At 72.1% G+C, this 113,352-nt stretch carries 97 protein-coding genes and 2 pseudogenes (1 of these 99 only partly in view); 45 read left to right on the top strand and 54 right to left on the bottom strand.

Annotated elements, in window-relative coordinates; genetic code table 11:
* Together treY and glgX are read right to left on the bottom strand one after the other, a co-directional pair.
* Window positions 1-606, bottom strand: partial view of a malto-oligosyltrehalose synthase gene (treY, locus tag ACZ4Z2_RS30035; protein WP_468080240.1) — the start only. The gene continues 1,728 nt to the left of window position 1, outside the view; only the first 606 of its 2,334 coding nucleotides appear in the window; its start codon is at window positions 604-606; its stop codon lies off the left edge, out of view.
* A gap of 93 nt (window positions 607-699) precedes the next feature.
* Window positions 700-2,892, bottom strand: coding sequence for a glycogen debranching protein GlgX (glgX, locus tag ACZ4Z2_RS30030; RefSeq protein WP_468080239.1), 2,193 nt, complete (start codon window positions 2,890-2,892; stop codon window positions 700-702).
* 298 nt (window positions 2,893-3,190) lie between these two features.
* Between glgX and ACZ4Z2_RS30025 the strand changes: the two genes are divergently transcribed.
* From ACZ4Z2_RS30025 to ACZ4Z2_RS30015, 3 genes are all read left to right on the top strand, one after another.
* Entirely contained in the window at window positions 3,191-4,438 is a 1,248-nt protein-coding gene (locus ACZ4Z2_RS30025; RefSeq protein ID WP_468080237.1) for an SAV2148 family HEPN domain-containing protein, read from the top strand.
* 194 nt (window positions 4,439-4,632) lie between these two features.
* Window positions 4,633-5,358 carry an exonuclease domain-containing protein gene (locus ACZ4Z2_RS30020; protein ID WP_468080235.1) on the top strand — a complete coding sequence of 242 codons (726 nt, stop codon included), beginning with the start codon at window positions 4,633-4,635 and terminating at the stop codon, window positions 5,356-5,358.
* Between the two features lie 181 nt (window positions 5,359-5,539).
* Window positions 5,540-6,007: a GNAT family N-acetyltransferase gene (locus ACZ4Z2_RS30015; RefSeq protein WP_468080233.1), complete on the top strand. Its 468-nt coding sequence runs from the start codon at window positions 5,540-5,542 to the stop codon at window positions 6,005-6,007.
* 12 nt (window positions 6,008-6,019) lie between these two features.
* Here ACZ4Z2_RS30015 and ACZ4Z2_RS30010 read toward each other — a convergent pair whose 3' ends face one another.
* Window positions 6,020-6,883 (bottom strand): phosphotransferase enzyme family protein, encoded by an 864-nt coding sequence (locus tag ACZ4Z2_RS30010; RefSeq protein ID WP_468080231.1) that lies wholly within the window; start codon window positions 6,881-6,883, stop codon window positions 6,020-6,022.
* Between the two features lie 155 nt (window positions 6,884-7,038).
* Between ACZ4Z2_RS30010 and ACZ4Z2_RS30005 the strand changes: the two genes are divergently transcribed.
* The 5 genes from ACZ4Z2_RS30005 (at window position 7,039) to ACZ4Z2_RS29985 (ending at window position 12,551) form a co-directional block, all read left to right on the top strand.
* A complete protein-coding gene (locus ACZ4Z2_RS30005; protein WP_468080261.1) occupies window positions 7,039-7,986 on the top strand; it encodes a carbohydrate ABC transporter permease in 948 nt (315 codons plus the stop codon).
* Window positions 7,983-8,816 (top strand): carbohydrate ABC transporter permease, encoded by an 834-nt coding sequence (locus ACZ4Z2_RS30000; protein ID WP_468080229.1) that lies wholly within the window; start codon window positions 7,983-7,985, stop codon window positions 8,814-8,816. Before ACZ4Z2_RS30005 ends, ACZ4Z2_RS30000 begins: the two co-directional genes overlap by 4 nt.
* The gene (locus ACZ4Z2_RS29995; protein WP_468080227.1) at window positions 8,816-10,105 is read left to right on the top strand and encodes an ABC transporter substrate-binding protein; all 1,290 of its coding nucleotides are present in this window, start codon (window positions 8,816-8,818) and stop codon (window positions 10,103-10,105) included. Before ACZ4Z2_RS30000 ends, ACZ4Z2_RS29995 begins: the two co-directional genes overlap by 1 nt.
* Window positions 10,106-10,155: 50 nt before the next feature.
* The gene (gene mgt / locus ACZ4Z2_RS29990) at window positions 10,156-11,349 is read left to right on the top strand and encodes a macrolide-inactivating glycosyltransferase (protein ID WP_468080226.1); all 1,194 of its coding nucleotides are present in this window, start codon (window positions 10,156-10,158) and stop codon (window positions 11,347-11,349) included.
* Window positions 11,350-11,594: 245 nt separating this feature from the next.
* Window positions 11,595-12,551: a CDP-alcohol phosphatidyltransferase family protein gene (locus ACZ4Z2_RS29985; RefSeq protein WP_468080225.1), complete on the top strand. Its 957-nt coding sequence runs from the start codon at window positions 11,595-11,597 to the stop codon at window positions 12,549-12,551.
* A gap of 71 nt (window positions 12,552-12,622) precedes the next feature.
* On the opposite strand, the gene ACZ4Z2_RS29980 is transcribed toward ACZ4Z2_RS29985, so the two are convergent.
* Window positions 12,623-14,878, bottom strand: a complete 2,256-nt coding sequence (locus tag ACZ4Z2_RS29980) for an MMPL family transporter (protein WP_468080223.1) — start codon at window positions 14,876-14,878, stop codon at window positions 12,623-12,625.
* Between the two features lie 772 nt (window positions 14,879-15,650).
* On the opposite strand from ACZ4Z2_RS29980, the gene ACZ4Z2_RS29975 reads away from it, so the two are divergent.
* Window positions 15,651-15,848 carry a hypothetical protein gene (locus ACZ4Z2_RS29975; RefSeq protein WP_468080221.1) on the top strand — a complete coding sequence of 66 codons (198 nt, stop codon included), beginning with the start codon at window positions 15,651-15,653 and terminating at the stop codon, window positions 15,846-15,848.
* Between the two features lie 22 nt (window positions 15,849-15,870).
* Here ACZ4Z2_RS29975 and ACZ4Z2_RS29970 read toward each other — a convergent pair whose 3' ends face one another.
* Both ACZ4Z2_RS29970 and ACZ4Z2_RS29965 read right to left on the bottom strand, forming a co-directional pair.
* Window positions 15,871-16,722 (bottom strand): helix-turn-helix domain-containing protein, encoded by an 852-nt coding sequence (locus ACZ4Z2_RS29970; RefSeq protein WP_468080219.1) that lies wholly within the window; start codon window positions 16,720-16,722, stop codon window positions 15,871-15,873.
* Between the two features lie 10 nt (window positions 16,723-16,732).
* Window positions 16,733-17,467 (bottom strand): DUF6879 family protein, encoded by a 735-nt coding sequence (locus ACZ4Z2_RS29965; RefSeq protein WP_468080218.1) that lies wholly within the window; start codon window positions 17,465-17,467, stop codon window positions 16,733-16,735.
* Window positions 17,468-17,638: 171 nt separating this feature from the next.
* On the opposite strand from ACZ4Z2_RS29965, the gene ACZ4Z2_RS29960 reads away from it, so the two are divergent.
* The 6 genes from ACZ4Z2_RS29960 to ACZ4Z2_RS29935 all read left to right on the top strand — a co-directional run bounded on the left by ACZ4Z2_RS29960 (window position 17,639) and on the right by ACZ4Z2_RS29935 (window position 22,400).
* The gene (locus tag ACZ4Z2_RS29960; protein WP_468080216.1) at window positions 17,639-17,842 is read left to right on the top strand and encodes a hypothetical protein; all 204 of its coding nucleotides are present in this window, start codon (window positions 17,639-17,641) and stop codon (window positions 17,840-17,842) included.
* Window positions 17,843-18,628: 786 nt separating this feature from the next.
* Window positions 18,629-18,826 (top strand): hypothetical protein, encoded by a 198-nt coding sequence (locus tag ACZ4Z2_RS29955; RefSeq protein ID WP_468080215.1) that lies wholly within the window; start codon window positions 18,629-18,631, stop codon window positions 18,824-18,826.
* A gap of 130 nt (window positions 18,827-18,956) precedes the next feature.
* Window positions 18,957-19,508, top strand: a complete 552-nt coding sequence (locus ACZ4Z2_RS29950; protein WP_468080213.1) for a DUF1697 domain-containing protein — start codon at window positions 18,957-18,959, stop codon at window positions 19,506-19,508.
* A gap of 2 nt (window positions 19,509-19,510) precedes the next feature.
* Window positions 19,511-20,593, top strand: coding sequence for a ketopantoate reductase family protein (locus ACZ4Z2_RS29945; protein ID WP_468080212.1), 1,083 nt, complete (start codon window positions 19,511-19,513; stop codon window positions 20,591-20,593).
* A gap of 82 nt (window positions 20,594-20,675) precedes the next feature.
* Window positions 20,676-21,341 (top strand): TIGR03086 family metal-binding protein, encoded by a 666-nt coding sequence (locus ACZ4Z2_RS29940; RefSeq protein ID WP_468080210.1) that lies wholly within the window; start codon window positions 20,676-20,678, stop codon window positions 21,339-21,341.
* Between the two features lie 129 nt (window positions 21,342-21,470).
* Window positions 21,471-22,400 carry a GNAT family N-acetyltransferase gene (locus ACZ4Z2_RS29935; protein WP_468080208.1) on the top strand — a complete coding sequence of 310 codons (930 nt, stop codon included), beginning with the start codon at window positions 21,471-21,473 and terminating at the stop codon, window positions 22,398-22,400.
* Window positions 22,401-22,421: 21 nt separating this feature from the next.
* Here the strand turns inward: ACZ4Z2_RS29935 and ACZ4Z2_RS29930 are convergent, their stop codons facing one another.
* The 16 genes from ACZ4Z2_RS29930 to ACZ4Z2_RS29855 form a co-directional block, all read right to left on the bottom strand.
* Complete coding sequence (locus ACZ4Z2_RS29930) at window positions 22,422-22,643, bottom strand: helix-turn-helix domain-containing protein (RefSeq protein ID WP_468080206.1); 222 nt, start codon at window positions 22,641-22,643, stop codon at window positions 22,422-22,424.
* Window positions 22,643-23,134: a DUF2975 domain-containing protein gene (locus ACZ4Z2_RS29925; RefSeq protein WP_468080204.1), complete on the bottom strand. Its 492-nt coding sequence runs from the start codon at window positions 23,132-23,134 to the stop codon at window positions 22,643-22,645. Before ACZ4Z2_RS29925 ends, ACZ4Z2_RS29930 begins: the two co-directional genes overlap by 1 nt.
* Window positions 23,135-23,207: 73 nt before the next feature.
* Complete coding sequence (locus ACZ4Z2_RS29920) at window positions 23,208-23,651, bottom strand: hypothetical protein (protein WP_468080203.1); 444 nt, start codon at window positions 23,649-23,651, stop codon at window positions 23,208-23,210.
* 133 nt (window positions 23,652-23,784) lie between these two features.
* A complete protein-coding gene (locus ACZ4Z2_RS29915) occupies window positions 23,785-24,525 on the bottom strand; it encodes a sirohydrochlorin chelatase (protein WP_468080201.1) in 741 nt (246 codons plus the stop codon).
* Between the two features lie 80 nt (window positions 24,526-24,605).
* Entirely contained in the window at window positions 24,606-25,520 is a 915-nt protein-coding gene (locus ACZ4Z2_RS29910) for an ABC transporter permease (RefSeq protein ID WP_468080199.1), read from the bottom strand.
* The gene (locus ACZ4Z2_RS29905; protein ID WP_468080198.1) at window positions 25,507-26,295 is read right to left on the bottom strand and encodes an ABC transporter ATP-binding protein; all 789 of its coding nucleotides are present in this window, start codon (window positions 26,293-26,295) and stop codon (window positions 25,507-25,509) included. The genes ACZ4Z2_RS29910 and ACZ4Z2_RS29905 overlap by 14 nt, the downstream gene beginning before the upstream one ends.
* A 34-nt stretch (window positions 26,296-26,329) precedes the next feature.
* On the bottom strand, window positions 26,330-27,439 hold the full coding sequence (locus ACZ4Z2_RS29900; protein WP_468080196.1) for an aliphatic sulfonate ABC transporter substrate-binding protein: 1,110 nt from the start codon (window positions 27,437-27,439) through the stop codon (window positions 26,330-26,332).
* A 235-nt stretch (window positions 27,440-27,674) separates the two neighbouring features.
* Window positions 27,675-29,003, bottom strand: coding sequence for a sulfate adenylyltransferase subunit 1 (locus ACZ4Z2_RS29895; protein WP_468080195.1), 1,329 nt, complete (start codon window positions 29,001-29,003; stop codon window positions 27,675-27,677).
* 2 nt (window positions 29,004-29,005) lie between these two features.
* Window positions 29,006-29,944 (bottom strand): sulfate adenylyltransferase subunit CysD, encoded by a 939-nt coding sequence (cysD, locus tag ACZ4Z2_RS29890; protein ID WP_468080193.1) that lies wholly within the window; start codon window positions 29,942-29,944, stop codon window positions 29,006-29,008.
* The gene (cysC, locus tag ACZ4Z2_RS29885) at window positions 29,941-30,477 is read right to left on the bottom strand and encodes an adenylyl-sulfate kinase (protein WP_468080191.1); all 537 of its coding nucleotides are present in this window, start codon (window positions 30,475-30,477) and stop codon (window positions 29,941-29,943) included. Before cysC ends, cysD begins: the two co-directional genes overlap by 4 nt.
* 35 nt (window positions 30,478-30,512) lie before the next feature.
* Window positions 30,513-31,277 carry a phosphoadenylyl-sulfate reductase gene (locus ACZ4Z2_RS29880; RefSeq protein WP_468080189.1) on the bottom strand — a complete coding sequence of 255 codons (765 nt, stop codon included), beginning with the start codon at window positions 31,275-31,277 and terminating at the stop codon, window positions 30,513-30,515.
* Window positions 31,274-31,453, bottom strand: a complete 180-nt coding sequence (locus ACZ4Z2_RS29875; RefSeq protein ID WP_468080187.1) for a hypothetical protein — start codon at window positions 31,451-31,453, stop codon at window positions 31,274-31,276. The genes ACZ4Z2_RS29880 and ACZ4Z2_RS29875 overlap by 4 nt, the downstream gene beginning before the upstream one ends.
* On the bottom strand, window positions 31,450-33,141 hold the full coding sequence (locus ACZ4Z2_RS29870) for a nitrite/sulfite reductase (protein ID WP_468080186.1): 1,692 nt from the start codon (window positions 33,139-33,141) through the stop codon (window positions 31,450-31,452). The genes ACZ4Z2_RS29875 and ACZ4Z2_RS29870 overlap by 4 nt, the downstream gene beginning before the upstream one ends.
* A 171-nt stretch (window positions 33,142-33,312) precedes the next feature.
* Entirely contained in the window at window positions 33,313-33,396 is an 84-nt protein-coding gene (locus ACZ4Z2_RS29865; protein ID WP_309474722.1) for a putative leader peptide, read from the bottom strand.
* A 92-nt stretch (window positions 33,397-33,488) separates the two neighbouring features.
* On the bottom strand, window positions 33,489-34,073 hold the full coding sequence (locus ACZ4Z2_RS29860) for a GNAT family N-acetyltransferase (RefSeq protein WP_468080184.1): 585 nt from the start codon (window positions 34,071-34,073) through the stop codon (window positions 33,489-33,491).
* Window positions 34,074-34,154: 81 nt separating this feature from the next.
* Window positions 34,155-34,799 (bottom strand): XRE family transcriptional regulator, encoded by a 645-nt coding sequence (locus ACZ4Z2_RS29855; RefSeq protein WP_468080183.1) that lies wholly within the window; start codon window positions 34,797-34,799, stop codon window positions 34,155-34,157.
* 178 nt (window positions 34,800-34,977) lie between these two features.
* Between ACZ4Z2_RS29855 and ACZ4Z2_RS29850 the strand changes: the two genes are divergently transcribed.
* Window positions 34,978-36,318, top strand: a complete 1,341-nt coding sequence (locus ACZ4Z2_RS29850) for an MFS transporter (protein WP_468080258.1) — start codon at window positions 34,978-34,980, stop codon at window positions 36,316-36,318.
* Here ACZ4Z2_RS29850 and ACZ4Z2_RS29845 read toward each other — a convergent pair.
* The 5 genes and pseudogenes from ACZ4Z2_RS29845 to ACZ4Z2_RS29825 form a co-directional block, all read right to left on the bottom strand.
* Window positions 36,315-37,655 carry a hypothetical protein gene (locus ACZ4Z2_RS29845; RefSeq protein ID WP_468080182.1) on the bottom strand — a complete coding sequence of 447 codons (1,341 nt, stop codon included), beginning with the start codon at window positions 37,653-37,655 and terminating at the stop codon, window positions 36,315-36,317. The genes ACZ4Z2_RS29850 and ACZ4Z2_RS29845 overlap by 4 nt on opposite strands.
* 205 nt (window positions 37,656-37,860) lie before the next feature.
* Window positions 37,861-41,817, bottom strand: coding sequence for a wHTH domain-containing protein (locus ACZ4Z2_RS29840; RefSeq protein WP_468080256.1), 3,957 nt, complete (start codon window positions 41,815-41,817; stop codon window positions 37,861-37,863).
* A 52-nt stretch (window positions 41,818-41,869) separates the two neighbouring features.
* A complete protein-coding gene (locus tag ACZ4Z2_RS29835; RefSeq protein WP_468080180.1) occupies window positions 41,870-43,180 on the bottom strand; it encodes a helix-turn-helix domain-containing protein in 1,311 nt (436 codons plus the stop codon).
* Window positions 43,181-43,520: 340 nt separating this feature from the next.
* Window positions 43,521-45,167: an acyl-CoA dehydrogenase family protein gene (locus ACZ4Z2_RS29830; RefSeq protein WP_468080178.1), complete on the bottom strand. Its 1,647-nt coding sequence runs from the start codon at window positions 45,165-45,167 to the stop codon at window positions 43,521-43,523.
* Between the two features lie 61 nt (window positions 45,168-45,228).
* Window positions 45,229-45,794: pseudogene (locus ACZ4Z2_RS29825) on the bottom strand (pyridoxal-phosphate dependent enzyme); the annotation flags it as partial.
* Between the two features lie 481 nt (window positions 45,795-46,275).
* Between ACZ4Z2_RS29825 and ACZ4Z2_RS29820 the strand changes: the two are divergent.
* Window positions 46,276-47,400, top strand: coding sequence for a YihY/virulence factor BrkB family protein (locus ACZ4Z2_RS29820; protein WP_468080177.1), 1,125 nt, complete (start codon window positions 46,276-46,278; stop codon window positions 47,398-47,400).
* 496 nt (window positions 47,401-47,896) lie between these two features.
* On the top strand, window positions 47,897-48,589 hold the full coding sequence (locus tag ACZ4Z2_RS29815; protein ID WP_468080176.1) for a DUF6597 domain-containing transcriptional factor: 693 nt from the start codon (window positions 47,897-47,899) through the stop codon (window positions 48,587-48,589).
* Window positions 48,590-48,647: 58 nt separating this feature from the next.
* Here the strand turns inward: ACZ4Z2_RS29815 and ACZ4Z2_RS29810 are convergent, their stop codons facing one another.
* Window positions 48,648-49,046, bottom strand: a complete 399-nt coding sequence (locus ACZ4Z2_RS29810) for a VOC family protein (RefSeq protein WP_468080174.1) — start codon at window positions 49,044-49,046, stop codon at window positions 48,648-48,650.
* Between the two features lie 125 nt (window positions 49,047-49,171).
* Between ACZ4Z2_RS29810 and ACZ4Z2_RS29805 the strand changes: the two genes are divergently transcribed.
* Both ACZ4Z2_RS29805 and ACZ4Z2_RS29800 read left to right on the top strand, forming a co-directional pair.
* Window positions 49,172-49,846, top strand: coding sequence for a hypothetical protein (locus ACZ4Z2_RS29805; RefSeq protein ID WP_468080173.1), 675 nt, complete (start codon window positions 49,172-49,174; stop codon window positions 49,844-49,846).
* Between the two features lie 56 nt (window positions 49,847-49,902).
* Complete coding sequence (locus ACZ4Z2_RS29800; protein WP_468080172.1) at window positions 49,903-50,553, top strand: ThuA domain-containing protein; 651 nt, start codon at window positions 49,903-49,905, stop codon at window positions 50,551-50,553.
* Between the two features lie 9 nt (window positions 50,554-50,562).
* On the opposite strand, the gene ACZ4Z2_RS29795 is transcribed toward ACZ4Z2_RS29800, so the two are convergent.
* The 4 genes from ACZ4Z2_RS29795 to ACZ4Z2_RS29780 all read right to left on the bottom strand — a co-directional run bounded on the left by ACZ4Z2_RS29795 (window position 50,563) and on the right by ACZ4Z2_RS29780 (window position 56,378).
* Window positions 50,563-52,650, bottom strand: coding sequence for a sulfatase (locus ACZ4Z2_RS29795; protein ID WP_468080171.1), 2,088 nt, complete (start codon window positions 52,648-52,650; stop codon window positions 50,563-50,565).
* Between the two features lie 189 nt (window positions 52,651-52,839).
* Window positions 52,840-53,880 (bottom strand): LacI family DNA-binding transcriptional regulator, encoded by a 1,041-nt coding sequence (locus tag ACZ4Z2_RS29790; protein ID WP_468080170.1) that lies wholly within the window; start codon window positions 53,878-53,880, stop codon window positions 52,840-52,842.
* Between the two features lie 189 nt (window positions 53,881-54,069).
* Window positions 54,070-56,139 (bottom strand): NAD(+) synthase, encoded by a 2,070-nt coding sequence (locus ACZ4Z2_RS29785; RefSeq protein WP_468080168.1) that lies wholly within the window; start codon window positions 56,137-56,139, stop codon window positions 54,070-54,072.
* Window positions 56,136-56,378, bottom strand: coding sequence for an Arc family DNA-binding protein (locus ACZ4Z2_RS29780; protein ID WP_468080166.1), 243 nt, complete (start codon window positions 56,376-56,378; stop codon window positions 56,136-56,138). The genes ACZ4Z2_RS29785 and ACZ4Z2_RS29780 overlap by 4 nt, the downstream gene beginning before the upstream one ends.
* 246 nt (window positions 56,379-56,624) lie before the next feature.
* Here ACZ4Z2_RS29780 and ACZ4Z2_RS29775 point away from each other — a divergent pair, with 246 nt between their 5' ends.
* Both ACZ4Z2_RS29775 and ACZ4Z2_RS29770 read left to right on the top strand, forming a co-directional pair.
* A complete protein-coding gene (locus tag ACZ4Z2_RS29775; RefSeq protein ID WP_468080164.1) occupies window positions 56,625-58,208 on the top strand; it encodes a carboxylesterase/lipase family protein in 1,584 nt (527 codons plus the stop codon).
* Window positions 58,209-58,315: 107 nt separating this feature from the next.
* A complete protein-coding gene (locus ACZ4Z2_RS29770; protein ID WP_468080162.1) occupies window positions 58,316-59,158 on the top strand; it encodes a class I SAM-dependent methyltransferase in 843 nt (280 codons plus the stop codon).
* 32 nt (window positions 59,159-59,190) lie between these two features.
* On the opposite strand, the gene ACZ4Z2_RS29765 is transcribed toward ACZ4Z2_RS29770, so the two are convergent.
* From ACZ4Z2_RS29765 to ACZ4Z2_RS29755, 3 genes are all read right to left on the bottom strand, one after another.
* Window positions 59,191-59,973, bottom strand: a complete 783-nt coding sequence (locus ACZ4Z2_RS29765) for an anti-sigma factor (protein WP_468080161.1) — start codon at window positions 59,971-59,973, stop codon at window positions 59,191-59,193.
* Between the two features lie 108 nt (window positions 59,974-60,081).
* Entirely contained in the window at window positions 60,082-60,795 is a 714-nt protein-coding gene (locus tag ACZ4Z2_RS29760) for a class F sortase (protein WP_468080160.1), read from the bottom strand.
* The gene (locus ACZ4Z2_RS29755) at window positions 60,788-61,600 is read right to left on the bottom strand and encodes a DUF4397 domain-containing protein (protein ID WP_468080158.1); all 813 of its coding nucleotides are present in this window, start codon (window positions 61,598-61,600) and stop codon (window positions 60,788-60,790) included. Before ACZ4Z2_RS29755 ends, ACZ4Z2_RS29760 begins: the two co-directional genes overlap by 8 nt.
* A gap of 196 nt (window positions 61,601-61,796) precedes the next feature.
* Between ACZ4Z2_RS29755 and ACZ4Z2_RS29750 the strand changes: the two genes are divergently transcribed.
* The 4 genes from ACZ4Z2_RS29750 (at window position 61,797) to ACZ4Z2_RS29735 (ending at window position 64,625) form a co-directional block, all read left to right on the top strand.
* A complete protein-coding gene (locus ACZ4Z2_RS29750) occupies window positions 61,797-62,453 on the top strand; it encodes an RNA polymerase sigma factor (RefSeq protein WP_468080156.1) in 657 nt (218 codons plus the stop codon).
* A gap of 82 nt (window positions 62,454-62,535) precedes the next feature.
* Window positions 62,536-63,741, top strand: coding sequence for a MerR family transcriptional regulator (locus ACZ4Z2_RS29745; RefSeq protein ID WP_468080154.1), 1,206 nt, complete (start codon window positions 62,536-62,538; stop codon window positions 63,739-63,741).
* A gap of 186 nt (window positions 63,742-63,927) precedes the next feature.
* A complete protein-coding gene (locus ACZ4Z2_RS29740; RefSeq protein ID WP_468080152.1) occupies window positions 63,928-64,137 on the top strand; it encodes a DUF6480 family protein in 210 nt (69 codons plus the stop codon).
* A 53-nt stretch (window positions 64,138-64,190) separates the two neighbouring features.
* Entirely contained in the window at window positions 64,191-64,625 is a 435-nt protein-coding gene (locus tag ACZ4Z2_RS29735) for a hypothetical protein (protein WP_468080151.1), read from the top strand.
* Between the two features lie 93 nt (window positions 64,626-64,718).
* On the opposite strand, the gene ACZ4Z2_RS29730 is transcribed toward ACZ4Z2_RS29735, so the two are convergent.
* On the bottom strand, window positions 64,719-65,285 hold the full coding sequence (locus tag ACZ4Z2_RS29730; protein ID WP_468080150.1) for a DUF4383 domain-containing protein: 567 nt from the start codon (window positions 65,283-65,285) through the stop codon (window positions 64,719-64,721).
* A 108-nt stretch (window positions 65,286-65,393) separates the two neighbouring features.
* Between ACZ4Z2_RS29730 and ACZ4Z2_RS29725 the strand changes: the two are divergent.
* A pseudogene (locus ACZ4Z2_RS29725) lies at window positions 65,394-66,910 on the top strand (cryptochrome/photolyase family protein).
* 32 nt (window positions 66,911-66,942) lie between these two features.
* Here the strand turns inward: ACZ4Z2_RS29725 and ACZ4Z2_RS29720 are convergent.
* Together ACZ4Z2_RS29720 and mmuM are read right to left on the bottom strand one after the other, a co-directional pair.
* Window positions 66,943-67,926: a helix-turn-helix domain-containing protein gene (locus ACZ4Z2_RS29720; protein ID WP_468080149.1), complete on the bottom strand. Its 984-nt coding sequence runs from the start codon at window positions 67,924-67,926 to the stop codon at window positions 66,943-66,945.
* A 237-nt stretch (window positions 67,927-68,163) separates the two neighbouring features.
* The gene (mmuM, locus tag ACZ4Z2_RS29715; RefSeq protein ID WP_468080148.1) at window positions 68,164-69,114 is read right to left on the bottom strand and encodes a homocysteine S-methyltransferase; all 951 of its coding nucleotides are present in this window, start codon (window positions 69,112-69,114) and stop codon (window positions 68,164-68,166) included.
* Between the two features lie 178 nt (window positions 69,115-69,292).
* On the opposite strand from mmuM, the gene ACZ4Z2_RS29710 reads away from it, so the two are divergent.
* Entirely contained in the window at window positions 69,293-70,705 is a 1,413-nt protein-coding gene (locus tag ACZ4Z2_RS29710; RefSeq protein WP_468080147.1) for an amino acid permease, read from the top strand.
* Between the two features lie 70 nt (window positions 70,706-70,775).
* Here ACZ4Z2_RS29710 and ACZ4Z2_RS29705 read toward each other — a convergent pair whose 3' ends face one another.
* Window positions 70,776-71,321: a GNAT family N-acetyltransferase gene (locus tag ACZ4Z2_RS29705; RefSeq protein WP_468080146.1), complete on the bottom strand. Its 546-nt coding sequence runs from the start codon at window positions 71,319-71,321 to the stop codon at window positions 70,776-70,778.
* Between the two features lie 143 nt (window positions 71,322-71,464).
* Between ACZ4Z2_RS29705 and ACZ4Z2_RS29700 the strand changes: the two genes are divergently transcribed.
* Window positions 71,465-71,869, top strand: coding sequence for a Rid family hydrolase (locus ACZ4Z2_RS29700; RefSeq protein WP_468080145.1), 405 nt, complete (start codon window positions 71,465-71,467; stop codon window positions 71,867-71,869).
* A gap of 4 nt (window positions 71,870-71,873) precedes the next feature.
* Here ACZ4Z2_RS29700 and ACZ4Z2_RS29695 read toward each other — a convergent pair whose 3' ends face one another.
* Window positions 71,874-73,928: an autotransporter gene (locus ACZ4Z2_RS29695; RefSeq protein ID WP_468080254.1), complete on the bottom strand. Its 2,055-nt coding sequence runs from the start codon at window positions 73,926-73,928 to the stop codon at window positions 71,874-71,876.
* Window positions 73,929-74,265: 337 nt separating this feature from the next.
* Between ACZ4Z2_RS29695 and ACZ4Z2_RS29690 the strand changes: the two genes are divergently transcribed.
* Together ACZ4Z2_RS29690 and ACZ4Z2_RS29685 are read left to right on the top strand one after the other, a co-directional pair.
* Window positions 74,266-75,378 carry a glycoside hydrolase family 43 protein gene (locus ACZ4Z2_RS29690; RefSeq protein WP_468080143.1) on the top strand — a complete coding sequence of 371 codons (1,113 nt, stop codon included), beginning with the start codon at window positions 74,266-74,268 and terminating at the stop codon, window positions 75,376-75,378.
* Between the two features lies 1 nt (window position 75,379).
* The gene (locus tag ACZ4Z2_RS29685; RefSeq protein ID WP_468080141.1) at window positions 75,380-76,792 is read left to right on the top strand and encodes an RICIN domain-containing protein; all 1,413 of its coding nucleotides are present in this window, start codon (window positions 75,380-75,382) and stop codon (window positions 76,790-76,792) included.
* Between the two features lie 202 nt (window positions 76,793-76,994).
* On the opposite strand, the gene ACZ4Z2_RS29680 is transcribed toward ACZ4Z2_RS29685, so the two are convergent.
* Window positions 76,995-78,677, bottom strand: coding sequence for a rhamnogalacturonan lyase B N-terminal domain-containing protein (locus ACZ4Z2_RS29680; RefSeq protein WP_468080140.1), 1,683 nt, complete (start codon window positions 78,675-78,677; stop codon window positions 76,995-76,997).
* A 191-nt stretch (window positions 78,678-78,868) separates the two neighbouring features.
* Between ACZ4Z2_RS29680 and ACZ4Z2_RS29675 the strand changes: the two genes are divergently transcribed.
* Together ACZ4Z2_RS29675 and ACZ4Z2_RS29670 are read left to right on the top strand one after the other, a co-directional pair.
* On the top strand, window positions 78,869-79,912 hold the full coding sequence (locus ACZ4Z2_RS29675) for a rhamnogalacturonan acetylesterase (protein WP_468080138.1): 1,044 nt from the start codon (window positions 78,869-78,871) through the stop codon (window positions 79,910-79,912).
* 77 nt (window positions 79,913-79,989) lie between these two features.
* Window positions 79,990-81,723 carry a DUF2264 domain-containing protein gene (locus ACZ4Z2_RS29670; protein ID WP_468080137.1) on the top strand — a complete coding sequence of 578 codons (1,734 nt, stop codon included), beginning with the start codon at window positions 79,990-79,992 and terminating at the stop codon, window positions 81,721-81,723.
* 48 nt (window positions 81,724-81,771) lie between these two features.
* Here ACZ4Z2_RS29670 and ACZ4Z2_RS29665 read toward each other — a convergent pair whose 3' ends face one another.
* From ACZ4Z2_RS29665 to ACZ4Z2_RS29655, 3 genes are all read right to left on the bottom strand, one after another.
* A complete protein-coding gene (locus ACZ4Z2_RS29665; RefSeq protein WP_468080135.1) occupies window positions 81,772-82,386 on the bottom strand; it encodes a dihydrofolate reductase family protein in 615 nt (204 codons plus the stop codon).
* A gap of 230 nt (window positions 82,387-82,616) precedes the next feature.
* On the bottom strand, window positions 82,617-83,237 hold the full coding sequence (locus ACZ4Z2_RS29660) for a TetR-like C-terminal domain-containing protein (protein WP_468080133.1): 621 nt from the start codon (window positions 83,235-83,237) through the stop codon (window positions 82,617-82,619).
* Window positions 83,238-83,516: 279 nt separating this feature from the next.
* Window positions 83,517-84,836 (bottom strand): jacalin-like lectin, encoded by a 1,320-nt coding sequence (locus ACZ4Z2_RS29655; protein WP_468080132.1) that lies wholly within the window; start codon window positions 84,834-84,836, stop codon window positions 83,517-83,519.
* Between the two features lie 240 nt (window positions 84,837-85,076).
* Between ACZ4Z2_RS29655 and ACZ4Z2_RS29650 the strand changes: the two genes are divergently transcribed.
* Entirely contained in the window at window positions 85,077-86,798 is a 1,722-nt protein-coding gene (locus tag ACZ4Z2_RS29650) for a PHP domain-containing protein (protein WP_468080131.1), read from the top strand.
* Window positions 86,780-87,307, top strand: coding sequence for a hypothetical protein (locus ACZ4Z2_RS29645; RefSeq protein ID WP_468080129.1), 528 nt, complete (start codon window positions 86,780-86,782; stop codon window positions 87,305-87,307). Before ACZ4Z2_RS29650 ends, ACZ4Z2_RS29645 begins: the two co-directional genes overlap by 19 nt.
* A gap of 77 nt (window positions 87,308-87,384) precedes the next feature.
* Here the strand turns inward: ACZ4Z2_RS29645 and ACZ4Z2_RS29640 are convergent, their stop codons facing one another.
* The 6 genes from ACZ4Z2_RS29640 to ACZ4Z2_RS29615 all read right to left on the bottom strand — a co-directional run bounded on the left by ACZ4Z2_RS29640 (window position 87,385) and on the right by ACZ4Z2_RS29615 (window position 96,433).
* Window positions 87,385-90,267, bottom strand: coding sequence for a glycoside hydrolase family 2 TIM barrel-domain containing protein (locus tag ACZ4Z2_RS29640; protein WP_468080127.1), 2,883 nt, complete (start codon window positions 90,265-90,267; stop codon window positions 87,385-87,387).
* 19 nt (window positions 90,268-90,286) lie between these two features.
* Window positions 90,287-91,180: a carbohydrate ABC transporter permease gene (locus ACZ4Z2_RS29635; RefSeq protein WP_468080126.1), complete on the bottom strand. Its 894-nt coding sequence runs from the start codon at window positions 91,178-91,180 to the stop codon at window positions 90,287-90,289.
* The gene (locus tag ACZ4Z2_RS29630) at window positions 91,177-92,142 is read right to left on the bottom strand and encodes a carbohydrate ABC transporter permease (RefSeq protein WP_468080125.1); all 966 of its coding nucleotides are present in this window, start codon (window positions 92,140-92,142) and stop codon (window positions 91,177-91,179) included. The genes ACZ4Z2_RS29635 and ACZ4Z2_RS29630 overlap by 4 nt, the downstream gene beginning before the upstream one ends.
* Window positions 92,143-92,165: 23 nt before the next feature.
* Window positions 92,166-93,431: an ABC transporter substrate-binding protein gene (locus ACZ4Z2_RS29625; protein WP_468080124.1), complete on the bottom strand. Its 1,266-nt coding sequence runs from the start codon at window positions 93,429-93,431 to the stop codon at window positions 92,166-92,168.
* A 309-nt stretch (window positions 93,432-93,740) separates the two neighbouring features.
* Window positions 93,741-94,994 carry an ROK family transcriptional regulator gene (locus ACZ4Z2_RS29620; RefSeq protein WP_468080122.1) on the bottom strand — a complete coding sequence of 418 codons (1,254 nt, stop codon included), beginning with the start codon at window positions 94,992-94,994 and terminating at the stop codon, window positions 93,741-93,743.
* Window positions 94,995-95,185: 191 nt separating this feature from the next.
* Complete coding sequence (locus ACZ4Z2_RS29615; protein ID WP_468080121.1) at window positions 95,186-96,433, bottom strand: FAD-binding protein; 1,248 nt, start codon at window positions 96,431-96,433, stop codon at window positions 95,186-95,188.
* Between the two features lie 165 nt (window positions 96,434-96,598).
* On the opposite strand from ACZ4Z2_RS29615, the gene ACZ4Z2_RS29610 reads away from it, so the two are divergent.
* The 6 genes from ACZ4Z2_RS29610 to ACZ4Z2_RS29585 all read left to right on the top strand — a co-directional run bounded on the left by ACZ4Z2_RS29610 (window position 96,599) and on the right by ACZ4Z2_RS29585 (window position 104,609).
* On the top strand, window positions 96,599-97,615 hold the full coding sequence (locus ACZ4Z2_RS29610) for a hydroxyacid dehydrogenase (protein WP_468080120.1): 1,017 nt from the start codon (window positions 96,599-96,601) through the stop codon (window positions 97,613-97,615).
* A 150-nt stretch (window positions 97,616-97,765) separates the two neighbouring features.
* On the top strand, window positions 97,766-99,124 hold the full coding sequence (locus tag ACZ4Z2_RS29605) for a radical SAM protein (protein WP_468080119.1): 1,359 nt from the start codon (window positions 97,766-97,768) through the stop codon (window positions 99,122-99,124).
* Window positions 99,125-99,339: 215 nt separating this feature from the next.
* A complete protein-coding gene (locus tag ACZ4Z2_RS29600) occupies window positions 99,340-100,854 on the top strand; it encodes a cellulose binding domain-containing protein (protein ID WP_468080117.1) in 1,515 nt (504 codons plus the stop codon).
* Between the two features lie 350 nt (window positions 100,855-101,204).
* Window positions 101,205-102,317: a ribosome small subunit-dependent GTPase A gene (gene rsgA, locus ACZ4Z2_RS29595; protein ID WP_468080116.1), complete on the top strand. Its 1,113-nt coding sequence runs from the start codon at window positions 101,205-101,207 to the stop codon at window positions 102,315-102,317.
* Window positions 102,318-102,534: 217 nt separating this feature from the next.
* Window positions 102,535-104,061 (top strand): bifunctional transcriptional activator/DNA repair enzyme AdaA, encoded by a 1,527-nt coding sequence (locus tag ACZ4Z2_RS29590; protein WP_468080114.1) that lies wholly within the window; start codon window positions 102,535-102,537, stop codon window positions 104,059-104,061.
* Entirely contained in the window at window positions 104,058-104,609 is a 552-nt protein-coding gene (locus ACZ4Z2_RS29585; RefSeq protein ID WP_468080112.1) for a methylated-DNA--[protein]-cysteine S-methyltransferase, read from the top strand. Before ACZ4Z2_RS29590 ends, ACZ4Z2_RS29585 begins: the two co-directional genes overlap by 4 nt.
* Window positions 104,610-104,699: 90 nt before the next feature.
* On the opposite strand, the gene ACZ4Z2_RS29580 is transcribed toward ACZ4Z2_RS29585, so the two are convergent.
* Entirely contained in the window at window positions 104,700-105,182 is a 483-nt protein-coding gene (locus ACZ4Z2_RS29580) for a DUF456 domain-containing protein (RefSeq protein ID WP_468080110.1), read from the bottom strand.
* A 306-nt stretch (window positions 105,183-105,488) separates the two neighbouring features.
* Window positions 105,489-105,818, bottom strand: a complete 330-nt coding sequence (locus ACZ4Z2_RS29575; RefSeq protein WP_468080109.1) for a hypothetical protein — start codon at window positions 105,816-105,818, stop codon at window positions 105,489-105,491.
* 1,375 nt (window positions 105,819-107,193) lie between these two features.
* On the opposite strand from ACZ4Z2_RS29575, the gene ACZ4Z2_RS29570 reads away from it, so the two are divergent.
* The 3 genes from ACZ4Z2_RS29570 to ACZ4Z2_RS29560 all read left to right on the top strand — a co-directional run bounded on the left by ACZ4Z2_RS29570 (window position 107,194) and on the right by ACZ4Z2_RS29560 (window position 109,736).
* Complete coding sequence (locus tag ACZ4Z2_RS29570) at window positions 107,194-108,201, top strand: protein phosphatase 2C domain-containing protein (protein ID WP_468080108.1); 1,008 nt, start codon at window positions 107,194-107,196, stop codon at window positions 108,199-108,201.
* A gap of 532 nt (window positions 108,202-108,733) precedes the next feature.
* The gene (locus ACZ4Z2_RS29565) at window positions 108,734-109,216 is read left to right on the top strand and encodes an ATP-binding protein (RefSeq protein WP_468080107.1); all 483 of its coding nucleotides are present in this window, start codon (window positions 108,734-108,736) and stop codon (window positions 109,214-109,216) included.
* 142 nt (window positions 109,217-109,358) lie between these two features.
* Window positions 109,359-109,736 (top strand): nuclear transport factor 2 family protein, encoded by a 378-nt coding sequence (locus ACZ4Z2_RS29560; RefSeq protein WP_468080106.1) that lies wholly within the window; start codon window positions 109,359-109,361, stop codon window positions 109,734-109,736.
* Between the two features lie 85 nt (window positions 109,737-109,821).
* Here ACZ4Z2_RS29560 and ACZ4Z2_RS29555 read toward each other — a convergent pair whose 3' ends face one another.
* Both ACZ4Z2_RS29555 and ACZ4Z2_RS29550 read right to left on the bottom strand, forming a co-directional pair.
* The gene (locus ACZ4Z2_RS29555) at window positions 109,822-110,877 is read right to left on the bottom strand and encodes a DUF2637 domain-containing protein (protein ID WP_468080104.1); all 1,056 of its coding nucleotides are present in this window, start codon (window positions 110,875-110,877) and stop codon (window positions 109,822-109,824) included.
* Between the two features lie 326 nt (window positions 110,878-111,203).
* Window positions 111,204-112,070, bottom strand: coding sequence for a (2Fe-2S)-binding protein (locus ACZ4Z2_RS29550; RefSeq protein WP_468080102.1), 867 nt, complete (start codon window positions 112,068-112,070; stop codon window positions 111,204-111,206).
* Between the two features lie 231 nt (window positions 112,071-112,301).
* On the opposite strand from ACZ4Z2_RS29550, the gene ACZ4Z2_RS29545 reads away from it, so the two are divergent.
* The gene (locus ACZ4Z2_RS29545) at window positions 112,302-113,261 is read left to right on the top strand and encodes a GntR family transcriptional regulator (RefSeq protein WP_468080100.1); all 960 of its coding nucleotides are present in this window, start codon (window positions 112,302-112,304) and stop codon (window positions 113,259-113,261) included.
* Window positions 113,262-113,352: the final 91 nt, after the last annotated feature.

Raw genomic sequence — 113,352 nt, 5'->3', positions numbered from 1 at the left:
GATGCTGAAGAACCGCCGGTAGTTCAGCTCCGTACGGGCCAGCCGCCACCACACCGGCCGGTACCACTGGGCGTCCAGCAACTGGGGGAGCGGCAGCTTCTCCGTGCCCTCGCGCAGCGGGAGGACATGGTCGTAGTACCGCAGCTCCCGCCCGTCGACGACGAACTGCTCGATCTCGTCACCCAGCGGCCCTCCGAGCACCGGCAGCAGCACCTGCCCGCCCCGTGCCTCCCAGTCGATGTCGAACCACCGCGCGTACGGCGACCCCGGCCCCTCGCGCAGCACCTCCCACAGCGGCCGGTTGTGCCGGGGGGACATCGCCATGTGGTTCGGCACGATGTCCACCACCAGCCCCAGCCCGTGCTCCCGGGCGGTCCGGGCCAGCTCCCGCAGCCCCGCCTCACCTCCCAGCTCCGCCCGTACCCGTCCGTGGTCGACCACGTCGTACCCGTGCCCCGACCCCGGCACCGCCTCCAGGACCGGGGACAGATGCAGATGCGTCACCCCCAGCGAGGCGACGTACGGCACGGCGTCCGCCGCGGCGGCGAACGGGAACGCGGGCTGGAGCTGGAGCCGGTAGGTGGCGGCAGGCACGACAGACGTCATAGGGACCTACGTACCCGCCCCGGACGGATCGGAGCGCCCTGACACGCGAACAGACGAGGTTTCTTCCACCGGGTCCGGCGCTAGGCCCTGTCGTCAACATCCCGCCGTCGCCCGGAGCGGGGTAGGTGGGAATTTGACGACAGGGCCTAGCGCCGGCCGCCGCAGCACCGCCATGCTCCGGTCCACCAGCGTCAGCCGCTCCCCGGCGCCCACCTTCGGCCCGTCCTCGGGGACGGGGTCGTCCCGCCCGGTGTCCACGACCACCTGCCACTGCCGCCCGTGGTTGACGGGCACCACGAACTCCAGCGGCTCGGCCGACGCGTTGACCATCAGCAGGAACGAGTCGTCGGTGATCCGCTCCCCGCGCGCGCCGGGCTCGGAGATCGCGTTCCCGTTGAGGAACACGGTCATGGCCCCGGCCTGGGCCGAGTCCCAGTCCCGCTGGGTCATCTCGCGGCCCTCGGGCGTGAACCAGGCGATGTCCGACAGCTCGTCGTGCGTGCCCTCCACGGGCCGCCCGTGGAAGAACCGCCGCCGCCGGAACACCGGATGGTCCTTCCGCAGCCAGACCATCGCCCGGGTGAAGGCCGGCAGACCGGCGAAGGCGTCGGCGTCCGCGTCGTCACCCTCTCTGCCCTCGGACGGCCAGGGCACCCAGGACAGCTCGTTGTCCTGGCAGTACGCGTTGTTGTTGCCGTGCTGCGTGCGGGCGAACTCGTCGCCGTGGCTGAGCATCGGCACGCCCTGTGACAGCATCAGCGTGGCGATGAGGTTGCGCATCTGCCGGACCCGCAGGGCGATCACCTCGGGATCGTCGGTCTCGCCCTCGGCCCCGCAGTTCCACGACCGGTTGTGGCTCTCGCCGTCCCGGTTGTCCTCGCCGTTCGCGTCGTTGTGCTTCTCGTTGTAGGACACCAGGTCCCGCATCGTGAAGCCGTCGTGGCAGGTCACGAAGTTGATGGAGGCCAGCGGGCGCCGCCCGTCGTCCTGGTACAGGTCGGAGGAGCCGGTCAGCCGCGACGCGAACTCGGCGAGGGTGCGCGGCTCACCGCGCCACAGGTCCCGCACGGTGTCCCGGTACTTGCCGTTCCACTCGGTCCACAGCGGCGGGAAGTTCCCCACCTGGTAGCCGCCCTCACCGACGTCCCAGGGCTCGGCGATCAGCTTGACCTGGGAGACCACCGGGTCCTGCTGGACCAGGTCGAAGAAGGACGACAGCCGGTCCACCTCGTGGAACTGCCGCGCCAGCGTGGCGGCCAGGTCGAAGCGGAACCCGTCCACATGCATCTCGGTGACCCAGTACCGCAGCGAGTCCATGATCAGCTGGAGGACGTGCGGGGACCGCATCAGCAGCGAGTTCCCCGTGCCCGTCGTGTCCATGTAGTAGCGGGGGTCGTCCGTCAGCCGGTAGTACGACGGGTTGTCGAGGCCCCGGAACGACAGGGTCGGGCCCAGGTGGTTGCCCTCGGCCGTGTGGTTGTAGACCACGTCGAGGATCACCTCGATCCCGGCCTCGTGCAGCGCCCGCACCGCCGACTTGAACTCCAGCACCTGCTGCCCCCGGTCGCCCCAGGAGGCGTAGGCGTTGTGCGGGGCGAAGAAACCGATCGTGTTGTAGCCCCAGTAGTTGTTGAGGCCCATGTCGACCAGCCGGTGGTCGTTGACGAACTGGTGGACGGGCATCAGCTCCAGCGCCGTCACCCCCAGCTCGGTCAGGTGCTCGATGACCGCCGGGTGGGCGAGCGCGGCGTAGGTGCCGCGCAGCTCCTCGGGGAGGCCCGGGTGCCGCATGGTGAGGCCCTTGACATGCGCCTCGTAGATCACCGTGTGGTGGTACTCGGTGCGGGGCCGCCGGTCGTCGCCCCAGTCGAAGTAGGGGTTGACCACGACCGACGTCATCATGTGCGGGGCGGAGTCCAGGTCGTTGCGCCGGTCCGGCGCCCCGAAGTGGTAGCCGTACACCTCCTCCCCCCAGCTGATGGAGCCGCTGATCGCACGCGCGTACGGGTCCAGAAGCAGCTTCGCGGAGTTGCAGCGCAGCCCGCGCTCCGGTGCGTACGGCCCGTGCACCCGGAACCCGTACCGCTGACCGGGCATCACGCCCGGCAGATACGCGTGCCGTACGAACGCGTCCGTCTCGCGCAGTTCCACCGCCGTCTCGGAGCCGTCGTCGTGCAGCAGACACAGCTCGACTCGGTCCGCGGCCTCCGAGAAGACCGCGAAGTTGGTGCCGGCGCCGTCGTATGTGGCACCGAGCGGATACGCCTGTCCAGGCCAGACCTGCATGGATACGACTCTTCCCGTTGTCGCGCGCCGCCGGGGCGACTGTCGAAGGGAGTCTCCCCCAAAGTGGGGAACCAACGACGGCATATGTCTTTCTTGCCGCGGCGCCGTGCGTCATCCCTTCGGATGGGGGAAAGGAATCGGCTCCTTCCCGGACCGCCCCGGAAAACGGAACCTCCGTACGACATGGGGCGGTTGAGAAAGGACCTGTCCATCGGGCTGCACCGCCCCCCGCTCCCGGAGTACCCTTCCTTGATCGTTGAGTAGGGGTGAGCTCGGGGGAGCGGAAGGCGGTGCGTGGGTGGGCTCGGGAGGGCTGGAGTTGCCTCCTGGTGACACGGGCGACACGGGTCACGAGGGGAACTCCACGGATGTCCCGCCCGGCGCGGTGTCCCTGGCACGGCCGACGGAGACGGGCTCCATCGGCCCGGAACTGGACTGGAACGCCGACGCCTGGCTCGAAGTGCGTACGCGCGCCCAGCGGGCCGGCCGCGCCTACATCTGGCTGAACCTCGTCGAACAGCGGCTGCGCGCCGTCGTGGCCGCCGTGCTGCGCCCCATCTACGAACCGGTCCACGGCGACGACTGGGTGGTGGCCGCCGCCGGCCCCGCCGGACAGGAGTGGGTGCAGCGCGCCGTCGCGGTGCGCGAGGTCAGCCGCCGCAAGGGCTATCTCCTCGACCCGGCCGACGACAACGTCCTCAGCTTCCTCACCCTGCCCCAGCTGCGCGAGCTGATGATCCAGCACTGGCCCTGCTTCGAGCCGTACGTCGACGAGCGGCGCGACGTGGAACTGGCCCTCGACGAGCTGGAGGTCACCCGCAACGTCGTCTCCCGCAACCGGGCCCTGTCCGAGGCCGTCCTCGCCCAGGCCGAACGGGCCTCGGCGAAACTGCTGGAGATACTCGGCGCGGGCAGCGACGTCCCCTCGGCGCGCCGGCTGCCCGTCGACGCGGTGGAGGACCTGATCGGCGACCGGTACGCGGACGTCGTCGCCGTCCATCCCGACCGGGTGCGGCTGCTGCGGCAGTTCCCCGCCGAGGACCTCTTCGGAGGCGCCCGCCGCCTCGACGCCATCGGCATAGGGCTCAACCTGCTGGTGCAGAACTTCTCCGGGCGCCGCCTGGTCCGGCTCGCCGAGTCCGGCTGCCGCGTCCGGCTGCTGTTCCTCAACCCGGCGTCCAGCGCGGTCAAGCGCCGGGAGCGTGAACTCGGGATAAAACGGGGCGAACTCAGCCGGGCCGTCGAGATGAACATCCTGCACATGCGCCGGGTCCGCTCACGGCTGCGCGACCCCGGGGCCTTCGAGATCCAGGTCTTCGACGAGACGCCCCGCTTCACCGCCTACCTCGTGGACGGCGACGGCTCGGACGGCGTCGCCGTCGTCCAGACCTATCTGCGCCGCACCCGCGGCATGGAGGCGCCCGTACTGGTGCTCCGCGGCGGCAACCGGGTGCTCAAGGCGGACGAGAACGGCGAAGCCGGGCTTTTCGACACCTATCGCGAGGAGTTCGAAGTGGCCTGGGCCGACTCGCGCCCGGTGTCATGACCCGCGCCGCGTCCCCGAACCGGCCCGCTTGCCGGTGCCCGGACCGGCCTGCCTGCCCGCGCCCGAACCGGCCCGCGGGCTCTCTCGGAGGGGCTGCCGGGCGGGGGTGAGCGGAACGCGGTCCTCTCATTGTCAGTGGCGCATGCGATGGTGGTGACCACTGGGGGAAAGCACCACCAAGAAGGGGGGCCAGCATGGGTTGGCACCGGCAGCTGCTGATCGGCTTCGACCTGGAGACCACCGGGACGGACCCGCGCGAGGCGCGCATCGTCACCGGGGCGGTGATCGAGGTCAAGGACGGGGAGCCGGTCGGCCACCGGGAGTGGCTCGCCGACCCGGGCATGGAGATCCCCGAGGAGGCGGTGGCGGTGCACGGCATCACCAACGCCCGTGCGACGGCCGAGGGCAGACCCGCCGACCAGGTCGCCGACGCCATCGCCGACGTCCTCGTCTCCTATTGGAAGACCGGCGTCCCGGTCGTGGCGTACAACGCGGCCTTCGACCTCACCCTGCTCTCCGCGGAGTTGCGCCGCCACGGCCTGCCGTCCCTGCGGGACCGCCTGGGCGGGCTCGACCCGGCCCCAGTCGTCGACCCGTACACCATCGACCGCTCGGTCGACCGCTACCGCCGGGGCAAACGCAACCTCGAAGCGGTCTGCGCCGAGTACGGCGTCCCTCTCGACGCCGCGCACAACGCCTCCGCGGACGCCCTGGCCGCCGCCCGGCTCGCCCGCGCGATAGCCGTCCGCCACCCCAAGGTGGCCGCCCTCGGACCTGCCGAGCTGCACCGCCGCCAGATCGAGTGGTACGCCGAATGGGCCGCCGACTTCCAGGACTTCCTGCGCCGCAAGGGCGACGCGGACGCGGTGGTGGACGGCATATGGCCGCTGCGTGAGCCGGCGGACGAGACGGTCCGCTAGGCCCCTTCCGGTGGACCGACGCACGGACCGACCACGGACGACGCACGGACCGACCACGGACGACGCACGGACCGACCACGGACGACGCACGGACCGACCACGGACGACGCACGGACCGACCACGGCGACGCACGGACCGACCACGGCGACGCACGGACCGACCCGGAAGGCGAGCAGCCCGATGATTTCTCTGCGCGAGACCCAGGACGGCGACCTGCCCCGCTTCTGGGCCCACCAGTCCGACCCCGACGCGCAGCACGCCGCCGCCTTCACCGGCAAGTACCACTACGACCGGGCGGAGTTCGACGCCCACTGGGCGCGGATCCGCGCCGACGCCGGCATCGTGCAGCGCACGATCCTTGCCGACGGCGAGGTGGCCGGCCACATCGCGGTCTTCGGCCCTCCGGATGAACGCGAGGTCACCTATTGGATCGACCGCGCCCACTGGGGCCGGGGCATCGCCACCGACGCCCTGACCACCCTCCTGGCCCTCGTCCCGGACCGGCCGCTGTACGCCCACGCCGCCGCGGACAACACCGGCTCGCTCCGCGTGCTGGAGAAGTGCGGCTTCGTCGTCACCGGCCAGGACCGGGGCTTCGCCCTGGCCAGGGCCGCCGAGATCGACGAAGTGACCCTCACCCTGACCTGATGAGTCCGGCGGTCAGAAGGGGTACCAGCGCACGGTCTCGTCGCCGTCCCGCAGCGAGGCGACCCGGCGTCGGAACTCCGCCAGCGCCCCGGGGTCGCTCGGCGCGTGCTGCGCCACCCATGCGCAGCTGGCCGTCTCCCGGGCACCGCGCAGCACGGAGCAGCCCTCCCAGGCGCGGACGTCCCAGCCGTAGGCGGCGGTGAAGGCGTCGTACTCCTCGGCCGGCAGCCCGTAGCGGTCGTGCGAGAGCGCCATGACGACGAGGTCGTGCTCGCGCAGATCACCGGAGAAGGTCTCCAGGTCGACCAGGAGCGGGCCGTCGGGCCCGACATGGACGTTGCGGGGCAGGGCGTCGCCGTGGATGGGCCCCGGCGGCAGATGGGGGACGAGGGCGGCCGCGGCAGCCGCGAAGCCGTCGCGGCGCTCGCGCAGATACGCCGCGTCGGCCGGGTCGATCGCGTCGCCCGCCAGCCGCAGCCAGCGTTCGACACCGCCCAGCAGGTCGCGCCGCGGCAGGTCGACCTCGGGGGAGGGCAGCGCGTGGACCAGCCGCAGCAGTTCGGCCACATCGCGGGCGCCCGCGGGCCGTACGGCCTCGGGCAGCCGGTGCCACACCGTCACCGGGTGCCCCTCCACGAGCAGCGCCTCCGCCCCGGCGGCCCGCACCGCCGGTACGCCCGCCTCGGCGAGCCACGCCGCGATCCGCAGCTCACGCCGGGCCCGGTCGAGGAGCTCGGCGTCGCGGCCCACCTTGACCACCAGGTCACCGGCGGCGAACACCGCGTTCTCGCCCAGCGCGAGCAGCCGCGCGTCCCCGGCCGCGCCGGACAGCACACCCGACGCCACCAGTACGTCCCGCGCCCGTGCCTCGTCCATCCGTCGCCTCCGTGTCCGGCCCTGTCCCTGAGGCCCGACGCTCCCTCGCGGGAGGCCGGGTTCACGCCACTTCGCGGCCAGTCTCGCATTCGCACAGGTCGGACCCTGTGCGCGGTACCTTGACGGTCTGTCATGCCCTCAGCACCATGACGGACATGACCGTGGCGACCGCGACGCCGAGGCGTCCGCGACCGGAGAGGCGGCGCACGTCGGCCGCGGACCGGGCGCGGCGCCCCCTGGACCACGGCGCTTGGTTCCTGGTGCTGCCGGCCCTGATCCCCATCCTGGTGCTGAGCGTGGGACCGCTGCTGTACGGGATCGCGCTGGCGTTCACCGACGCCCAGTCGGGCCGCACCGAGCCCACCGAGTGGATCGGCACCCTGAACTTCCGGGACCTGCTGCACGACACCCTGTTCTGGGAGTCGTTCCGGATCGGATTGCTGTGGGCGGTCGGGGTGACCGTGCCGCAGTTCCTGCTCGCGCTGGGCCTCGCCCTGCTGCTCAACGAGCGGTTACGTCTGCGTTGGCTGGCGCGGGCCCTCGCGATCGTGCCGTGGGCGATGCCCGAGGTGGTCGTCGGCGTCATGTGGCGGCTGGTCTACAACCCGGACGCGGGCATCCTCAACGAGACCCTGCGCGACCTCGGGCTCGGTGACGGCCGTGACTGGCTGAGCGGGCTGGCGACCGCCCTGCCCGCCGTCATCGTGGTCGGTGTCTGGGCGGGCATGCCCCAGACCACGGTCGTCCTGCTGGCGGGGCTGCAGAACACGCCCCGGGAACTCCACGAGGCCGCCGCGATGGACGGCGCGGGCGCCTGGCGCCGCTTCCGCGCGGTCACCTGGCCCGCCCTCAGACCGGTCGCCCTGGCGATCACCGCCCTCAACCTCATCTGGAACTTCAACTCCTTCGCCCTGGTGTACGTGCTCACCAGCGGCGGACCGGGCGGCCGCACCCGGCTGCCGATGCTCTTCGCCTACGAGGAGGCGTTCCGCTACGGGCAGTTCGGGTACGCGGCGGCGATGGGCTGTGCGATGGTCGCGCTGATCTCGGTCGTCCTCGCGTTCCATCTGGTGGGCCGGCTGCGGCGGGGCGGTGAGGCATGAGGACCGGCAGGGCGGCCCGCGCGGGTCAGTACACGGCGCTCCTCGCGTATCTCGTCTTCCTCGTGTTCCCCTTCCTCTGGCTGGTCTCCACCGCCTTCAAACCGGCCCGCGAACTGGGCCGCCTCCATCCGACCTGGATCCCCGAGGACCCGACGCTCGCCAACTTCCGGCAGGCCCTCGACGAACAGCCGCTGCTGGAGGCCGCGCTCAACTCGCTGGTCGCGGCGGTCGGCGCGGCCGTCGTCGCCGTCCTGATCGCCACCCCGATGGCGTATGTCATGGCCCGGCACCGCACCACGCTGTCGCGGATGGCGACCGGCTGGGTGGTGGTCAGCCAGGCGTTCCCGTTCGTCCTGGTGATCATCCCGCTGTTCCTGGTGCTGAAGAACCTACGGCTGATCAACACGGTGCCCGGCCTGATCATGGTGTACGTGGTGTGGGCGCTGCCGTTCGCGCTGTGGATGCTCGTCGGCTACGTCAGGGCCGTGCCCGTCGAGCTGGAGGAGGCGGCGGCGGTCGACGGGGCCGGGCGGCTGCGGACGCTGGTGTCGGTGACGGCGCCGCTGCTGGCGCCGGGCATCGTGGCGACGGCACTGTTCGCGTTCATCACCGCGTGGAACGAGTTCTTCTTCGCGCTGGTGCTGCTCAAGACCCCGGAGAAACAGACTCTCCCGGTCGTCCTCACCCATTTCATCGGCGCCGAGGGCGTCGCCGACCTCGGCCCGCTGGCCGCCGCCGCGTTCCTCGCGACGCTGCCCTCGCTGGTCGTCTTCGCGGTCATCCAGAAGCGGATCACGGGCGGCATGCTCGCCGGGGCGGTGAAGAGCTGATGCGCGGTCCCCGATGGCTGACGGCGGTCCTGCTGCTGGGCCTGCTCGCCGCCGGCTGCACCGCGGACGGCGGCGACGGCTCCGACGACGGCCGGATCACCCTCCGCTTCCAGTCGCTGGCCTGGCAGGAGGAGTCCGTCGCCGTCAACAAGGAGCTGGTGGCGGAGTGGAACGCCACGCACCCCGGCGTCCGGGTCGAGTACGCGCAGGGCAGTTGGGACAGCGTCCACGACCAGTTGCTCACCTCCTTCGAGGGCGGTGAGGCCCCGGACATCATCCATGACGCCTCCGACGACCTCGCCGACTTCGCCCACGGCGGCTACCTCGCCGACCTGCGCGGCCTGCTGCCCGAGCGGCTCAGGGCGGACATCCCGTCGCACAGCTGGGAGACCACGACCTTCGGGGACGGGATCTACGGGGTGCCCTTCCTCCAGGAGCCGAGGGTCCTGATCGCCAACGCGACCTGGCTCCGCGCGTCCGGAGTCCGTGTCCCGACGCCCGAGGACCCATGGAGCTGGGAGGAGTTCCGTGCGGTCACCGAGGAGTTGAGCGGGGACGGCACCTACGGGGTGGCCTGGCCGCTGAAGGAGCCGGTGTCGGCCACGCTCAACCTGTCGCTGTCGGCCGGCGGGCAACTGTTCCACCGGGACGGCGACGGGAAGGTGGAGATCCGCTTCGAGGCCGCCGACGCGGTCGTGCCGAGGACCGTGCACGACGGGGTGAACACCGACCGGAGCGCGCCCGGCACCACGCTCGGCATGGGCGGCTCGGACACCCTGCCCGGGTTCTTCGGCGGCAGATACGCGATGGTCCCGCTGGGCTTCTCGTACCGTCAGCAGATCGTCCAGCAGGCGCCCGAGGGGTTCGAGTGGCAGGTGCTGCCGGCCCCGGCCGGTGCCGCGGGCCTCACCCAGGGCGTCAGCCCGCAGACCCTCTCCATCGCCGAGGACAGCCCCCACAAGAAGGAGGCCGCCGCGTTCGTCGACTTCCTGCTGCGGCCCGCGAACATGGTCCGTCTCGCCCTCGGCGACTGGATGCTGCCGACCGGCACCGAGGCGCTGAAGGACCCCGCCCTGCGCACCGAGGAGCACGGCTGGGCCACGGGCACGGCCCTCGCCGCACACCTCCGCTCCGCCCCGGCCCAGTCGGTGCGCGGCTACCCGGAGTGGAAGGACAAGGTGGCCACGCCCGCCTTCCAGGAGTACTACAGCGGCGCCATCGGCCTCGACGAACTGCGCACCCGCCTGGAGGAGGACGGGAACCTGGTCCTGGCCCGCTATCAGCGCTGACTGCCTGAATTGCATTGCACGAGACGTCTCGTCTCGCTTAGGGTCCTCGCATGACCTCCCACATCGCCATGTTCTCCATCGCCGCCCACGGTCACGTGAACCCGAGCCTCGACGTGATCCGGGAGCTGGTCGCGCGTGGCCGCCGCGTCACGTACGCGATCCCGCCGGCCTTCGCCGAGAAGGTGGCCGCGACCGGCGCCGAGCCCCGGCTGTGGCACTCGACGCTGCCCGGCCCCGACGACGACCCCTCGGCCTGGGGGAGCGAACTGCTCGACAACGTGGAGCCCTTCCTCGACGACGCGATCCAGGCCCTGCCGCAGCTCGCCGCGGCGTACGAGGGCGACGAACCCGACCTCGTGCTGTACGACATCACCGCCTACCCGGCACCCGTCCTCGCCCGCCGCTGGGGCGTCGAGGCGATCTCGCTCTCCCCGAACCTGGTCGCCTGGGACGGCTACGAGGAGGAGGTCGCCGAACCGATGTGGGCCGAGCCGAAGAAGACCGGGCGGGGCAAGGCGTACTACGCCCGCTTCCACGCCTGGCTGGAGGAGAACGGGATCACCGAGCACCCGGACTCGTTCGCCGGCCGCCCCGCCCGCTCCCTCGTCCTCATCCCGAAGGCGCTCCAGCCGCACGCCGACCGGGTCGACCCGAGCCGGTACACCTTCGTCGGCGCCTGCCAGGGCGACCGCTCCGCGCAGGGCGACTGGCGGCGGCCCCCCGGTGCCGAGAAGGTGCTCCTCGTGTCGCTCGGGTCGGCCTTCACCAAGCAGCCCGCCTTCTACCGCGAGTGCGTCCGGGCCTTCGGCGGCCTGCCGGGCTGGCACATGGTGCTCCAGGTCGGCCGCCATGTCGACCCGGCCGAACTGGGTGAGATCCCGGCCAACGTCGAGGTCCGGGACTGGGTGCCGCAACTGGCGGTCCTGGAGCAGGCCGACGCCTTCATCACCCACGCGGGCGCGGGCGGCAGCCAGGAAGGGCTCGCCACCGCCACGCCCATGGTGGCCGTACCGCAGGCCGTCGACCAGTTCGGCAACGCCGACATGCTCCAGTCCCTCGGGGTGGCCCGTCACCTCCCCATGGAGGAGGCCACGGCCGAGACCCTGCGCGAGGCCGTGCTCGCCCTCGTGGACGATCCCGACGTCGCGCACCGGCTCAAGGAGATCCGGGAGGAGATGGCACGGGAGGGCGGCACCCGGCGGGCCGCCGACCTCATCGAGGCCGCCCTCAGGGCCCGGCCATAGTGAGGCGATGCAGGAAAAAGCGGGACGGTTGCGTCTCTACCGTGAAGTCTCGGCGCATTTTAGGTAACGGTCCGGTCGCTTCATAACGCTCGGGTAACGCTCGCCTCGCGGGGTGAGCGTACTGATCCTGGTGCCGAGTACGACCGTTACCCCTTCCGAAAGGTTGCACTCGGCACTTCTTGTACCTCGGGTGAACAGCTCCCAAGCTGAGTTTGAATTCACTTCGAACGCCAGGAAGTTGACTCATGCGCCGAGACATACCCGACCTCGCAGAGGTGCGCCGCGTCACGCAGAAGAAGCGTGACGCCTGGTGGACCGTGCTTCTCGTCGACCCGGTCGCCACACCGCTCGTGCGGCTCACGGCGAAGTACACGAGGATCACGCCCAACCAGCTGACATGGGGCGCCTTCCTGCTCGGTCTGGTGTCCGCGGCCTGCTTCGCGCTGGGCGACTGGCGCTGGCTGATCGCCGGCGCCGTCCTCTACCACCTGAGCTTCATCCTCGACTGCATGGACGGCAAGGTCGCCCGGCTGACCGGCCAGGGCTCGGTGTTCGGCGCCTGGCTCGACTTCGTCTTCGACCGCATCAGGGTGGCGGCGTGTGCGGTGGCCCTGATGGCCGGGCAGTACCACCGCACGGGCGACACCCTCTACATCTGGCTCGCCGCCGCCGTCATCGGCTGCGACGCCCTGCGCTACATCAACTCCCTGGAGACCTTCAAGGTCCGCCACACCATGCGCAAGCAGATCAAGGCGCGGCTCCGCGAGGCCCGCCGCGCCGAGAACGAGCGCGAGCTCGCCTTCATGGAGGACCTGCTCCGCGAGAACCCCGAGGCCGACATCGAGCAGGACCTGCGCACGGTGACCGCCGAGGCCGTCCAGACGGCGCCGCAGGCCCAGGTCGTCGACCTCCACCAGGAGTTCCGCCGCCGCTTCCCCGCCTATCTGCGCGTACGGTCCTTCCTGCTGCGCCACCGGGTCCGTCCTCATCTGATCAGCGGTATCGAGTTCCAGATGGGTGTCTTCATGGTCGGCCCGCTGGTCGACTCGGTGCTGCCGGCGACCGTCGTCTCCGGTGTCCTGCTGCTCGTCTTCGAACTGGCCATCATCTACAAACTGCTGCTGTCGACCCGGGACTTCACCCGCACGATCGACTCCTTCGACCGGGAGACGGTCCCCGGGGACGTCACCAAGGCGGCCTGACCGCCCGCACGGCACGACGGAGGGGGCCGGGTCGCTCACGCGGCCCGGCCCCCTCCGTACGGACGGATTCCTCAGACCCGTACCGTCTCGTCCTTCCTGGTCGCCGGGACCGGCTCGGGCGACTCGTCGTGGGTGAGGTCCGGCAGGCGGTGCAGCCACTTCGGCAGGTACCAGTTGCGCTCGCCGAGCAGGGCCATCACCGCCGGGAGGAGCACACCCCGGATGACGGTCGCGTCGATGAGCACGGCGGCCGCGAGGCCCACACCCATCTGCTTCATGGACTGCATGGACAGCGTCCCGAAGATCGCGAAGACGGCGACCATGATGACGGCGGCACTGGTGACGACGCCCGCCGTGGTCACCACACCGTGCTGGATCGCGTCCTTCGTCGTACGGCCCCGCAGCCGGGCCTCACGGATCCGCGAGACCACGAACACGTGATAGTCCATCGACAGGCCGAACAGGATCACGAAGAGGAACAGCGGCAGCCACGTGATGATGGCGCCCACGCCCTCCGCGCCCACCAGCGAGGCGCCCCAGCCGTGCTGGAAGACCGCGACGAGGATGCCGTACGCGGCGCCCACCGACAGCAGGTTCAGCACGATCGACGTGACCGCGACGGTCAGCGAGCGGAACGACAGCAGCATCAGACCGAAGGCGAAGACCACCACGAACGCGAAGACCGGGACGACCGCTCCCCCCAGCTGGTCGTTGAAGTCCTTCGAACCGGCGACCTGCCCGGTGATGGGCGCCTCGACGCCGTCCACCTTGCCGAGCGTCGCCGGGCGCACCTCGTCCCGCAGCGTGTCCAGGCTCTCGCCCGCCCTGTCGAGGTCGGAGCCGCCCACCAGCGGGACGTAGACGAAGGCGAGGTTCTGCGCGTCGTGCACCTTGATCTCGACGGGGCCGCGCGAGGCACCGGAACTGATCGCCCGCTCACGGAAGTCGGCCAGCGCCGCCTTCACCTCGGCGGAGTTGATGTCCTTCGCCTTGACGACCACCTCGGCCGGCTCGGAGCCGCCGGGGAACGCCTCGTTGAGCCGGTTGTACGTCTGCACGATGGGCAGCGAGTCGCCGAACTCCTTGTCCAGGGTGAGCTGCTCGGTCTTCATACCGAGCGCGGGAGCCGCGATGGCGAGCAGCGCGCCGCCCGCGACGGCGACCGAGACGACCGGCCGGGCGAGCACGCCCTTCAGCACGGCCGTCCAGAACCGGCTCTCGCGGTTGACGCCGCCCCGGTTGCGGCGGAACTTGCTCTGCGGGTGCAGGAAGGGGATCTTGCCCTTCTCGACGCGCTCGCCCAGCAGCGACAGCAGCGCGGGCAGGACGGTCACCGACCCGACCATGGCGACCGCCACGACCATCAGCGAGGCCAGGCCCATCGCCTCGAACTCGGCGAGACCGGTGAACAGCATGCCCGCCATCGCCACGCACACCGTGACACCGGAGACGATGATCGCGCGGCCGCTGGTCGCGGCGGCGACCCTGAGGGCGGTCTGCGCGTCCCGGCCGGCCTCGCGCTCCTCGCGCTCACGCCGCAGATAGAACAGGCAGTAGTCGACACCGACGGCCAGACCCACCAGCAGCATCACCGAGTTGGCGGTGTCGCTCATCGGCATCACATGGCTGACGATGGCCATCAGACCCATCGTCGCCATGATCGCGGTGATCGCCAGCGCGACCGGCAGCAGCGCCGCCACGACCGCGCCGAACGCGATCAGCAGAATGCCGAGGGCCACGGGCACGGCGGAGTACTCGGCCTTCTGGAAGTCGTCCCCGAACGCGTCGTCGAACGTCTTCATCATGCTGGCGCCGCCGATCTCCTCGATCCGCACCGACCCATGGGCCTCCCGCACCCCCTCGACGGCCTTCAGCACCGGCTCGATGCGCTCACCGGCGGTCTCCGAGTCGCCCTTCACATCGAACTGCACGAGCGCGCTGCGCCCGTCCTTCGAGATCGTCCGGGCGTCGTACGGCGAGGTGACGCCGCTGGCCTCACCGGTGCCGTCGACGGCCTTGATCACCGCGGCCACGGCGGCCCGGAACTCCGCGTCCGTGGCCTTGAGCCCCTTGTCCTTCGCCTGGATCAGGACCGACTCGCTCGCCGGCTCCTCGATCCCCGCCTCCTCGATGATGTGGGCGGCCGTACTGGTCTCGCCCTTGAGCTGGTCGCTGTCCCGCACGTCGACCCGGCCCGCCGCCGAGCCGATCCCCATCGCCAGGACGACGAACAGCACCCAGATCCCCACGGCCGCCCATCGGTGCCGGGCGCTCCAGCCACCGGCCCGGGCGGCGATTCCCCGCACCCGTACGTCTCCGTTCCCCATGACGGGCAAGCCCCCTCGTGTGCGGTGGCAACCCCCTGCCGCCACCTTCCGTCTCGAAGGTATGGGCCGCGTAAGGCCGTCTCGTCGTGCTGTCCGGTGAACCCGTGACCGGGCGCCTCCACCCCTCGGACCCCGCCGCCTCCCCACCAGGGAGGACAGTGGCCCCTTACACCTATCCCACGCTCTCGGGGCCCCGCCTCAGGGACGCGGCAAGCCCGGGACGGCGTACGACCGGCCTCGGCGTGCCTGTTTCGGCCTCCCTGGACGCTCACGAGTCGTGATCGATCTCAATCCGACGAGTTGGGCCGGCAAGCACCCCAGGGTCTCAACATGACGCCCGGTCTCGGCGGTCCGGCCTGCGGGTGCGGGCATGTCCCGCTCCGGCCTCCCGTGGGCTCTCTGACGCCCTGGAGCCTCCGCCCCGGGGGCGTCCGGCGGTGGCCGCCAGCACGAGGCCCCCGGAGATACCGTCCCGGGCTCCAGGCTTCCGGTCCCGCCAACCCCCGCTGTGTCAGGTAGAGTTGAAGCTTCCCGCCTAAGGAGCCCGTGGTCTGAAGTCCGGCGTCTTCAGAAGGATATGGGGTTGCCCCAGTCCGCCCACGCCTTCCCCGACTGAAGTAGGTGTTGCAGGGTCATCATGAGCGGTCCTGACCCGTCCGCCCGTTGAGTCCTGCACGTCGGCATGGCCTCAGCTTGATCACACGTATACACGTGGTGGTCGGGCTGAGGTCTGCGTGCCACAGCTCCGATCACCGGGAAGGTAATCGGATCGTTGAACCTCTCTTTCGGCTTCAAGGTGCTCGTGGTCATCATCTGCACCTTGGTCTCCGTCATCGTCGGCATCGTGGCCGGGCTGCTCAAGCACACTCCCGTGACCACGAAGGCATCGGCCATTCTCTTCGGCGGGGGCGCATTCGGGGGCTCGCTGACCCTGTGCCTCCTGGTCATGAGTTCGCTCGGCGTGCTATGACCCGGACTCGCCCACAACGTCATCAGCGAGGGTTCAGGGCGCGGCGGGCCGAGTTGACGACGTTGTGGGCGTCGGCCCCGTACACGGCCGACTCCCGCAGGGTGCGCCAGACCTTCGAGTACAAGGCGATGTTGTCGGCGTCGTCCAACCACAGTTCAGCGTGCCAGTCCTCCGCGACCACCAGGCGGTCATCGAGGACCCAGAAGCCGTTGGCGGGCACGATCTTGACGGAGGTCGTGAACGGGATGACACCCAGCTCCACCGTGTCCATGCCGAGCATCCCGGTAAGGCGGTCGAGCTGGGCGGCCAGCACGGAGGGCGGGCAGATCAGCGACCGCAAGGCGGCTTCCCACATCAGGACGTGCAGTTTGCGGCCGGGTCGGTACAGCCACTCTTGCCGCTGCACCCGAGAGCGCACGGCGGCCTCGACGTCGCTGGCTCCGCCCAGCAGCTCGGCGTATCGCTGGATCACGTGGCGGGCGTACTCGGGCGTCTGCAACAGACCCGGGATGACGGACTCTTCCCAGATCCACATCTCCGAGGTGCGGTCGATCTCCGCGCTCAGCCCTTCGTGCAGCGGCTTGTAGCCGTTCGCCAGGGCGCGACGCCATGACCTGATGTGGGACTCGAACCCCGCCAGCCGGGCGGCAAGCGCGGCGTACGCGCCCGGCTGCTCGGTCGCGTCGGCCCACGCCCTCAGGTCCTCGGGGGTGGCCGTCTGCTTGCCGTTCTCCAGCTTGCTGACTTTGGAGCCGGGCCAGCCGAGCCGCTGGGCGAGCTGCTGACCGGTGAGCCGACCGCCAGGGCAGGTGAACCGGAGTTCGCGCAGCCGCGCACCCAGGGCCACCCTGGCTTGCTGATAGTCAGTGCTCACCGGTCACGCGTCATTCGGTCGCGGCGAACTGGTCGAACGGCACCGCGTGGTGCATCGCCGCGTCACGCACGATGGCGTACCGCACGACCTCGGCCGGCTCGGTGATCAGCTCAATGCCCGTGATGTTGTCGGCGTCATCGAAGTGCAGCACCGCGACCAAGCGCGAGTCGAAGATCCAGAAGTCTTCGGCGGGCAGGTCGGCCGCGTCCTCGCGCCACAGGTACCGGATTTCCTCACCGACCGCCGCGTTGTGCCGGGCGTAGTCGAGCAAGAACCGCTGCTCCGTGGTCATCGGCTTGTCCGCGACGCGCACCCTGCCAACCTTCTTGCCTGCCTCGGTCTGCGCCTTGATGTTGACGAACCAGGGCTCATTGGGGTCACAGGGCGCCGACCCCGTCGCCAAGAACGCCTGAAAGTCGGGGTCCTCACGGTCCGACGCGTAACCGCGTCGGGTCTCCAGCCGCCAGGCGGTGTGCTGGAAGGTCTCGAACAGACGGCGGAAGGTGGCCCGGTCGACAAGCTCCGGCACCCGATCCATCTCCTTCGGTCCCCAGTTCACGAGCAGTTCGCGCGGCACGGCCACCGCTGCCTCGTCCGCCCCGAAGTGCTTGAGCTGTGCGAGGTCTTGCGGGTCGGTAACGGGCGTGCCTTGCACGATGATCTCGCCTGTGCCCTCATCCGTGTGCAGGGCGGGGCAGCCGTCGACCTTGCTGTCTGTGCCGGTGAAGCGAAGCTGACGAGCCATGGACGCTCTCCCTTCCAGGGTCTTGATCCATCAGCATGGCCGTGGGCCCATTCCGGTTCTACAGAGTCAGGCAGGCCCTACGAGAAAACACCGGCAATCTCAACGAGGCGTCGAGCAAATTCGAGAAAACAGCGTACCGCCAGCCAACTGTCCACTTCTAGCGTCCGATTTATGACAACCAAGCAACAGCAGAACATCGACCCCTTCACGGCGATGGAATCTCTGAGAGCGGCCCTGGCCAATGCCGGGATCGTCCTTCCCTCGCTGAGTGTCGACGCTGCCTCCCCGCAACTGCGGCTGGTGGAGCTGGGGCGGGTACGCGCCGACGTGGCCGCCCGGATGGCCGAAGCCCTCCAGCGACGGAGCCGGCAGTGACGGAGCCTCAGGGAACTCTGGTTTTCGATCCCGAGGGCGACAAGCTCGGCTACGTCACGGGCCACATCGGTACGGCTGTGCGGCTTCGCCCGGTGACGGGCGGACGCGAGTGGGACGCCGACCCTGCTCGCGTCCGCCGTGCAACGGACGAGGAGCGGCAACAGGCCATGCGGCAGCGAACCCGCGCTCTGAACTCGTCGAGCAGCGGTGGCGTCTTGTGATGGCCGCACCCGACACGTCGACGATGTCCGCTGAGTGCGCCTTGGCCCAGCGCCCGGAGTACATGGACCTTCACCGCTCGTGCCGCCAGACCAAGGACGTGCCGCTCCCCCACAGCAGCGGGATTCTGCTCGTACGTCGCTGTACATGCCCTCACCACCGCTACGTCGCAGACGGGTGACGCCTGCTCACCCAACCGTCTGAGCCCCTTCCCGACTTGGCTGGGAAGGGGCTCACTTGTCTGTGGCCTGAGGTGATGTCGACGGCAGTGGGTCATATGCCCCGCGCACCTGTGCGCCCCGGGTTGATAACGGGAGGGCAGGACAAACCAGCCTAAGTGACTGGGCGCGGTGCAATTCGCAGCCGCCGCGTCGACGATGTCGGTCATGACTCCGGGCCGGTGGGTGGGGCAAGACCGCACGACTGCACGACCCGGGCCAGGAACACCGGCCCACCCGAGAACATTTGCGTACCGCATCAGCGCGGGTGTCTCGGTCCGAACCGTAGGGTTCGGATCGAGGCTGCCTGCGCACCCGATCCGACCCATGACAGGGAAGGTCAGGATCGGTGGACGGCACCGCCATCATCGTCATTCTCGCCATCGCTGGTGTGGCTTCCGTGCTGCTCTTTGCGCTCAAAGGGCTGCTGGACCAGGTCCCGGACGTGATCGACTCCGCGGGGAAAGCACGCGATGCGTGGCAGCGCTTCAAGAAGCCCGAGCTGCCGCCCCGGGCGGACGACCAAGAGCCGCCCATGGCCGCGTAGGCCCGTCGTGGGGTCTCCGTCGCTCTCCCTGGGTACAGAGAGGTGTCGTGGGCTCAGGCGGCGATGGTCAACGGAACCGGATCGGAGCCAGACCCCCGGAAAGAGGTGGGGGCGTGCCTAGGGTGAACCCATGACGACGTACGCCGCGCTGCTGCGCGGAATCAACGTGGGTGGCGCCAAGAAGGTGCCGATGGCCGACCTGCGCACCCTGCTGACCGGTCTCGGGTACGACGCGGTCGCCACCTACCTCCAGAGCGGCAACGCGGTCTTCTCCAGCGAGGACGGCGACGAGGACTCCCTCGCCGCCGAGATCACCGCCGCCCTGGAGAAGCACTTCGGGTTCACCGTGGACGTCCTGGTGCGCGACCACGTCTATCTGGAGGCCGTACGGGCCGCCTGCCCGTTCCCGGCGGCCGAGCTGGAGGGCCGGCAGCTGCACGTGACCTACTTCTCGGAGCAGGTGGAGGAGGACCGTTTTGCCGGGCTGGACCGAACGGCCTTTCTCCCGGAGGAGTTCCGGCTCGGCGACCGGGCGCTCTATCTGTACGCCCCCGAGGGCCTCGGCCGCTCCAAGCTGGCGGTGGCGTTGTCGAAGCCGCGCCTGCTGAAGGGCCTGATCGCCACCACCCGCAACTGGAACACCGTCGTGAAGATGGCCGAGCTGACGTCGACCGGGAGCTGACCATGCGTTACCTCGTCATCGGCGCCGGCGCGGTCGGCGGAGCCATAGGCGGGCGCCTCGCCCAGGCAGGACACGAGGTCGTCCTCGTCGCCCGCGGCGCCCAGTACACGGCCCTGCGCGACCACGGCCTGCGCCTGAGGACCCCCGACGGCGACCGCGTCCACCCCCTCCCCACGGTGGACGGCCCCGCCGCACTCGGTGAGCTGCGCCCCGACGACGTCCTCCTCCTCGCGGTGAAGACCCAGGACACCGACGCGGCCCTCGCGACCTGGGGCCCCGCCCCGGTGGCCGGCGGCGGCACGGCGGCCGAGCGCCTCCCCCTGGTCTGCGCCCAGAACGGCGTGGAGAGCGGACGGCTCGCCCTGCGCCGCTTCCGGCGCGTGTACGGCGTCTGCGTGTGGCTGCCCGCCACCTTCGTGGAGCCGGGCGTGGTGTCGGCGGCCGGCACCCCGCTCACCGGCATGCTCCACCTCGGCCGCTACCCCCACGGCACCGACGAGACGGCCCACCGCATCGCCGCCGACCTGGAGAAGTCCTGGTTCGAGGCCCCCGTCGTCCCGGACGTCCAGCGCTGGCAGTACGCCAAACTGCTCGGCAACCTCGGCAACGCCGTCGAAGCGCTGAGCGGCCCCGTCGACGGCGAGGACGCCGCCGCGCTGCTCGCCCGGGTGCGGGCGGAGGGCGAGCGGGTGCTCGACGCGGCGGGCATCGTGTACACGAGCGCGGAGGAGCAGCGGACGGCCAGGGGCGACAAGATCACCCTGGTGCCGCTGGACGGCGCTCCACGTGGCGGCGGCTCCTCCTGGCAGTCCCTCACCCGGGGCACCGGCACCATCGAGGCCGACCACCTCAACGGCGAGATCGTCCTGCTCGGCCGGCTGCACGGCGTACCGACACCGCTGAACGAGCTGCTGCAACGCCTCGCGAACACCTTCGCCCGCGAGCGCAGGCCCGCCGGATCGATGCCGGTCAAGGAACTCGTGCGCCGGGCCGACGAGGCGGAGCGAGGGGACGCGGGGGAGCGAGTGGGCGCGGGGGAGCGACGGAAGGCGGGGGAGGGGACCGCGCGGGCGGACGCCGGGTAGCGGGCCGGCCGGGACGGTCGTGCCCGCGACGGTGTCGCGTTTGTTCAAGAGCCGTGGGCGCGCCGTCCCTAGCGTGGGACGCATGAAGAGCCACGACTCGTACCCGTACATGGTCGAATGCGCAGCCGAGGCGGCCCGTGTCGCACGGGGCGTCACGGCGGCGCAGCTCGCCCTGCCCACGCACTGCCCCGGCTGGGACGTCCGGGCCCTGGTGAACCACTGGGTCCTCTACACCTCGCACGGCCTGGAGCACCGCGCCCGGCGCACCCCGCTCCCCGACGAGCTGACGCGGCGGGACTTCACCGCCGACCCGGACTGGGCCGGCGCGTACGCCGCCCAGTTGGACCGGGCGGTCGCGGCCTGGGCCGACCCGGCGGTCTGGGAGGGCGACATCGACCTCGGCATGGGCCCGCTGCCGGCCGCCGACCTCGCCGGGATGGTCATCAAGGAGATGGCGGTGCACGGCTGGGACGTCGCCACGGTCACCGGTCAGGAGTTCCAGGTCTCGGAGGAGGCCGCCCGCTTCGTCCTCGGCGTCGTCGAGACCCACGCCGAGCTCTACCGCCGCTACGACGGCTTCGCGGCCCCGGTGCCCGTGCCGTCCGACGCCCCGGCCTTCGACCGGGCGCTGGCGTCGAGCGGCCGTGACCCGAGGGGCGGTTCACCGGTCGACACCGGCCAGGGAGCCGACGGAAAACCGATGGACGGTCCGACCGGGGACGACGTACTGTCGGCCTCCACGCCCTGAGACCGACGGAAGGAGGCGAGTGCCGTGCGGTTCACACCTTTCCAGCGCTCCCTTCCCCGCTGTCCCGGCGTGTTCGACGAGGTCTGACCGGGAGCGCTCCAAGCAGTCCGCATCCCGGAGGAACCTTCCATGACCGACACGGTCATCCGCGCGCTCACCGCGAGCGACGCCGCTCTGTTCGACGCACACCCCGACCCGCTGGGCGCCCGTGAGGGACACCGGCGTACCCGTTTCCGCCCCGACTGGCGGCGCGTCGCCCTGCGCGACGGCGAAGTCGTCGCGCGCGGCGCGTGGTGGGGCGGGCCCGACGACCCCGAGCCCGTCAACATCAACTGGTTCGACGTCGCCGAGGGCGAGGAGGAGGCCGGCGCCGAACTCCTGCGCTCCGCCCCCTGGCGCGTCGAACTGGAGATCAACCTGCCCGGCGGCTGGCGGGACGATCCCGCCCTGCGCGCCGCCGCCGAGACCCGCTTCGCCGCCGCACGGGCCGCCGGGTACGACATCCTGGTGGAGCGCTTCCTCTACCGCTGGACCCCCGAGCGGGGTCTGCCCGAGCGGCCCGGACGTCTGCGGTTCGCCGCCGAACCCGACGACGAGGTGTTCCGCGACGCGCTGCGCCGCATCCACTCCGTCACCCTCGACGCCCACGCGCTGAAGGCCATCGAGGAGGGCGGCCTCGACCGGGCCGCGCAGGAGGAGCTGGACTTCTTCCACTGGTGCCCGTCCCCGCGGGAGTGGTGGCAGGTCGCGCGCACCCCCGGCGGCGACCTCGCCGGCATCCACATCCCGGCGCACAACCCCTCCGGCCCGACCATCGGCTTCATCGGGGTCGTCCCGGAACACCGCGGCCACGGCTACGCCTACGACCTGCTCGCCGAGTGCACGCACTTCCTCGTCGAACAGGGCGCGGAGTTCGTCAGCGGGGCGACGGACCGGGGCAACTTCCCCATGGCCGCGAACTTCACGAAGGCCGGCTTCCCGGTGGTACGGGAACGCGTCAACCTCCACCCGCAGGGCCCCAACCCGGCGGACCGGGACCCGGCCGGCCCGGCGGCCTGACCGCCGGTGGCCGGGGGCCCGTCATTCCTCTGCCGGGCCCCCGGCCTCCCACCGCAGCAGATCGCCCGGCTGGCAGTCGAGGACCTCGCAGAGCGCGGCGAGCGTCGCGAAGCGCACCGCCTTGGCGCGGCCGTTCTTGAGGACCGCCAGGTTGGCGGGTGTGATCCCGACGCGGTCGGCGAGTTCGCCCACGGACATCTTCCGCCGGGCCAGCATCACATCGATGTCGACCGCGATCGGCATCAGATCACCTCGTCCAGTTCGGCCCGCATCCGTGTCGCCTCGACCTCGCGGGCGACGGCCTGCGCGAGCAGCATCCGCAGCACCAGCACGATCAGCGCGACCCCGAGAACGGCCACGCCGATCCCGCCCATGATGACGGTGACGCCCGGGTCCTCCCGCTGCCCCGGCGCGTTGACGGCCGTGACCGCGAACCACACGAGGGCGGCGGCCACGATGGAGCCGATCACACCGTCCACGTACCGGAAGGCGGCCGGGGAGAACACGGTTCCGCGCCGCACCATCGTCACCAGTCGCCCCACGCACACCAGGGCGACCTGGACCGCCACCATGCCGAGCACCGTGATCACGCGCAGCGCGGTCAGCGGGAGCGACCCGTCCTCGGGGTCGCTCCCGGACACCAGCACCCACACCATCGACACCTGCACGAAGAGGGTGCCGGCGAACACCACCATGAGCACGGCGCGCAGCGCGCGCACGGCCAGCTTTCCCATGACCCGTCCTCCCATCGAGTTGCGATGGGAATCTATCGAGTTTCGATAGGCGAGGCAAGGGTGGCCCCCAGCGTCAGTTGATGCACGCCATCCAGGCCGGGTAGTGGGAGTTGGGCCCCACGTACAGGGCGGCGCAGGCGTGGCCGTTCTTCTTGGTCGCCTTGGTGACCTCGATGTACGCGTCCCGCTTGACCATCGGGTACTTGTCGTTGTGCCACGTCTTCTGGTTGGTGACCGTCAGACGGGCCTTGAAGGAGTTCTTGTTGTAGCTCTTCACCGAGGCGACGAACTGGTTCGTCCTGGCGCCGGCGTTGCCCTTCGTGCGGTACGTGATGCAGACCTTCACGTCGTGCCGCTCGTCGCACTTCTGGGTCTTGAGCTTCTTCTTCGCCGCCACCGTCGACACCGACCGGACGCCGGTGTCGGTCTGGCCGCCGGAGCCGGCCAGGACCGGCGAGGCGGAGGCGGTGAGGGCGGCCAGGGCCATGCCCGCGACCGCGGTCGTCTTCAAGCGCATGTTCGGTTCCTCCCGTTTGGCTGTGCACAACCAGGGTTGCCGCCAAGCCCCGAGTGGGCCAAGGGAGTTGAGGGAGAACTGAGGCGAATGTGTCCCAAGGTGCAGTGCCCCGAAGGGCAGTCACCGGCGGGGATCAGGCCGCGGTGAGCTGTCCGGCGCGCAGGGAGGCGGTGTAGCGGCGCAGCAGCAGCGCGGCCAGCTCGGGCGACGGGCCGAGCACATCGGCGAGGACGTCGGCCTCCGCCTCACGGGCGCCCGCGGCGATCCGGTCCGGCAGCCGGCCGGGCGCGATGACGTACGGCGCCACGGCCACCCGACGGCAGCCGAGCGCCCGCAGCTCCCGCACGGCGTCCTCCGTGCGGGGCAGCGACGCGGAGGCGAACGCGGGCCGCACGGCGCACCAACCGGTGTGCCGCCACTCCCGCGCGATTGCTGCGATCACCGCGATCGCCTCCGGATCCGTGGACCCCGCCGAGGCCAGCACGACCCCGGTCGAGGACGTGTCGGCGGGGCTCAGCCCCGCCTCGTACAGCCGGCGTTCGAGGCCCGCCAGCAGCAGCGGCGACGGGCCGAGCACCTCCGCCTGGCGGATCCGCAGCCGGGGCGGCGCGTCGCGCAGCACCGCCGGGATGTCCGCCTTGGCGTGGAACGCCCGCGTCAGCAGCAGCGGCAGCGCCACCACGTCCTGGACGCCCTCCGCCGCGAGGGACTCCAGCACCCCCCGCACCGAGGGGACGTTGAAGTCCAGGAAGCCCGTCTCCACGCGCAGCCCGGGCCGCATCGCCCGGACCCGCCGCACGAGGGCGTGCACGGTCGCGGCGTGCCGCGGATCACGGCTGCCGTGGGCGACGACGAGGAGGACGGGGCTGCGCATGGAGTCGGCTCTTTCCGGTCTGTGGCTCTGTTCCTGTTCCTGTTTCGGTCGCGGCGTGCGGTTCGGTTGCGGCCCCGCTCTCAGCTCTTCACGAGCAGACCGCGGCCGCGCAGGACCCGGCGCTCCAGCGGACTGAAGATCAGCAGGTCGATGGCGATGCCGACCAGCAGGATCAGGAAGATGGCGAGGAAGACGGTGGCCATGTCGATGTTGGTCCGGCCGTTCTCCAGCAGCTGGCCGAGGCCCACGCCGAGATCGGGGTGGTGGGCGATGATCTCCGCCGCCATCAGCGAGCGCCACGAGAACGCCCAGCCCTGCTTCAACCCCGCCAGATAGCCGGGCAGCGCGGCCGGCATCACGATGTGCCAGGCGCCCTGCAGGCCGGTGGCGCCCATCGTGCGGCCCGCCCGCAGATACAGCGGAGGCACCTGGTCGATACCGGAGACCAGCCCGTTGGCGATCGACGGGACCGCGCCGAGCAGGATCACCGCGTACATCATCTCGTCGCTCAGTCCCAGCCACACCACGGCCGGCGGAACCCACGCCACCGACGGAAGCGACTGGAGACCGGAGAGGATCGGCCCGATCGCCGCCCGCACGAACCGCACCCGGGCCACCAGGATGCCCAGCGGGGTGCCGATCGCCAACGCGATCAGGAAGCCGAACAGACCGCGCGAGACGCTCGTCCAGATGTAGCCGAGCAGCTTGCCCTCCAGCCACGCCTGCTCCGCCGCGTCCCACACGGCGGACGGCGAGGGCAGCGTGGCCGGGTCCGTGACGATCCCGAACGAGATCAGGCCCTGCCACACCGCGAGGACCAGCACGACCGCGACGACCGGCGGAACGATCTTGGTGCGGAGGGTCTCGCCGAAGGAGGGCCGGCCGGTGCCGGTCGTCTCCAGCGCGTCGAGACCGGCCTCCACCCCACCGAGCCGGTCCTTGTCGCCGGCCGGCGGCTCGATGGTGTCCGTCGTCCTCGTCTCACTGCTGGCCATGACGGCGGATCTCCTCACGCAGAACATCGGTGATCTCCAGGGACAGCTCCGCGACCGGCGCGTCCTCGATACGGCGCGGCTGCGGGATGTCCACCCGCCACTCCCGGGCCACCCGGCCCGGACGCGAGGACAGCAGCACCACCCGCTGGGCGAGGCGCACCGCCTCGCGGACGTTGTGCGTGACGAAGAGGACGGAGAGCCGCGTCTCCTCCCAGATCCGGGTCAGCTCGTCGTGCAGCACGTCCCGCGTGATGGCGTCGAGCGCCGCGAACGGCTCGTCCATCAGCAGGAGCTTGCTCTCCTGTCCGAGCGCCCGCGCCAGCGCCACCCGCTGGCGCATACCGCCGGACAGCTCGTGCACCCGCTTGCCGTACGCGCCCTTCAGCCGGACGAGTTCGAGCAGGGCCTCGGCGCGCTCGCGCCGCTCGTTCTTCGGTACGCCCCGGAGCTTCAGGGCGAGTTCGATGTTCTTGCCCGCGGTCAGCCACGGGAAGAGGGCGTGCTCCTGGAACATCAGGGCGGGACGCCCGTCGGTGCTGATGCTGCCCTGGCTGGGCTTGTCGAGCCCCGCGACCAGGTTGAGCAGCGTGGACTTGCCGCAGCCCGAGGCCCCCAGGAGGGTGACGAACTCGCCCGGAGCGACATCGAGGGTGATGTCGTCGAGGACGAGCTGCTGCCCGGCGGGTCCGGCGAAGGACTTCGACACGTGCTCGATACGGGCGGCGTGCTCGACGGTCCCGACACCGTCGGCGGCCTTGGCGAGTGCGGTGGCCATGGTCGTCACCTCCTGGGAACTCAGCGGACTGCGGTTACTTGACGCCGAGGCCGGCGTCGTCGACCTCGGGCTCGCCCTCGGCCTTCAGGACCTTGTTGAGGATCGACAGGTCGTAGATGCCGTCCAGCAGCGGATCCTGCAGCAGACCGGCCTTGACCGCGTGCTCCGCCTCGGTGTTGAGGGTGGAGGCCAGCGGGTCGTTGGTGAACTGGATCGACTTCCACGCCGGGTCGAGGACCTTGGCGTCCAGGGCCTTGCCCGAGTCCTCCTTCAGACGGGCGTTGGCGGCCGCCTTCGCCTTCTCCCCGTCGGAGTTGATGAAGGCGTTCGTCTTGACCGCGCCGCGCAGCACCGCCTCGACGACCTTCGGGTGCTCCTTGAGGAAGTCCTGCCGCACGATGATGTTCGTGATCACGAACTTCTTGTCCGGCCACAGGTCGGACTCGTCCAGCAGCACCTTCGCGCCCTCGGCGACCAGCTTCGACGCGGTCGGCTCCGGCACCCAGGCGCCGTCGATCGAGCCCGACTTGTAGGCGTCCGGGGTGATCTTGTTGTCGGTGCGGACGACGGAGACGTCGCCCTTGCCGCTCTCCGCGTCGACCTTCCAGCCCTGCTCGGCGATCCAGTTGAGGAACGCCACGTCCTGCGTGTTGCCGAGCTGCGGCGTCGCGATCTTCTTGCCCTTGACGTCCTTCAGGGACTTGATCTTGCCCGGGTTGACGACGAGCTTCACACCGCCGGAGGCCGAACCGCCGATGATGCGCAGGCCCTTGCCGGCGGACTTGGTGAACCCGTTGATGGCCGGGGAGGGGCCGATCCAGCCGATGTCGATCGACTTCGAGTTGAGCGCCTCGATCTCGGACGGCCCGGCGTTGAAGGTCGCGTACTCGGCCTTGGTGGCGCCGAGCTCCTTCTGGAAGATGCCTTCCTGACGGCCGACCAGCGCGGTGGCGTGCGTCAGGTTGCCGAAGTAGCCGATCTTGACGGTGTCGAGGCCCTCGATCTTCTTGGCCCCGGCGGCGACCTTGACCGTGTCGTCGTCCTTGGCCTGGGAGCCGTAGCCGCAGGCGGCGAGGGTGAGCAGGGGAAGCGTTGCGATGACCGCGACGGAACGCCGGAAGGCGGATGAGCGGTTGGCAGGCACGGGAGGTGTTCCTCTCGGAGGCCCGGCGGTCACAGCCCTTCGGGGAGTGGCCGGGGAATCAGGAAAAAGGTCTTCGTCGCAACGGGGACGTCCGGTGGGGGGACGGGGCGCGCAAGCGGTGCGCGTACGTCAGCGCACACATCGGGCGACTCCGCCCTGCCCGCTGCCGAGGGCGCCGGAGCCGACCCGGCCGCCCTCCTTCGCGAACGTCGCGTAGTAGTCCACGGGGTTCATGTCAGAAGTCCCACCCGTCGTCCTCGGAGTCGTCCTTGACGGGCTCCGGGGAGGCGAACGACTCGCCGACCATCCCGGCGGTCAGGGTCGTGCCGTCGGACGGGTCGATCAGGATGAACGAACCGGTGCGGCGGGAGTCGGCGTAGGAGTCGACCGGCAGCGCCTCCGCCGTACGGACCTTCACCCGGCCGATGTCGTTGGCGACGAGCTGTCCCGGGTGCGGGTGCAGGGACAGGTCGTCGAGCGTGAGCCGGGACGGGATGTCCTTGACGATCGCCTTCACCGTGCGGGTGCCGTGCTTGAGCAGCACCCGGTGGCCGACCGTCAGCGGCTGGTCGGCGACATGGCACACGGTCGCCTCGATGTCCTGCGTCGTCGCGGGCGCGTCCTTGCTCGGCACGATCAGGTCGCCGCGCGAGATGTCGATGTCGTCCTCCAGCAGGAGCGTCACCGACTGCGGGGTGTAGGCGACGTCGACCGGCTTGCCCAGCACGTCGATCCCCGCGACCTTCGTCGCCCGGCCGGACGGCAGCACCGTCACCGGGTCGCCCACCCGGAACGTACCGGCGGCGATCTGACCGGCGTACCCCCGGTAGTCGGGGTGCTCGGCGGTCTGCGGGCGGATCACGTACTGCACGGGCAGCCGGGCGTGGCAGTGCGCCAGGTCGTGGCTGACCGGCACGGTCTCCAGGTGCTCCAGCACCGTCGGGCCGCCGTACCAGTCCATGTGGGCGGACGGCTCCACCACGTTGTCGCCGGCCAGCGCCGAGATCGGGATCGCGGTGATCTCGGGGACGCCCAGCTCGGACGCGTACGCCGTGAACTCCTCGGCGATCGCCGCGAAGACCTTCTCCTCGTACGCGACGAGGTCCATCTTGTTGACGGCGAGCACCACGTGCGGGACGCGCAGCAGCGCGGCGATCGCGGCGTGCCGGCGGGTCTGCTCGACGACGCCGTTGCGGGCGTCGACCAGGATCACCGTCAGCTCGGCGGTGGAGGCACCCGTCACCATGTTGCGGGTGTACTGCACATGGCCGGGCGTGTCGGCGAGGATGAACCGGCGCTTGGCCGTGGCGAAGTAGCGGTACGCCACGTCGATGGTGATGCCCTGCTCGCGCTCGGCCCGCAGACCGTCGGTGAGCAGCGCGAGGTCCGGGCCCTCCTGGCCCCGGCTGGCCGAGGCGCGCTCCACGGCCTCCAGCTGGTCGGTGAGGACCGACTTGGAGTCGTGCAGCAGCCGGCCGACGAGGGTGGACTTGCCGTCGTCGACGGAGCCCGCGGTGGCGAACCTGAGGAGTGTGGTGGCGGAGAGTTCCGCGGTCGTCGTCATGCTTAGAAGTACCCCTCGCGCTTGCGGTCTTCCATCGCGGCCTCGGACAGCTTGTCGTCGGCGCGGGTGGCGCCCCGCTCGGTGAGCCGGGACGCGGCGATCTCGGTGATGACCTGCTCCAGCGTCACCGCGTCGGAGTCGACGGCACCGGTGCAGGACATGTCACCCACGGTCCGGTAGCGGATGAGCCGCTTCTCGACGGTCTCGCCGTCCTTCGGGCCGCCCCACTCGCCGGCGGTCAGCCACATCCCGGCCCGCTGGAACACCTCACGCTCGTGCGCGAAGTAGATCTCCGGCAGTTCGATGCCCTCACGGGCGATGTACTGCCACACGTCCAGCTCGGTCCAGTTGGACAGCGGGAAGACCCGCACGTGCTCACCGGGGGCGTGCCGGCCGTTGTAGAGCTGCCACAGCTCGGGGCGCTGACGGCGCGGGTCCCACTGCGAGAACTCGTCGCGCAGCGAGAACACCCGCTCCTTGGCGCGTGCCTTCTCCTCGTCGCGCCGGCCGCCGCCGAAGACCGCGTCGAACCTCTCCGACTGGATCTTCTCGGTCAGCGGCACCGTCTGCAGCGGATTGCGGGTGCCGTCCGGGCGCTCCTTGAGGACCCCGCGGTCGATGTAGTCCTGCACCGACGCCACGTGCAGCCGCAGGTTGTGCCGGTCCACCGTGCGGTCCCGGTACTCGATGACCTCGGGGAAGTTGTGCCCGGTGTCCACGTGCAGCAGGGAGAAGGGGACCGCCGCCGGGGCGAACGCCTTCAGCGCCAGGTGCAGCATGACGATGGAGTCCTTGCCGCCGGAGAACAGGATCACCGGCCGCTCGAACTCGCCCGCCACCTCACGGAAGATGTGGACGGCCTCGGACTCCAGCGCGTCCAGGTGGGAGAGGGTGTACGGCGTGCCGGTGCCCTCGGACACGGCCGCGACGGTCGTCGTCATGCCAGACCCCTCTCGGTGAGCAGCTTGTGGACCAGCGCCGCGGACTCCTGGACCGTCTGGTCCTGCGACTCGATGCGCAGATCCGGGTTCACGGGCTCCTCGTACGGGTCGTCGACCCCGGTCAGCCCGGAGATCTCGCCCGCCGCCTGCTTGGCGTACAGCCCCTTCACATCGCGTTCGGAGCACACCTCGACCGGGGTGGCCACATGGATCTCCAGATACGCGGCACCGCTCGCCTCGTGCCGCTCGCGGACCGCCTCGCGGCTGTCGGCGTACGGCGCGATGACCGGGACCAGCACCTTGACGCCGTTGCGGGCGAGCAGGTCGGCGAGGAAGCCGATGCGCTGCACGTTGGTGTGCCGGTCGGCGCGGCTGAAGCCGAGTCCGGCGGTGAGGAACTCGCGGATCTCGTCGCCGTCCAGCACCTCGACGAGGTGGCCCTCCTCGCGCAGCCGGCTCGCCAGCTCGTACGCGATGGTGGTCTTGCCGGCGCTCGGCAGACCCGTGAGCCAGACGGTGGCTCCGGTCGTCACTTGGTTCTCCTGGTTCGTCACGGGCACGGTCGCGGTCACAGGTGCAGCCCGCACTCGGTCTTGGCGCTGCCGGCCCAGCGGCCGGCGCGCGCGTCCTCGCCGGGGGCGACGCGGCGGGTGCAGGGGGCGCAGCCCACGGAGGCGTAGCCGTCCATGAGCAGCGGGTTGGTGAGCACCCCGTGCTCGGCGACGTAGGCGTCCACGTCGTCCTGCGTCCAGCGGGCGATCGGGGCGATCTTGACCTTGCCCCGCTTCTCGTCCCAGGCGACGACCGGGGTGTTCGCCCGGGTCGGGGACTCGTCGCGGCGCAGGCCGGTCGCCCACGCGTCGAAGCGGGCGAGGCCCTCCTCGAGCGGCTTGACCTTGCGCAGGAAGCAGCACAGGTCCGGGTCGCGGTCGTGGAGCTTCGGACCGTGCTCGGCGTCCTGTTCGGCGACCGTCCGGCGCGGGGTGATCGTGATGACGTTGACGTCCATCACGGCCTCCACCGCGTCCCGGGTGCCGATGGTCTCCGGGAAGTGGTAGCCGGTGTCGAGGAACACCACGTCCACCCCGGGCCTGGCCCGGGAGGCGAGGTGCGCGACCACGGCGTCCTCCATGGAGGAGGTCACGCAGAACCGCTCACCGAAGGTGTCCACGGCCCACTGGAGGATCTCCAGCGCCGAGGCGTCCTCCAGATCACGGCCGGCCTGCTCGGCGAGCGCCTTGAGTTCGGCGCGCCGGGCGTCCTCGGGGCCGGACGCGGTGTCGTCGTCGCTCAGTGGCGCGGATGTGTCGCCGTCCGCCTGAACGGTCGTCATATCTGGTCCCCTCCGCTGTCGGCTCGCTGAAGCCCTCGGGCCAGCAGCCCGAGGAACTTCAGCTGGAAGGCTCGATTGCACGCCCCGCATTCCCACGCGCCGTGGCCCTCTTCGTTCGGGCGCAGGTCCTCGTCACCGCAGTAGGGGCAGTAGAACGGCGCGGCTCGCTCGCTCATGACAGGGACTCCTCGCCGGCACGGGCCACCCAGGTGGCGAACCGCTCGCCCTCCTCGCGCTCCTCCTGGAAGCGCCTGAGGACCCGCTCGACGTAGTCGGGCAGTTCCTCGGAGGTGACCTTCAGACCGCGCACCTTGCGGCCGAACCCGGCCTCCAGACCGAGCGCGCCGCCCAGGTGCACCTGGAAGCCCTCGACCTGCTCGCCCCGCTCGTCGAGGACGAGTTGTCCCTTGAGACCGATGTCCGCCACCTGGATACGCGCGCAGGCGTTGGGGCAGCCGTTGATGTTGATGGTGAGCGGCTCGTCGAAGTCCGGCAGGCGGCGCTCCAGTTCGTCGATGAGCGAGGAACCGCGGGCCTTGGTCTCGACGATCGCGAGCTTGCAGTACTCGATGCCGGTGCAGGCCATCGTGCCGCGCCGGAACGGCGACGGGTTCACCGTGAGGTCCAGCGCCTCCAGCCCCGCGACGAGCGAGTCGACCTGGTCCTCGGTGACGTCGAGCACGATCATCTTCTGCTCGACGGTGGTGCTGACCCGGCCGGAGCCGTGGGCCTCGGCGAGGTCGGCGATCTTCGTCAGGGTGGTGCCGTCGACCCGGCCGACGCGCGGGGCGAACCCGACGTAGTAGCGGCCGTCGTTCTGCGGGTGCACACCGACGTGGTCGCGCCAGCGCTCCACGGGCTGGTCAGGGGCGGGCCCGTCGACCAGCTTCCGCTTGAGGTACTCGTCCTCCAGGACCTGGCGGAACTTCTCGGTGCCCCAGTCCGCGAGGAGGAACTTCAGCCGGGCGCGGGTGCGCAGCCGCCGGTAGCCGTAGTCGCGGAAGATCGAGATGACGCCCTCGTAGACGTCCGGGACCTCGTCCAGGGGGACCCAGGCGCCGAGCCGCTGCCCGATCTTGGGGTTGGTGGACAGACCGCCGCCGACCCACAGGTCGAAGCCGGGGCCGTGCTCCGGGTGACGGACACCGACGAAGGCGATGTCGTTGATCTCGTGCGCCACGTCCAGCAGCGGCGAACCGGAGATGGCGGACTTGAACTTGCGGGGCAGGTTGGAGAACGCCTTGTTGCCGATGATCCGCCGCTGGATCTCCTCCATGGCGGGGGTGCCGTCGATGATCTCGTCCGCGGCGATACCGGCGACGGGCGAGCCGATGATCACACGCGGGGTGTCACCGCACGCCTCGGTCGTGGACAGTCCCACGGCCTCCAGCCGCTCCCAGATCTCGGGCACGTCCTCGACCCGGATCCAGTGGTACTGCACGTTCTGCCGGTCGGTGATGTCCGCGGTGCCCCGCGCGAACTCCTGCGAGATCTCACCGATGACCCGCAGCTGCCGCGTGGTGAGACGGCCGCCGTCGATGCGCACCCGCAGCATGAAGTACTTGTCGTCCAGCTCCTCCGGCTCCAGGATCGCGGTCTTGCCGCCGTCGATCCCGGGCTTGCGCTGCGTGTACAGACCCCACCAGCGCATCCGGCCGCGCAGGTCGTTGGGGTCGATCGAGTCGAAGCCGCGCTTGGAGTAGATCGTCTCAATGCGTGTCCGCACATTGAGACCGTCGTCGTCCTTCTTGAACTGCTCGTTGCCGTTGAGGGGGGTGAAATGTCCGGCGGCCCACTGTCCTTCGCCACGGTGACGGCTCACCTTGCGGCGGGGCGTGGCGGAGTTCTCCGGGGTGGCGGCCATGGTTCTACGTCCTTCGGACAAGTGGGTAAGCGGCTCTGACCTGCGCGTACGCGCACATGCGGGCACACCGGCAGGGGTGTGCGGCGCCTGCGCGTCATTGCGCTGGCCGAAACAGAGGAGGGGGTGCGGCGCTGTTGCCCGGGGTCGTGGCGACCCCTCGCGGTCGGGGCGTCAGCTCACCGGACAGATGGCGCTGGACATGCGGCCGAGGTCGACGTGCCGCCGACTCACCAAGGCAATTCCAGTTCCAGACATGACGGAAGCGTGTCACGGCTCTTTAGACCGAGTCCACCTTCATCCATATGTCGGACAGGGATGTCTCGCATGACGAGACGATGTGATGTGGGTCATGGCGTGGACGGCAGTGCTCCCGGCCAGGGTCCCGGCGCCGGTACGTCCGTCTCCTCCGTCACCTCGGTGTCGAACAGCTTGAACCCGCGCCGCTGGTAGTTCGCCATCGCGTGCTCGCCGTCCCTGCTGCACGTGTGCAGCCACACCCGCTTGGTCGGCGGCAGCGCCGGCCACCGCGCGGCGAGGTCCCAGGCCCGGGCCGTGCCGTACGACAGGAGGTGCCCGCCGATGCGCCGGCCCCGGAAGGCCGGGATCAGCCCGAAGTACACGATCTCCACGGCCCCGCCGTCCTGCGGCTCCAACTCCACGTACCCGGCGGGCGTGCCCCGGTCGTAGGCGACCCAGGTCTCCACACCCGGCCGCCGCAGGTGCTCCTGCCACTGGGCGTACGACCACGACAGCCGGTCGATCCACAGGATGTCGCCGCCGACGGACGCGTACAGGAAGCGGCTGAACTCGGGGGAGGGCACCTCGGCGCGGACGATACGGACGTCGTCGCCCTCGGGGGCGGCGGCGGGCAGGAGGTCGCCCGGGGACGTCTGCTCCAGGGACCAGGTGGTGACGGTGCTGCGGCTGCTCATACGGCCAGGGAATCACGCGCGTCGGTCCGCGACCAAGGCCGGACCCACCACCGGTCGGCGAGGCCCGGCGGCTGCCGCGGGTCATGACGTCGTCGCCGATGGGTCCGGTGCGGCCGGCGGGACGGGGGCGGTGGCGGTGGCGGATGGTCCGGTGCGGACGACGGCCTGGTCCCCCCGGGGACCGAACAGGTGCAGGATCTCCACGGTGCCCGAGTCCGCCGGGCCGAACCAGTGGGGCTCGGTGGTGTCGAACTCGGCCACCTCGCCGGGCCGCAGCGTGAACTCCCGCGCCCCGAGGATGACGTGGAGCCGGCCGGCGAGGACGTAGAGCCATTCGTAGCCCTCGTGGGTGACCAGTTCCGGCGGGCGGGGTGCCAGCACCTGCTTGAACACCTGCACACGGCCCGGGTACTGGGTCAGGGGCACGAGGACACTGCCGCGCCCCTTGCTCAGGGGCCGGAGGTGCACCCGGGGGTCACCGCTGGCCGGCGCCGCCACCAACTGGTCGAGAGTGACGCGGTGCGCCTGGGCCAGCGGGATGAGCAGGTCCAGCGTCGGACGCCGCCTGCCCGATTCCACCCGGGACAGCGTGCTGACGGAGATCCCGGTCGTGGCCGCGAGCGCCTCGAGGGTGAGCCCACGGTCCCGGCGCAACCGGCGCAGCCGGGGCCCGATGCCGTCGAGGATCTGCTCCAGCCGGGCGCCACCGGATCCAGTGCTGTTCATGGCCCCAGTTTTGCAGTGTTCGCAAAAACGCTGGGCCGTGGCCGCCGCCCCGGCCGAGCCTTGCCGGACATCGTCCCCTGGACCCCGGAGGTAGCACGTGACCGCGACGACAGACCTGGCCCGACCCGTGCTCAGCGGGCGCGGACGCTGGACGGTGCTGGCCGTCTGCTGTCTGAGCATGTTCCTGGTGGGCCTCGACACCACCATCGTCAACGTGGGTCTGCCGGCCATCGGGCGCGGCCTGGGCGCCGACACCCGCGGTCTCGCATGGATCGTGGACGCCTACACCCTCGTCCTGGCCAGTCTGCTGATCTCCTCCGGCGCGCTGGCGGACCGCTTCGGACGCCGCCGGGTCTTCCAGTGCGGACTGGCCGTGTTCGGCGCGGCCTCACTGCTCTGCGCGCTCGCCCCGTCGGCCGGCGTCCTCGTCGCGGCCCGCGCCCTGCAGGGCGTCGGCGCCTCGATGCTCAGCCCCGTGGCCCTGGCGATCGTGGTGAACGCGATGCCGGACCCGAGGGAACGGGCGCGGGCGATCGGCGTCTGGGCGGCGGTGTTCGGGCTGAGCATGGCCGCCGGACCGGTGACGGGCGGAGCGCTGCTCGCGGGCCTCGACTGGCGTGCGCTGTTCTGGATCAACGCCCCCGTGGTCGTGGCGGCCCTGCTGCTCAGCGCGCTGTTCGTGCCGGAGTCCCGGGCACCGCGGGCCCGGCGGCTCGATCTGCCCGGCCAGGTCCTGCTCACCGTGGTCCTCGCCGTCGTGGTCGGCGTGCTGATCGAAGGGCCGCGCGTCGGCTGGACGTCGCCGGCGGCGCTGGCGGGATACGCGTGCGGCGCCGTGGCGACAGCGGCCTTCGTGCGGGTCGAGTCCCGCCGCCGTGAGCCGCTCATGGATCCGCGGCTCTTCGGACGCCCGGTCTTCAGCGGCGCGGTCGTGGGCGCGGTGGCGGTCTTCGTCGCCCTGAGCACGACGCTGCTGCTGAACACCCTCTACCTCCAGCACACGCGGGGATGGACGCCGCTGGCCGCCGGCGTCGCGACCCTGCCCCTGGCCGTCGGGGCGACCGTCTGCGCCCCCTGGTCCGGCCGAATGGTCGGCCGCACGGGCCCTCGGCTGCCGCTGCTCCTGGCGGGGGGCTTCATCACGGCCGGCGGGCTCTGCCTGGTCGGGCTCACCCCGCGGACGAGCGTGCTCCTGCTGCTGGCCGCGTACGCGCTCGTCGGCATCGGGTTCGGTTTCGCCAACGCCCCGATCACCACCACCGCCGTCAACGGGCTGCCGGCCGACCGCGCAGGGGTGGCCGGGGCGATCACCTCCACCGCGCGGCAACTCGGTTCCGCCGTCGGTATCGCTCTCGCCGGCGGCCTGGTCGCGCACGCCGACCCGGCGGAGCTCGCGCACGCCTCCCGCCCGGGCTGGATCCTGGTCGCCGCCTGCGGCGCGCTGCTCCTCCTCGTCGCCCGCACGTCACGACCGAGGGAGGCCGCCCCGAACCCCGCCGCCCGTACGGACAGGCCCTAGTCCAGGGCGCGGTCGACGTCCGACAGCTTCACCGCGTACAGCACGCGCTCGGGGACGGGATCGGTGAGCGTCCACAGCTCGCCGGTCTCGGGGGAGTAGGAGAGCGACCCGCCGTGCAGCCCCCAGCAGGCGTACGACTGGTGCTCCGAGGTGCCGTTGGTACAGGTGGCGGCACGCGCCCGGTCCTCGTCCTGCCGCCACACCGTGCCGTGCCGCCCCGGTTTCGCGGCGGCCTGGCCGACGTACCAGGCGCCGTCGTGGGAGAGGACGCCCCGGACGCGCGTGGCCTTCGTCTCGTACGCCTCGTCGGGCTCGACCTCGCCCCGCCGTCCGGTGGTGCCGAGGAGTCCGGCCCGGTCGGAGACGGTGTCGAGGTCGTACCGCCACACGCGGGCCGCCGTCCCGCTGCTCGCGGCGAACGACTCGTTCACGACGACGCTGGGCGGTGTCGACGTCCGGTCGAGCGAGAGGGAGGCGAGGCAGGGCACCCCGTCGTTGCCGCGGGTGTCGCAGGCGTCGCCCGAGGCCGGGCTGTAGGAGGCGACCGCGGGCAGCACATACCGGTAGTGGTGGGCGGAGAAGCCCCGGTCGACCTTGCCGATCGCGTCGCTGTCGGTGACGTCGGCGCGCAGGAAGCGGTCGAGGTCGAAGACGAAGAGGGAGTCGTCGCGGTAGCCGCTGTTCTGCGGGTTCCGGGCGGTGACGATCAGCTTGTTCTCGTACCAGGCCATGCCGCCGAGCCGGGAGCGCACCGCCTTCAGCCCCTTGCCGTCGGCCTGCGGCACGACGAGCAGCACCCAGCGGTACTTCAGGTCCGCCGGGTCGCTCGCGTCGACGAAGGCGACCCGGGCGAGCCCCTCCTCGCCGGCCGCCGTACCGGCGTGGGTCCAGCCGGAGACGATGACCTTGTTGTCGCGGGACGTGGCGACCGACCGGGGCCGCCATCTGTCGTCGACCGCGTCCGGGGACTCCCAGCAGTACGCGCGCGCGGCCGTCGGCGCGACCGGCAGGACGCCCTTCTCGGTGACGAAGCAGTCGCCCTCGTCCCGCATCCGGTGGTTGGCGCCGCGCAGCACCTCGTCGACGCCGACCCGGCCGCCCATCTCACCGGTGAGGGTCTCCAGCGCGGTCCGGTCGGTCAGGTGCTCCTTGAGCCGGAGTTCACGCAGCTCGGCGGCCGAGGCGACCGACGACAGCCCGCCCGGTGTCTTCCCGCCCGCGGCCTGGGAAGTGCTGATCAGCGTGGCCGCCGCCGTGAGCGCCAGCGCGGTCCCCGCGAGGGAAGCGCGCAGCGCACGCCCCCTTCTGCGCCGACGGTGCCTACCGCGATGCTTCATCACAACCTCCCGACGGCCAACTGCCTCCTGCGAGCGGGACCTTGACGGAGGGACAGGTGGGGTGGCCTGGAAGGGATGCTACGGCAGTGGGACAGGAGTCACGCCGAGGACGCGGGAAATACAGGGAGATCCCTCACCTTGGGGCCATGATCCGTTCACCGGGCGGGGGTTGCGGAAGGTGTGACGCGGTCGCGGGGTGGCCGGATCAGGGGGCGGCGCGGGGGATGAGGGGGAGGGCGGCGCGGATGACTTCAGCGGGGTCGTCGACGGACACGCCGAGCTGGGACAGCCATGTGTACGCCTGGCCGACCTCGATGCCCATGCTCTGCGCCCGGCGGATCAGGAACTGGAAGCTCACATGGTCCTCCGCGTTCATGAGGTAGTCCTCGTCGTCCGCGAGGAGCCGCTGTGCCGCCGTGAAGGACAAACCCTCCGGCAGGTCGGGGCACGAGGGCTCGACACCCAGTTCGGCGAGTCTGGCCGCGATCTCCTTGGGCTGCCTGAGCAGGCGGCGCGCGGCGCCGATGATGTGCGCGAAGGGCATGCGGTCGTCCGTGGTCACGCCGGTCCAGGAGAGCGCGCCCATGTCCTTGAACAGTTCCTTGTCGAGCGCGGTCATGCGTCGCGGCGGGCGCAGCGGCACGGGGATGCCGTACGCGCGCAGGCGGTCCACCACACGCCGGAGAGACATCCCCGACCTCGCGACCGCGCCGAACACCTGGCCGTAGGGGATCGCGCGACCGGGCCTGATGGGGACGGGCGGCACGTCGTCATCGCTGTACGGCGTCAGGACGTCCACGTCTCCCGGCTCGACCACCTCGGGGAACGGGGCGGGCAGGGTGAAACCGAGACGGGCGTACCTGTCCATCGCCTCGGCCGTGCCGACCTTCCACTTCTGGGAGGCCACGAGAATGTGCTCGGGAGGGACCGGTTCGGACTGCCGCAGCCAGGGCTCCTCCGCGTCCAGGTCCTCGCTCAGCAGCATCAGGAAGTCCTCGGTCGGCTCCACGGGAAGCCCTGTGGGGTCCGCGTGGAGCCCGCACCGGACGAGACGCTCGCAAAGGTCGGGTACGTCGAGGTGGAGAGCCATCGCGGTGTCGAGCAACTGCGCCGGGTGGACTGTCGCCGCCGGAGTGAACCACCCCTGGGTGTCCCCGCTCAGATAGACGAGCAGTGCGTCGTCCTCCTCCGCCGCGATGGCGGTCGCCCACAGGGCGGTCGGTATCTCGACACCGGAGCGGCGCGCCTCGACGGCCAGCGCTTCGACGGTCGTGTCCTTCTCCACAGCCTCCCGGATCAGGCTCTGCACGGTGACGGGCGTGGACGTCCCGATGCCTTGCCGGCGCGGCACACGCGACGTCCGCAGGGCTTCGGCGGCGCGCCGCGCGTCCCGCGGGCGGGTGTTCGTCTCCGGAAACCCCTCGGGCACCACCTCATGGTGGAGGTTCAGGCGAACCGCCCGCAGAGCCGTCTCACGAGGAGATCTGGACAGTGCCGCCGCGGCGTCGACCAGCTTCGTCGTCACGTCACCGATGTCGGTGTGCGGCCTCAGTTGGAGTCTCAGCAGGGCGTGGTCGGACGGGACGGCCGGGAGCACGGGGCCCACGGCGTCGAGTTCCGGGCAGAGTTCGGTGAGTTCCTGTAGCGGAACGGCGGGCCGGATGGCCAGGAGCCGCCACAGGTAGATGTGATCGGGGACAGCGAATGTCTCCGACAGCAGACTGTTGTACGGCAGGCCGTAGTGTCTGTCGGGAAACAGCATGCGGCGGTCGGTCGGCAGACAACCGGCCCGACCGGCGTCGAACTGCTCGGTGAGGATCTTGAGCACGAGGCCCGCATCGATGTACGCGGCCGCGACGATGTCCGCCAGGGGCAGGCTCCCCTCCGCCACCGTGCACAGCCACGAGAAGTCGGCCAACTTCGAGCCGCTCGACGCCAGATGTCCCACCGCTTGCCGCAGCAGAGCGCGCACCGGGGCCCGTAGATCGTCGAGCACCTGCGACCGGTCGGCCGACAGGCGTTGCGGCGAGAACTCGCCCGACAGGTTGACGACCACACCCGTCAGCCCGGGGGCCTTGGAGGACAGCACGTCACCGCGCACGGCGGGCTGGACGACCAGACCGTCCACCAGAAGGCCACCGCCCCGTCGGCACCAGATCACCTGGGCTCCCTCTGGCGCGTCCGGCCATACCACCAGGTCTCCGTAGGCGCCCAGACCGAACCGTTCCCCGTCGGGCTGTTCGCGGGTGAGCAGCTGCCCCGCCGGCCACACCACCACTTCCTCGTGCCGCGCCTCCGTGGGGAACTCGGCGATGGCCAGCATGCGGCGCAGCACCTGCGTGCAGGACCACTCCCCGGTCGTCGACTCGGACTCCTCTTCCCCGTCCCGCAGATAGAGCCGCACGGTCGTTCCGGGTTCGGCCCCCTCGTCCGCGACCGGGACGATCCGGAAGAGATGCCCCGGCCCGAAGACGGACACCTCCAGGACCGGCCCGGGCGTCCCGTCGGGCCGCATCCGGCACGTCGTCACCCGGATCTCGTCCGCCAGCATGAAGTAACTCAGGACGCCGATGCCGAAGCGGCTGTTGGGGTGGAGCCTCACCGGTGGATCGAGGCGCGCCCACAGCGCCTGCTCCTCCTTGAAGTCCGGCTGTTCGGCGAAGCGCGCCCCGGCGTTGGAGAACACCCCGCGCAGCTCCGCCTCGCCCATGCCGATGCCGTTGTCGCGGCACTCCACGTACTCGCGGCCGTCGTCGTCGATGTCCTGCTCGAAGCGGATGCGGCCCTCGTAGCGGTACGAGGCGGCCGGATGCGTGCGGTCCAGGTACTCGGTGCGCGCACGACGGTAGCGGCACGCGTCGAGGGCGTTCTGGTACAGCTCCCGCACCGCGAGATCGCGGTCCTTGTAGAGCTGGACCCCCATCAGGAGGTCCCGGACGCGACGCTCGTCGAGGCGGAAGCTCGCCCAGCCCATGAAGGCGCCGCCCGACGGGCACACCCCGTCCGAGGACAGGCGGCTGGGCAGCGCGGGCATGGGCTGGTTCACCCGATCCCGCACCGTCCGGCTCACCGCGTGCAGCAGCTCGTCGGCTCGTGCCACATAGGCACGCAGGCCCTCGATCACCGCCTCGTGGCCGCATTCCGCCCGCAGGACGGGCAACTGAGCCGACCCGCCCCAGCTCGACCCCTCCAGCGAGGACCGCAGTTCATCGAGGTCGACCGCGTGCGGGATGCCCAGGTGCTCGGCCACGACGTCGGGCAACGCGGTCATCTCGACGGAGACGGTGTAGGCCAACGCCGCCAACAGCACCAGCCGCTGGTCCCGTACCCGCTGGTGGCCGGGGCCCCGCAGGCGGTCGTCGGCGGGGAGCCCGTCCAGGTATTCCGGATTGCAGACGTCCGGGCCCCGGCGCAGGCCGTGCAGCAGACGGCTGACCCGGCCCGGGTCCAGCGCCTCGCCCAGGGCCGCGGCCGGTTCGCCCAGCGCCTTCAGCAGGTCGGCCACCGGGTCGCCGCCCGTGGACTTCTCGTACGCGTCGTACCGCACCAGCCACCGGTGGTACAGCCACCATCCGATCGCCGCCTCCGATTCCCGCCGCAGCAGGGCCCTTTGCACGAGCAGACCGTGGTCCTCGGCGAATGCCTCGAACGCGGAGCGGTCCGAACCGCGGGGCGCCCCCAGCGGCTCCAGCGTCCACGGCCGTACGGCGTCCAGCCGTCCTGCCGCCGACCGCAGGGCCTGCACCCGGTACAGCAAGGGCGTCAGCACCAGCAACGACGCCTCGGCGGGGTAGAGGTCCAGACGATCCCCGTCGTCCGGTTCCCCGAGCAGCCACTCCACGCGTTCGGCGAAGCGGGTCGCGAACCGCGGCTCCTGCCAAGGGTCCTCGGCGAGTCGCTGCTCCGCCTCGTCGCGGAGGACGGCCAGCCGCGCGGCCACCGACGCGGTCGACTCCCGGTGGGGTGCGACGTCCCGGTGGGGTGAGACGTGGTCCCACACACTCGACGCTCGGACCCGCCGCACCCATGCGTCCTCGTCGGCCGTCGCAGGCGCCGACGTTCCCTGCTGCACGACGACCTGTCCGATGGACCGGGCCTGGATGACCGGCCCGCCCACCGTCCCGCCGCTCACCACATTGCCGCCGCCGGGCCCCTGTCGCATCACCGCGTGCCGCTCCTGTCCTCCACCTCGCCTGGAGTCCAGCCTAAGAGTGTCAGCGGTGCTCCGACGGTCCCTCCTTCCACCCCCGGCCGCCCGGCGCACCCGCCCGCGCCCGTACCACCCCCGGCGCCACCGAATGCGGCAGCAGGTCCAGGGGGTTGTCCGGGAGGAGCACCTCGACGTCCGTGTGCTCGGTGAAGCGGTACGGCCTGTGGTCGAGGTAGGCGCCCAGGTAGCGGCGTACGCGGGACATCTCCGCGCGGACGGTGACCGTGCGGGCGGGGTCGCCGAACATGTCGTCGGCGAGGGCGGAGGCGCTGCGGCCGCCGCGGTGGAGGGCGAGGAGGTAGAGGAGTTCGGCGTGACGGGGGCTCAACTCATGGGTCCAGGAACCCGCGGAGCCGGAGACGGTGACGGTCCAGCGGCGCGGGTGGGAGACGTCGAGGCAGATACGGGCGGCCGTCGGGGCCGGCGCCGGGTCCGCGGTGGGCCGTATCAGCCAGCCGGCGGAGAGCGGCTCGACCGTGCACAGCCCCAGGGCGGGCAGCCAGCAGCGGCCGGGGGAGAGGGACTTGGGCAGCGCGAGGCGGTTGGTGTACGGCATGCCCGTGACGGCGGCCGTCCAGCCGTCCCGGTCCACGGCGACGGCCGGGCCGCCGATCCGGGCCAGCACCGGGGCCGCCACCGCCCGCAGTTGCTCCAGTGAGGCGAGGTGGAGGTCGCGCAGCCGGGACTGGGCCAGCTTGGCGACCGCGTCGACCAGCGCCAGCGTCGCGGGGTGCAGGGTCTCCAGGGGACCGCTGATGTCGACCGAGCCGAGGAGCCGGCCGTCGCGCGGGTCGGTGATGGGGGCGCCGGTGCAGGTCCATGAGTGCAGGGCCCGCACGAAGTGCTCGGACGAGAACACCTGTACGGGGCGGCGCGACACCAGGGGCGTGCCCACCCCGTTCGTTCCGACGGTCTCCTCGCGCCAGTCCGCGCCGATCCCGAGGCCCTGCCCGTCGGCCTTGCGGAGCACCGCCGTACTGCCCTCCCGCCACAGCACCCGGGCGTCCGCGTCCGCGACCATCATGATGTGCTGCGCGGTGTCCGCCAGGGACAGCAACCCCTCGCGCAGCACCGGCAGCACATGCCGCAGCGGCGAGGTCTGGCGGCGGCGCTCCACCTCGTCACGGCTCAGCAGATCGGTCCGGAAGTCGTGGTCGGGGTCCACGCCGCCGCGGAGCATACGGGCCCACGACTCCCCGATGACCTGACGGGGGGCCCGTTCGGGAGGCAGTCCGGCGAGGGCGGAGGCACGGACCTCGCCGAGCACCCGTGCCGCCCGGGCGGCGTCCGTGGCGGTGAGCCGCGTGACTTCCATCGGCGAGTGCGGCACTCGTTCCTCCCCGGCAGGGCCGCCACCCCGGCGGGAGCGCCGAGGGAATCCGGGCCTGCGCGACCGGCGTTGACTACGGGCTTCATAGTCTGCCGCTCTTCGGCCACGGAGGGGCTCACTCCGGCCACACAGCGCGGACGAGTTGCAACCCCCTGCAACTCTGGCGGACGGCCCGGGCCTGCTTGAAACTTGTTCAACGCCGCCCGGTGCGGCGCGTGTGCTCCGCTCACAGGGGCCCGAACGCGGGGGTGGTGCCGTGTCGGCGCAGCACCACCTCCGCGCCACCCGAAGAGGTGGCCCGCTCCTCGCCCCGCCCGGCACGGGCTCAACCCACCGGCCGGGCCCGCTCCACCACCGAGGCCAGGTCCAGCGTGTGCGGCAGGGTGCCGAAGGCCGAGCCCCAGTCGCCGCCCAGCCGGGACGCGCAGAACGCGTCCGCGACCGCCGGCGGCGCGTGCTGGACCAACAGGGCGCCCTGGAGAACGAGGGCGAGGCGCTCCACGAGGCGGCGGGCACGGGCCTCGATGCCGTCGAGGTCGGCGAGTTCGGTCAGCAGGTCCTTGATCGCCCCGTCGAGCCGGTGGTCGGCGCCACGGGCGCGGCCCACTTCCCTCAAGTACGCGTCGAGCGCCCGGGGTTCCCGCCGCAGGGCCCGCAGCACGTCCAGTGCCTGGACGTTCCCGGCGCCCTCCCAGATCGAGTTGAGAGGGGACTCCCGCAGCAGCCGGGGCATACCCGACTCCTCGACGTAGCCGTTGCCGCCGAGGCACTCCGCGGCCTCCGCGACCGTGGCCGTGCAGCGCTTGGTCACCCAGTACTTGGCGGCCGGCACCGCCAGCCGCAACAGCGCGCGCTCGCCCTCGTCGGCGTCCGGCCCCTCCGCCGCGTCGTACGCCGCCGCCAGGCGCAGCGCCAGCGTCGTCGCCGCCTCCGACTCCAGCGCCAGATCCGCGAGGACGTTCCGCATCAGCGGCTTGTCGGTCAACCTCCCGCCGAACGCCTCCCGGTACGAGGAGTGGTGGACCGCCTGCGCCACCGCCTGCCGCATCAGCGAGGCCGCGCCCAGCGCGCAGTCCAGCCGGGTGACGGACACCATCTCGATGATCGTGCGCACACCCCGGCCCTCGTCACCGACCCGGCGTGCCCACGTCCCGTCGAACTCGACCTCGCCGGAGGCGTTCGAGCGGTTGCCCAGCTTGTCCTTCAGCCGCTGGATGCGGAACACGTTGCGGGTGCCGTCCGCCAGCACCCGCGGCACCAGGAAGCAGGTCAGTCCGCCCGGCGCCTGGGCCAGCACCAGGAACGCGTCGGACATCGGCGCCGAGCAGAACCACTTGTGGCCCCGCAGCTCGTACGTCCCGTCCTCGGCGAGCGGCTGGGCCTCGGTCGTGTTGGCGCGTACGTCGCTGCCGCCCTGCTTCTCCGTCATGCCCATCCCGAAGAGCACACCGGCCTTCCGGTCGGCGGGCCGCAGGTCCCAGTCGTAGATCGTGGACGTCAGCCGGGGCTCCCACTCGGCGGCCAGCGCCGGGTCCGCGCGCAGGGCCGGCACCGCCGCGTGCGTCATCGACAGCGGGCAGCCGTTGCCGGCCTCGACCTGGGTCCAGACGACGAAGGCGGCGGCCCGCCGGACATGCCCGGCGGGCCGTGCCCAGGCGGCCGTCAGCCCCGCCGAGACGCCCTTGCCGAGCAGCCGGTGCCAGGACGGGTGGAACTCGACCTCGTCGATCCGGTTGCCGTAGCGGTCGTGGGTGCGCAGCTTCGGAGGATTCTCGTTGGCGAGCCTGCCCCACTCCTGGACCTGCTCCGACCCGGCCGTACGGCCGAGCCCCGACAGTTCACCGCGGACCTCGTCGAGCAGGTCCGGGGCCACATGCCGCTCGACGGCCTCGGTCAGGACCCGGTCGGCGGCGAAGACGTCATAGCCCACCAGGGGCGGAACCTGATTGGTCACTTCGTGCGTGGCTGCCATGCCAGGAAACCTACCCCCCGGTACGGCGACGGTCACCCGCATCCGGGGGAAGGTGTCCCGCTCAGACCACCGGCGCCGCCAGTTCCCCTGTGCCCAGCTCCCCCGGTCCCAGTGCGCCGGTGCCCAGCTCCCCGGTGCCGAGTTCGCCGGTGCCCAGGAAGGACTCGCCGTACTGCTCCAGGGGCCAGCCCGGGTGGTAGATCGTGTCCAGGTAGCGCTCACCCAGGTCCGGGGCGATGGCCACCGCCGTGAGGTCGGGGGAGCCGTCCCGGTCCAGCCAGTCGACGGCTCCGCTGACGACCGTGCCGGTGGAACCCCCGAAGAGGAAGCCGCGCCGCGCCAGGCGGTGGCAGGCCCGTACGGTGTCGGCCTCCTCCACCCGGACCACGTCGTCCACGCAGGACGCGTCGAGCAGCGGCGGCGGCACGCTCGTGCCGAGGCCGGGGATCAGCCGCGGCGGCCCGGCGCCCCGCCGAACGCGACCGAGCCCACGCTGTCCACGGCCACGATCCGCACCCGGCGCCGCCGCTCCCAGAACCACTGGGCGCAGCCCATCAGCGTCCCCGAGGTGCCGACCCCCACGAACAGCACGTCGAGCCGCGGGAACTGCCGGGCGATGGCGGGCGCGGCGGGCAGCAGGGTCTTGACCACCCAGAACCGCAGGTAGGCAGGGCCCCACACGGGGAACTCCGCCGGTTTCCACCGCCCGATCAGCAGCCACTTCGCGGCCACCGGCAGCGCGCACAGCGCGAGGAGGCCGGGCCCGCCGAAGACGGCCGACCGCAGATAGACCTCGACGACCCCGGAGCCGTCCGCCACCCATGTGTACCCGCGCACGGAGCCGAGGGCGGCCGCCAGGCAGTACCCGGCGAAGACCATCAGCTGGAGCGCCCCGCACAGCACGTACCGGGGTGTGCTGCCCGGCGCGGTCGCCTCGGGCGGCGGCGCGGGAGCGGCGGCGGGCGGCTCGGGGGCCTCGGCCAGCGCGGCGGCGAGCGCGCGGACGCCGGGGTGGCCGTAGACGTCCCGGTGCGGCCCACGCGGAACCGGCCGCGGCCCGCGGCACCGGAAGGTGAGGCCGGGACGCCCAGACGGATACCTTTGGGGCGTGCAGTCAGCAAGTCAGTCACCCCCCCGACCCGAGGGCCCGCACGGGCGCCTCCACCGCGCGCGTGCCCTCTACCGGAACGTCTCCAAGCGCAGGACCGCCTGGCTGCTCCTCAAGGACACCGTCAACTCGTGCATCGAGTACCGCATCCTCGGCCTCGCCGCGGAGGCGGCGTTCTTCACCCTGCTCTCCGTGCCGCCGCTGCTGCTCAGCATGATCGGCCTCCTCGGCTACGTCGACGACTGGACCGGCGCCGACACCATCGCCAGCCTGGAGCTCAACCTGCTGGAGGCCTCCCGCACCGTCCTGTCCGACAAGGGTGTCCGGGAGATCGCGCAGCCCATCCTGGACGACGTGATGAAGGGCGGCCGCCCCGACGTCATCTCCATAGGCTTCCTGATCGCCCTGTGGTCGGGCTCCCGCGCGGTGAACGTCTTCATCGACACCATCACCGTCATGTACGGCCTCGACGGCGTCCGCGGCATCGTCAAGACCCGTCTGATGGCGTTCCTGCTGTTCATCGTGGCCCTGCTCATCGGCTCCGTCGCGCTGCCGCTGATGGTCGCGGGCCCCGACGCGGTGGTGCGGATCGTGCCGTGGTCGACCACCGTCGTCCAGGTCCTCTACTGGCCCGTCGTGATCGTCCTGTCGATCGTCTTCCTCACGACGCTCTACCACGTGTCGGTGCCGGTGCGCTCCCCGTGGGTGGAGGACGTGCCCGGCTCCCTCGTCGCCCTCGGCATGTGGGTCCTCGGCAGCTTCCTGCTGCGCATCTACCTCGCCGCCACGGTCGAGGGGGCGACGATCTACGGCTCCCTCGCCGCCGCCGTCGCCGTTCTGCTGTGGATCGGGGTGAGCGCCTTCGCGGTGCTGGTCGGCGCGGCCGTCAACGCCGCCATCGACCGGGTCTGGCCGGCCGCCGCCACCGCCGCCGCCCGCGCCGCCAACGAGCGCCTGCGCGAGGAGCAGGCCGCCGAGTACGTCGCCCGCGCGGCCGCCGCCCGCTCCCACGACCCGGAGGACCCCGACATGCCCTCCGAGTTCCCCGAGCGCTGGTCGCGCTTCCTGCCCCCGGAGGACGTCACCTCGCGCCTGCGGTCACCCGCGAAGAAGGGCGACGAGTAGGGCCCCCGACCGGGCATGCGGCGCCTCCTGGCCCGCCCGCCCCGGGGGCTCGGCGCTCACCCGCACATCCCGGGGGCCGGCGCTCACCCGGCGGGGCGAGGCCGGCGCGGCAGGTCGGCGGGCGGCTCCTCGACAGGTCGTCCGTGACGAACGCGGCCCGGAGGCCGTCCCCGGCCGGCTCCGCGACCCGCTGGTCGTCGCCGCGCTCCGGGCCTGGTGCGCCACCCGTGAGGCACCCCGCCTGGTACCGGGCCGTGTCGGACCCGGTGGAGAGGGCGGGCGCGCGACCGCCGCGCGACGACTTGGCGCACCCCTGGACGGTGGCGGCGCACCCCTGGACGGTGGCGGCGCCCGCCGCGAAGGCGGGCGTGTCCCGGGCGGCGCCCGCCCGGCGGTCCCACGGGCTGGGGCCACGGCCCGGGGCCACCGGGGAAGCCCGCTGGAGCAGCGGGGGCGCGCCCAGGACCGCCGGTGACCGACGGCGTAGCCTTTTCCCGTGTATGCGGAACGGACGTCCCGGCTGGGCGGGGCCGTCGTGTGGACGAACAGTCCCGGTCCGGACGATCCCGGCCCGGGGCGGGTCCTTCCCGACGGCTGTATGGATCTCCTCTGGAACGACGGACGGCTGCTGGTCGCCGGGCCCGACACTCGCGCCCACACCGTCGAGGGCGCCGTCGGCGGCTGGGCCGGGGTCCGCTTCCGGCCGGGCACCGCGCCCGCCTTCCTGGGCGTGCCCGCGCGGGAACTGCGGGACCGCCGCGTGGCCTTGGACGACCTCTGGCCGGCGGCGCTCGTCCGCGGGCTCACCGCCCGGGTGAACGCGGCCGGCGATCCCGCGAACGGCCTCGAAGAGGTGGTCCTGGAGCGGGCGGCCGGGATCGACCGGCCCGACCCGCTGCTGGGGCGGGTGGTCGCCGCACTGGAGGCCGGACGGCCGGTGGCGGCCACCGCCGACGAACTCGGGCTCGGGGCACGGCAGTTGCACCGCCGCTCCCTCGCCGCGTTCGGGTACGGGCCGAAGACGCTGGCCCGCGTGCTGCGGTTGCAGCGGGCGCTCGCGCTGGCCCGCGCCGGGGTGCCGTACGCCGAGACCGCGACCCGGACCGGCTACGCCGACCAGGCCCATCTGGCGCGGGACGTCAAGGAGTTGGCAGGACTTCCACTCGGCCGGCTGCTCGGCGGACGGTGACAGGGCATAGGGCGCGCGCCCCGCCGGTGACCGGCCGCGCACGCCACCGCGGCTCCCGCTACCCGGCCGACGGCAGCGGCGCGAACAGGTCGACGCCGTTGCCGTCCGGGTCCAGGACCACGGCGTACCGCTGGCCCCACACCGCGTCCCACGGCTTGTGCGCGCCCCGGTGGCCGGCGGCGACCAGCTCGTCGTACACCGCGTCGACCTCGGCCGGGCTCTCGCACAGCAGGGCCAGCCCGGCGCCGCCGCCCGTGCCCCGCCGCCAACCGGGGTCGAAGGACCGCACGGTCTCCTCGGTGTCCAGCATCAGCCGCAGCCCGCCGGGCAGGGCCGCCTCGGCGTGCGGCTGGTCCTCGGAGCCCTCGGGGAAGTCGAAGCCGAGACGGCGGTAGAAGGTGACGGAGGCGGCCATGTCCGAGGCCACCATCCCGATCGCGTCGAGTCGTGGAGTCATACGCCGACCGTAGGCCCGCCGCGGGCGGCCGGTCTTGAAGGAATCGGACACGGGCGGGGCAAGCGCTTGCACACGTCGAACCCTTTGCCTCACCTGTGGAACAACTGTGCGGCAGGATGGGGGACATGTTCCGTACCGCGCGCACTCTGCTGCTCCTGGCGTCGCTGCCGCTGCTGCTCACGGGCTGCGGGAGCGAGAAGGTGGTGGCGGTGCCCCGCGAACCCCTCGCGCCGGTTCCCGACCGGGCTCGACTCCACGCCCGCGCCGAGGCACTCGGTCTCGCCCCGCGGCTCGTCTATGTCACCGAGTCCCCCGGGTTCGAACTGGCCCGGCAGTCGGTCGGTGTGTACGGCGACGACGGCTTCTCCGCCGCCTACTGGTCCCGGCGGAACAGCGCCCAGCTCCTGCTCCTCGTCGACCGCGGCGCGATGACCGCCGAGAGCTGTCCGGAACAACCCCTGGGGCAGGGCACCGGCGCGGCGGTGGTCTGCGCCCGCGACGGCGACGCCTGGTACCGCACGTCGGCGGGACAGCACGAGTACGCGCTCCAGCGCGGGGACCACGTCGTCCGGATCAGCGCCGCCACGGCCACGGTCGACCGCGACGTCCTGCGGGCCGCCGCCCGGGCTGCCCACCGCCCGACCGACGCCGAACTGGCCTGCCTCCTCCCGCCCCCGCACCACGCCGCGGGGTCCCACGAAGAGAAGACGCCGCCCCTCCACGACGGGACGCCGGTCGAACGAGGCGACCTGCCCCCGGTCGGCGACGGAGCACCGGACAACGACGGCGCGTCCGGCTGAGCCACCGGAGGTCCGACCCTCGGGGCGCGGGCCGGAGCCGGAAGTAGGCTCGCGCCATGCCCTCCGCCCGCATCCTCGTGTACTCCCGCACGACCGCCTACCGCCACGACTCCATCCCCGCCGCCGTCGCCGCCGTACGCACCCTCGGCTTCGACGTCGACGCCACCGAGGACCCGGCGGCGCTCGAAGCCCCCCTCGACCCGTACGCGGCGGTCGTCTTCCTGTCCACCAGCGGCGACGTCCTCACCGACCCCGGGCGCGCCCGGCTCAGGGCGTACGTCGAGGCCGGCGGCGGTTTCACCGGGGTGCACGCGGCCGCCTGCACCGAGTACGACTGGCCCTACTACGGCGAACTGCTGGGCGCCCGCTTCGCCCGCCACCCCGACCACCAGCCGGGCAGGGCCGTCGTCGAGGACGCCGGCCATCCCGCCATGGAACACCTGCCGCCCGTCTGGGAGTTCACGGACGAGTGGTACGACTTCCGCGCCAACCCGCGCGGCACGGTACGGGTGCTCGCCCGCGCCGACGAGTCGTCGTACGAGGGCGGCGGCATGGGAGACGACCACCCCCTCGTCTGGTGCAGGCACCAGGGCGCGGGCCGCGTCTTCTACACCGCCCTCGGCCACGCGACGGAGGCGTACGAGGACCCGGCCTTCCTGGCGCACCTGCGGGGCGGCATCGCCTGGACGACCGGGTCCACGGACTGAACGCGTGCTCTACCGGGGCGTACCGCCCGGCTCCGGGCCGAAGGCCGTCATGAACTGGTCGCGGAACTTGTCCATGCGCCAGACCGGGGTGTCCGGGGCGGGCTTCAGGCCGTCCGCCCAGCCCCAGTCGTCGATCTTCTCCAGCACCTTCGGGTCCTGGGCGACGACCGAGACCGGCACGTCGTGGCTCGGATTGTCGCCGGTGACCGTCTTGTTGGGCTGGTGGTCGCCGAGGAAGATCAGAACGGTGTCCTTCGAGCCGTACTTCGCGACGAAGTCGACGATGCTGCTCACCGAGTACTGAATGGTCTTGCGGTACTCGTCACGGACGTCGAGGGGATCCTTCCAGACCTCCTTGGGGTCCTTGCCCTCGGCCTTCTGCAGGGAGTGGTAGACCGAGCCGTCGCCGATCTCCTCCTCCGGGATCGTCCGGGGGATGGGCGCCCAGGGGTTGTGGCTGGAGGTCAGGATGATCTCCGCCATCATCGGCTTGCGGCCCTCCTTGCCGTACTCCAGCTCCCTGAACGCCTTCAGGGTGTACTGGTCCGGCATGGTCGACCAGCTGAACTTCGGCCCCTGGTAGCCCAGTTGGTCGGAGTCGTAGATGTGGTCGAGCCCGAAGTACTTGCCCTCCGGCCATGCCTTCTGGGTGCCCGGCACGACACCGACCGTGCGCCAGGCGCCGGTGCGGCGGAACGCCTCCGTGAGGGTGAGGCGGTCGCTGGCGACGAGGTGGTTGTAGCGCGACTGGTTCTTGATCCACAGCCCGGACAGGAACGTGGAGTGGCCGAGCCAGCTGCCGGCGCCCGTGATGGGGGACCGCAGCCAGCCGCTGCGCGACGCGTACCCGGCGTCCTTCAGCTCCTGGGTCTTCCGCGCGAGCGTCCCACTCAGCGGCTCGCCCATCCGCGGGTCGTCGATCGCGGAGCGGCCGTAGCTCTCGATGAACGTGATCAGCACGTCCTTGCCGCGCAGCCCGGTCAGCAGCTGGTCCGGCGGCACGTCGGCGAAGGCGTCGACCGCCGCCGCCTTCTCGAACGCCTCGCCGTCCTTCAGCCCCTTGCGCACCGCCTCGACCCGGTTCTCCACGAGGGTGGCCGCGCTGTGCGAGGCGAGGGGGACGTCCGCGACCTCCAGGGTCAGCGTCGAGCAGGTGATCCAGACGGTGCCGAGGACCAGGAGCGTACGGCTCGCGGTGTGCCGGTCGCGCTCCATCAGCCGGCTGATCCGGCGGACGGCGAGTGTCGTCAGGAACGGCAGGGCGAGCACCAGCGCGATCACACCGACCGTCGCGGCCTGCGCCGTCGTGTCGCCGAGCGAGTCCTTCATGAACGACCGGGCGTTGTCCAGCAGGGGCCAGTCCAGCAACAGGTCGAACGGCCGGTCGAGGGTCCAGTACGACCCCATGTCCAGCACCTTGACGATCATCAGCAGGCCGAGCACCACGCCGATGACCAGCACCGCCGCGCGCCGCGCCTTGTACGGCAGCACCAGCAGGAGCGCCGCGCCGAGGATCCCCTCCGCCGGGATCCTCAGCAGCCGGCCCACCTCGAACTTCGTCACGTCGTTCGGCATGAGCAACGCGACCATGACGAGCGCGACGGCCAGCGCGCTCCCGGCCCAGCCGAGTACGCGGGCCCGCCGGGGGTGCCGGTCCCGCCACCCCCGCCACCCCCGCCGCGCGGCAACCGCCCCGCCCCCAACCTCCGTTCCGCCCGCCGACTCGGGCTCGGGGTCGGGGTCCTGCTCGACCTCGGGCTCGGGCTCGGTTTGGGACTGGGGCTCGGGCTCGGGCTCGGTCCGGGGCGGCGGCTCGGTCCGGGGCGGCGGCTCGGGCTTGGGCTCGGTCTTGGACTCCGGCTGGGGTTTCGGCTCCGGCTCGGCTTTCGTCGGGGGCTCGGTTTCGGTTGTCGGCTCGGCCTCGGGCTCGGGTGCCGCCTCGGGCTCGGGTGCCGCGTCGGACGTGGCGGTGCCGCCTTCCGGCTCGACCTCGGGCTCGGGTTTCGGCTCCGCGGCCTCGGCGGTGTTCTCGGGGGCGGTGTCGTCGTCCGGTGCTGGTGCCGGGCCCGGGAGCTGCGGAGAGCGTGTGTGCGACAACCCGAAGGTCCTTCCCTGTGGAACATGCTGGAGCTCTGTGCTGGTGGACGGAGTGAGCCGAGGAGCGGGACCGCCTTCGCACCCGTACGCCCATCACTATGCGTACGGTGCGACGACGCCCACCGTTCACCCGCGCTCAGGCCGGCCGCAACCCCTCCACGTGAACTCCGACACCTTCCCACCCTCCGGTCAGACCGACGGCGGCGCCCCCGTGCTCGCCCGCTCCACCAGCCGGGTCGACAACTCCGTGCGCGTGCCTTCCGGCCGGTCGCCCTCCATCATCCGGACGAGCAGCCGCAGGGCCGTCGAGGCCATCTCGGACAGCGGCTGGCGGACGGTGGTCAGGCCCGGTGTCGCCCAGCGCGCCTCGGGCAGGTCGTCGAAACCCACCACGCTGATGTCGTCCGGAACGCGCAACCCCCGCTCGGCGAGCGCCTGGTAGACACCGAGCGCCATCCGGTCGGAGCAGACGAACACCGCGGTCGGCGGTTCGGGCAGGTCCAGCAGCTGGAGCATCCGGTGGTGCGCGGCGGTCTCCATGAAGTTGCCGTAGCGGACGTACTCCGGCCGGTACGGCACGCCCGCGGCCATGAGCGCCGAGCGGTAGCCCGCCACCCGCGCACTGCTGCACATCTTGCGCCGGTACCCGGCGATCACGGCGACCCGCTCGTGGCCCAGGGCCAGCAGGTGCTCGGTGGCGGTCGTCCCGCCCTGCCAGTTGGCCGCGCCCACCGACACCACGCCGGGCGGCGGTTCGAGGACCGGGTCGATCAGGACGAACGGAACACGGTGCTGGGCGAGCCAGGAGTACTGGGCGGGGGACAGCTCGGCCAGATTGAACAGCACCCCCGCCGAGCCCCTCGCGGTCAGCTTGTCGAACCAGCCGCGCTCGGGACGCGCGCCCCGGGTCCGGGTGAGGCCCGCCGAGACCACCACCTCCAGGCCGGCGTCGTGCGCCGCCTGCTCCACGCCGTGCAGCACGGCGCCCGACCAGGTGCTCTCCAGCGAGTCCACCACCAGGTCGACCATGCGCGGAGGCTTCGACGCCTCGAACCTGGGTCTGCGAACATAGCCGAGCCGGTCCAGGGCCTCGGTGACCCGGCGCCTGGTCTCGGGGGCCACGTCCTCCCGGCCGTTGACCACTTTCGAGGCCGTCGGTACGGACACCCCGGCCTCGCGCGCCACCACCGCCAGCGTCGGCCCGGCCGTCGCGCTCCCGCCACGCACCATCGCGACTCCACCTCTCAGGCCCCGTCCCGAGGGCCGGTGAACTTTTCGAGTAGCAAGCGCTCTCTACCGTAAGGCCAACTCAACACGGCGGGAAGGAGAGGGGATTCGACGGGCCGCCCTCGCCGCGCCTCCCGGAACAGGTACCGAGCCCGGGGCGCGGGCGAGAGGACGGCCGGGGCCCGGCGACCGTCACGGGCGAGGGCCGGAGTCCGGTCGTGTCCCGGTGTCGGGGAGGTCCCAGCGAGCCAGGTCCCGCAGCCATGTCGCGGCCGAACTGTCCGACGGCGCCCGCCAGTCACCGCGCGGCGACAGCGAACCGCCGGCCAGGACCTTCGGCCCGTTCGGCATGGCCGAGCGCTTGAACTGGGCGAACGCGAAGAAGCGCTGGCAGAAGTACTCCAGCCAGTGCCAGATCTCCGGCAGGTCGTACGCCACCCGCTCGCCCTCGGGGAACCCGGGCGGCCAGGCGCCCGCCTCCGCGTCCCGCCAGGCGTGCCAGGCCAGGAAACCGATCTTCGACGGCCGGTAGCCGTAGCGCAGCACGTGGAACAGCGTGAAGTCGTGCAGCGCGTACGGGCCGATCTTGGACTCCGTGGACTGGAGTTCCTCGCCGGGCACCAGCTCCGGGCTGATCTCCGTGTCCAGGATGGCCGCCAGCGTGTCGTTGGTGTCCTCGTCGAACTGGCCGCTGCTGATGACCCAGCGGATCAGATGTTGGATCAGCGTCTTCGGCACACCGGAGTTGACGTTGTAGTGGCTCATCTGGTCGCCGACGCCGTACGTGCACCAGCCGAGCGCCAGCTCCGACAGGTCGCCGGTGCCGAGGACGATGCCGCCGCGCTGGTTGGCCAGCCGGAACAGGTAGTCGGTGCGCAGCCCGGCCTGCACGTTCTCGAAGGTGATGTCGTACACCGGCTCGCCCGACGAGAACGGGTGGCCCATCTCCTTCAGCATCAGCCGGGCGGTCGGTGTGATGTCCAGCTCGGCCGCGGTGACCCCGAGGGAACGCATCAGCTTGTGGGCGTTGCCCTTGGTGTGCTCGCCGGTCGCGAAGCCGGGCAGCGTGAAGGCCAGGATGTCGCTGCGCGGGCGGCCCGCGCGGTCCATCGCCCGGGCGGCGACGATCAGCGCGTGCGTGGAGTCCAGACCGCCCGACACCCCGATCACGATCTTGGGGCCGCCGATCGACGCCATCCGCTGCTGGAGGCCCGCCACCTGGATGTTGTACGCCTCGTAGCAGTCCTGGGCGAGCCGGGCGGGGTCCGAGGGCACGAACGGGAACCGCTCGACGCGGCGCCGCAGCCCGAGGTCGGTGGTCGGCGGGTCGAGCCGGAACACCACCTCGCGGAACGCGCCGGTGCGCCCCGACAGCGCCCGGCGGTTGTCGTCGAACGTGCCCATCCGGTGCCGGGACTGCCGCAGCTGGTCGAGGTCGACGTCCGCCACCGCGTACTGGTCGCCCACGGGGAACCGCCCGGTCTCGGCCAGCAGGGTGCCGCTCTCGTAGATCATGGTCTGGCCGTCCCAGGACAGGTCGGTGGTCGACTCGCCCTGTCCCGCCGCCGCGTACACGTACGCGGCGAGGCAGCGCGCCGACGCCGACCGGCACAACAGCCGCCGGTCCTCGGCCCGGCCGACCGTGATCGGGCTGCCCGACAGGTTGACCAGGACGGTCGCGCCGGCCAGCGCGGCCTCCGCGCTCGGCGGCACCGGCACCCACATGTCCTCGCACACCTCGGCGTGCACCACCAGACCGGGAACGTCCTCCGCCGCGAACAGCAGGTCCGGGCCGAACGGCACCTCCGCGCCCGCGACCCGGATCGTGCCGCCCCGCTCGTCGTCGCCCGCGGCGATCTGCCGCTTCTCGTAGAACTCGCGGTAGTTCGGGAGGTACGACTTGGGCGCGATCCCGAGGATCCGCCCGCGGTGCACGACGACCGCGCAGTTGTAGATCCGGTGCCGGTGCCGCAGCGGGGCGCCGAGGACGAGCACCGGCAGCAGGTCCGCCGACCCGGCCACCACCGTCCGAAGTGCCGCCTCGACGTCGTCGAGCAGCGCGTCCTGGAGCAGCAGGTCCTCGATCGAGTAGCCCGACAGGCACAGTTCGGGGAAGACGGCGACGGCGACCCCGTCCTCGGCGCAGCGGCGGGCCTGCCGCAGCACCGCCTCCGCGTTGGCGGGCGGGTCGGCGATCGTCGCGTGACCGGTGCACGCGGCGACCCGGGCGAAGCCGTGGCTGTAGAGCGACCAGAAGTTCACCGGTTTCCTCCGTGGATACCCCGGTGTCCGGCCGGGGAGGACGTGGGCTCCTGCGGAGCAGGGTAGGGAGCCGGAGCGCCGTCGAGACGATCCGGCGTCCTCGCCGCCGGGCCGAGCGCGGACTCCAGCAGATGGATGATCTCCGAGTTGAGCGACCGCCGATCGCTCCGGGCTCGGACGACCAGGCGTTCATGCAGCTCAGCGGGCAGGCGGAGGGAGATCCGCTTCTCAGGATCCATGCCGGAATGATGCCACGGTGGCATCGGGACGGCGCTTCCGGGGCCTGCCGGGTGATCACCCGGCCCGACTCCCGCACGGGCGGCGGCACCGACCGGGCGGGCCGTTGGCGGGCACCTGCCTGCCGCCGTTCCGTACGCCGAACGGCCGCCGCGGAACCGGCCCCGACCGGAATACGGCGAGGGGATGTGGTGCTCTGATGTGAACAACGGTTCACGAGCGAGCGGGTGTGAGGAGCTGGTGAGCGCATGACGGCAACCCGGCGGGACCCCGTGGTCCGCACCCCGTACGGAGACGTCCGCGGCAGGTATGTCCACCGGGAGGGGGACGAGGAAGGGATCGCGGTGTTCCGGGGCATCCCGTACGCCGCCCCGCCCTTCGGCCCCCGCCGGTTCCGCCCGCCCGTCCCGCCCGAGCCCTGGGACGGCGTCCGCGACGCGGGCGCCTTCGGGCCGACCCCGCCGAAACCGCCGTACTCGGAGGCGTTCGCCCGCTACCTGTCCGACCCCGTCGTCGCGGGCGACGACTGCCTCAACCTCAATGTGTGGACACCGGAGCCGCGCCCCGGGGCCGGGCTCCCCGTCATGGTCTGGATCCACGGTGGCGCGCTGACCCGGGGCTCGTCGGCGATCCCGGTGTACGACGGCGCCGCCTTCGCCCGGGACGGCGTGGTCCTCGTCTCCCTCAACTACCGCCTCGGCGTCGAGGGATACGGCCTCTTCCCCGACGCCCCGCCCAACGCCGGACTGCGCGACCAGCTCGCCGCCCTGGAGTGGGTCCGGGACTCGATCACGGCCTTCGGCGGCGACCCGGACCGGGTGACCGTCTTCGGCCAGTCGGCCGGGGCCATCAGCATCGGCGCCCTGCTGGTGGCCCCCCGCGCGCGGGGCCTGTTCCGCCGGGCCGTGCTGCAGAGCGGGCCGCCCGAGGCCCTGGACCGGGACAAGGTGCGCCGCATGGTGCGCCGGATGGCCGCCCGGCTGAAGGTACCGGCCACCGCCGCCGCCTTCGCCGACGTGGACCGCGCCCTGCTCGCCGAGGCCCAGGCCGAGGTGGGCCGGCTCAGCAGCCCGGTCCTGGGCGGACCCGCCTTCGGCGTCGTCGTCGACGGCGAGCTGGTGCCGCGTGATCCGCTCAAGGCCCTCGTCGAGGACGGCGCCGCCCAGGACGTCGGCCTCCTCATGGGCTGGACCCGCGACGAGCACCGCCTCTGGCTGGTGCCCGGCGGCCTCCACGAGCGCGTCGACCGCCTCGGCGCGGTCGCCCTGGCCGGTGCCCGCGCCCGCTGCCACTGCGGACCCGAGGTCCCCCGCCGCTACCGTGAGCTCCACCCGGACATGAGCCCCGCCGACCTGGCGGGCCGGCTCGTCACCGACCACCTCCTGCGTGTCCCCCTGCACCGTGTGGCGGACGCCCGCCCCGCCCACGCGCCGACGTACGTCTACGAGTTCGCGTGGCCGTCGAACCTCCCCGGCCTGGGCTCCTGCCACGCCCTGGAGCTCGGCTTCGTCTTCGACACGGGCGACACCGCCGCCTCCGCGAGACTCGCCGGCGAGAACCCCCCGCGCGCCCTGGCCACCACCCTGCACGACGCGTGGGTCCGCTTCGCGACGCACGGCGACCCCGGCTGGACCCCCTGGGACGCCACCCACCCCGTGCGGGTCTTCGACGACCCGGACGACGGACGGATCGTCCTCGGCCCCTACGACCGCGAGTTGGCCCTCTGGGCGGAGGACGCGCGACGCCCCCGCAGAGCCCAGGGCACCGGCACGTTCACCGCCTCCGGCGGAGCCCCCCTCCCAACCCTCCGCCGCTTCCGCCGCGCCCCTTGAGCGACGCCGGCCGGGCTTTTCGGGAGCCGCTCCACGGGCCGCCCGGGCCCGGCTTCCGGCGGTTACGGTGAGGGTGTCGCGGGCGGCGGAGAGGGCGGGGTGTCGGGATGCCTGAGGGCTGGCGGTGGGACAGCACCCTGTTCCGGGGCAGCGCGCCTCATTACGAGCGGGGGCGCCTTCCCTACGCCCCGGGGTTCGCCGAAGCCCTGGCCGAGGTCCTCGGTCTGGACGGCACCGGCCGGCTCCTCGACGTCGGCTGCGGACCGGGCGTCGTGCTGCTCCCGATGGCCCGGTACGTCGCCGAGGCGGTCGGCGTCGACCCGGACGCGGACATGCTGGCCGAGGCGGAACGTCAGGCCGGGCGCCGGGGCGTGAGAAACGCCCGCTGGGCGGCGGCCCGCGCCGAGGACCTGCCCGCGGGGCTGGGGGAGTTCCGGGTGGTGGTGTTCGCCCAGTCCTTCCACTGGACGGAGCGCGACCGGGTCGCCGCCACCGTGCGGGAGATGCTGGCGCCGGGCGGCGTGTTCGTCCAGGTGAGCGACCTCAAGAACCCGCCCCCCGCACCACCGCCGCCCCCGTCCGTCCCGCCCCCGTACGACCGCGTCGCCGACCTGGTGCGCCGCCGCCTCGGCCCGGTTCGACGCGCCGGACAAGGGGTCCTCGTCAACGGCACCCCAGGCCGGGAGGACATCGTCCTGGAACGGGCCGGCTTCACGCACGTCCGGCGTCTTGTCGTGCCCGCCGGGCAGGTGGTCGACCGCACCGCCGACGACCTCGTCGCCTGGGCGTTCTCCCGCTCCGACTCCGCGCCCCATCTCTTCGGCGACGCACTGCCCGACTTCGAACGGGACCTGCGCGCGCTGCTGCGCGAGACGGCCCCCGACGGCCGTTTCGCGGAGCGCCTCCCGGCCACCGAGATCATGATCTGGGGCATGCCCCGGCACGACTGAGGACGGGGGCGCTCGCTTTCGGTGGCGTCGGGTCAGGCGGGCAGGGGGCCTCGTAGGACGCTTCGGCCGGAATGGGCCGGGTTTCCGTTGTCGTCCTGTGCCGACACGTCGATCAGCGGGTAGCGGCCGAGGTCGATCCGGGTGGGGAGCGGCAGCGTGGTGGTGCCGTCCGGGGCGAGGACACCCATCGCCACGAGGCGGGTGTGGGTCCGGTCCATGAGCCACACCTCGTAGTAGCCGTCCGTGCGGGGCAGGCCCTTCACCGTCACCGTGACCTCGCGTTCGGCGTCGGAGCCGCGCACCAGGCGTACCGTACCGGCCGCGCGGGGCGCGGCCAGCGGCGCGAGACGGCTCGCAGGGCCCGCCTCGGCCCTCGGCGGGGCGTCGTCGAGCCGCCACGCGGTGACGGCACCGCCCAGCAGCGCCCCCACGACGAGACTCGCGGCGGCGATCGGCAGGGCCGGGCGGCGCAGCCATGCGCGGCCGTGTCCGGGGTGTGCTCCGTGCTCGCTGGGTCTGCTTTGCTCGCCGGGTGCGCCCGGGGCCGGTGGGATGGCGTCGTCTCCGGTCGGTCGGTGAAGGGGCGTGCCGGACTCCAGTTCCGCCGCGATCGACCGCCACACCGCGTCGGGCGGTGCCGTCAGGAGGTCGCCGGTCGACACGTCCCGGGCGGCACGGACCACGCGTCGCAGCTGGTCGAGCTCGTCGCGGCACCGCGGGCACCGTGCCAGATGGTCCCGTCGGCGCGAGGTGGGGCCGGAGCCGTTCCCGAGTGCGAGGTCGGTCAGCTCGTCGGCGTCCAGGTGCCCTGCCATGGCACACCTCCCCTCGTACCGGCGACCGGATCGGCCGGGGTCTTCTCCGCGTCGGACATGGACAGCAGCGTAAGCACGCGTGGAGGGGGAGAGGACCGGGGAGCGGGCTCACTCCGTGCCCGTGACCGGGGCCGCCGTGACCACGAGGTTCCGCTGGTAGCCGCCGTGTGCCCGGTCGAACGGGGGCGCGCAGGTGATCATCGTGAGGACCGGTTCGCCGGTCCTGGCGAAGGCCGAGGCCGGCAGCCGGTCCTTGTCCACCAGGGCGCGGGCGACGACACGGTAGGCGACCGGCGGCGCGTCGGCCCGCCGAATCGTCACCGCGTCGCCCGCGCGGACGTCGAACAGGGCGGCGAAGGCGCCGAGATCGCCCGTGCGGGAGTCCACATGACCCACCATGACGGCGGAACCGGAGGGCTCACCCGGAGCGGGCCCGAAGCGGTACCAGCCGACCTTCCCCGGATCCTCGGGAATCTCGGCGCTGCCGTCCGCGGCCACTCCGACCGGTTCGACCGCGGCGCTGAGACCGACGCGCTCGATGTCGAGCCGCCCGGGGGCGGCGGCGACGGGGCCAGGGCCCGCCCGCGCGGGCCGAGGTCCGGTCGCCTCCGCCCGGGCCGGCGGGGGACCGGTGTCCTCCGCCCGCCCCGGCGGGACCGCGGGGGACGAGTCGACCGTCCTCGCGTCGAAGTCCGCGGCCGGCGGAAGGTCCTGGCCGGACGGTGCCAGTGCCAGCACCGTGGCCCCGGACACCGCGAGCAGGACCGTCACCGCTGTCCCGAGTCGCTGCCGGAGCCACGGGGCCGGCCCGGTGTCAGGCACGGCCGCGGGACACCACACGGCGGGCGGTGAGCGCGCCGGCGAGGCCGAGGAGGCCGAATCCGGCGGCGTACGCCGGCCACGCGTCGGCGTCGTTGGTCGCGCCGGCGTTCACGCCCGAGGGCGCGGAGTGCATGCCGGTCAGGGTCTGCACCTTCAGGTCGAGGTTCTTGTCCTGGGCGCTGCCCCAGGCGTAGACGACGATGGCGGTGCCCTCCTTGAGATCGAGGTCGGCGGGACCGAGGGCGACGTCGTCGGTGCCGGCGAGCACGACGTCCGCCGAGACCGTGCCGGCGTCCACGGTCGCCGTGTCCTCCTTCGGGTTGACGAGGTCCTTGAAGACCGGTGTGCCGCCCGCCCTGACGTCGACGGCCGGGGCCGCCGCGACATGACGGACCGTCAACCGGGCCTTCCCCGCCGCCACACCGGAGGTGTCGTTCACATAGGCGTCCAGCTGCGGAGTGCCCTCCGCGTTCAGGTGGGCCACGACGGTCGCGTTGGCTCCGGCGGGAACCTCGACCGTCTTCTGGATCGCGGGCTTGCCCTTCGGGTCCGCTCCGGCCTTGAAGACCTTCAGGTCGTACGAACCGGCGGGAAGGGGCTGCGGGTCGGTGAGGGTGCCCGGTTTGAAGTCGGGAATCAGTTCGTCGCCGTTGGCGTACACGTCGACGTCCAGGCCGGGCACGGCGTGGAAGACGGACACCATGGCCTGGTCGTCGTCGGCGGCGGTCGCGGTTCCGGCGCCGCCCAGGGCGAGCGCGCACACGCCGAGAGAAGCCGCTGCGGCAACAGAGGTCCGGGAGATCATGGCTGGCTGTCCCTTCGAACGGCCCACTCCCTGTGAGTGAGTGCACGAGGTCTTCGGCGCGCGCCTCGATGGGGGATGCAGATTCTTTCGCGGGTTCAGCGGAGCTGCCCGTTTCGATGCGCTAACGCTGCACGTTGCGGGTGCGCATCGTTTCGGCGGACGGTCGTCGTGTCGTACTCCTTCGACCTCGGAGCTCATGATGGCCACTGCCCGGCCCGACACACACCTGAGCGCCGACGTGGAGCGCACGCCTCCGCGCGACCCCGGCCCCGACCGGCTGCCCGGCCCGCTCCCGCCGTACGAGGAGACCGGTGACGACACCGAACTCGCCCGGCGGTTCCGCGCCGGGGACGAGGAGGCGGTCGCCCTCGCGTACCGGCGGTGGGGCTCCCTCGTGTACACACTCGCCCGGCGCTCCCTGAGCGACCCGCGGGACGCCGAGGACGTCACCCAGCAGGTCTTCCTCGCCGCCTGGCGGGGACGCGAGCGGTACCGGCCGGACCGTGGCCCGCTGGGCGGATGGCTCGTCGGCATCACCCGCCACGCGATCGCGGACGCCCACGCGGCACGGGCCCGCCGCGCCGACATCGAGGGCGTCTCCGCGGCGCGGCAGGAGGAGGCGGTACGGCACTGGGGTGTCGACGAGAGCCAGGCCACCGTCGACCGCGTCCTCGTCCTGCAGAAGCTCCAGTGCCTGACGCCGGTGCAACGGCGGCTGCTGGGCCTGGCCGTCTACGGTGACCTGACCCAGGCGCAGATCGCCGAGCGGACGGGGCTGCCGCTGGGCACGGTGAAGAGCCACATCCGCAGGGCCCTGCACGCGCTGCGGCGCGTGATGGAACCGTCCCTCTGACGCATCCGAACGCCCGTAGGACGGAGAACATCTTTTTCAGGCCCCGAGGCCGGGGACATCGGCTACGCGCTGGAGGCACGGGATGGACGCGCACGAGGAACCCGGCGTGGCCGGGGCCGGCGTGACGACCGGGGTGCTCGCGCGCAGGCTCGGCATCTCGCCCACCACCCTGCGCTCGTGGGACCGCCGCTACGGGCTGGGACCGGCGACCCGGGTGGAGGGCCGGCACCGGCGCTGGACGCCCGAGGACGTCGCGATGGTGCGGGAGATGTGCCGCCTGACGGCCGAGGGCCTCCCCCCGGCGGAGGCCGCCCGTACCGCCAAGGCCCAGGCGAGCAGGACCGGCGCCCCGGCGGCACCCGCCCCCGCGGCCGACACTCCGCCCGCGGGCCCGCCTCCCCGTTCCCTCGCACCGGTCGGGGAGCCGTGGACCCCGAGGGACGCGACGCCCGTGGACCCGACGCCCGTGGACCCGACGCCCGTGGACCCGACGCCCGTGGACGCGACGCCCGTGGACCCGACGCCCGTGGACGCGACGCCCGTGGACGCGGCCCCCGAGCCCTCGGCGTCCCCGGTGGGCACGCCGTCCGTGGAGGACTCGCGCCGACGGGGTCGAGGGCTGGCCCGGGCGGCGGTCCGTATGGACGCCGAGGCCGTGCAGGAGCAGATCACGGCGACCGTGGAGTCGTACGGCCTCCTGGCCGCGTGGGAGGAGGTCCTCATCCCGACGCTGCGGTACGTGGGGCGCAGATGGGAGTCCTCCGAGGACCGGTACGTGGAAGTGGAGCACCTCCTGTCCTGGCACATCTCCGTGGCCCTCCGCCACGCCTACGCGCGCGCCGCGGCGCGGAACAGAGCCGCCGACAGCCGTCCCGTCCTGCTGGCGTGCCTGCCGGGCGAACAGCACACCCTGCCGCTGGAGGCGCTCACCGCCGTACTGGCGGAGCGCGGCCGGCGCGTCCTGATGCTGGGCGGCTCGGTGCCGGTCGAGGCACTGGAGGCCACGGTGCGGCGGGTCGCCCCGGCCGCCGTGGCCCTGTGGTCGCAGTCCCGGAGCACCGCGGACCTCCCCCTTGCCCGGCACCTCGCGGCGATCCGTTGGGGCATCCACGGCGCCCGCACCCGCAGCCACGTCCTGCTGTGCGGCCCGGGGTGGGGGCTGCGCTCGGATCCTGACCTCCTGCGCCCCTTCGGGCTGACCGACGCCGTCCGGATCATGACATCGGTCGGCCGCCCCGGCGAGGACGCGCCGACGGCGGGCCAGGGGCAGGTGCGGGAGTCAGTGTGATCCGCGCCGGCCGTGCAGGCATCGCCACGCACAGTGCCACGCACACTCGGCGCGCGCATCCGGAGACGCTCCCGTTGCGGAAGAAGAGGTGCGATATGTCCCCAATGGGAAGCCCTCCCAAGCCCTCCCAAGCCCTCCCAAGCCCTCCCAAGCCCTCCCAAACCCTCCCCCAAAGGAGTGCTCATCATGGTCAAGAAGCCGCTTGAGACGGACGCCCGGAGTGAGCAGTTGCCTCCGCCCGAGGAGACCCCCGCCGCCGAGGGGTCGACGGCCGAGGCCCACCGAGAACGACCGGACGGCGGTGTCTGGGAGCACCCGCACCTGTGGCTGTTCCTGATCGCGCTCGGCGCTCTGCTGTTCGCCGCGTTCTTCCTCGTCCGCGTGATCACCTTGTGAGCGGGAGGGCCGAGCGGACCCGCGTCCCTCGGCTTCCTCGCGGAAGACGGGCCGTGGTCGATGTGGAGTCGCTGGAGGTGGCGGAGGGCCGCACCCACCGTGCGGCCCCGGGGTATGCCGAGCAAGGCGATGATCTCCTTGCCGTCGAGGGCGATCGGGACGCCGGGCAGCCGTTCATGGGCGGCTCGCTCGGCTGCGGCGCACTCGCCGGCCTCGCGCCGGGCCCGCTCTCCGCGTGCCACGTGCCGTGGTCGGCCGCGTCGTACGCCTCCAGGGCGGCCCGGCGCAAGTCCTCCTCGTCCCGCCCTCGGCCGAGGCCGACTTCCGCGAACAGATCGCGGTGGTCCGGCGCGCCGGGGCCGGCCGGCACCACGCCGAGCAGAGCCGGCGCCGCGTTGATCGACCGGTCCTCCCGCGGACCGCTGGAGTCCGAGGTGCGCACCGGGCCCCATTCCCGTACGCCGGCCCGCCACACGGCGGCGGTCTGACCCCCGTCGCCCCCCCAGTAACTCGGTGGTGAGCGGTAGCAGCGTCGAGTCGGTACGACATCCGCGCACGGTGACCCCCTGCCGGTCCGGGGCTCAGTCCCGGGAGCGCGGGAGGGCGGGCGTGGGTGCGGGGCCCTGGCCGGGGGTGAGTGCCGCCTGGCTCGCGCGGCGGCGGGCGGCGAGGGCCTCGCGGGCCGCCTCGCGGGGGTGGCGGCGCCGCCAGTACGGGTTGTCGTGGGGCAGCTTGCCCGACACCCGGCCGTACATGCCGAAGCAGGCGATGAGCAGCCCCATCGTGAAGCTGAACATGACGTTGGACATGCCGAAGTCCAGGACGTTGGCGGGGCGGTCCAGGACGAAGAGGTGGAGGAAGCCGCTGAGCAGGAACAGCGTGCCGACGGTCATGTTGAGCGTGGACGCGAAGTTGCCGCCGACCACGGCACCGCCGATCAGGGCGAGGCCCACGACGACGGAGATCAGACTGAGCACCCCGTTGGTGGACAGCCCGGAGATCCGGGTCCCGTCCGTGTCGAAGGGGGTGAGCCGGTCCGCGAAGCCCAGACAGCCGAAGACCAGCAGGATGACACCGCACAGGCCGGCCCCGTACCGGTACACCCGGGCCAGCCGGTGGTCGACGGGGAGTTCGTCGCGGAGTCTCATGGCGTGTCCTCTCAGTGGGGTCCCGATGCGCTTCGGTCATCTTTTCCGGCGATATGCGGCATACGGTTGCAGTGGCATTCCCCGACACGGAGCTGAGGAGGCGGCGTCATGACGGTTCCGCACTGGCTGTTCGGCGACCAGCTCGGGCCGCATTTCCTGACGGGGCGTTCCGACACGCCCGTGGTGATGATCGAGGCCCGCTCGGTCTTCCGGCGCCGTCGCTTCCACCGGGCCAAGGCCCACCTCGTGCTATCTGCGATGCGCCACCGCGCCACCGCGCCGCCGAACTCGGCGACCGGGTCCGGTACGTCCGCGCCGAGACCTACCGGGAGGGGCTGCGCGAGGCGGTCGGGGGCGGCCCGGTGACGGTGCGTCACCCCACGTCGTACGCGGCGCTGCGGCTGGTGAGGTCACTGGAGTCGCAGGAGTCGGTGACCGTGCTGTCGGCGCGCGGGTTTCTCGTCGCGCAGGAGGACTTCCGCGCCTGGGCCGACGAACACGGCGTGCACGGCGGACAGCGGCTGCGCCAGGAGGACTTCTACCGGTGGGTGCGGCGCTCGCACGACCTGCTGATGGACGGTGACCGTCCGGCGGGCGACCTGTGGAACCACGACCACGACAACCGCGAGCCCCCGCCGAAGGGCGCGCGGACCCTGGGCGCCCCGCCGCCGTACCGCCCGAGGGAGGACGGGATCGACGAGGAGGTGCGCCGCGACCTCGACCGCTGGGAGCGCGAGGGCGCCGTCACCTTCGTCGGGCGGGACGGCCCGCGTCTGTTCCCCGCCTCCCGGCGTGAGGCGCAGGCCGCGCTGCGCCGGTTCGTCGAGCACCGGCTGGCCGGTTTCGGGCCGCACGAGGACGCGATGCTGGCGGGGGACCCGGTGATGAGCCACAGCCTGCTCTCGTCCTCCCTGAACCTCGGCCTGCTCGACCCGGCGGAGTGCGTGGAACGGGCCGAGGACGCGTGGCGGGAGGGGCGCGCCCCGGTCAACAGCGTGGAGGGATTCGTCCGCCAGGTCGCCGGTTGGCGCGAGTACGTCTGGCAGCTCTACTGGTACTTCGGTGAGGACTACCGCCACCGCAACGCCCTGCGGCACCACGCCCCGCTCCCGCGGTGGTTCCTGGAGCTGGACGCGGACGCGGTGCGGGCGCGCTGCCTGGCCACGACGCTGGCCCAGGTGCGGGACACCGGATGGACACACCACATCCCCCGGCTGATGCTGCTGGGCAGTCACGCCCTGCAACGCGGCTGGGATCCGCGGGCGGTGACCGACTGGTTCCACCGCTGCTTCGTCGACGGCTACGACTGGGTGATGGTCCCCAACGTCGTCGGCATGTCGCAGTACGCCGACGGCGGCCGCATGACGACCAAGCCGTACACGTCCGGCGGCTCCTACGTGAACCGGATGAGCGACCTGTGCGGCGGCTGCGTCTACCGGCCGGGCGAGCGGACCGGCGACCGGGCCTGCCCGTTCACCACCGGCTACTGGGCCTTCCTGCACCGGCACCGGGCCCGACTGGAGCGCAACCCCCGGATGGCACAGCCGGTCCGCCGGCTGGACCGGCTCGCGGACCTGGAGGAGCTGCTGCAACAGGAGGCCCGGCGCGGCGACGGTCCGCCCTGACGGCGGCGCGCCCCGTCGGCGCCGCGCATCCCTCAGCCGGGAGGCCCCGGAGCGGCCCGGGCGTCCGCACGGACATCGCTGGGCGGCATGCCATAGGCGGTGCGGAAGGCGCGGGTGAAGTCGGCCGGGCGGGGGAAGCCCCAGCGGGCGGCGATCGTGTGGATGGGCTCCCCGCGCAGGGCCGGGTCGCGGAGGTCGCGGCGGGCGCGCTCCAGCCGCTGGTCGCGGATGTACGCGGCGACACCGACGCCCTCGGCGCGGAAGAGGGCGTACAGGCGGCTGCGGGAGATGTGGTGGGCGGCGGCAATGCCGGCGGGGGTCAGGTCCTCGTCCGCCAGATGCCTCCGGACGAACGCCTTGATCCGCAGCATCAGCGTCCGGTCGTGGGCCTCCGCCGGCATCAGCGGATCGGCGTCCAGGACGTGGGCGAAGACGGCGGTGACCAGGTCGGCGACGACGGTTCCCAGTCGCGGGGCGTCCTGCGGCTGGTACGGGCCGGTGCCCTCGGTCAGGTTCACCAGGAACTGCGTCAGCAGCGCGCCGACGCCCTCACGGCCCGATATCGGCCGCCCCACCACCTGATCGGCCCGGTTCGCGGGCAGCGCCACCAGCGCCCGGGGGATCTCCACGCCGACGATGGTCACCGGGTCGGAACCGGTGAAGACGTCCCACGCCCACGACGAGCTGTTGATGTGGATGTCGCTGCGTCGGTACGTGACCTCCTGCCGGCCCCAGGTGGCGCCGCCCTCTCCGCGCAGCAGCACGGAGAGGTGGTAGATCTCGGGGTCGGACTGGCGGACGAGTTTGGGCGTGCGGTGGAAGCCCAGCGAGTCGAAGGTCGCCGGCCACACCGCCACGTCACCGAGCCCGATCAGTCGCTGGTGCACGCGGTAGTTGGCCGCGCGGTCACTGGACAGCAGCATCGGCGCGTGGGTCCGGCCCATGCGTTCCGTCCACGCGTCGAACCGGTCACCCGGAGGCAGATCCAGGGAGCGGAACACCGACTCTGGCAACATCGCCGCAGTCAATCACAGCGGCCGACCAGCTGGACAGCCGCCGCTGAGGCCGGCGACGGCACGACCACGGCGCCCGTCCGCGCCGGCCGACGGAGGCTCGTCTGGGGTCGCAGGCCTCCCCCGACCGCCTGGGCTCTCCCGCCGTCGGGCGTTCACCCGCCGTCGTCGGCTTACTCGCCGTCAGGAGTCCTCCTGCCGACGGGCGTTCTCCGGGCGCCGGGGTTTCCTGTCCGGCCGTCAGGTCAGCACCTCCGCGATCGCCGAGATCGCCTCCGGTCCCACCCGGCAGCACCCCCCGATCAGCCGGGCGCCGCCGGTCCGCCAGCCCTCGACCTCCGCCGCGGTGAAGCGGGACCGTCCGGTCCACTCCCGTGCCTCCGCGTCCCATGCCTCGCCGCTGTTCGGGTAGACCACCACCGGCTTGCCGGTGACCCGGGCCGCCGTCGCCACCGCCGCGTCCACGTCCTCCGGGGCGCAGCAGTTCACGCCCACCGCGACCACCTCGTCCGCCTCGGCGGCCACGGCGAACGCCTCCTCCAGCGGCTGCCCGGCCCGCGTCCGCTCCCCGGCCACGGTGTACGACAGCCACGCCGGCACCCCGAGTCCGCGCACGGCCCGCAGCAGCGCCTCCGCCTCGTCGGCGTCGGGCACCGTCTCCAGGGCGAGGACATCGGGCGCGGCGGCGGCCAGGACCTCCAGTCGCGGCCGGTGGAACCGCTCAAGCTCGGCCACGCTGAGCCCGTACCGCCCCCGGTACTCGGAGCCGTCCGCGAGCATCGCACCGTACGGCCCGACCGAGGCCGCCACCCACAGGGGCCGCCCGACGCCCTTCGCCCGCGCCAGCCGGGCCGCGTCGCGGGCCAACTCCACGCTGAGTCCGAGGAGTTCGGTGGTCCGTACGGTGTCGATGCCGCGCTTGGCGAAGCCCTCGAAGGTGGCCTGGTAGCTGGAGGTGATCGCCACGTCGGCGCCCGCCTCGAAGTAGGCGAGGTGCGCCTCGGTGATGGCCTCAGGCCGTTCGGCGAGCAGCCGGGCCGACCACAGTTCGTCGCTCAGGTCGTGCCCGGCCGATTCGAGCTGGTTGGACATGCCGCCGTCGAGGACGAGCGCGCCGGCGGCGAGTGCCTCGACGAGGGTGGGGGAGGGGGCGGAGGAGGGGGAGGGGCTTCCCGGGGCGTTGCTGGTCATACGACGACGGTAAACGAGCCGCGGCCCTGCGCCCGCACCGATTGTGTCCACTTTATGAACAGAATGACCAGCATGTGGAACGCCGGGATACGATCACGGCCCCCGAGCACCACCTCCCCGTCCCACCTCCCGTCCCACCCCCCATCCCCGTCTCGCCCTCCCTCTCCCCGGAACCGTCATGACCACCACCAGCACCCCCGAGGCCGCAGAGCCCGGCCCTTCCCCGACCGCCGGCCCCGGCGCCGCCCCCGAGGCCGCCGTCGCTCCCCCCGGCCGCAAGTTCGGTCTCGCCGCGGCCACCGCCCTCGTCATGGGCAACATCATCGGCGGCGGCATCTTCACCCTCCCCGCCGCCGTCGCCCCGTACGGCACGGTGAGCCTGGTCGCGTTCGCCGTCCTCTCCGTGGCAGCCGTCCTGCTGGCGCTGCTGTTCGGGAAGCTGGCGAGGCGCAGCCCTGTCACCGGCGGTCTCTACGTCTACCCGCGCGACGCCTTCGGCCCCTTCGCGGGCTTTCTGTCGGCCTGGTCGTACTGGACGATGTGCTGGGTCAGCATCGCCGCCCTCGCCGTCGGTGTCGTCGGCTACGTCGACGTGCTGATACCCCTGGGCGACGGCAAGGCCGTCCTCGCGCTGGTGGCCCTGGCCGCGCTGTGGCTGCCGGCCGCCGCGAACTTCGCGGGCACCCGCTACGTCGGCGCCGTGCAGGTCGTCTCGACGATCCTGAAGTTCGTGCCGCTGCTGCTGGTCGCCACGATCGGCCTGTTCTTCATCGACACCGACAACTACGGCCCGTTCAACGCCTCCGGTCAGAGTGTGCCCGGCGCGATCGCCGCCTCCGCCGCCCTGCTCCTGTACAGCTTCCTCGGCGTCGAGTCGGCCGCCGTGAGCGCCGGCGAGGTCCGTGACCCCGAGCGCACCGTGGGCCGCGCCAGCGTCCTCGGCACCGTCGCCTCCGCCGTGGTCTACATCCTCGGTACGGTCGCCGTCTTCGGCCTCGTCCCGCACAAGGAACTCGTCGAGTCGGGCGCCCCGTTCGCGGACGCCGTGGACTCGATCGCGGGCGGCGGCTGGGGCGGCACCGTGATCGCGCTGGTCGCCGTCGCCTCCATCGTCGGCTGCCTCAACGGCTGGATCCTGATGAGCGCTCAGATGCCGTACGCCGCCGCCCGCGACGGGCTCTTCCCGAAGCCGTTCGCCCGGCTCGGCAAGGGCGGCGTCCCCGGCTTCGGCGTCCTCGCCACCGCCGCCCTCGGCACGATCCTCATCGTCGTGAACTACGCCGACGACCCGGACACCGCGTTCCGTGTCCTCGTCCTCATCACCACGTTCACCGGCTGCGTCCCGTACCTGCTCTCGGCCGCCGCCCAGCTGTACTGGCTGGCCCGCGGCACCCGCGAGCGCGTGCGCCCCGCCGGACTGGTCCGCGACCTGATCGTCGCCGGCCTCTCCTTCGCCTTCTCCTTCTGGCTCATCGCCGGCGCCGGCTACGCGGCCGTCTACCAGGGCGCCCTGTTCCTCTTCGCGGGCATCCCGGTCTACGTGTGGCTGCGGGGACGGCAGGAGACGCACGAGGACGCGGACACGACCTAGGCCCGTCGTCAAATTCCCACCTACCCCCCGGGCCGCCCTCCGGGCGACGGCGGGAATGTGACGACACGGCCTAGGTCCGGGCGGCCCCGTTCCGCGCACTCCATTCCTCTTCGAGCACGCCGAACACCAGGGAGTCGCGCCAGCCGTCCCGGATTCGCGCGGTGTGGCGCAGGTGGCCCTCGTAGGTCATGCCGAGCTTGTTCAGGACGCGGGACGAGCCGGTGTTCCGCGGGTCGCAGGTGGCGTGGATCCGGTGCAGGCCCAACTCGGCGAAGCCGTACGCGAGAAGGAGGCGACCGATCTCCGTGCCGATGCCCCTGCCCCACACCCGCGGATGCACGACGTAGGAGATCTCGCCCTGGCCATGCCTGAGGCTCCGGATGTGCAGTTCGCCCATCCCCACGACGTCGTCACCCAGGCGCGCCACATGGGCGAACCTGAGCCGGGGCGCGCTCGACCAGGCCTCCGCGGCGGCCGTCACGAAGTCGCGCGTCTGGTCCTCCGTGTTGGGGCCCCAGGGCTGGAAACGGCAGGCCTCCGGCAGGCGGGCCCACGCGTGGACGGCCTGCCAGTCCTCCGGCGTGATCCTGGTCAGGGTCACCGACTGCTCATCCATGGGTCCATCCTGCCAACTGTGCACGCAGGGAACACTCCTCCCTTCGCTCCCGGACAAGCGTCGTCCGGACGAAGCGCTAACTTCAGCCGTCGAGGGGCCTGTCCGCACCCGAGGGTCCCGCGCACTGTTCCAGGGAGTGAGTCATGAGTTCTCAGGCGAAGGCATTCGGTTTCGGCATGCCGTGGGAGGCGCTGTACGGATACAGCCAGGCCTTGCAGGTCGGTGACACGGTGTACGTGTCGGGACAGCTGTCCCACGACCGTGACGGGACCTTCGTGGGTGCCGACGACTTCGAACTGCAGGTCCGCACGACGCTGGAGAACCTCGACCTGGTGCTGAAGCGGTTCGGGGCCGAGCGGAGCCAGATCGTGGAGACGACCGTGCTGGTGAGGAACCTGCGGGAGAACTTCGACACGACGGCGCGGCTGCACGCCGAGTACTTCGGGGGGCACCGGCCCACCAGCACGGTCATGGGCGTCGCCGACCTGGCGCTGCCGGAACAGCTCGTGGAGATCGGCGCGCTCGTACGACTCGACGTGCAGCCGTAGGCCCTTACCCCGTCGCCGCGTGCCGGCCGCCTCCCCGCCGGCGGTTCCTGGCGCGGCGCCTGCTCATCGGTACGGCGAGCGTGCAGAGCAGGCCGACGGCCAGGGCGTACGGCCACCAGCCGGGGCCGTCGTCGGCCGAGGCGCCGGTGTTGAGCGTGTCGGGTCCCCGCACGCCGGTGTCGGCGCCCGCGGCGGACCTGGCCTTGGCAGGCGCGTTCGCCTTCGTCGCCGTCAGCACGACGTCGTTGCCGTCGCCGCCCCGGTAGCTGATCCGGTACGTGCTGTCGGCCAGCTTCACCTTCGCGCCCTCGCGCAGACCCTTGAACGTACCGGTGACGCCGCCCTTGCCGGTGTGGTCGATCACGGTGACCTTCTCGCCGGGGCCGCCGACGGCACCCAGGGCCGCGAAGTCCAGCTCGCCCGCCAGCCGTACCGCCCCGGCCACCTTCAACGGCTTCTCACGCAGCACCAGTCGGCCCCGCCCGGTCTGGGTGTAGCCACCGGTCACCCGCACGCCCGCCACGACCGTCCCGGCGTTGGTCACCGAGCCCCGCACCGTGCCCTTGCCGGAGAGGGAGCGGTTCACGGTCAGCCCGCCCGTGCCCACGTCGAGCGTCGCGCCCGCCGTGGTGAGCCGGATGCCCTTGCTGCGCGCCAGGGTCGCCCCCGAGCGGAGCGCGAGCGTGCCATTGGTGACCGTGGTCCGCCCGGTGTACGTCACCCCGCTGCCCGTCAGCGTCGTCGTCGCGGCGCCGGACTGCGTGAACGAGCCGCTGCCGCTGATCCTGGACAGTGTCACCGGCTTGGCGACGTTCCGGACGATGAGCGTGCCGTCGTTGACGACCTTGTACAGGTCGCCCTTGGTGTACAGCCCGCCGTCGCCGCCCCGCTTCCCGCTGCCCAGCCGCAGCACCGCGTTCTTCTGGATCGTCGTCGAGCCGTTGTAGTACTGGACGGCGGCGAAGGTGACGTCGTTGCCCTTCGTGCCCTTGATGACGATGTCCCCGGCGCCGGGGGCGGACAGTGTGTCGTGGAACCTGCCGCCGCCGATGGGGGCGCCCAGGGTGACGGGGCCGTTGTAGTCGAAGGTCAGCAGCGAACGGGAGCGGGCGGCGAGGAGGTTGATGTACACCGTCTCGGCGGTGCCCGGCATGAAGATCTTGTTCGTGGTGCCGTCGCCCCACTGGACGTTCGCGCCCTTGATGTTGGTGCCGCGCTTGTTGACGTTCTTCCGCGCGGGCGTCCAGTTCAGGGCCGGGTCGCTGAGTGAGGGATTGGTGTCCCCTCCCTGGTTCGACCAGCTGTACTGACCCGTGAGGATCACCTTGCTGCCGGGCCGGGACTGGACGTTGATGTCGCTGCCGTACTCACGCTGGTAGAAGTCCATGCCCTGGGTGACGGTCTGCCCCAGCGGTGTGTCCACGGTCCAGGTGCCCTGGTTGAGGATCTTGCGTACCCGGGGCAGCGAGGTCGCGTACTCCGGCGCTCCCGCGTTGAGCTGCGTCCCGTTGTCGATGACGCCGCTGAACGGATGGGTGCCCGACAGGTCCCAGGTGGCCCACAGGAACCTCGGCTGGCTGATCAGCCCCGAGCCGCTGATGGTGCCCAGGTTGTACTGGACGTCCTTCAGCGCCAGCCGCAGGGTGCCGTCGACCCGGATGTTGTCCTGGTTGAGCCGGAACGACGGGGTGTTGTACGGGAACTTCCCGATCAGCCCGGTCCGGCCGCCGTTCCCGTACTGGAGGGTCGCGCCCCGTGCGACGGTCACGGCCGGCGGGTCCGGGTTCGTCACGGTGACGTACGGGTGGTTGCCGCCGAGCGTCTTGACTACCTGCCGCTGCCGGGCCTTGGGCAGGGTGAACTCGCTGTCCCTGGTGAGGATCAGGGTCCCGGTGCCCCGCACGGTCAGCGTCCCGGTGCCGCTGAAGGTGCCGTTGTAGGTCGTCTTCCCCGGTGGCACGGTCACGACCGTGTCACCGTCGAGCCGGACGTCCCGGCCCGCCAGCACGTCGGCGGTCGCATCGCGGGGGGCTGCGGTCGCGGTCGGGGCACCGAGCATCAGGGCGGTGACCGCCAGGGCTCCGGCGGCCGCCGCTGTCTTGTGGATATTGCTGTGCACGCCTACGGAGACGGCCCGGCAGCCGGCCGATAACAGAAATCCGCGCACGACCCGCGACCGGTCGCGCCACAGCCCAGGGTCGTGCGAGCCGGCACAAGACGGAAAGCGCTCTCTCTCATCTCGTCCGACCCGTTGACCTCCCGGGGGCGCGCCCTTACCTTTTCGCCGTTCGGAGTGACCGATCTTGTGCGAAATGCCGAACGATTCTGTTCCTTTTTGTGTCGCCGCATCGCGCTCCGAACGCCCCCCACGCGCCACCGTCAGAGAGGCAGACCGCATGAGCCGCGACAACGCCTTGCCCCCACCCCCCGACCGCAGGCTGCTGCTGAAGGGCGCCCTGGCCGCGGGCGCCCTCACCGCACTGCCCGGCGTCGCCCACGCGGCGACCGGCGGTCCGGCCGCCTCCCCGGCCGGGCCGGGTGCCGCCGCCCCGTACGTCAACCCGCTGGTCCGCAACCGGGCCGACCCGCACATCCACCGCCACCGCGACGGCTTCTACTACTTCACGGCCACCGCCCCCGAGTACGACCGGATCATCCTGCGCAGATCCCGCACCCTGCGCGGTCTGTCCACCGCGTCCGAGGCCGTGATCTGGCGCAAGCACGCCACCGGCGTCATGGGCGCCCACATCTGGGCGCCGGAGATCCACCACATCGACGGCAAGTGGTACATCTACTTCGCCTCCGCACCCGCCGAGGACATCTGGGCCATCCGGATCTGGGTCCTCGAGAACGCGCACCGCGATCCGTTCAAGGGCACCTGGGTCGAGCGCGGCCAGCTGAAGACCGCCTGGGAGACCTTCTCCCTCGACGCCACCACCTTCACCCACCGAGGCACCCGCTATCTGGCCTGGGCGCAGCACGAGCCCGGCATGGACAACAACACCGCGCTCTGGCTGTCCAGGATGGCCGACCCGCTGACCCTGACCGGGCCGCAGGTCCGGCTCTCCACCCCGGAACTGCCCTGGGAGGTCATCGGCTTCAAGGTCAACGAGGGCCCGTCGGTCATCCGGCGCAACGGCCGCCTGTTCATGTCGTACTCGGCGAGCGCCACCGACTTCAACTACTGCATGGGCCTGTTGACGGTCGACGAGGACGCCGACCTGATGGACCCCGCCAACTGGTCGAAGTCCCCTACGCCGGTCTTCACCAGCAACGACACCACCAAGCAGTACGGGCCGGGCCACAACAGCTTCACCGTCGCCGAGGACGGCCGCACCGACGTCCTCGTCTACCACGCCCGCCAGTACAAGGACATCGTCGGCGACCCCCTGAACGACCCCAACCGCCACACCCGTGTGCAGCGCCTCGGCTGGAAGCCCGACGGCACCCCCGACTTCGGCGTCCCCGTCGCCGACACCCCCACCCCGACCTCACGGAAGGAGAGCTGAGATGCGACGTGCGTACGCGACACTCCTCGCGCTCTGTCTCGCGCTGGCCGGTGCCCTCGTCACCGCAGGTCCGGCCCAGGCGGCACCCCAGACCATCCCCAACGGCGTCCAGTTCACCGACAGCGGCGGCAACCCCGTGCACGCCCACGGCGGCGGCGTCGTCAAGGTCGGGTCGTACTACTACTGGTTCGGCGAGCACCGGAACCCCGACAACACCTTCAAGTACGTGTCGGCGTACCGCTCGACGGACCTGAAGAACTGGGAGTTCCGCAACAACGTCCTGACCCAGGCCACCGACCCGGAGCTGGCGACCGCCAACATCGAGCGGCCCAAGGTCATGTACAACGCGTCCACCGGCAAGTTCGTGATGTGGATGCACAAGGAGAACGGCGTCGACTACACCGAGGCGCGCGCCGCCGTCGCCGTCTCCGACACCGTCGACGGCGACTACACCTGGCGGGGCAGCTTCCGCCCGCTCGGCCAGCACATGTCCCGTGACATCACCACCTTCGTGGACACCGACGGCACCGGCTACATGATCTCGGCGGCCCGCGAGAACTACGACCTCCAGATCTACCGGCTCACCGCCGACTACACCCAGGTCGCCGCTCTCGTCGCCGACCCCTGGCACGGCGGGCACCGCGAGGCCCCGGCCCTGTTCAAGCGGAACGGCGTCTACTTCATGCTGACGTCGGGCGCGACCGGCTGGAGCCCCAACCAGCAGCAGTACGCCACCGCCACCAGCATCGCCGGTCCCTGGACGGCCATGACCAACATCGGCGACTCCACGACGTTCGGCTCGCAGACCGCGTACGTCCTGCCCGTGCAGGGCACCTCGACCACCTCGTACCTGTACATGGGCGACCGCTGGGGCAACTCCTTCGGCGGCACCGTCAACGACTCCCGCTACGTGTGGCTGCCGCTGACCTTCCCGACCTCGACCACCATGTCCCTGTCCTGGTCACCGGAGATCACCATCGACACGGCCGCCGGCACGATCAGCGGCACCGGCGCCACGTACAACACGCTGGTCGCCCGCCACTCCTCCAAGTGCGCCGACGTCATCAACCAGTCGCTGTGGGCGGGCGCCCAGATCAAGCAGTACGCCTGCAACGGCGGAAACAACCAGAAGTACTGGTTCAAGTCCGTCGGCGGCGGCTACTACCAGCTGGTGACCCGCCACAGCTCCCTGTGCGTGCAGGAGAACGCGAACACCGTCAGCCAGGAGAACTGCGACTCCTCGGCGAACAACCAGCAGTGGTCCCTGACCACCACCGGCTCCTACGTCAACGTCAAGTCCCGCGCGACCGGTGAGTGCCTGGACGTGAACGGCGCGTCCACCGCCGACTCGGCCGCGATCATCACGTACACGTGCAACGGCGGCACCAACCAGCAGTGGACGCGCGGGACATGACCCGACGTCAGGTCAGCAGGTCGATGGCGTCGTGCCGACCTCACCTGGCCTTGACGCGGGCGCGCTCGCCCCAGCCGTTCACGCGCGGCTGACGAACCGATGGGGCGGTGGCAGAGTCTGCCACCGCCCCCACCTTTCGTCGACGAGTCACGTACACGTGCAACGGCGGCACGAACCAGCAGTGCACGCGCGGGACGTGATCTCAGACGAGTAGGTCGATCGCGTCGATCGACGTCCCGGCACTGAGGTAGGAGGTCGTCCCCGACCCGCTCACCACATTGATCCTCAGCACGTTGTACTGACTCGTGTCTGTCCGCCAGGCGGACGCGGGCACGCTGTAGGTGAACGTGTGGTTGTTGCCCCGGTACGAGCCGTTCGTCAGCGAGCGGGTGTTCGGCTGGGTGGGCGGGGAGGGGATCGCCGACGTCCAGGTGTCGTTGACGACGACCTGCGGCCGGCCGTTGGCGTAGGCCGTCGTCACCCCGATCCGCAGGGTGTGCGCGGCGGCGGCCTGGGCCGCGGTCAGCCGGAAGTAGACGAGGAGGCCGCTGTTCACGTCCTTCCACAGATAGCAGGGGAAGGCGGAGGTCTCGGTGCCGCTGCCGATCACCACGTTGCCGGTCCAGGAGGCGGCCCGGACGTCCGACGGGTGCGCGTACGTCATCAGGTCCGCGTTCTTGAAGCCGCTCGGCGTGCCGTTCCAGTCGTTGATCCGCCAGATCGCGCTCGCGTTGGACGGGTCGTTCGACGACGGGATGGCGATCGTGTTGAGCGTCGTCGTGCCGCCTGCCGTGACTGTCACGGAGGTCGTGTACACCGCCAGCTCGCTCTTGTGGACGGTCAGCGTGTACGTCCCCGGCAGCACACCCGTGATGTTGAAGTAGCCGTCCGACGAGCGTGCGGAACCCCAGTACTGCGCGGCCGAGTTGGCGAGCCCGACCGTGTACGGGTACGACGTGTTGCGCCCGGTGATACCGACGCCCGTCACCCGGCCCCGGCCGCCCGCGCCCACGTACCCGGCGATGCCGAGCGAGTCCGCCCACGGGGTGGTCAGCGTGCCCGGGAACAGCGACGAGGAGGGTGCCCCGCCGTTCGTGAAGGCGATGACGTACGGGCCCTGGAGGCCGAACCGCTGCTCCTCGGTCTGGTTCTGCCCGTAGTACAGGATCTCGTACAGGCCGCCGCCGTCCGCGCTCTGGTGGCGCAGCAGCGAGCGGTAGAACGGGCCGCCGGACGCCTTCTCGTGGTTGCTGCGCACGATCCACAGGCCGACGCCGTTCGCCGACCAGCCGACGTAGTCGTAGTCCATGACCCGCAGCCGGGAGAAGTGCTTCGAGCGGGTCTGGCCGTCGGACTTCCGGAAGACGTCCGAGGCCTCGATGGCGGTGGGCGCGTAGGTGTACGAGTCGGGCGCGTCGTTGAGGAACAGGCCCGCCCGGACGCGCAGGATGAAGCGGGTCGCGGAGACCGAGGTGTCGGCCTTGTTGGTCCACACGTAGATGTTGTTCTCGCCGCTGCGGGCCGCGTAGTAGTGCCGCAGCGTGCCGTACGTGACGGAGACCAGGATCGTCGAGCCGGACTGCCGGATCGTCACCGTGGAGCTGCCGAGGCCGGACTCGATGTGCGAGTTCTTGCCGCCGTAGCCCTGGTACTCCGTGCCCCGGTGGACGAGCGACGCCAGGTCGCCGTTGCTCTTCCTGACCTTGAACACGAGGTCCGCGCCGGTGTCGACGACGTAGTGCGTGCCGTCGTCGCTCCAGCGGAACGCGGCGGCGCGGGCGGTGCCGGCCAGCGGCCCGGCGAGTGCCGCGCCGGCCGCGGTCGCCGCCGTGCCGAGGACGAAGCCGCGGCGGCCGAGGGCCGCTCTGTCGGTGGCCTGGGACATGGGGGTGCCTCCTCAGGAGGGTGGGGGAGTGCGGGTGATTGGGAAGGGTGACAGTTGAATCGATTTCGCGAAAGGGCTTTCACAGCAGGGGGGTTGGCCATCTTGTGAAAGTGCGCCGACGTCTAGAAAGCGCTTGCCAAACGGGGTACGGTCCAGCCGCCGGGTCTTGTCATCCCTCCCGAGGAGCCGCAATGAGACGTTTCACCGTCGCCGCGCTGACGGCGGCGACCCTGGGTACCGTCCTGTCGGCCGTACCGGCCCAGGCACACCACGGCCGACCCGTCCTGGGCCCCGAGTACTGCACGGCGACCGCCTGCCACTTCGACGTCCCCGCCGGCACCTACGACGTGACCGTCCGCCTCGGCGGCGACAGCGCCGCGAGCACGAGCATCACCGGCGAGACCCGCCGCGCCCTCCTGCCCGAGACGGCCACGGCCGCCGGCGAGCCGGTCTCCCGCGGTTTCACCGTGAACGTCCGCACCCCCGAGGGCGAACCCACCGGACCCGACGGCACTCCCGGCCTCGACCTCGTCATCGGCGGCTCGGCCCCCGCGCCGGCCGACATCCGCGTGACCCCCGCCCACCGGGCCCGGCAGATCCTCCTCGTCGGCGACTCCACGGTCTGCGACCAGCCCGGCGACCCGTACTCCGGCTGGGGCCAGCAGCTCCCGCAGTACCTCCGCAAGGGCCTGTCGGTCGCCAACCACGCCGACTCCGGCGAGAGCACGGTGTCCTACCTCGCCGACTCCCGGCTGTGGGCCACCGTCCAGCCGAGGATCCACCGCGGCGACCTCGTGCTGATCCAACTGGCCCACAACGACAAGCAGACCGACGAGGCCACCTACCGCGCCAACCTGGAGACCCTGGTCGCGGGCGTCCGCGAGAAGGGCGGCCGGCCGGTCCTGGTCACCCCGATCGTGCGCCGCTGGTTCAACGCGGACGGCACCCTGAACAACAACACGGCCCTCCTCGTCAACGGCCTCGGCGTCGACCACCCGGCGGTCGTCCGCTCCGTCGCCGCCGCCCACGACGTACCCCTGATCGACCTCACCGCGAAGACGAAGGCCCTGGTCGAGTCGCTGGGCCCCGAAGCGTCCAAGGCGCTGTACCTCTACAACGAGAAGCGCGACAACACCCACACCTCCGTCCACGGCGCCACCGTGTACGCCGGCCTCGTCCGCGACGAACTCGTCGCCCAGGGGCTGGTGCCGGCCGGGCGGACCAGGGTGGGATGAGCCCCTGGGGCGCCCCGACCGGAACCGGGGCGCCCCAGGTTCCAACCGACGGCGACGACCCAGGAAAGCGTGCGCACATGCCCTCCCAGCCAGACGAGGACCGCAGCCTCAGCCCGTACACCGGCTACACCCGCGCCCACTGGGAGGCCGCCGCCGACGCGCTGCTGGCCGCCGTGGAGCCGTACGCGACGGCCGGCGGCGCCCTGTACGACCTGCCCGGCGACCGCACGAGCTGGTCGGGCCGCCTCTCGGACGGCCTGGAGGGCTACGCCCGTACGCTGCTCCTCGCCGCGTTCCGCAAGGACGACAAGGCCCTCGCCCGCTACGGCGACGGGCTCGCGGCCGGTGTCTCGGGGGTGTGGCCGCGTATCGAGGACCGGAGCCAGCCGCTCGTGGAGGCGGCGTCCATCGCCCTCGCGCTCCGGCTCACCCGGCCGCTGCTGTGGGACCGCCTCGACGACGGGGTGCGCCAGCGCGCGGCGGACTGGCTCGGCGACGCGCTCACCGCCGAACCCTGGCCGTGCAACTGGGAGTTGTTCCCGGTGACCGTCGGTGGCTTCCTCGCGGAGATCGGCCACGAACCGGAGCGGTCCCGCCGGGTGATCGAGCAGCGGCTCGACCGCATCGAGCAGTGGTACCTGGGTGACGGCTGGTACACCGACGGCGACGGCCGCAAGTTCGACTACTACAACGGCTGGGCGATGCACCTCTACCCGGTGCTGCACGCCTGGCTCGACGGTGACCAGCGCCTGCTGGACCTCTACGGCGGCCGTCTGGCGACCCATCTCGACGACTACGCCCGGCTGTTCGGCGGTGACGGCGCCCCGCTGCACCAGGGCCGCTCCCTGACGTACCGCTTCGCCACCACGGTCCCGCTCTGGCTGGGCGCGCTGACCGGCCGGACACCGCTCGGGCCGGGCGAGACGCGCCGACTGGCGTCCGGCGCCCTGAAGTACTTCCTCGACCGGGGCGCCGTCGACGACCGGGGCCTGCTGTCACTGGGCTGGCACGGACCCGACCCGGCCGTCCTCCAGGGCTACTCGGGCCCCGCCTCCCCGTACTGGGCGAGCAAGGGCTTCCTCGGTCTGCTGCTGCCGCCGGACCACGCGGTGTGGACGGCGACGGAGGAGGCCGCGCCGGTGGAGCGCGCCGACGAACTGCGCCCGCTGGGCCCGCCCAACTGGCTGCTCCAGTCGACCCGTTCCGACGGACTGGTCCGCCTGCACAACCACGGCAGCGAGGACGTCCGCTACGACCCGTACTACACGCGCCTCGCGTACTCCACGGTGACGGCGCCGGTGCCGTCGGCGGCGCCCCCGGTGTCGTACGACAACAGCGTGATCGTCGACGGCGAGGCGAGCCGGACCGCCATCGAACCCCTTGGTGTGGGCGAGGGATGGGCGGCGTCCCGCCACACGGCCGCCGGGGGAGTGCGGGTGACGAGCCTCGTCCTCGCCCGCGGGGCGGTGGAGGTACGGGCCCACCTGGTGGCGGGGGCGGCGCCCGGGACGCCGGTCCGCGTGACGGGCTGGGCGCCGACCGACGGCGTCCGCACCGAACTCCGGCCGGCCGTCGGCCTCGCCGCCGCCGACGAGGACGCGCCAGGGCCGGACGCCCTCACCGGAACGACGGCCGACGGCGCCACGCTCTTCGTCGCCCTGTCCCGCCTGACGGGCGACCCGGCCCCGGCGCCACTGGAGGACACGGTGATCGTGCGCCTCGGGGACCAGGGCGACCTGCGCGTCCGCTGGACCGCCGGCCCGGAGGTCCGGGCCCTGCTGACGGACGGCGCGGTCTCGGTGGACGTGTGAGGGCAGACCGGGGCGGGGCGGGGCGGTGCGGTCGGAGCGTGACGTCGGTCAGGTGACGTCGTAGGTCAGGTGGGTCGCGGTCGAGGTGATCGTCGCGTCGCGCCGTACGAGTGTGCGCGGGGTCGTGCCGGTGAAGAGGGGGGTGCCGGTGCCCAGGACCACAGGGGCGACGTGGAGGGTGAGGGCGTCGAGGAGACCGGTGTCGAGCGCCGAGCCGACGGTGGCGCCGCCGCCCATGACGACCACGTCCAGGTCCCGGCCGGCGGCGGACGACGCCGCCTCGGCCCGCTCGCGCGCGGCGGCGACGGCGTCGGCGAGGCCGGTGGTGACGAACGTCCAGTCGAGGCCGGTGAGCCGTACGGAGTCCGGCGGTGAGCTCGTCACGACCACGAACGCGGGCTTGCCGACCTCGCCCGCGCCGTAGCCCGTCTCGTCGTCCCAGCCGTACGGCCCGTCGACCACGTCGAAGAGGCGCCGGCCGAGGACGACGGCGCCCGAGCGGGCGGTCGCCTCGCGAAGGATCCGGCGGTCCTCCGGATCGTCGGAGAACGCCCAGGTGTGCAGGGCCTCGCCGCCGGTGCCCAGCCCGTTGTCCGGGCCGGGGTCGGGGCCGGTGACGAAGCCGTCGAGGGAGACGGAGATGTCGGCGATGACGCGGGTCATACAGGGCAGACCCGCTCCCCGCCCGAAACTCATCGGTCCCGGACGGCCCGGCCGGGGCGCCCCCGGATCCCGGTCAGGGGCCGGTCGTGCCGACGACGGTGAGATCACCGGCCGCCGCGGGGGCGTGGGCGCCCCGGCCGTCGTGTGCCAGGCGCCCAGCGGGTGGGCGGGGCGGACGGCGTGAGGGTGATGCAGCAGTCATGCCGTCGCCCTCGCTGTCGCCCTCGCCGTCACGGCCGCCCCGCGGCGCTGCGCGGCTCTCCCGCGTCCTGCAGTGCGGTCGCCTCCCGGGGCCAGTTCTCCAGGGCCACGTGCAGGGCCTCGATCGCCCGGTCCCAGGACGCCCGTACGTCGCGTGTCGCGCCGAAGCCGCCGTCGGCCTCCAGGGCGCAGTAGCCGTGGAAGGTGCTGCGCAGCAGGCGTACCGCGTCGGTGAGGTCGGGCTCCTCCAGGCCGTAGGCGCGGAGCATGCCGTAGGTGATCTCGGCGGTGCGGCGGAAGGCGGGCGAGGCGGTCGCCAGGTCCTGGTCGATGCGCGCCTGGGTGGCCGCGTACCGCCCCGGCCGCTCCAGCGCGTACGCCCGGTAGGCCCCGGCGAACGCGGCCAGCGCGTCCTTCCCGGCCCGCCCCGCCACCGCCTCCGCGATCCGCTCGATCATCTCGCCGCCGGCCAGGAACGCGACCCGGGTCCGCAGGTCCTGGAGGTTCCTGACGTGGGAGTACAGGCTCGCGTCCTTCACCCCGAACCGCCGGGCCAGCCCGGACAGCGTGACGTTCTCGAACCCGACCTCGTCCGCGAGATCGGCCGCGGCCGCCACGACCCGTTCGGTCGTGAGCCCGGTTCTCGGCATGGGCGACCACCTCGTGTTCCGTGCGCCTGGGATCCGTTGGGACAGCCTAGGCCCTGTCGTCAAAGTCCCGCCGTCGCCCGGAGGGCGGCCCCGCGGCGTCAGGTGCGTGCTCTCGGCGTGCCGGGCCCTGACCCGTGTACTGGACGTACTCGGGTCGGGGCCCGGTGCGTCGAGAGCGCGTGCATGGCGTCGCGGGGTAGGTGGGAATTTGACGACAGGGCCTAGGTGAGGCGGACACGGCCTAGGATCCCGGCGTTGCTGGTCACGGTGGCCTCAGGGTCAGCCGATCGGTGCGTACAGGACGCCCAGCTTGTCGATCTCGGTGCCCGAGCGGCCGGTGAAGCCGACGATCTGGCGGCCGGCGGGGGCGGTGAAGGTGCGGGCGTCTCCGGTGGGCGTGCCGGAGGCGAGCGTGCGGCCCTTGTCGGTGGTGAAGGCGGCGGAGAAGATCCGGGTGCGCCCGTCCTTCTTGCCCTGGGTGAGCCTCACCGACGTGAGGTGCTCGCCGGGCGCCAGGGTCAGCGAGGCGGCCGTGCCGCCGGTGCCGCCGTGGGTGAGGGTCGTGCCGCCGTCGTGGGTGAGCGACACCCCGTCGAGGCGGGACGCGCCGCGCAGCGTGAGCGTCCGGGGCGAGAGGGTCGGGGGGAGGTCGTCCGCGTCGTTGAACGCCGTGCCGTGCGGGCCGCCGAAGAAGTCGCTCGCCGCGAGTCGGGGGTCGACGGTCCAGGAGAAGTCGACGGTGTGCGGGAAGTGGTCGGAGAGGTTCTTCCCGGCCGCGTCGAGGAACGCCGCCCACTCGTTGTGGTAGCGCGTGGCGGTCAGGTCCACGACGGCGCTGTCCCGGTAGAGGACCTTGTCGACGACCTCGCAGTCCTGGGCCGGGGCGGTGGTGGCGCAGACCTGTGCGTCGCCGCCCTGGGCCGGTGGCGTGCCGCCCTTGACGAGGTCCACCCACGGGTCGCGCAGGCCGTTCTCCGTCAGCAGCGTGCGGATGTTGTCGCCCGCGCGCGTGTAACGGGTGTTGGTGTCGCCCATGACGATCACCGCGTTGCCCGCCGAGTTGGCCTTGATGAAGTCGGAGAGCTGCGTGATGTTGGCCCGGCGGGCGGCCAGCGCCGCGTCGTCGGAGTCGGCGTTGGTGTGCACGTTGTAGAGGTCGACGAAGACGCCCTCGGCGAGCCGCACCCGGGCCAGCGAGAAGCCCTTGGGGGTCAGGCAGTTGGTGCCGGTGCACTTGTTCCACTTGACCCGCTCGAAGTCCTCGAAGGGAAGGTCCGAGAGGGTGTTGAGGCCGTCCCCGAAGGGCACCCCGCCGCTGGTCGCCGTGCGGTACGGGTGGTCGTCGCCCGCGTACAGCGCCGCGTGGTAGTTGAAGTCCTCCTGCACGTTGACGATGTCGTAGGCGCCGAGGCGGGGCGAGATCAGGGGCGTGTTGGTCTTCGGGCTGCCGGAGCTCAGCCCCTCCGGGAGGCCCGCGACGTTGTACGTCAGCACGTCGAAGGTGCCGGAGGGGGCGGCCGTGGCGGGCGCGGCGCCGGTGGTGGCGAGGCCCGTGACGGCCAGGGCGGCGGCAGCGAGGGTGCCGAGGAGTCGTCTCATGCGGGTACTCCGGGGAGGGGAGTGGGGAAAGTGAGCAGTGCTCAGATTCTGGGTCAACCAGTGTGACGATAAAGGGCAGTTGGGGAAACAGTGAGGGACGTGATGATCTGACGCGTCCATGGCACCCCACGGCCACCCGGTACTCGTTCAACGTTCATGTTTCGCCTCGATCCTCCACGGGCGGCGCGCTCGCGTCGCGGAAGGCAGCCGCGGAAGGCAGCGGCATCCAGGAGGCGTCACATGGGACACGGGCACGCGCACGGTCACCACCACCACGGACACGACCACGAGCACGGGCATGGGCCCGGTCACGCGGCGGACGGCCTCCCCGCCGCCTTCGACACCGCCGTGCCCGACGAGGCGCTGAGCCCCGAGCAGCAGTCGCGCCGCACCCTGCTGCGCCGCGCCGGTCTGCTGGGCGCGGGCCTGACCGCCGCGAGCGTCCTCGCCCCGGCGGCGGCGAACCCCGCGTACGCCGCCTCCGCCGGCAGCCGCAAGCGCGGCGGGTTCCTGTGGCTGGCCGGCGACCACCACATCCACACCCAGTACAGCAACGACGGCAAGTACCGCGTCGTCGACCAGGTCCGCCAGGGCGCCCGGCACGGCATGGACTGGCTGGTCATCACCGACCACGGCAACGCCACCCACGCGAAGATCGGCGTCGAGAAGGTCAACCCGGACATCAGGGAGGCCCGGGCGGCGTACGAGGACACCCTCGTCTTCCAGGGCCTGGAGTGGAACATCCCGGCCGCCGAGCACGGCACCGTCTTCGTACACCCCGGAAAGAACGAGGTCGCCGTCCTCAAGCAGTTCGAGACCGACTACGACGGCGGCGTGAAGGGCGCGACCGACTCGACGCCCGCCAACGAGGCCCTCGCCATCGCCGGGCTGAACTTCCTGGCCGAGCAGGTCCGCCGCCGCAAGGTCAAGGACGTGCTCATGCTCGCCAACCACCCCGCGCGCAAGGGCATCGACTCCCCGCACGAGCTGCGCGCCTGGCGGGACGCCACCAGCCCCCGCCACCGCATCGCCGTCGGCATGGAGGGCGCCCCCGGCCACCAGGCCGGAGGCATCGCCGCGCCACTCGGCATGGGCCGCGCCCGCGGCATCTACGACAACAGCCCCGGCGCCAACTCCTTCCCCGGTTACCCCCCGGAGTCCTACCGGACCTGGGGCGGCTTCGACTGGATGACCTCCACCGTCGGAGGCCTGTGGGACAGCCTGCTCGCCGAGGGCAAGCCGTGGTGGATCACCGCCAACTCCGACTCCCACAACGTCTACACCGACACCGCCGTACGCGGCGGCCCGGACAGCGACTACACCGCCAACGGCAGGCACACCGACCCCGTCTACGGCGGGAAGATCGACCTGACGGAGGGCGACTACTGGCCCGGCCAGTACAGCCGCACCCACGTCGGCGCCGCCGGCTTCTCCTGCGCCGCCGTCATGGACGGCATCCGCGCCGGCCGCGTCTGGGTGGACCACGGACAGCTCATCAGCGGCCTCGACGTCCGGATGTCCGGCGGCGGCCGCTGGGCCACCCTCGGCGGCGCCCTGCACGTCAAGAAGGGCACCAAGGTCACCCTGACCGTCGACGTGGCGCTCGCCGGCGGCCCCAACTGGGCCGGCTTCGTGCCCGAGCTGGCCCGCGTCGACGTCATCCAGGGCGATGTGACGGGCACCCCCGCCGACAAGGACACCTTCACCGCGCCGACCGCGAAGGTCGTCAGGTCCTACGAGGTGAACAAGTCCACCGGCACCGTCCGGCTCACCTGTCACCTCGGCCGGGTCGACCGCCCCCTCTACGTCCGGCTGCGCGGCACCGACGGCAACCGCTCCGCCGTCGGCCCGATGGGCGCGGCGGTCGACCCGGCCGGCCCCGCCATCGACGTCGTCGGTGACGCCGACCCGTGGCGCGACCTGTGGTTCTACTCCAACCCCGTATGGGTCCTGCCCTCATGACGCCGTACGCCCTCACCGTGGACGCGGGGGTCCGGGACCTCCGTGCCGCCGATCACCTGCTCCATGCGCTGGCCGCCGAACTCGCCCTGCCCGAGGGCACCTTCGGTTGCACGCACCTGGTCCGCGAGGGCCGGCCGAGGGTCGCCCTGTCCCTCGCGGTGCCGTCGCAGCCGCTCCTGAGCGCCGTCCGGGAGCGGCTGGCGGCCCGCGACCACGAGGTGACGCCCGGCATCCCGGACGCCATGGGCCGTGCCGTGCTCTACCCCGGCGCCACGGCCCTGACCGGCACCCTGACCGTCGCGGACGTGCTGGACCGCTCCGCGATCACCCGGGTGACCGTCCTCGGCGGGCCCGGCGAACCGGACCCGGCCACCCCGCTGGTGACACAGGACCACGTCCGCCCGCACTGGCACGACGGCGAGCTGGTCCTCACCGCCATGCCCGCCGTCGGCGGCACTCTCGTCCCCTTCGAGGTGCCCGACCCGACACCGTGCTGCGCGGACCACTGAGGCGGGGCGGCGGACACGCGTGAGGGCGGCCGGGCCATGAAGCCCGGCCGCCCTCACCGTCACGGAGCGGATCCCGCTCAGCGGGTCTCGGAGAACACGAACGAGAACTCCGCCGGCTCGGCGCGCAGATGGTACTGGGGCAGCGCGCCCGGACCGCACGACTGCGAGCCGATGCCCATCTGGCCGTGGTCGAGGTTGACCCACACCGTGTCACCGGCCCTGAGGTCGGTCAGGTGCTCGGCGGCGTCGAGCTGCTCGCTCGTCCAGCGCCGCGCGGTGAACCAGAACTCCGGGTAGCCGTCGATCCGCAGACCGCCGAGCTCCGCCCAGCGGACGTCGGGACGGGCCCCGTTCTCCTGGGGGCGGAGGTACGGGGTCTGCAATTCGTCGACCGAGGAGTGGTACCGGGTCAGCATGGACGCCGACTTGGTGTCGGGGTAACCCTCGCCGGGGCCGCCGCCGTACCACGTCACCGCGTCGGCCGAGGACAGCCCGAAGCGGATGCCGAGGCGGGGCAGCGGGACCGTCCAGTCGCCCTCCGGGGCCACCGACACGGTCAGCTTCAGCCGCGTCCCGTCCGACGTCCAGCGGTACGTCGTGCGCAGGCCGATCTCCCACGCCGCCGGTGCCACCCGGGTCCGTACCGTCAGCGCGTCCTCGCCCACCTCGACGGCGTCCAGGCGGTGGCGCATGCGGTGGAGGCCGAACTTGCGCCAGAGCGGGCCGTACTGCGGGTCCGGCTGCCAGTCCGCCCCGTTGTCGTTGTCGGTCGGCGCCCGCCAGACGTCGAGGCGAAGCCCGGTCACGTCGACGCCGCCGATCGTCCTGAGGGCGCCGGTGCGGACGTCGAAGGAAGCCGGGCCCAGGTAGATCAGCTTCTCGCTCGCCGTGGGACGGTCGCCCGGCACCACGGTCGGCGACGGGCGCTCCACCACCGGCAGCTGGGCCCACGCCACCTGGTGGTCCTTCCGGCCCCACGCGGTGTCCTCGGCCAGCAGCGCCCGTACGGTCCACAGCGCCTCGCCCGCCGGTCCGCCGGACGGCGGCTGCGGCAGCTTCACCTCGGCCGACTCCCCGGGCCGCAGGGAGGGCACGACCAGGGCGCCCGCTTCCAGCGTCTTCCCGTCGACCTGGTACGACCACTCGAAGGCCAGCTGCGACAGGTCCGCGAAGTCGTACGCGTTGCGCACCCGTACCGTCCCGGCGGCGCCGTCACCGTCGATGCGGACCGGCTCGACGACCTTCTTGAACTCCACCAGCCCCGGGGAGGGCGTCCGGTCCGGGAAGACCAGGCCGTCGCAGACGAAGTTGCCGTCGTGCAGCTCCTCGCCGAAGTCGCCGCCGTAGGCGTAGCCCAGCTCGGGGTGGGTCACACCGTGGTCGATCCACTCCCAGACGAAGCCGCCCTGGATCCGGTCGTGCGCCTCGAAGATCCGCTGGTAGTCGGCGAGGCCGCCGGGGCCGTTGCCCATGGCGTGGCCGTACTCGCACTGGATGAACGGCAGGCCGCGCCGCTTGCGGGTGCCGCCGTCGAGGCCCCGGCCGATGCGTTCGACCTCGGCGTGGTCGGCGTACATCCGGGAGTAGACGTCGGTGTCACGGCAGTCCCAGTCGCCCTCGTAGTGCACCAGGCGGGAGCTGTCGCGGCCGTGGATCCACTCGGCCATGGCGGTCAGACCGCGTCCGGTGCCGCACTCGTTGCCGAGGGACCACATCACGACCGACGGGTGGTTCTTGTCGCGTTCGACCATCCGGGCCGCCCGGTCCAGCAGGGCCGGGGTCCAGCGGTCGTCGTCGACAGGGTTGTCCCGCCAGTTCTGCTCGGTGAAGCCGTGGGTCTCCAGGTCGCACTCGTCGATCACCCACAGCCCGTACTCGTCGCACAGATCGAGGAAGGCGGGGTGCGGCGGGTAGTGCGAGGTGCGCACGGCGTTGATGTTGTGCCGCTTCATCAGCAGCACGTCCGCGCGCATGGTCTCCAGGTCGAGCGCGCGGCCCCGCTGCGGGTGCCACTCGTGGCGATTGACGCCCTTGAAAAGGACCGGCCGGCCGTTGACCTTGATCAGGCCGTCCTCCAGCACGACCGTGCGGAAACCGATCCGCAGCGGGACGCGCTCGCCCTCCGTGACCAGTTCACCGTCGTACAGCCGTGGCGTCTCGGCGGTCCACGGCTCGACCGGCACCGTCACCGGCTCGCCGGTCGCGACATCGATGTCCAGCCCGGGCACCAGGACCCGGCCGTCGACGTCGGAGTCGACGCGCAGGGTGCCGGTGCCGCCCACATGGTCGTAGGAGGCGTGCACGAAGAAGTCGAGGACGGCGCCCGCCGGGCGGTGCAGCAGGGTGACGTCCCGGAAGATGCCGGGCAGCCACCACTGGTCCTGGTCCTCCAGGTAGGAGCCCGCCGACCACTGGTGGACCCGCACCGCGAGGACGTTGCCCGTGGGTTTCAGCAGGTGTCCGACCGCGAACTCGTGGGCGAGCCGCGAGCCCTTGAACTCACCGATGTCCGTGCCGTTCAGCCAGACCCGGGCGCAGGACTCCACACCGTCGAAGCGGAGCACGGCGCCGCCGTCGGCGGGCCACCCCTCGGGCAGGTCGAAGTACCGCAGGTGGTCGCCGGTCGGGTTCTCGGTCGGCACCCGGGGCGGGTCCACCGGGAAGGGATAGAGGTGGTTGGTGTAGATCGGCGCCCCGAAGGCGCCGTCGCCCTGCAGCACCCAGTGCCCCGGCACGGACACCCGGGCCCAGTCCCCGGCGTCGTACCCCTCCTCGGCGAAGGAGTCGTCCTCGGCGTCGGCGGTCGGCGACAGCCGGAAGCGCCAGTCGCCGTTGAGGGACAGGGAGCGGGCGTCGGAGGACGCGTACCAGGCGCGGGGCGGCAGGGCCCCGCTGCCCGGTGACACGTCCTCGACGTAGTCCACGGACGAGGCGGCGGCGCCGGTGGTGCGGAAAGACATCGGTCTCCTTGCTGGTGTCCTAGCCCTTGATGCCGGTCTGCGCGATGCCCTGCACCAGCCAGCGCTGGAGGAAGAGGAACACGAACACCAGGGGCAGGATGGAAATGGCCGTGGCCATGAAGATCAGGTGGTAGGTGATGGTCTGGCCGGTCATGTAGTTCGAGAGCGCGACCTGGACGGTCCACGCGCTCGGGTCCTGGCCGATGACCAGGGGCCACAGGAAGGAGTTCCACCCGCTGATGAACGTGATCGTCGCCATGGCGGCGAAGAAGTTCAGCGAGTTGGGTACGACGACCCGCCAGTACGCGCCCATGTAACCGAGCCCGTCCACCCGTGCCGCCTCCTCCAGCTCCTTGGGGAACCCCAGGAAGTACTGCCGGAACAGGAAGCAGGTGAAACCACTGAAGAGGCCCGGGATGATGAGACCGCGGTAGGTGTCGATCCAGCCGAGGGACGAGACCAGGACGAAACTGGGCACGAACGTCACGGCGGTGGGGACCATCAGGGTGCCGAGGACGGCGTAGAAGACCTTGTTGGCGTGCTTGTACGGGATGCGCGCGAGACCGTAGCCGGCCAGCGAGCAGACCAGCAGGGTGCCGAGGGTGTGCAGGACGCCCACGACCGCCGAGTTCCACAGCGAGCGCGCGAAGTCGACCGACGGGTCGTCGAACGGCTTGCTGATGTTCCCCCACTGGATCTCGGAGGGGAACCACTTCCACTCCTCGCCGGTGATCTCCGGGTCCGTCATCAGCGCGTTGCGGACGATCAGATAGAAGGGGACGAGGAAGAGGAGCGCGGCGATGCCGGTGGCGACGTAGAGACCGGTCGAACCGATCACGCCGCCGCGGCGGACCTTGCGCGGCCCGGCCGGTGCCTGGACGCGTTCCGCCGGAGGTGTCGTCGTGGTGGTCACTTGGACTCCTCACCCCTTCCGAATCCCATGAGCTTGCCCTGGAGCAGGGTGACGAGGCAGATCAGCACGGTGAGGATCAGCGCGCCCGCGCTGCCCGCGCCGTAGTCCTGGCTCTCCCCGAGGGCCTTGTAGTACAGCTCCATGAGGGGCGGCCGGCCCCAGGTGGTCTTCGACAGCAGGTTGAAGAACTCGTCGAACGCCTGGTAGGCGGCCACCAGGAGCAGCAGGATCACGGCGGTGGAGGTCGCCCGCAGCTGCGGCAGGGTGATGTTCCAGAAGGTCTGCCAGCCGGGCTTCGCGCCGTCGATCGCGGCGGCCTCGTACAGCTCCTGCGGGATGTTCTGCAGGGCCGCGATGAAGAGGATCATGTAGAAGCCGGCCTGGAGCCAGAGCCGTACGGTCACGATGACCAGCCAGTACCACGGCGGGTCGGGGCTCGCGAGCCAGGCGGTGTTGTCGATGCCGAACAGGCCCAGCAAGGTGTTCATCAGGCCGAACCGGACACCGTTGAAGATGGACATCTTCCAGATGAGCGAGGCGGCGACATAGCTGACCGCCGTCGGCAGGAAGAACACCGAGCGGAAGAACGCCCGCATGAACCGCAGCCGGTTCACCATCAGCGCCAGCCCGAGCGAGGTCGCCCAGGTCAACGGCACGATGATCGCGGCGAAGACGGTGAAGGTGCCGAGCGAGCCCACGAAGTCCTCGTCGGTCAGCATCAGGACGTAGTTGTCCAGGCCGACGAACTTGTCGGGGGTGACGGTGAAGCGGGCTTCGAAGAACGAGAGCCACAGACTCCACAGGATCGGCGCGTAGACGAAGACGGCCAGGCCGATCAGGAACGGCCCCGTGAAGAGCCAGAAGTTGAGGGCGGGGGAGCCCCGCAGCCCCCGCCGCGGCTTGGCCGGAGCGGCCTTCGCCGGGGCGGGGCTGGAGACGCCGTCCTTGGTAATGGTCGACATGTCGTGGCTACCTGTCCGTCGGCCTATCCGAACAGCTTCTTCAGCTCACGGTTGACCTTGGCGTCGGCCTTCGTGAGCTCCTTGTCCGGGTCGGCGCCCTTGCGCACCGAGTTGGCCATGACGTCCTCCAGCGCGGTGATGCTCGCCTGGGTCCAGCCGATGTTGTCGAAGTGGCCGAACTCGTTGAAGAGCTTCACGCCCTCGGCGGGCAGACCCGACTTCAGCTTGTCGGCGGACTCGGCGATCGAGGTGCGCGGCGGGATGTGGAAGCCGTAGGAGAGCGCCCAGTCCTCCTGGTACTCCTTCTGGTCGATCCACAGCCACTTCACGTATTCCTTGGTCGCCTCGAGGTTCTTGCTCTTGGCATTGACGAACATCGACCAACCGCCGTTGTAGACCGACTGCTTGCCCGCGTCGCCGACCTTGGGGAACGGGAAGATGCCGAGGTCGTCGCCGAGCGCCTCCTGCATCTGCGGCATCGCCCACATGCCGCACCACTGCATCGCGGTCAGGCCCTGGTTGAGCGCGGCCGGGTCCCAGAAGTCGGTGGGCGCGTCGAGCAGCAGGTCACCGCTGGTGAAGAGCTTGCGCAGCTGCTTGAAGCCCTCGACAACGCTGTCGGTGTGGTAGGCGATCTGGTTCTTGTCGTCCAGGTGCTGCGCGCCGGCCGACCAGATCAGCGGGCTGATGATCGCGTGCAGGGTGTTGCCGAGGTAGGCGCCCTTGACCTTGTTCGTGGTCAGCTTCGCGGCGGCCTCGATCAGCTCCTCCAGCGTCTGCGGGACCTCGACACCGGCCTTCTCGAACATCGACTTGCGGTAGAAGAAGAACTGCGGGTCGTCGATCATCCGGATGCCGTATATCTTCCCGTCGACCGTGTGCGACTGGATGTCGGCCGGGTTGAAGTCGTCCTTGACCGGTTCGATCAGGTCGGTCAGGTCCGCCACCTGGCCGCTCTCGATCATCTGCAGCTGCGGGTGGAACTCGAAGCAGTCGGGGGCCTTGTCCGTGAGCAGCGTCGCGAACAGCTTGCTCTCGAAGTTGGAGCCGGTGATCCACTGCGTGGTGACGTTGGCGCCCTTGTACGCCTTCGCGTAGCGCTTGATGGCCTGCTCGGTGCCGGCCTCGCCGTAGGCGTGGAAGTACTGCGTCAGGGCCTTGCCCGAACCGGAGCCGCCGCCTCGGCCGTTGTTGCTGCCGCACGCGGCGAGACCGCCGGCGGCAGCCAGACCCAGCGCGGCCCGCAGTGCGGTGCGGCGGTCGAAGTTCCTGTTGCTCAGTGCCGACATGGTGACGTCCTTGTCTCGAGTACGGCTCCCGGCGCTGCGCCGGTGCATGGCTCTGCGGCTCAGTGCCAGTGGCTCAAAGAGGCTTGCGGAGCGGGACGTTAACCTTCGGCTAAGGCTTCGGCAAGGGGTTGAACGAAGTCTGTTCGAAGCGTTGTAGTCAGTTCGGGTGTTCGAACACCCCTGTTCCGGGGTGGAGTTGAGACGGGCACGAGGGCCGCCGGGTCAGGGTCCGGCGGCCCTCTGTTCACGGGGGTGGCACCGCCGTGAGCAGGCCCGATACCGGGCCGGCGCGGTGCGCACCCGTTCCCCTCACGACGCCGGCGCGGTACGGCTCCTCACCCGGGCGCCGCGCCGGCTGGGCCGCTGGCTGACGGACGACAGGGCCCCCTCGAGGGCGAAGGTCGCGGCACCCAGGCACACCGGGTCGGTCGGGATGGGGGACAGGACGATCTCGGCGGCGTCCAGCGGCCGGCGCAGCGAGTGCCGGGCCACGGCCTCCCGCACCTCCGCGAGGAGCGGTTCGCCGAGCGTGGCCGCGACCCAGCTGCTGAGCACGACCACCTCCGGGTTGAGCAGGTTGACGAGGTCGGCGATACCGGCCCCGAGGTAGCGGGCGGTGTCCCGGACGACCTTGAGCGCGACGGGGTCCCCGTCGGCGACACCCCGGGCGAGCGCGTCGATGGTCGCGGTCTGGTCCTCGGGGTGGAGCAGGGTGCTCCGCGGGCTCAGTTCCCGCAGGTGCAGCATGATCCCGGGCGCCCCGACGTACGTCTCCACGCAGCCGTGGTTGCCGCAGTGGCACAGCCGCCCGTCCAGCACGAGCGTCGTGTGCCCCCACTCCCCGGCGCTGTTGCTGACCCCCCGGTGCAGCCCGCCGCCCAGCACCAGCCCGGCGCCGACCCCCGTGCCGAGGTTCACCACGACGGCGTCGCCCCGGCCGCGGGCCGCGCCGAACCACAGCTCGGCGACCGCGCAGGCCCGCAACGGGTTGTCCAGGTGGAGCGGGTAGGCGATGTGCTCGGCGAGCAGGTCGAGCAGCGGGACGTCGTGCCAGTCCCAGTTCGGGGCGTACTCCGACACCCCGCCCTCCCGGTCCACCTGGCCCGGCACGCTCACCCCGACGCCGAGCACGCGCGCGCCCTCGACCCCGGCCTGTGTGACCACCGAGCCCACGGCCGCCGCGACATGGCCGACGACCTGCTCCGGCCGGCTCTCCCCGGGGCGCATGTCCTCGTCCGCGCGGGCCAGCACGTTCAGCGCCAGGTCGAACAGCTCGACCCGGACGTAGGTCTCCGCGATGTCGACGCCGATCAGCGCGCCGCCCGGGGCGTTGACGGCGACGAGCCCCCGCGGGCGCCCGCCCGCCGAGTCCTCGAAGCCGACCTCGGTGATCAGCCGCAGGTCGAGCAGCTCCCCGACCAGCGTGGCGACCGTCGCGAGGCTCAGCCCGGTGGCTGCCGCCAGCTCCTGCCGCGACGTGGGAGACTCGGCGATGATCTGGCGCAGCACCTCATAACGGTTCGCGGTGCGAATGTCGCGAGACGTGCGCTTCACCGACGACATGTTCTCCCCGATCCCTCCAGGCCATGGCCAGGCAGGCGGCCCCGGCGCGGCGCAAGGCTATGACTAGGAGGGACTTTCGACAAGGGGTTAGGAAAGGGGGTTTACAAAGTTCCCCCGACGGCCTCCGCCACCTGGCCGGAGAGCGACGGGGCGCCTCGGGCCCCAGGTGGGAGACCCGCCCCCGGTCCGGCTCAGTCGCCGAGCACCTCCCGGACGAAGGCGTTGCGGAACGTCCCCGCCGGGTCCAGTGCGTCCGCCAGCGCCCGGAATTCCCCCAGCCGCGGGTACAGCCCCCGCAGTACGGCCGCCGGAACCGTGAACACCTTCCCCCAGTGCGGGCGCGCCCCGAACGGCGCCAGCGCCTCCTCCACCCGCCCCACCACCGGCAGGACGGCCGCCGTGTCCGCGACCCACGTGAAGTGCAGCGCCACGGTGTCCCGGCCGTGGGACGGGCTGAGCCACTGCTCGTCGGCGGCGACCGTACGGACCTCGCACACCTGGAGCACGGGCGCGACCGCCTCCCGCAACCCGTCCAGCGCGCCCAGCGCCGCCGCCGCGTGCTCGCGGGGCAGCAGATACTCCGACTGGAGCTCCTCCCCGCTGCTCGGCGTGAACTCCGCCCGGAAGTGCGGCAGCCGCTCGTGCCACGGCCCGGGCACCCCCAGCTGCTCGGTGCAGTTCACCGCCGGCATCCCCGGCACCGGATGCGTCGGCCCGGCCGCCGGCTCGGCCCACGGGAACTCCCGCAACGGGCGGTCGGTGCGCCGCTTCACCCACACCTGGTCGAAGCCGGAGTGCCGCCAGCGGGTGAACAGGCTCACGCTGTACGCCGCCGCCGAGACGGCCGCGAGATCCAGCCCGGCCAGCGGGAGCGGGCCGTGGACGGTCTGGCTCACCTCGAAGGCCGGCTCCAGGTCGAGGGTGAGCGCCGTGACCACACCGAGGGCGCCCAGCGAGGTCACCGCCCCGCCGAACCGCTCGTCGTCACGCCCCAGGGTGAGCACCGAGCCGTCCGCGAGGACCAGCTCGACCTCGCGGACGGCCGCGGCGAGCGGCCCGTTGCCGTTCCCCGAACCATGGGTGCCGGTGGCCACCGACCCCGCCACCGAGATGTGCGGCAGGGAGGCCATGTTGTGCAGGGCGAGCCCGTGGGCGTGCACCGCGCGGGCCAGCTCCGCGTACCGGACGCCCCCACCGACCCGTACCGTACGGGCCGCCGTGTCCACCTCGATCACCGGCGGCAGCGCGGACAGCGACAGCAGCAGCCCGTCGGGGCCGGGCTCGGCGATCTCGTTGAACGAGTGCCCGCTGCCCAGCACCCGCACCCGTTCACCGCCCGCGACCAGGGCCCGCAGCGCGTCGACCGAGTGCGGCCGGTGCAGTTCCTTCGCGCTGTACGTGATGTTCCGCGCCCAGTTGGTCAGGGTCCCGGTCGTCATCCTGCAGTCCTCCCCGATGCGCGAGCCCCAGGGGCCCGATTCGATCGCGTGCCGTCGGCGCTCATCCTCCCTGCTCCTGGGAGCCCGTTGACCCCCTCGCGACCGCCCGCCTACGGTGTGAGAACGCTTACTGTCGCCGACTGCCGCCACCGGAAGGCCACTTCCTTGCCCGAGCGTCCCCGCGCCCTGCTCGCCATGACCGCCGAGAACGTTCCGCGGGTCTTCCCGCCGGAGGTGCTGTCCCGGCTGCGGGAGGCGGTGGACGTCGACCCCGCGCTGGTGGTCGAGCGCGCCGAGGACTTCACCGACCCCCGCGTCCGGCCGGTGCTAGAACGGGCCGAAATACTGATCACCGGCTGGGGCTGCCCCCGGATCGACGCGGCGGTCCTCGACACGGCGCCCGCGCTGCGGGCGATCCTCCACGCGGCGGGCTCGGTGAAGGGGTTCGTCACCCCGGCCGTCTGGGAGCGGGACATCACCGTCTCCACGGCCGCCGACGCCAACGCCCTGCCCGTCGCCGAGTACACGCTCGCGATGATCCTGCTCGCCGGCAAGGACATCCTCCGCCGGCGCGACCGCCTCCGGGCCGAACGCGACCAGGCCGGCTGGGGCCTCGTCCCCGGCATCGGCAATCACGGCCGCCGCGTCGGCGTCATCGGCGCCTCCCGCATCGGCCGCCGCGTCATCGAACTGCTGCGCCCCTTCGACCTGCGGGTCGGCCTCACCGACCCCTACGTCGACGAGGCGGGCGCCGCCGCCCTCGGCGTCCCCCTGCTCCCGCTCGACGACCTCCTGCGCACCAGCGACATCGTGACCGTCCACGCCCCCGACATCCCCGAGACCCACCGTCTCGTCGGCCGGCGCGAGCTCGCCCTCATGCCCGACGGGGCCGTCCTGATCAACACCGCCCGCGGCGGCCTCGTCGACCACGACGCCCTCACCGACGAACTGCGCACCGGCCGCCTCTCCGCGATCCTCGACGTCACCGACCCCGAGCCGCTCCCCGCCGACTCCCCGCTCCTCGACCTCCCCAACGCCTTCATCACCCCCCACCTCGCCGGCTCCCAGGGCAACGAGATCGCCCGCCTCGGCCTGGCGGTCACCCAGGAGGCCGAACGCCTGGCCGCCGGCGCCCCCCTGGCCCACGCCCTCGACCGGGCCGTCCTCGCCCGCACGGCGTGACCCCCGGGGCGGCCGCCCGCCCGGTTCCCCGTTCGCTCGCCCCCTCACCGAGCCGCTCGCCGGCCGCCGCGCGACCCGCTCGGGGCCCCCGCTCCCACCTCCGCGGGGCCGGAGGCATACCGTGAGGAGTCGAACGAGAGGAGAAACGGCATGGGCAGCCGCACCGCGCTGGTGGAGGACCTGATGGAGAGGTTCCCGCACGTGCCACGGGAAGCCGTCTTCAAGGAGGACCTGCTCAGGGGCGGCGTGGCCTTCGACGCCTCCGCCCTCAGCGACAACGAGGACGGCGAGGTCAAGCCGAAGTCGTACTTCATCTTCTCCTTCGACCACGGCACCCTGCCGGAACTGGGCGAGGCCGCCCTGCGCCGCCCGCCCGAGGAGATCATCCTCACCGGCGGCCCCTACGACCTGCGGCGCACCGTCGTCTCCGTACGGGTCAACCCGTCGTCGCCGTACCGCGTCGCGGCCGGTGACGACGGTCTCCTCGGCCTCTACCTCGACGGCCGCCGGATCGCGGACGTCGGCGTGCCGCCGATGCCCGAGTACTACCGGCACACCCTGTCCAACGGGAAGTCCGTGATGGAGGTGGCCCCCACCATCCAGTGGGGCTACCTCATCTACCTGACCGTCTTCCGCGTCTGCCAGTACTTCGGCGCCAAGGAGGAGTGCCAGTACTGCGACATCAACCACAACTGGCGCCAGCACAAGGCCGCCGGCCGGCCGTACACGGGCGTGAAGGACGTCGACGAGGTCCTGGAGGCGCTGGAGATCATCGACCGGTACGACACCGCGAAGACCTCCACCGCGTACACCCTCACCGGCGGCGCGATCACCAAGACCGTCTCGGGACGGGACGAGGCCGACTTCTACGGCCACTACGCCAAGGCGATCGAGGAGCGCTTCCCGAACCGCTGGATCGGCAAGGTCGTCGCGCAGGCGCTGCCGCTGGACGACGTCAAGCGCTTCCACGACTACGGCGTGAAGATCTACCACCCCAACTACGAGGTGTGGGACGAGTACCTCTTCAAGATGTACTGCCCGGGCAAGGAGCGCTACGTCGGCCGCGACGAGTGGCACAAGCGCATCCTCGACTCGGCGGAGGTCTTCGGCGCGCGCAACGTCATCCCCAACTTCGTCGCGGGCGTGGAGATGGCCGAGCCGTTCGGGTTCACCACGGTCGACGAGGCCATCGCGTCCACCACCGAGGGCCTGCGCTTCTTCATGTCGCACGGCATCACGCCCCGCTTCACCACCTGGTGCCCGGAGCCCACGACCCCGCTCGGCAAGGCCAACCCGCAGGGCGCGCCGCTGGAGTACCACATCAGGCTCCTGGAGGCGTACCGCGCGACGATGGACGACTTCGGCCTGTCCTCGCCCCCCGGATACGGCCCGCCCGGCCCCGGCAACGCGGTCTTCTCCGTCAGCTCCTTCATGGACAGCCTCCCGGCGGCCGACGAAGCGGCGGAAGGGGCCGCGGAAGAGGCCGCGGAAGAGGTTACAGTCGAGTAACTCCTGTGACCGTTTGAGCTGGACGGGACTCTCCTGCGTACAACTCCACAGCGGAAACCGACGTTCGGCACATCTGAACACGCGGCTTGTCAGTTGTGTGGGAAGCGTGAAAAGCTCGGGGCCGCCACAAGGTGGCCCCCTCAACTCCCTTGCCTCAAGGGCCAGTTGGCCTTTCTTGTGGACTTCCCCCCTCGCTCTGTGGATGCAGGAGACCCATGCCCGACCTGCCGAAGCCCCAGAACGCCGCCGAAGCCGCGCTGTTCTCGGAGTGCTGGGACGCGGTCCTGTCGTACGCCGATCTGTGCACCTCCGGTTCGAACGCGGCGACCCAACTGGCCACCCAGGCCTTCAGCAGCGGTATGCGGGAGGCCGAGGCCCTGGAGTACGAGGCGGGCGCCGGCCGCGGCGCCGGCCGGCGGGTCCTTCGGCTGCCCCGAATACCCTTCCTGCTGACCTGGGTCAGGACCACCGCCGCCACCTGGGAGTCGGGCGGGCAGGGCCACCGGCTCGACCCCGACCTGCGGCTGTGGCTCAACTCGGACAAGGCGTTCCGCTACGCCGGGCCGCCGCTGCACCGCCCGCTCGCCCTGCGCGCCCTCAGGGACATGCAGGAGCCCGACGCGGCGCTGCTGTGGCTGGCCGAGGTCGAGTCGCTGCCGCTGACCTCGGTGGCCCGCAGGCTCGGCCTGGACCCGGCCGTCGCCCTGGCCGAACTCGACCAGGTACGGAGCCTCTTCCGCGACCGGTGCCAGCGCAACCTCGTCGACACGCCCATGGACGCCGACTGCCGCAGCTACGCGCGGCTGCTGGACGCGGTCACGCGCTCGCCCGGCGCGGACACCCCCGACGACCTCTCACGGCACCTTGCCACCTGCGTGGAGTGCGCCGAGGCGGCCGCCTGCCTCGGGCTGCACGGAGGCGGCCTGCCCGCCGCCCTCGCCGGCGGTGTCATCGGCTGGGGCGGACTCGCCTATCTGGAGCGTCGTCGCCGGGCCGCCGAGGCGGGTCTCCTGCCCGGCCGCGCCGACGCCACCGGCACCGACCGGGGACTGTCGCCGGGCAAGGAACCCCGGCCGAGGATCGGCCGCACCGGGCTGCTGGCCGGCGCCGCCATCGTCTCCGTCCTCGCGCTCACCGTCTCCCTGATGCAGTTCGGCGACGACGACACGACCGTGACCGGGGGCGGAAGCACGAGCGAGTCGCCGGTGGCCCAGCGGGGCCCCTCCGTCCCGGACACCGAGCCCGACCCGTCCGGCGCCTCGTCGGGACTGCAGAGCACGACCCGCCCGCAGGAGACCGGCACGGACGGCGACGGCAGCAGCAGCAACAGCAACGAGGAACCCCAGGGCGACTCCTCGACGCCCGCGCGGGAGTCGCACGAGCCGGTCGAGCCCGACAAGCCGTCCGCCGCGACCTGCCACGTCCGCTACCAGGTCGACAACGAGTGGCCGGGCGGCTTCCAGGCCACCGTCACCGTCACCACCACCAAGGCCCTCGACGGCTGGCGTATCGGCTGGTCCTACGAAGGGGGCCAGCGCGTCACTCAGATGTGGGACGGCACGTTCGACCAGAACGGGACGCGCGTCACCGCCACCGCCGCCGACTACAACAAGACCGTCGCCAAGGGCGGCACGTTCGGCGTCGGCTTCCTCGGTGCCTGGGAGTACGACGCCAACACGACCCCCGACGACTTCACCCTCAACGGCCGCCCTTGCAAGACGGTGGACTAGCGGAGTGGCGAACTAGCGGACCAGCGGTGTCGGGGCGGGGGCCGAGGGCCGGGGGCCGGGGGGAGGGGCGGTCGGTGGGGATTCCCGGGGGCGGTTAAATCGGTTGACGGGTGACCGTCGGCCCCCGCTAGGGTGTGACCGTTCCGCGCCGCGGCCTCTTCGGCCGCCGGTGCCCATGACGAGTGAGACAGGAGGTGTCGACCGATGGCTGTCACGGTGACGAGCGCTGCCCTCATCCAGGAATCCATCCAGTCCACCTCCGTGGTCACCGGCTGACACTCACCCAACACCCCGCGGCGCCCCCGAAGGGCTCGCGCGGCCGCCGGGACCACCCTTGTGAAGGGTCTCCCTTGACTTTCTCCGGCTCTCCTTCCGGTTCCGCCTCCTCTCTCTCCGCTCTGGCCCCCTACGGCTGGGACGACGCCTGGGCGGACGCCTTCGCCCCGTACGACGCCGAGGGCCTGCTCGCCGGGCGGGTCGTCCGGGTCGACCGGGGGCAGTGCGACGTCATCACGGCCGACGGGCTGCTGCGGGCCGACACCGCGTTCGTCACCCCGCACGACCCGATGCGCGTCGTGTGCACCGGCGACTGGGTCGCCGTCGAACCCGCGGGCGACCCCCGCTACGTCCGCACCTACCTGCCCCGCCGCAGCGCGTTCGTGCGCTCCACCTCCTCCAAGCGCGCCGAGGGGCAGATCCTCGCCGCCAACGTCGACCACGCCGTCGTCGCCGTCTCGCTCGCCGTGGAACTCGACCTCGGCCGTGTGGAACGGTTCCTCGCGCTGGCCTGGGAGTCCGGGGCGCAGCCCGTGGTCGTCCTCACCAAGGCCGACCTCGTCCCGGACGCGGTGACGCTGGCCCACCTGGTGCAGGACGTCGAGACGGCCGCCCCCGGCGTCCCCGTCCTCACCGTCAGCTCCACCGCAGGCGAGGGCCTCGACGTCCTCCGCGCCGTCCTCTCCGGCGGCACCTCCGTGCTGCTCGGGCAGTCCGGCGCGGGCAAGTCGACCCTCGCCAACGCGCTGCTCGGCGAGGACGTCATGGACGTCCAGGCCACCCGCGACGTCGACGGCAAGGGCCGGCACACCACCACCACCCGCAACCTCCTCGCCCTCCCCGGCGGTGGCGTCCTCATCGACACCCCCGGGCTGCGCGGTGTCGGGCTCTGGGACGCCGAGACCGGTGTCAACCAGGTCTTCGCCGAGATCGAGGAGCTCGCGGCGCGCTGCCGCTTCCACGACTGCGCGCACGTCGCCGAGCCGGGCTGCGCGGTCCTCTCCGCCGTCGACACGGGCACCCTGTCCCCGCGCCGCCTGGAGAGCTACCGCAAACTCCTCCGCGAGAACCAGCGCATCGTCGCCAAGAGCGACGCCCGCCTGCGCGCGGAGATCCGCAAGGAGTGGAAGCGCAGGGGCGCGGAGGGCCGCGCCGCGATGGAGGCGAAGCGGGGCGGCCGACGCTAGCCGCCGGCCGGGAGACCGGCACCCCGCGTCCCTGAGGGGAGTGCCTCGCGCCCTGAGGGGAGTGCCTCGCGCCCTGACGGGAGTGCCTCGCGTCCTGGAGGGGACGGGCCCGGGCCCGTCCCCTCGGGGCGCGGGGAGCGCGCGGTCGCCCCGCACCCCCGAATGTCATGTCCGAATCCCGCCAGCCGTACCCTCCGCCGTCACGGAGACTGGACCTGTGCAGGACATCGACGAGGACATCGCCGAGGACATCGACGACACCAGGTACGAGGCCGTACGCAGCAGGGACGCCCGCTTCGACGGCACCTTCTTCTTCGCCGTCACCACCACCGGCATCTACTGCCGCCCCAGCTGCCCCGCGGTGACCCCGAAACGGCACAACGTCCGCTTCCACCCCACCGCGGCCGCCGCACAGCAGGCCGGGTTCCGGGCGTGCCGCCGCTGCCGCCCGGACACCACCCCCGGCTCCGCCGAGTGGAACGTCCGCGCGGACGCCGTGGCCCGGGCCATGCGCCTCATCGCGGACGGCGTCGTCGACCGGGAGGGGGTCGCCGGTCTCGCCGTACGGCTCGGCTACAGCACCCGCCAGATCCAGCGCCAGCTCACCGCCGAGGTGGGCGCGGGCCCCGTCGCCCTGGCCCGCGCCCAGCGCGCCCACACCGCCCGCGTCCTGCTCCAGACCACGACCCTGCCGGTCACGGAGATCGCCTTCGCCTCCGGCTGCGCGAGCGTCCGCCAGTTCAACGACACGATCCGCGCGATCTACGCCACCACCCCCACGGCCCTCCGCGCCGCCGCCCCCGGACGCGACACCCGCACCCCACGGGGCGACGGCACCCGCACCCCGCCGGGCGACGGCACCCGCCCCGGGCCCTCCGACGCCGACGGCATCCCGTCCGCCGGCATCCCCCTGCGCCTCGCCCACCGCGGCCCCTACCACTCCACGGCCCTCTTCGACGTCCTCGCCGCCGAGGCGGTCCCCGGCGTCGAGGAGATCAGCGGCCCCCGAGGCCACCGCACCTACCGCCGCACCCTGCGCCTGCCGTACGGCACCGGGATCGCCGAGGTGGACGAAGGTCGAGACCAGGGCACCGGCGGCCGAGGCCGCACGAGGCCGTCGCCCGGCCGGCCCGGAGGGCACCCCGGCGGCTGGCTGGACGCCCGCCTCCACCTCACCGACCCCCGCGACCTCACCACCGCCGTCCAGCGGCTGCGCCGCCTCTTCGACCTCGACGCCGACCCCTACGCCGTGGACGAGCGCCTCGGCGCCGACGACCGGCTCGCCCCGCTCGTCGCCGCCCGGCCGGGCCTGCGCTCACCTGGCGCGGCGGACCCCGAGGAGTGCGCGATCCGGGCCCTGGTCGGACCCGCGGAGGCCGAGCGACTCGTCCGCGCGCACGGCAAGACCCTGGACGCCCCGCACGGGACGCTCACGCACCTCTTCCCCGAACCGGCCGCCCTCACCGGCGCCGACTCGGGCGGCCCCCTCCGCGCGCTCGCCACGGCCCTCGCCGACGGCACCGTCCGCCTCGACGTCGGCGCCGACCGCGACGAGGCCGAGGCCGCGCTGCTCGCCCTGCCGGGGATGGACCCCCGTACCGTCGCCGAGATCCGCACCCGCGCCCTCGGCGACCCCGACGTGGCCCCGCCGGGCACACCCCTTCCCGACGCATGGCGGCCCTGGCGCTCGTACGCCCTGCGCCACCTACGACCAGACCGGTGTCGACGAGGAGTTCAGCCGTGAGTTCAGCCGTGAGTTCAGCCGTGCGTTCCGGGCAGCGGACGTACTACACCACCGTCGACAGCCCCGTCGGCCCCCTCCTCCTGACCGCCGACGAGTCCGGCGTGCTCACCTCCCTCTCCGTCCCGGAGCAGAAGGGCGGCCGGGTCCCGCTGGCGGACTGGCGGCGCGAACCGGCGCCCTTCCGGGAGGCCGAGGAACAGCTCGCCGCCTACTTCGCCGGGGAGCTGAAGGAGTTCCGGCTGGAGTCGCGCGCCGAGGGCACGGAGTTCCGGCAGCGGGTCTGGGCCGCCCTCGACGACGTCCCCTACGGCGCGACCACCACGTACGGCGCGATCGCCTCCCGCATCGGCGCGCCCAGGGCCGCCGTCCGGGCCGTCGGCGGAGCGATCGGCGCCAACCCGCTGCTCATCGTCCGCGCCTGCCACCGCGTGATCGGCGCGGACGGCTCCCTCACGGGATACGCCGGCGGCCTCCACCGCAAGCGCCTGCTCCTCGGCCTGGAGGGAGTGCTCGGGGCCGCGGGCGAGGACGACCGTGGAACTCCCTAGCCCGGCGCTCTGGACGGACCCGCACGCCTGTGCTCGGGTCCGCCCACACCACGCGGGCATACCGGCGCAGCGACTCCGCCGGGGCTCGCCTCAGCGGCCCAGCACCGCCCCGATCCAGGCCCCCGCGATCAGCAGGCAGGCGAACAGCTCCGCGAGCACGCTGGAGCCCCCCGACCGCATGGCCGTGCGCACGGCTGCCACCGCCTCGCCGTGCCGGCCGAGCCGGAGCCGTTCGGAGAGGTAGATCCCGCCGAGGAAACCGGGGATCGCGCCGACCACCGGGACGAGGACGAACCCCAGGAGCGCCCCGACACCGGCGCACACCGCCATTCGGGGGGATGCGCCGCTCAGCTCCAGGCGCCGGGGAGGCAGCATCCAGCGGACCGCCCGGGACAGCAGCAGCACGGTCGTGGAGCCGACGAGCACCCACCAGGCGACCGGGCGGGGCTCCTGCAGCGCCCACCACATGACCCCGGCCCACACCAGCAAGGACCCCGGTACGCCGGGCACCAGCACTCCGCACAGGCCGAACAGTACGACCACGCCGGCCAGCAGGAGTTCCCACACTCCCATCTGCCCAGAGTGCAGGACGGCACGAGAAAGCGCAGGTCAGAAAGGCTGGCCCGGCACGGGCACGGGCCCCTGCGGCACGCTCCGCGGGGACAGGGCGACATCGGTGTCGCCGCCCGAGGTCCGCCGGTCGCGGGGGAAGGCCCTCCGATCCCTCGACTCCCTGGTGTCGCACCGGAGTTCGACGGGTAATCCGACACGCCGTACGGTCGTCGGCTCTGCGGACTGATTTTCCGGATGCCCCGTTTTCATACGGCTGTTGAGGTGGACAATTAGGGGCATGAGCCAGCAGGGGGAGAGGCCGACCGGTCATGAGGACGACTGGTGGCGGCAGTTGTACGACGACGCCAGCGGGGACACGGGCCCCTCTGTCGCGGCTGATTCCCTCGACGACCGGTTCGCCTCAGCGGCGAACACGGTCGCGAAGCGGCCGACGTCCCCGTCGAACGGGCCGAACAACTCGACCAGCGCGAACGGGCCGAACAGCCAGAACAACGGTTCGAACGGCCAGAACGGGTCGGACGTGCCGAGCCCGCCGACCGCGCAGCGCGCCCCGGGGGCGGAACCGGATGGCCCGAGCGGTACGGGGCGGCGGACGCGGGGCACCGGCCCCGGAAGAGCCGCCGCCACGGGTTCCACGAACCCCTGGCTCCCTTCGGCCCCCTCGGCCACCGGCTCCCTTTCGGACAGGGTCCCGCCCCAGGGATCCCCCGGCAACCCCGTACGCGACCCTGCCCGCCCCTCCGAGCCGCCCGCCCCCCGCCGGCTACCCGACCCGAGCCCGCCCTCCGAGCCGCCCGCTGCTCCCCAGGTCGCCGATCCGGCCCGGCCCTCCGAGCCGCCTGCCGCTCGCCGGGTAGTCGACCCGGCCCCGCCCTCCGAGCCGCCCGCCGCTCCCCAGGGCGCCGACCCCGCAGCCGACGCCCTGCGCCGCAGCGGCCTGACTCCGCAGCCGGCGCCCTGGGAAGCACCGTCCGCCGGGTCGCCACCGGCCGATCAGCCCTCGTCCGCCCCATCGCCCCCCGCCGACCGGACACCGTCCGCCGAGCGGCCCGCGTCCGCCGAGCGGCCCGCGGCTGCCGTGCGGCCCCCGTCCGGTGAGGATCCTCCCTCCGCTGAGCAGCCTCCTTCCGCGCAGGCGCCTGGGCCGGACGTCTTTCCGCCAGGGCCTAGGCCCCCCGGTTTCCGCGCGGCTCCACCGCGTGGCGGCCCAACCGGCGAGGCAGCAGCCCCTGGAGGCAGCGCGGGCTCACCGCCGAGGACCGGCCCGCTGCCCAGCGCGGCCTCCCCGTCGTCGCGTCCGTCGCGGCCCCCGCGGTCGTCCGGCTCGCTGTGGCCCCCGGGGCCATGGGCGCGCCCGGGCGGCCCCACCCGCTCCGGAACGGGCCCGTTGGCCCCCACCCCCTCGCCCGGCCGCCCTCCGGCTTCCGGCCTCCCGAACGACCCACGACGAGCGGGCGACCCACCCACGGCCCCACCCCGGCCGCCCGCAGCCGGCGCCGGCTCCGGTACGGAAGCCGGCGACGGTACGGGCACCGGAGCCGGTACGCGAGCCGGAGCCGAGCCCCCTTCAGAGCAGCCCGCCCCGCACGGCACACCCCTGCCTCCACCCCACGCCCCTGCCCCGCCCCCACCGAACGCCCCCGTCCAGCCCGCGCCGAGCGACGCGCTCCCGCCCCCACCGAACGCCCCCGTCCAGCCCGCGCCGAGCGACGCGCTCCCGCCCCCACCGAACGCCCCCATCCCGCCCGCTCCGTCGACGCCGCCCAACCCCCCGCCAGCCGCCCCGTCCCCAGCGAGCGACGCCCTTCCGCCCGCGCCGTCGACCCCGCCCGACCCCCCGTCGGCCCTCACCCCACCCCCCACCACCCCCTCCCCGGCGGACTCGGGAGTGGCGCCGCCCCCCTCCTCACGTCCGGTTCTCGGTGTCTCGGCCGGTACCGCGGTGCCCGCCGGCCCTCCCGCCCCCGAGCCCTCCGACGCGGGGCCCGGCGCGGAGGTGGACCCCCGTACCTTGCAGGCACAGGAGGTCCGGCTGGTCACCGGGAGCCAGCCGGTCCACGTGGACTACGTGGGGTCCGGGCCGCCCACGTACGACGCCGAGCCGACCGCGCTGCCGCCGGCCGACCCGGACGACCTCGGTGATCTGGTCGCCGACACGGTGCTGGACGGCGCACGTTGCGGGGCCAGTACGCTTCGTGCCGTCTCGCTACGAGGGGACTCCTCGCGTTACCGGGGCGAGCCGCGCCGGGACTCGCTGCTCACCGCCCGGTTCGGCGTGGGCGAGCAGGCGCTGGTGCTGGTGGCGACGGCGACCGGGGTCCGGGCGACGCCGGGCGCGCACCGGGCGGCGGCGGAGGCGTGCCGTTGGATCGGGCAGGCGATCGGGCGCAGCCACGCACGCCTCGTGGAGGACATCAGGGCCGCCCGGCGCGGCGAGCTGAAGTCGGGACTGCACCGGCTCACCGACCGCAGCCTCGGCAGACTGCGCGCGAGCGCGGTCGAGCAGGGGCTCGACCCGGAGGAGTACACCGCGAGCCTGCGCTGTCTGCTGCTCCCGGCCGACCCCCGGTGCCGTACGCGCGTGTTCTTCGGGGTCGGGCCGGGCGGACTGTTCCGGCTGAGGGGAGGGGAGTGGCAGGACATCGAGCCGCGGGTCGCGGAGGCCGCCGGCGCCCCGGTGGTCGGATTCGGCTCCCTGCCGCACGAGACCCCCGAGGGCGACCGGCTCACCATGGACCTCGGCATCGCGACGCCGCCGAGCCCGTACGAACCGGCTCCCGCGCCGCCCCGTGAACCCTTCCGGTTCCGCGCGTCCGTGGCCCGCGAGGGCGACGTCCTGCTGCTGTGCACTCCCGGGCTCGCCGAACCCCTGCGGGGTGAGGAGGCGCTCGCCGACCACCTGGCGGCCCGCTGGCGCACCGCCGAGCCACCCGGCCTCGCCGCCTTCCTCGCCGACACCCAGGTCCGCGTCAAGGGCTACGCCGACGACCGCACGGCCGCGGCAGTCTGGGAAGCATGAGACGGCCGGGAAGCCGCCCCCGCCCGTCCGAAGGCGGGTCGAGGGGAGTGCGTGAACCCGGCGGGTGCGGGTAGGCGGTGGTCCGCGTGCGCCCCTCATGGGCGGTGGCCGGTGTCAAGTCGTCGTATCGGACGGTCGGTTGGCCTGTACCAGCGCTCGATTTCAGCCAATGAACATCATCGTCGTCGAGCCGCCCCCGTCCGTCGCTGGTGCGGGGCCCGTCCGCCCGTCGCGTGCCGTTGCGACACGGCCGGATCTCCAGCCTCACGTGGGGGGTTGGTAAGGGCCGCGGGGTCCGGTACCGGCCTCGCGGCCGCCGGCGCGGCGCCGGGTTCGTCGCCGTGTGAGGTGGTTTTCCGGGGAGGGAAGCGCTGTCTTCCGGTACGGATGGCTGGCTTGACCCTGTGCGTTTGAAAGCGCACGGACGGTCGTTGACGATTCGGCATGAGTGCCGCGATCCGGACCGGGCAAGGATTCCCGTGTACGTGTTCGAGCAGGAGGGGAATCGGTCATCGGCGCGTGGGCGGGGGTCATGAAGAGGCAGGCGCGAGGAGGCGGTCCCGTGGCGATCGGGGCGTCCTCGACGGAAACGGTGGAGGAAGAGACCGACGATGTGCCGGCGCAGCCCTGTGCCGGTCAGCTCAGGCGCAGACTGGGGCGGGCGGATCTCCGGGCGGTGCCCGAGTCCCGCAAGGCCCTGCGGGAGCTGTTGCGGCAGTGGGGGCGGCCGGGCAGATCGGAGATCGCGGAACTGCTCACGAGTGAGCTGGTCACCAACGCGCTGATCCACACCGACGACGACGCGGTACTGACCGCCACGGTCTCACCCCGCGGACTCCACGTGGAGGTGCGGGACTTCGTGGCCCGCAGGCCCAAACCGAGGATGTCGCAGACCGACGAGAGCACCCATGGTCGCGGTCTCCTCCTCGTGCAGTCCCTCGCCGACTCCTGGGGCGTACGGTCGCACGGGGTGGGCAAGTCGGTCTGGTTCGACCTCGACGGCGGCCTCACCTAGGCCGCCCGGCACGCCCTCTCGCCGCACTTTCTCCCGCGGAGATCCATCAGAAGGACCCTGGTGCTGTGACCGGGATGGTTCGCCGTGACCGGAAGGCGGCTTGTGGGGCGAGCGCACGCGAAACGGCTGGTATTACTGGGGGATGCAGGAAGAGACCGCACGCTCCGCGATCGACACGTTCATCTCCGCGTTCAACGCCTCGAACGACAGCTATGTGACTGCCCTGCTCTCCCAGGCCCTGACCTCGGACGTGGTCTTCTGGGGACCGTTGGGGCGCAGCGAGGGAATCGCGGCGGTCGAGCGGTTCGTGCTCGACATCCGGCGCCACCCGGCGGGGACCGGCACGATGGTGCGCTGCTCAGCGGTGGACATGCCTGACGAATGGGCCCGGTACCAGTGGGTCTTCACCACGCCTGATGGAGGCCCCCGTCTGGCGGGAACGGACGTCGTCCATCTGCGACGGAGCCTCATCGACCAGATCATCGTCTTCGCGGGGGAGATCGAGCCGTTCGCCTCCTGAGTCAGCCTTCTGTCGCTGTCCTTCACGAGCAAACGGACAGGGGCGCGGCTGATGCCGCGCCCCTGTCCGATGGTGTGGTCCGGATTCAGCCGAACTGCTGCTCAAGGTCCTTGAGCTTCCGCTCCAGCGAGTCGAGCCGAGGCAGGGCCATTGTGTCGTCCTCCGCGGTGAGGTCCACGGTGATCGACTTGTCAGAGCCGTTGCGCACGGGCTGCAGGGAGGGGCGGGTACGCACGGGCAGGGGCTCCGGCGCCGATATGGCAGGCTCCGAGACCGCCTGGGCCGGGACGCGCTCCACGGTGGTGTCCACCTGGCGCTGGCCGCCGCCACCGCCGCCGCCACGGCCGGGCAGACCCCGGTGGCCACGGCTGATCGCCTTGAGGTGAGCCCGCTCCAGACGCTCCTGCTCCCGCTTGCGCGCGCGGGTCTCCTCCTTGAGGCGCTTGTCCTCGCGCACCTCGTCCACGGCCTCGTCCAGGCTGCGCACGCCCTCGAGGAGCATCAGCGACCACGCCTTGTACGTCTCACGCGGAGCCCGCAGCCAGCGCACCACACGGATCTGCGGCAGCGGACGCGGCACCAGGCCCTGCTCGCGCAGCGCCGCCCGGCGGGTCTGCTTCAGCGCGCGGTCGAACAGCACCGCGGCGGACAGGGACATGCCGGCGAAGAACTGGGGAGCACCGTCGTGGCCGAGGCCACGGGGCGCGTGCACCCAGTTGAACCAGGCCGCGGCGCCCGCGAACGTCCACACGAGTATGCGGGAGCCGAGAGCCGCGTCACCGTGGCTGGCCTCGCGGACCGCGAGCACCGAGCAGAACATGGCGGCGCCGTCCAGGCCGAACGGAACCAGGTACTGCCACCCATTGGTGAGGCCCAGGTTCTGTTCACCGAACCCGACCAGGCCCCGGAAGGAGAGGGCCGCGGCGACCGCGGCACAGCAGAAGAGAAGGATGTAGGAGGCCGTGCCGTACAGGGCTTCCTTGCGCCGGCGGCGCTCCTCGCTGCGTTCCCACGAATCCTCGGTCTTAGCGTGCTCCCCGGAGCGCTTGCCGCGCGCGAGCACCGCCACCGCCGCCAGCATGCCCAGGAGCAGTACGGCGCCCGGAAGCAGCCAGTTCAGCGATATGTCGGTCAATCTCATCAGGGGTCCCTTGCATTGGGATAGGGCGTAACGCCCGCCATAGTGGCCCAATCCTCGCGACCCTCAGGGGATTTCGGGGCAAGAGACCGCCAAGGAAGTGCAATGAGTGACGCCAGGCGGCATTCTGCTCGAACTACCGCGCGAGGGACGGGAGTTGAGTGCGAGTGAGATTACCCGTTCGAGTGGTTCCACGGAAAGTTCCCGCGATGCGTGAGGAATTTGTGAACCACCTGTAACCCAACGAGGTTCCCACCCGGAGTGGATCTTACGGCACATGCCCCCGGCGATCGCCGGGGGGTCCCGGTGTGCGTTCGGCGGACGAGCCGTCAGGTCGCCGTGGCCGCCGTCAGCTTGACGATCCGTTCGGTGTCGCAGGTGCGCGGGCAGGTGACGCAGGTGTCCTCCGGGGCCAGCGTGTAGTACATGCAGCAGCTCGCCCGCTCCCGCGTCGACAGCGGTTCCCCGCCCGGCCCGGTCAGGTCACGGAAGCCCGCGGACCCGACGTACGGCGGGGTCGCGCCCGGCAGGAGCAGCTCCAGCTCACGACGGCAGCGCTCCCGCTCGTCGGGGCCGAGCAGTTCGGCGATGTACCAGACGCCCTCCACGACCTCGTCGGTCGCCATGCCCCACAGGGCCCGTCCGCGCCGCCGCATCCGCGGGCCGAAGCCGCCGAGGACCGGTTCCATGTGCTCGGCGAAGGCTGCCCGCACCTCGGCCCGCAGCGCCTCCTCGTCCGGGACCACACGGGCGCCGGGCGCGGCGGCGGCCGGATCACCGGGCAGGCAGCTGAACGTTTCGCCGCGGACCGCCAGCCGGCTCCGCTCCCGTTGGAACGCCACGTGCTCCGCCGGGAAGCGCGGCACCCGGCGCTCCAGGAACCAGGGGACGGTGAAGAGGAGGCAGGCGTACCAGGAGTAACGGTGCAGGCCGAAGGCGGCCACGACGTCCGGGCGCCCCTTCCGCCCGTGGTCCCTCAGGATCTGGTCCTCGTCCCACGCCAGGAACGCGTCCAGCTCGGCGCCGCCCGCGGCGAGCCCGGCGGCGCCGACCCATCCCTCACCTTCGGGCAATGGATCGGCGAGGGAGAGTTCTGTCACGCTCATCACGGGCAGGACCTCGGTCAGCCGCGTGTAGGCGGCCGTCAGGGGTGACGTGCGCGGAGTGGGGGCCGGTGCCGGTGCGGACAGGGGCATACGGAGACCGCCGTTTCACCATCGCTGCCAGGTAAGGCTTACCTTAGCCGAGCCCTACCCCAGGTGGTCCGGGTTTGAACTGAGGGCATGTGCGCCTATGGTGCTTAACGACCGGTAACAACCCCAGTAGTGACCAACCGCCCCAGGGTGCCGGTGGCCGTTACCGGCCGGCCGCACCGCCCGGCACACCCGACACACCCGTGACCCATGACTCGGCTCGGAGGAGGACCTGTGGACCAGGCCGGACCGCGTTCGCGCCAGGCCCCTGCCGCGAGTGCGCCGGACGCCGTCCGTCCGGCCACGGCCTACCGAGTGCCCGCGCAGCCGGGAGTGACGGACGTCGACCGGGAGCGGGGCCTCACCGCGGACGCCGCCGGGAGCGTCGGCCGCCGCGACACCGGCCGCGGTGATGCCGCGCCGACTGGTGAGGCGGGCCGACGCGACGCCGTGCCGCCCGCCGGTGCCGCCCGTGGTGAGCACACCCACAGTGAGACGCCGATCCCCCTCCCTCGCAGTGGCGGGACCCGGAACGAGGCAGGGCCTGACGGGCTCCGCCCCCCGGGGCGCCCCGTCGTGCAGCGGGCCTCCGTGCGCGGTCAGATCCTGGACGCGCTGCGGGCCGCGCTGGCCGCCGGTGAGCTGACGCCCGGCGAGGTGTACTCGGCGCCCGCGCTCGGCGAGCAGTTCGGGGTCTCGGCGACCCCGGTCCGCGAGGCGATGCAGCAACTGGCGATCGAGGGCGCGGTCGAGGTCGTACCCAACCGCGGCTTCCGCGTCGTGCGGCGCGGCGCCCGGGAACTGGCCGAGCTGGCGGAGGTGCGGGCGCTGCTGCAGGTGCCGGTGATCCTGCGGCTCGCCCGGACACTGCCGGCCGACCGGTGGGCCGAGCTGAGGCCGCTGGCCGAGGAGACGGCGCGGGCGGCGTCCTCCGGGTGCCGGGCGACGTACGGGGAGGCGGACCGGGCCTTCCACCGAAGGATGCTGGCGCTGGCCGGCAACGAGCAGTTGGTGCAGCTCGCGGACGACCTGCACCGCAGGAGTCAGCTGCCGCTGACCGCCGGGCCCGCCGGGACCCGGATCGAGCTGATGGCCGACGCGGCGGAGCACATCGCACTGCTGGACGCGTTGGCCGCGGGGGACCTCGAGGCCGTGGAGTGCCTCATGGGGAACCACTTCGGTGGAGCGGTCTAGGCCCTGTCGTCAAATTCCCACCTACCCCGCGACGCCATGCACGCGCTCTCGACGCACCGGGCCCCGACCCGAGTACGTCCAGTACACGGGT

The organism is Streptomyces sp. NPDC030183 (assembly GCF_055573455.1).
This window is presented reverse-complemented; position numbering and strand designations above follow the sequence as displayed.

Bases quoted from the DNA above. Each gene is read 5' to 3' on its own strand.
- ACZ4Z2_RS29855 (WP_468080183.1), bottom strand. From the start codon at position 34,799: ATGAACAGCACTGGATCCGGTGGCGCCCGGCTGGAGCAGATCCTCGAC.
- ACZ4Z2_RS29640 (WP_468080127.1), bottom strand. From the start codon at position 90,267: ATGTCTTTCCGCACCACCGGCGCCGCCGCCTCGTCCGTGGACTACGTC.
- ACZ4Z2_RS29850 (WP_468080258.1), top strand. From the start codon at position 34,978: ATGTTCCTGGTGGGCCTCGACACCACCATCGTCAACGTGGGTCTGCCG.
- ACZ4Z2_RS29600 (WP_468080117.1), top strand. From the start codon at position 99,340: ATGCCCGACCTGCCGAAGCCCCAGAACGCCGCCGAAGCCGCGCTGTTC.
- ACZ4Z2_RS29985 (WP_468080225.1), top strand. From the start codon at position 11,595: ATGCGCCGAGACATACCCGACCTCGCAGAGGTGCGCCGCGTCACGCAG.
- ACZ4Z2_RS29995 (WP_468080227.1), top strand. From the start codon at position 8,816: ATGCGCGGTCCCCGATGGCTGACGGCGGTCCTGCTGCTGGGCCTGCTC.
- ACZ4Z2_RS29895 (WP_468080195.1), bottom strand. From the start codon at position 29,003: ATGACGACGACCGCGGAACTCTCCGCCACCACACTCCTCAGGTTCGCC.
- ACZ4Z2_RS29675 (WP_468080138.1), top strand. From the start codon at position 78,869: ATGAGACGTTTCACCGTCGCCGCGCTGACGGCGGCGACCCTGGGTACC.
- ACZ4Z2_RS29660 (WP_468080133.1), bottom strand. From the start codon at position 83,237: ATGCCGAGAACCGGGCTCACGACCGAACGGGTCGTGGCGGCCGCGGCC.
- glgX (WP_468080239.1), bottom strand. From the start codon at position 2,892: ATGCAGGTCTGGCCTGGACAGGCGTATCCGCTCGGTGCCACATACGAC.
- ACZ4Z2_RS29650 (WP_468080131.1), top strand. From the start codon at position 85,077: ATGGGACACGGGCACGCGCACGGTCACCACCACCACGGACACGACCAC.
- ACZ4Z2_RS29605 (WP_468080119.1), top strand. From the start codon at position 97,766: ATGGGCAGCCGCACCGCGCTGGTGGAGGACCTGATGGAGAGGTTCCCG.
- ACZ4Z2_RS30015 (WP_468080233.1), top strand. From the start codon at position 5,540: ATGATTTCTCTGCGCGAGACCCAGGACGGCGACCTGCCCCGCTTCTGG.
- ACZ4Z2_RS29645 (WP_468080129.1), top strand. From the start codon at position 86,780: ATGGGTCCTGCCCTCATGACGCCGTACGCCCTCACCGTGGACGCGGGG.
- ACZ4Z2_RS29555 (WP_468080104.1), bottom strand. From the start codon at position 110,877: ATGAGATTGACCGACATATCGCTGAACTGGCTGCTTCCGGGCGCCGTA.
- ACZ4Z2_RS29965 (WP_468080218.1), bottom strand. From the start codon at position 17,467: ATGGCTCGTCAGCTTCGCTTCACCGGCACAGACAGCAAGGTCGACGGC.
- ACZ4Z2_RS29790 (WP_468080170.1), bottom strand. From the start codon at position 53,880: ATGGTGCGTGGCGGGAGCGCGACGGCCGGGCCGACGCTGGCGGTGGTG.
- ACZ4Z2_RS29840 (WP_468080256.1), bottom strand. From the start codon at position 41,817: ATGCGACAGGGGCCCGGCGGCGGCAATGTGGTGAGCGGCGGGACGGTG.
- ACZ4Z2_RS29565 (WP_468080107.1), top strand. From the start codon at position 108,734: ATGAAGAGGCAGGCGCGAGGAGGCGGTCCCGTGGCGATCGGGGCGTCC.
- mgt (WP_468080226.1), top strand. From the start codon at position 10,156: ATGACCTCCCACATCGCCATGTTCTCCATCGCCGCCCACGGTCACGTG.
- ACZ4Z2_RS29755 (WP_468080158.1), bottom strand. From the start codon at position 61,600: ATGATCTCCCGGACCTCTGTTGCCGCAGCGGCTTCTCTCGGCGTGTGC.
- ACZ4Z2_RS29550 (WP_468080102.1), bottom strand. From the start codon at position 112,070: ATGCCCCTGTCCGCACCGGCACCGGCCCCCACTCCGCGCACGTCACCC.
- ACZ4Z2_RS29950 (WP_468080213.1), top strand. From the start codon at position 18,957: ATGACGACGTACGCCGCGCTGCTGCGCGGAATCAACGTGGGTGGCGCC.
- ACZ4Z2_RS29780 (WP_468080166.1), bottom strand. From the start codon at position 56,378: ATGGATCCTGAGAAGCGGATCTCCCTCCGCCTGCCCGCTGAGCTGCAT.
- ACZ4Z2_RS29770 (WP_468080162.1), top strand. From the start codon at position 58,316: ATGCCTGAGGGCTGGCGGTGGGACAGCACCCTGTTCCGGGGCAGCGCG.
- ACZ4Z2_RS29620 (WP_468080122.1), bottom strand. From the start codon at position 94,994: ATGTCGTCGGTGAAGCGCACGTCTCGCGACATTCGCACCGCGAACCGT.
- ACZ4Z2_RS29880 (WP_468080189.1), bottom strand. From the start codon at position 31,277: ATGACGACCGTTCAGGCGGACGGCGACACATCCGCGCCACTGAGCGAC.
- mmuM (WP_468080148.1), bottom strand. From the start codon at position 69,114: ATGACCAGCAACGCCCCGGGAAGCCCCTCCCCCTCCTCCGCCCCCTCC.
- ACZ4Z2_RS29720 (WP_468080149.1), bottom strand. From the start codon at position 67,926: ATGTTGCCAGAGTCGGTGTTCCGCTCCCTGGATCTGCCTCCGGGTGAC.
- ACZ4Z2_RS29665 (WP_468080135.1), bottom strand. From the start codon at position 82,386: ATGACCCGCGTCATCGCCGACATCTCCGTCTCCCTCGACGGCTTCGTC.
- ACZ4Z2_RS29680 (WP_468080140.1), bottom strand. From the start codon at position 78,677: ATGTCCCAGGCCACCGACAGAGCGGCCCTCGGCCGCCGCGGCTTCGTC.
- ACZ4Z2_RS30000 (WP_468080229.1), top strand. From the start codon at position 7,983: ATGAGGACCGGCAGGGCGGCCCGCGCGGGTCAGTACACGGCGCTCCTC.
- ACZ4Z2_RS29700 (WP_468080145.1), top strand. From the start codon at position 71,465: ATGAGTTCTCAGGCGAAGGCATTCGGTTTCGGCATGCCGTGGGAGGCG.
- cysD (WP_468080193.1), bottom strand. From the start codon at position 29,944: ATGACGACGACCGTCGCGGCCGTGTCCGAGGGCACCGGCACGCCGTAC.
- ACZ4Z2_RS29835 (WP_468080180.1), bottom strand. From the start codon at position 43,180: ATGGAAGTCACGCGGCTCACCGCCACGGACGCCGCCCGGGCGGCACGG.
- ACZ4Z2_RS29695 (WP_468080254.1), bottom strand. From the start codon at position 73,928: ATGCTCGGTGCCCCGACCGCGACCGCAGCCCCCCGCGATGCGACCGCC.
- ACZ4Z2_RS29670 (WP_468080137.1), top strand. From the start codon at position 79,990: ATGCCCTCCCAGCCAGACGAGGACCGCAGCCTCAGCCCGTACACCGGC.
- ACZ4Z2_RS29805 (WP_468080173.1), top strand. From the start codon at position 49,172: ATGTTCCGTACCGCGCGCACTCTGCTGCTCCTGGCGTCGCTGCCGCTG.
- ACZ4Z2_RS29630 (WP_468080125.1), bottom strand. From the start codon at position 92,142: ATGTCGACCATTACCAAGGACGGCGTCTCCAGCCCCGCCCCGGCGAAG.
- ACZ4Z2_RS29740 (WP_468080152.1), top strand. From the start codon at position 63,928: ATGGTCAAGAAGCCGCTTGAGACGGACGCCCGGAGTGAGCAGTTGCCT.
- ACZ4Z2_RS29560 (WP_468080106.1), top strand. From the start codon at position 109,359: ATGCAGGAAGAGACCGCACGCTCCGCGATCGACACGTTCATCTCCGCG.
- ACZ4Z2_RS29580 (WP_468080110.1), bottom strand. From the start codon at position 105,182: ATGGGAGTGTGGGAACTCCTGCTGGCCGGCGTGGTCGTACTGTTCGGC.
- ACZ4Z2_RS29915 (WP_468080201.1), bottom strand. From the start codon at position 24,525: ATGCGCAGCCCCGTCCTCCTCGTCGTCGCCCACGGCAGCCGTGATCCG.
- ACZ4Z2_RS29935 (WP_468080208.1), top strand. From the start codon at position 21,471: ATGACCGACACGGTCATCCGCGCGCTCACCGCGAGCGACGCCGCTCTG.
- ACZ4Z2_RS30010 (WP_468080231.1), bottom strand. From the start codon at position 6,883: ATGGACGAGGCACGGGCGCGGGACGTACTGGTGGCGTCGGGTGTGCTG.
- ACZ4Z2_RS29690 (WP_468080143.1), top strand. From the start codon at position 74,266: ATGAGCCGCGACAACGCCTTGCCCCCACCCCCCGACCGCAGGCTGCTG.
- ACZ4Z2_RS30020 (WP_468080235.1), top strand. From the start codon at position 4,633: ATGGGTTGGCACCGGCAGCTGCTGATCGGCTTCGACCTGGAGACCACC.
- ACZ4Z2_RS29910 (WP_468080199.1), bottom strand. From the start codon at position 25,520: ATGGCCAGCAGTGAGACGAGGACGACGGACACCATCGAGCCGCCGGCC.
- ACZ4Z2_RS29750 (WP_468080156.1), top strand. From the start codon at position 61,797: ATGATGGCCACTGCCCGGCCCGACACACACCTGAGCGCCGACGTGGAG.
- ACZ4Z2_RS29765 (WP_468080161.1), bottom strand. From the start codon at position 59,973: ATGGCAGGGCACCTGGACGCCGACGAGCTGACCGACCTCGCACTCGGG.
- ACZ4Z2_RS30005 (WP_468080261.1), top strand. From the start codon at position 7,039: ATGACCGTGGCGACCGCGACGCCGAGGCGTCCGCGACCGGAGAGGCGG.
- ACZ4Z2_RS29930 (WP_468080206.1), bottom strand. From the start codon at position 22,643: ATGCCGATCGCGGTCGACATCGATGTGATGCTGGCCCGGCGGAAGATG.
- ACZ4Z2_RS29905 (WP_468080198.1), bottom strand. From the start codon at position 26,295: ATGGCCACCGCACTCGCCAAGGCCGCCGACGGTGTCGGGACCGTCGAG.
- ACZ4Z2_RS29870 (WP_468080186.1), bottom strand. From the start codon at position 33,141: ATGGCCGCCACCCCGGAGAACTCCGCCACGCCCCGCCGCAAGGTGAGC.
- ACZ4Z2_RS29830 (WP_468080178.1), bottom strand. From the start codon at position 45,167: ATGGCAGCCACGCACGAAGTGACCAATCAGGTTCCGCCCCTGGTGGGC.
- ACZ4Z2_RS29875 (WP_468080187.1), bottom strand. From the start codon at position 31,453: ATGAGCGAGCGAGCCGCGCCGTTCTACTGCCCCTACTGCGGTGACGAG.
- ACZ4Z2_RS29860 (WP_468080184.1), bottom strand. From the start codon at position 34,073: ATGAGCAGCCGCAGCACCGTCACCACCTGGTCCCTGGAGCAGACGTCC.
- ACZ4Z2_RS29800 (WP_468080172.1), top strand. From the start codon at position 49,903: ATGCCCTCCGCCCGCATCCTCGTGTACTCCCGCACGACCGCCTACCGC.
- ACZ4Z2_RS29810 (WP_468080174.1), bottom strand. From the start codon at position 49,046: ATGACTCCACGACTCGACGCGATCGGGATGGTGGCCTCGGACATGGCC.
- ACZ4Z2_RS29925 (WP_468080204.1), bottom strand. From the start codon at position 23,134: ATGGGAAAGCTGGCCGTGCGCGCGCTGCGCGCCGTGCTCATGGTGGTG.
- ACZ4Z2_RS29865 (WP_309474722.1), bottom strand. From the start codon at position 33,396: ATGTCTGGAACTGGAATTGCCTTGGTGAGTCGGCGGCACGTCGACCTC.
- ACZ4Z2_RS29920 (WP_468080203.1), bottom strand. From the start codon at position 23,651: ATGCGCTTGAAGACGACCGCGGTCGCGGGCATGGCCCTGGCCGCCCTC.
- ACZ4Z2_RS29845 (WP_468080182.1), bottom strand. From the start codon at position 37,655: ATGAAGCATCGCGGTAGGCACCGTCGGCGCAGAAGGGGGCGTGCGCTG.
- ACZ4Z2_RS29980 (WP_468080223.1), bottom strand. From the start codon at position 14,878: ATGGGGAACGGAGACGTACGGGTGCGGGGAATCGCCGCCCGGGCCGGT.
- ACZ4Z2_RS29745 (WP_468080154.1), top strand. From the start codon at position 62,536: ATGGACGCGCACGAGGAACCCGGCGTGGCCGGGGCCGGCGTGACGACC.
- ACZ4Z2_RS29960 (WP_468080216.1), top strand. From the start codon at position 17,639: ATGACAACCAAGCAACAGCAGAACATCGACCCCTTCACGGCGATGGAA.
- ACZ4Z2_RS29710 (WP_468080147.1), top strand. From the start codon at position 69,293: ATGACCACCACCAGCACCCCCGAGGCCGCAGAGCCCGGCCCTTCCCCG.
- ACZ4Z2_RS29655 (WP_468080132.1), bottom strand. From the start codon at position 84,836: ATGAGACGACTCCTCGGCACCCTCGCTGCCGCCGCCCTGGCCGTCACG.
- ACZ4Z2_RS29945 (WP_468080212.1), top strand. From the start codon at position 19,511: ATGCGTTACCTCGTCATCGGCGCCGGCGCGGTCGGCGGAGCCATAGGC.
- ACZ4Z2_RS29615 (WP_468080121.1), bottom strand. From the start codon at position 96,433: ATGACGACCGGGACCCTGACCAACTGGGCGCGGAACATCACGTACAGC.
- ACZ4Z2_RS29730 (WP_468080150.1), bottom strand. From the start codon at position 65,285: ATGAGACTCCGCGACGAACTCCCCGTCGACCACCGGCTGGCCCGGGTG.
- ACZ4Z2_RS29775 (WP_468080164.1), top strand. From the start codon at position 56,625: ATGACGGCAACCCGGCGGGACCCCGTGGTCCGCACCCCGTACGGAGAC.
- ACZ4Z2_RS29625 (WP_468080124.1), bottom strand. From the start codon at position 93,431: ATGTCGGCACTGAGCAACAGGAACTTCGACCGCCGCACCGCACTGCGG.
- ACZ4Z2_RS29685 (WP_468080141.1), top strand. From the start codon at position 75,380: ATGCGACGTGCGTACGCGACACTCCTCGCGCTCTGTCTCGCGCTGGCC.
- ACZ4Z2_RS29940 (WP_468080210.1), top strand. From the start codon at position 20,676: ATGAAGAGCCACGACTCGTACCCGTACATGGTCGAATGCGCAGCCGAG.
- ACZ4Z2_RS29705 (WP_468080146.1), bottom strand. From the start codon at position 71,321: ATGGATGAGCAGTCGGTGACCCTGACCAGGATCACGCCGGAGGACTGG.